The sequence below is a fragment of the Paraburkholderia sediminicola genome, from assembly GCF_046026855.1.
In the GTDB taxonomy this organism is placed as follows: domain Bacteria; phylum Pseudomonadota; class Gammaproteobacteria; order Burkholderiales; family Burkholderiaceae; genus Paraburkholderia; species Paraburkholderia sediminicola_A.
Map to the genome: position 1 here is coordinate 1 of NZ_JAQQET010000016.1, position 108,619 is coordinate 108,619.

A 108,619-nucleotide genomic window follows, 5' to 3' on the forward strand; every position below is an offset into this window, starting at 1 on the left:
TTCCCAAAGCTTCTCGCAGGCCAGCGTCGGCCCAAAATCGGCGTAGCGTTCACGAATGATCGCCAGCGCCTGCTGAGCCAGTCCTTCGTCCAGCTTCCGGTTGCCGGAACGGCCACGTCTGTGCGAGGCCAGTCCCGCCGCACCGGATTCCTGATAGCGGATCACCAGGCGCTCAACCTGACGTACGGTCAAGCCCAAGCGTTCGGCCGCGCGACCAGGCTTGAGGCCCATGTCGACAATGGCCTGGATGACCTTCAGACGGTCGAGTTCGCGCATGTTCAATGTCACCAGTGCAGCTGTATGCATGGCCGGCTCCATAGTCCCGCAGGGAACCGGCAAGCATACCGAGGCCAAAACACGACATTTCTAAATGGCTAGAACACGACATTTCTATAAAGCTACTACAACTTAATTGTTGATAATTTATCTTATGTAAAATTATAAAACTACACGAATCTACCCAATCCGAGGACCACCGTTCCATGCTTGCACCGCTCACATAACCGTCCGCTTCTCTCCGAACTTTGTGCATGGTCATATGGCTATGTCGCCAGCGTCGACAAGCACGCACACTTCAAACCAGCAACGTTACATGGACCGCCGTCCCGTAACACAACACCTCAGTGATACCTCTGGCTATCTCGGTCGCGTCGTACCGCATACCGATGATGCCGTTTGCGCCCAAGTCCACAGCCTGCGCAATCATCCGTTCGTACGCATCTTGACGCGCGCGCTCGCATAGCGACGTGTATAGCGTGATGTTGCCCCCGAAGATCGTCTGCAGCGATGCGCCCAGCGCTCCGACGATGGATCGGGACCGGACGACGATCCCACGAGCAACTCCGAAGGAGCGCTCTATCCTGAGGCCTGGAAGCTCAAACGCCGTGGTAACGCTATGTCGTTCTATCATCGTCTTCTCAATGTTGAGTTTTCGTCTTCGATGGACTACCGGCCGAAGTTGCTATCTCAGGATGCCGCGCGTTTCTTCGTCGCGGCCTTGGGTGTGACGTGGCGAGGCTGACGAGTCTCAGCAGACGATCGCGGACGCTTTCGTGTTGTTGCCTGATTCGTCCTGGCGGTTGCCAATCGCAACCGTAATACGTTGAGTTCCGCGACGTATACAGCATTCGAATCGCGAAGTGCCACCAGGCTCCCCTCCATGACACCAGCTTGATGACGCGCGTCGCCAAGCTGGACCTGCAGCGCCTGGATTTCCTCCCGATGCCGATTTTCGCTCTGCTCCGCCCTGCGCGCGGCTGCCTCATGCTCCTTTTGGGACCGCGTACTCACAACCCGCTCGCGTTCGATCTCAAGCAGCGCCCGCTTCTCGGCCGCTCGCAGACGCTCTTCCGCAAGCGCAGCGCTACCCCGCAGTTTGTCGAGCCCCCCTGAAAAATCGACCTTCGCCTGCGTCAGCGCCCGGTCGCGCGTGCTGATCTCGTCCTGCTGTCGCGCGATTTCAGTCTCGAGTGCCTGACGCGTCGCCTCCGCTGCAGCCTGCGCCTGTTCGAGTTCCTGAATCCGCACCTGGGCCACCAGCAACGCGCCGGTGCGCTGCTCAAGCGCCGTTTCGGTTCGCGCGAGCTCGGCCTGCAATGACGTTACGTCATTGCGCGCACTGACCTTCTCTGCCTCGGCGTCATTCCGCAGTGTCTCAAGCGCTGCTTGCGCTGACGTTGTGGACTTCGTCCACAGCGTCGCGACCAATTCCCCGGCAGCCGCCCGCAACTCCGCCGGCAAATCGGGATGCTCGATCCGCACCCTGCTCTTTTCGCGCAGTTCAACCCAGAACTCACCAAGCACCTGAGTCGGCGTACTCATGCTGCCGCGCTTCACCAGCTGATACAGCCGGTTAGCAGTCGGCGTAATGCCGAAACGGAAGAACAGCAGCGCGCAGACCTCACGATAAAGCTCGCGGGTTTTGGGGAATTCGGCCTTCAGGCGGTCGATTTCGCTAGTGAGGCGTGTTTCATCGGACTGGGAATCGGACATGACGGTAACTCAAGGGATTTAGTCAATAATATAACGTAAACCGTCAAATACCTAATTCGAAAGTCAATTCTTCGGCCGTCGCGATGCAAACGGCGAAGATTTCTTATGGCCGGACATATTGGGAAAAGGCGGCAGGCAAGGAGCGGCGGGGGCCGGCTACTTCAGAGATGATGACGGAGCGCCCGGCATATCGGCGCGTAAGAGAGAACCAGTACCTGCATGTCGACGATGATCGGCAACGTCGTTAAACCGACGCCAGGCAATGCATACGATGGTGAGGCAATGAACACGCGAGCGGCACCCGCAACCCGGAACGCCGCCCGCTTCAATAGACTGGAGACTAGAACGAATGCCGCATCCCGATCCGCACATCGGACTGCGTATTCGACGACGACGGCGCGAAGCTGTAACCGATCACGGCATTCACGCCATCCGACGCACGCAGATAGTCGCCGGAAATATATACATCGGTGCGCTTGGACAACAGGTAGTGCAGGCCGAGCGAACCCTGGTTCCAGTGATTGCCTTCAAAGCTCGTGTGCTGATAACCCCCGTACAGCGACAGCGCAGGCGTGAAGTTATACGATGCGCCCGCTTCATAAACCTGCATGTGCGAGGTCTGGCCGAAGCCCTTGATCGTCGTGTAGGTGAAATCGCCAGTAAGCATCAGGTTGCCGATCGTATAGGCGGCGCCGACCGCAAACGCGCCCTGCCTATCCACCGGGAATGCCGACGAGCTATACAGATCGGTCACCGCACCGGTAGCCGGATCGACTGACACGGTCGGTTGGCCGAGGAAGGTGCGCGTGCCGATCATCGCGTACGGGTCGAAAGCATAGATGCCGTACGGATTGTTCAGCTGCGTATACGCCGCGCCCATGTTGAACGGACCGTGCTCGTAATGCGCGCCCACGCTCCATGCGCTCTTCTGATGGAAGTCACCGGCGGTGTTACCGAACGAGTACATGCCGCCAAAGGTGAGGCCGGCAAAATCGTTCGACAGGAATTTCACCGAGTTCGGCAGACGGTCGCCGTTCATACGGTCGAAGTCGCCCTGGTGAATCGCGTAGCCGCTCGCCCATGCGGAGATGTTGTACAGAAAAACAAACTCTTCGGTCATGTCGAGCTGATTACCGAACGAGAAAGTCCCCCACGAGTTCTTGATGCCGACGTAAGCCTGGCGTCCGAATTCAGCACCGCCGAATGCATATTGCCCGTTGCCCAGGTGAAAACCCGATTCGAGCACGAAGACCGCTTGCATGCCACCACCGAGATCTTCCACGCCTTTGAAGCCGATCCGGTTGCCGTACGAAATGCCGTCGTCGAATTTGAACTGATGTGCACCACCGGCATTGTTCACGTAGGTGATGCCGGCGTCCAGAATCCCGTACAGGGTGACGCTGCTTTGTGCATGGGCCGCCGTCGGTGCGCACACCGCGCTTGCCGCGATGGCGAGCCCCGAAAGACTAACGGCATTTTTCTTCTTCATCTAATTCTCCCCTGCTCTTTGCCTGCGTATTTCGTTGGATAAAGCGATCCCTGCTGCGCGCTGTCTTCCAACGCGCGGCGCTTCTCGCATGACGGGCAGTTCGAAACCGGCTGAGACTGATTGAAACGGATTGAAGCTCACTCACGCAGACCAAGCCGACTAAAGCTGACTAAGCTGATTGAAGCTATCGGCACTGCATACGATCATCTGACATGCCTGCATCGACGGATCAAGAATACGGGTCCAGATTTATAAGGATTCGACCGGATGCGACATGAATCTGTCGAGTAGCGACCTGGGCGCCAGGAATGCCGAGGTTATTTCACACCGAGTGCGGTTTGTACCGCTTGCAAGCCGTTGCTGCCGCTGGCGGTGTTCACGCCGTCGAGCCATGACTTGAGCAATTCGGGGTGGCGCTTGAGTGCTTCGGTCGCAGCCACATCGATGCCGGTTTTCTTCTCCAGCACTTCGGTGATCACACCGTTTTCCAGATCGACATTGAACGTGAGCTGCCTGAACAGGCGGCCGACATTTGGACACTGCTCGGCATACCCGCTACGCGCAACGGTATTGACCGTAGCGCCGCCGTAGTTCGGCCCGAAGTATTTGTCGCCGCCGTCGAGGTAGGTCAGCTTGAACTTCGTGTTCATCAGATGCGGCTCCCACGCAAGGAACACGATCCATTTCTTCTCACGCACCGCTCGGTCGACCTGCGTGAGCATGCCGGTCTCACTCGATTCGACAATCTTCCAGCTACCGAGGCCGTACGCCTTGTCGTCGACCATTTTCTTGATGTTCTGATTGGCCGGCGCCCCGGGTTCGATGCCATAAATCTTGCTGTCGAACTTGTCGGCGTTCTTCGCGAGGTCCGCGAATGAATGCACGCCCGCGGCCGCCACGTAGTCTGGCACCGCAAGTGTGAACTTCGCGTTGCTCAGATTCGGATGCACGACCTCGATCGATTTTTCATCCTCGAACGGCTTGACCACTGGCGCTTGCGCCGGCATCCAGTTGCCGAGAAACACGTCGATCTGCCCTTTCTTCAGGCCTTGATAGGTAATCGGCACCGACAGATTTGATACGTTCTGATGGTAGCCAAGCGCCTTCAACAGCACGCCAGTCATCGCATTGGTGGCGTCGATATCGGTCCACCCAGGCCCCGCCATGTTGACTTGTGTACAGGACTGCGGCTCAGCGGCCGCGGCAAAGGTGGTCGCCGCGCACAGCAGCGCAACGCCGGATACAGCCTGTTTGAAGAGCTTTTTCATCATGTCGGCTTCCTGTAGGTGGGATGAATCGTAAGCAAAGACATCAACGCGTCACAGCGGGAAAACGTGCCCTCGCTTCGAGCGTGTCGAGATCGATGTGATTGCGCATATAGCGCTGGCTCGCATCGACATGCGGTTGCCAGTCCCATGACGCGACCGTGCCTTGCGTCGTGGCCTCGAAATGGAAATGACGACGGCGCTGGCTTCGCAGTACTTCGTTGTGCAGCGCGGCGAGGTCCCAGCGCTGTGCGATCTCTTCACGAAACGAAGCGACCTGCGGTGCATATTCGGCGCGCGCGGCGAGGTTCTCGCGTTCCAGAGGGTCCGCTGCCACGTCATAGAGCTGGTCGGGATCGGCCGGCGTGTGAATGAACTTGAAGCGCCCACGCCGCAACATCACAATCGGCGCTATAGCACCTTCCGCCAGGTATTCGCCGATCGCTTCGTCGTGACCACGTTGGGTACCTTGCAGATGCGGCACGAGACTTTGCCCATCGAGCGAATCCGGCCAGACCGCCGGTTGTTCGCCGCGCGCCATTTCCACCAGCGTGGGCAGCAGATCGAGATGCGAGACCGACTCGTGCACACGATGCGCGTCGAACTGCTGCGGCGCATGCACGATCAGCGGCACGCGGCAGCCGCCTTCAAAGAAGGTCATCTTGTACCAGAGCCCGCGCTCGCCGAGCATCTCACCGTGATCGGAAGTCACCACAATAACGGTATCTTCCGCGAGCCCAGACTGTTCGAGCGCCTCGAGGATCGCACCGAACTGGTCATCGACGTAAGAGATCGCACCGTAATAAGCGCGCCGCGCATTGCGGATCTGCTGATCGGTCGGCGGCGTGCGGTCGGTTTCGCACACATGCCGCAAGCGCTTCGAATGCGGATCGGCTTCGTCGAACGAGTCGCGATGCGCGGGCATCTCGATGTCTTCGTCCGCATACATGTCCCAGTACTTCCGTGGAATTGCGTACGGGTCGTGTGGATGCGTCAGCGAGGCGACCATGCAGAACGGCCGGGCATCTTTGCCGGCATGCCGCTCACGCGCAATATCGAAGATCTTCTGGCGGGTGGTAAATGTAACTTCGTCGTCGAAGTCGAGCTGGTTCGTGCGTACGCAAGGGCCTGCGTCGATCACCGAACTCATGTTGTGATACCACGTAGGCCGCGTGTCGAAATCGTCCCAGTTCGGCGTCCAGCCGAAATCGGCGGGATAGATATCGGTTGTGAGCCGTTCTTCGAACCCATGCAACTGATCGGCGCCGCAGAAATGCATTTTGCCGGACAGGATCGTGCGATACCCTTCAGCGCGAAGATAATGCGCGAATGTCAGCGTTTGCGACGGAAATTCTGCTGCATTGTCATAGGCGCCGATCGCGGACGGCAATTTGCCCGACAAAAAAGAAAAGCGCGACGGTGCACATAGCGGACTGGCGCAATACGCCGAGTCGAATACCACGCCCTGCTTCGCGAGGCGATCGAGATTAGGAGTCTTCGTTAGACGATGTCCGTATGCGGCAAGTGCAAACGGCGTCATCTGGTCAGCCATCAGAATGAGAATATTCTGTTTCGTGTCAAGCATTGGAGCGCGCCTCGAATAGAATCGCAAGTGTTGGTGCAGTGTCGTTGCAAGCGGAATAACCGGCGTGCCGGCTCCGCATGACACCACTATTGCCGTCCAATTCGCCGCTGTGAAGACGGCAAATCGTTATATGCCTATAAGGGGGCCTTATGTCGAGGCAGGATCGCTTGCCGCCAATGCAGGCGTTGGCGATGTTCGAATCCGCAGCGCGTCTCGCAAGCTTCACGGCGGCTGCGCGCGAGCTGGGTTCGACGCAACCGGCGGTCAGTCAGCGCGTGGTGCAACTCGAAGAAGCACTCGGTGCACCGTTGTTCGAGCGCGGCCACCGCGGCGTCACGCTGACGGAAGACGGCGTGCGCCTCTTCGAAGCGGTGCGCAACGCCCTCGACACCATTCGCCTCGCCACCGCCGAGATCCGCGCGCGGCGCACGCCGCAAAACCTCACGCTCTCCACCGACTTCGGTTTCGCGACCTACTGGTTGATGCCGCGCCTGTCGCAATTCAAGGCGCTGATGCCGGACGTCGACGTGAAGATCATCACGTCGCAAAACGTGTTCGATCCGTCGCACGATCAGGCGGACATTGCGATTGCGTTCGGCGATGAGGATGCGGACTGGACCGCGCGAGGCGCGATCAAGCTATTTCCCGAACGCGTCACGCCGGTGTGCAGTCCGGCGTTTCTTGCGGCGCATCCGCAGTTGCGTACGCCGTCCGATCTGATGAGCTTGCCGCTGCTGCATCTCGAGCCGACGCAGCCGGCACGCTGGCTGTCGTGGGCCGACTGGTTCGCGGCGCACGGTCTGGACGGGCCTGCCGCGCATCGCGGCATCACATTCAACAGCTTTACGCTCGTGGCCCACGCAGCGATCATGGGCCAGGGCGTCGCGCTTGGCTGGGCACCTCTGGCTGACGAACTGCTCGCCACGGGGCAGCTCGTCGAGCCGTTCGATACGTCCGTGGTCACTGAGCGCGGCTATCTGCTCGTCACGCAGCGCGCGGCGACTCCGGCGGTCAGCGCATTCCGCCAATGGCTCCTCGGCGAATGCGGACTCGATGCCGAATGAGCCTAAGACACGTCAATGCCCTTCCCTTGCGTTCCGTCGCCCCGGCCCGGCTTCGCCTGACGCTCCCATTCCACTGCGACGGCGTTTAGCTTCTATCCCCGCACACCATTGATTTGCTCTACTGCGATGATGCATGCCGCGTCCCGCGGCGTTGCCCTATCGCCTCAAGTGGAGAGTGCATGTCTGCCGATTCCCGTCCCGATCAACTGGTTCTCACTGTCGCGTGTCCGAGCGCGGCGGGCCAGGTTGCCGCCGTCGTCGGCTTTCTCGACCGGCACCATTGCTATATCGACGAACTAACCGTTTTCGACGACGACCTCAGCGAGCGCTTCTTCGTGCGTTGCGTGTTTCATGGGGTCGACACCAACGAGACCCTTCACATCGCGGCACTGAAACGCGAATTCGAATCAATCGCCGGGCACTTTCAGATGACATGGGCCATGCATGACGTCGGCATGCGGCCGAAGGTGCTGATCATGGTGTCGAAACTCGAACACTGTCTCGCCGATCTGTTGTTCCGCTGGCGCATGGGTGAGTTGAAGATGGATATCGTGGGCATCGCCTCGAACCATCGCGATTTCGAACCGCTCGCACAACAGCATGGCTTGCCGTTTCATCATCTGCCGATCAGTGCCGATACCAAACCGCAACAGGAGGCACGTTTGCTCAACCTGTTCGAAACATCCGGCGCTGAATTAATGATCCTTGCCCGTTACATGCAGATTCTTTCCGGCGAAACGAGCCGTGCGCTCGCGGCCCGCGCGATCAATATTCATCATTCGTTCCTGCCTGGTTTCAAAGGCGCCAAACCCTATCACCAGGCGCATACACGCGGCGTGAAACTGATCGGCGCAACCGCGCACTTCGTCACCGACGATCTCGACGAAGGTCCGATCATCGAGCAGGTCGTAGAGCGCGTCGATCACTCGTACAGCCCGGAGCGCCTGCTCGCGACGGGACGCGACGTCGAATGCATCACGCTCGCGCGGGCCGTGAAGGCGTTTATCGAGCGGCGGGTATTCATCAACGGCGATCGCACTGTCGTGCTGCAATAAAAAAACGCCGCTGAAAATAGCGGCGTTTCCTGTTCAGGTTGCCGCTCAAAAGAAGCGGCAACGCATTCACGCGAAGCACGAAGTCACTTCACCCAGCTATCCACGCGATCAGTATGGGCACCGATCCACGCATCGGCGGCGGCTGTCGGCTTCTCACCGTTTTGTGTTGCGAGCATCACGCTGTCGATCTCACCCGGCTTCCATTGGAACTTCTTGAGGAACGCAACCACGGACGGCGCCTTCTTCTCCAGGTCAGGATTCACGACGCTATCCACGTGCTCCGCTTCGCCGAACACTTTCTTCGGATCGTCGAGGAATTTGAGCTTGTACTTCGCGAACATCCAGTGCGGCTTCCAGCCCGTTACGATGATCGGCTTGCTCGCCGCTTCCGAGCGCGCCAGTTCCGCCGTCATCGCACTGCCCGAACTCGACATCAACGTATAGTTGAGCCCGTATGCCTTGATCGCTTCGCTGGTTTTCTCCATCACACCCGCGCCGGCGTCGATGCCGACAATGCGTGAACCGAACTCCGCCTTCTTCGCTTCCAGATCGCCGACGCTGTTCACGTCCGCGTTATCCGGCACGATCAATCCGATCTTCGCGTCATTGAAGTTCGCGCCAAGGTCGACAACCTTGTCCTTGAAGTTGTTCCAGTACGCGCCATGCGTGACCGGCAGCCACGCGGATAGCGTTGCATCGAGGTCGCCACGCGCCACGCCTTGCCACATCACACCGGCCGCGACCGGCACGAGTTGCACCTGATAGCCGAGACGCTTTTCGATCACACGCGCGGCTACGTTCGACGTTGCAACGCTGTCGTCCCAGCCTTCCACGTAACCAATCTTGATAGTCGGCCTGGTATCGGCCGACACACCCACGCTGCTTGCTGCCAGCGCCGCGCTCAACGCACTCAATATCAGTATCTTTTTGACCAGTCTCATCGCCGTTCTCCCGTTCGCCGTCCTACCCATTGAGCATTTAGAATCGCCAGCCAGAATTGCCAGGTAGCGTTGTTTTCCGACATCCAGTTGTCCGCAGGCGACCTCGACCGCGAGTCCGGGTCCCGTTCTTGTCTTACTTATCGACGACGAGATCGCTCAACGGCTTGCTGCAGCACAGCAGCACCATGCCCTGATCGATTTCACGCTGACGAATTCCGCCAGCATGTTTCATGGCGACTTCGCCTGACACCAGCTTCACCTTGCACGTGCCGCACATGCCTTGCGTGCACGACGCCGCAAGCCGCACGCCGGCTTTCTTCGCCGCGTCGAGTACATGCTGGCCGCTGCCGCATTCAATCTCCCGATTGCTTTTGGCGAAGCTCACCTTGAACCTTGTTTCCGTCTCGAGCGGGATATGCGCGGGGGTGAAGCCGGCAGCCTGCTCACGCGCTTCGGCAAAGCTCTCCGCAGTGGCTGTCGGCGCCTGCAACGCATCCGCGACATGCGCGGTCGTCAATTGCGCGGCCACTTCGCCGATCGTCTCGAACGAGAAGCTTTCCTCGTGATAATGGCCGCGATCGAAGCCGCCCTCATCCAGCAGATTGCGCACGGCCTGCATATAGGGTGCAGGACCACAGGTGAAAATTTCGCGATCGAGAAAATCCGGCGCGATGAGTTTAAGCAACGGCAAGGTCAGAAAACCCATGACGCCAGGCCAATTGGTCCGCGCACCAAGCCGTTCACAGACGAACGCGGTGCGAAAATGGGTCTGATTCGACGCAATCAGATCGAGTTCGCGCGCGAAGATGATGTCGTCCGGCGTGCGGGCGCTGTGCACGAACACGATATCGCTGTCCTCGCCAAGCTCATGATGCGCGCGGCTCATCGACATCAGTGGCGTAACGCCCGAACCGGCCGACAAAAACAAAAACTTACGCGCCGGATGCCGCGCGCAGGTGAACTCGCCGGCCGGTCCCAGCACACGAACCTGTGTACCCGCATGCAGATTGTCATGCAACCAGTTCGACACCGTGCCGCCCGGCACACGCTTCACGGTGATGGAGATGGTGTGCGGACGCGTGGGCGGCGAAGAGATCGTATAGCAGCGATTCACCGCCTCGCCGTCGATCTCCAACTCCAGTGTGATGAACTGCCCTGGCTCGAATACGAACGCCCGCCCGGAAGGCGCGCGAAAGAAAAAGCTCTTGACGTCATGGGTTTCCTGACGGACCTGGCAGCACACCAGCGTTTCGTCGGTGTCACTGTTCCAGCGCGCCGGCAATGCCTCCCAGAATCGGGGCTGCGTGACACGGCTCGAGGTCTCGCTGCCTGAAGTCTCCGGGTTTGGAGCCGGCTCGGGGCTTGGCTGAAACATCGCCTGATCGCGCATCATCATTTTCTCCCGCTCCTGGTTGCGGCGTTGCGCTCAGCGCATGAAGGACACGACTTTTTCGCCGTGCGAAACCGGCACATCGCCGGCATCCTGGGTTTGGGGCGCATTGCTGTACTCCGCAATACGGCCGATGTACCACTCGCAGAACTTCTCGACGAGACCTTCGGTGAACGGCGAATACGGGCCCGGCTCGTAGGCGCTGCTGGTCGCGCCGCGTTGCGAATACTCGACGAGCGCACGGTCCTGGTCGTTGGTCGCGCGCCACACGGCCGTGAGATTGTTCACGTCGTAGTCGATGCCTTCGCGTGCATCCTTGTGAACGAGCCACTTGGTACGCACCAGCGTTTTCCCCGCCGATAACGGGATCACTGAAAAGCTGACGATATGGTCGCTCATGAAGTGATGCCACGAATTCGGCTGCGTCCAGAACGAGAGGCCACCGAGATCGGCCTGCTCGAAACCGCCGAGCAGTTTCTTCGAGGCCACTTTTGCGTCCATGGTTTGCGATTCGCCGTCACGATCGAGCGGCAGGCGTTGCGTGCGGAAACCCGTGACCAGATCGGCCAGGCGGTCGATTTCCACCGACGGCAATTTCATCGCCTCCCATTGCGCGGTACGGCGCGCCACGGTCTCTTCGAACGCAGCCATGCCTTCCTCGTTGGCGGGCGTGCGTTGATAGCCAAAACCGTATTCGTAAAGCGAAATTGTCAGCTCGGGATGGTTCGCGACGCAGTGGTAGCACTCGCGATTGTTTTCCATCGTGAGCTTCCAGTTGCCTTCTTCGATGATGTCGATCGAGGCCGCAACCTTGCAACCGGCGAGATCGTGCGGCAACAGATACGGTTCCATCGCGGCGCGCATCACGGCGAAGTCGGCAGGCGGTTCGTCCGCGAGACAGATGAAGATCAGCCCGGCGAGATTCTCGAGGTGCACCGCTTTCAGGCTGTGCTTGCAGCGGTCGAACTGGTCGCCCATATGTTCGGCGAACATCAGATCGCCGTTCAGGTTGTACGTCCAGCTGTGATACGGGCAAACGATATTGCCGAGCGAACCCTTGTCCGTATTGCACAAACGCGCACCACGATGGCGGCAAACGTTATGGAACGCCCGCACCTGCATATCGTCGTCGCGCACGATCAGAATCGAATCGTTGCCCACTTCCACCGTGATGTAGTCGCCAGGTTCTGGCACATCCGGTTCCACCGCGACCTGAATCCAGTGCTTGCGGAAAATCACCTCCATATCGAGCGCGAAAATACCCTCGCCCGTATAGAACGGCGCTTCCAGCGTGTGATTCTTTTTGCGGCGTTCGATCATTGCGCGAACGTCTGCCGAAACTTTCATTGTGTGCTCCGTTGCATGTCACGTCTGGCGCTGCGCCAGGCCCTCCTGGTCGCATGCTGGCCCGAACCGGAAATCAGTAATCCACGAGTTGATGCTCGCGCAAATACGCGAGAATCACTTGTGCTTTTTCGACGGAACTCCCTTCTATTACGACGCTGCCGCCGCGGCTTTCGGTCGTCGTCGCCGAGAGCATGCGGGCGTGGCCGGAGCGCTTTTCGGCGGCGGCGAGGCGCACCGGTTTGGCCGTCGCGGGACGGGTGGTCCAGGCAAGGTCGTCGGGGTTACCAGGTGTTTGTGCCGCGACCGGACGGATCGTGCCCTCGCGCAGCCTTGCATAGGCGTAGCTCGGGGCCGTATTCGCCATCGGATGCACGGCGATCAAGGCCGGCAATTGCACTTCGACGCGGCGGCGCAAGCCCTTCGGCATGAATTGCCGGACTTCCGCGCAGCCGTCGTGGAGCGTCAGATCGACTGCTGCGCCGACCAGCGGCATGTCCAGCGCACTGGCGACGCGATACGGCAGCATGCCGCTATCGAATGCGCCTTCGGCGCGGGTGCCGGTCAATACGAGATCGTAGCCACGTAGGCGTGCGGCGAGCGGCGCTATCGCATCACCGGGCAATTCAGACGTTGCCGACACGTCCAGCACTTCGACAGCGCGCGCACCGAGCGCGAGATACTCCTTCAGCGCCGGATTCGACGGATCGCCCGCGTGCAACACGTCGAGCGTCGCGTCGTGCGTTTTAGCGAGCGAGAGTGCGATCGTCAGCGCGGCGGCGTCGTTACGGCTGTAACGCGCCGTGCCGCTCACCGGATGCCGGCCCACGGAAACCAGTACGGCAATCTTCATGCAAGCGCTCCTTCCGCAACAGCCGTTGAATTCAGTAGCGCAGCACCGGTACAGCGTGCCGTGCGCGCGGCCGCCGCGGCGTCGTTCAGCGCCGCGATCGTTTCCTCCGCGTCGGCGATGACGGTCAGGTTCGCGCGTTTGGCGATCGGCGCGCTGGCGTCGAGATTCACGGCGATCACGTGCCGGCAATCCTTGATGCCCTGCAGATGCTGAACCGCGCCGGAAATACCGAACGCGATATAGACGCTGGCTTCGACCGTCTTGCCGGTGGCGCCAATCTGCTTGTCGCGGGTGAACTTGCCGTCGTCCACGGCGACACGGCTTGCGCCGATCGCGGCGCCCAACGTGGCCGCAAGACGCTCGAACGCCGGGACGTCACGGACACCATTGCCTGCCGAGACGATAAAATCCGCCTCTTCGAGCGCGAGCTGGGCCGCATCGATTTCCTCGATACCAAAATCGCGCACGATGCCCTTGGACGAAGCCGGTTCGCCATCGAAATGCCACACCACGCGCTCACCCGCGCCGACAAACGGCAATTTCGGATCGATCGCATTCGGTGCCAGCAAAACGACTTCAGGCAGTGCTCGCGCGGCGAACGCCGTATTCGTCTGGATATAAGCCGCGACATGGGCCGCGTCGATCTCGACGACATGCGTCGCGACGCTCGCGTTCGCGGCTGCCGCATAACGGCGGCCGAGGTCGCCGTCACCGGTAGCGTTGTCGGGCAGGAAAATGTGCGCAGGGGCATAGGCCGCGACGCACGCAGCCAGTGCGTTCAATTCGTCCAGTGGCGCGAAAACGCGACGGTCGAATATCGGCAACTCGATCAGCTTGTCGGCACCGAGCGCGGTGGCGTCGCCGGTAAACTCGCCGAATACGAGCAGTACGACTTCGGTTGTCGCATCCGCGATCAGCGTGGCGGCGGCCAGGGTCTGGCACGCGTGATCATCCAGCGCGCCGCGGTCCGTGTGCGCGGCTACCAGCAGCACACGCTGCGGGGTCGCTGTCGTGCGGCGCGGTTTCACGTGCTCGCGATGCGCCGACCCGGTTGAGCCATGCACCGCGAATTCCATCGAACCGGCAACAGACGTCATACCGAGCGTAATGCGCTTGAGCCCCTCGGTCGTGATCGTGAACGGCCGGCGCGGATCGATTCGTTTGAGAGTGTTCATGGCGTTACTCCAGCGCCGCTGCAACCAGTTCGGCGACGTCCAGTACTTCCGGACGCGGGCCGACCACACCTTCAAGCATCGCCGTGCAATTCGGGCAGCCCACCGCGACGATCTCCGCGTTGATCGCGCGGGCGTCGTCGATACGGATATCCGGAATACGCCGCTTGCCGGGAATATCGGTCAACGGTGCACCGCCGCCACCGCCGCAGCAACGCCCTCGCATGCCGTTGCGTTCCATCTCGACCACCTTGACGCCGATGGATTTCAGCAAACGGCGCGGTGCTTCCGTCTCACCGTTATAGCGGCCCAGATAGCACGGATCGTGATACGTGATCTTGCGGTCCGTGAACGCGGCGACTGCCTTCGGCGACAGCTTGCCGCTCGATACCAGTTCGTCGATCAGCGCCGTATGATGCTGCACCTCGTAGAAACCGCCGAGCGCGCGATATTCGTTGCGCAGGCTGTGCAGCACGTGCGGATCGGCGGTCACGATCTTGCCAAACGAGTACTGCGACAGCGTGCCGATCAGCCGTTGCGCGAGTTGCTGGAAGGTCGCTTCGTCGCCAAGACGCCGTGCCGTATCGCCGGTATCGGTTTCGACGCCGCCGAGCACCGCGTAGTCGATCCCTGCTTTATTCAGCACTTTAATCAGTGCGCGCAGCGTGCGCTGATAGCGCATGTCAAACGCGCCTTCGCCCGCGATCAACAGCACGTCGACCGGACGTCCCGGTTGCGCGACCTGAACCTGCAAGTCCACTGCCCAGTCGTAACGCGCACCGATGTCGTAACCGTTCGAACTGCCGGTTTCACGCAGATTGGCGAGCGTGATGGGGCCTTTGCCGGGTACAGTGCCTTCAACCAACGTCTGGTTGCGGCGCATATCCACGATCGCGTCGACGTGTTCGATCAACATCGGGCATTCCTGCACGCACGCGCGGCAGGTGGTGCATGACCACAGCGTGTCCGCTTCGATCAGACTCGATACAAGCGGCTTGCCCGGCGCGCCGCTATGCTTGCCGACCGGAATGCCGGGCGTCGGGCTACCGGCATAAGCCTCATCCGTGCCGCCCACCATACCCGTAACAAGATCCTGAATCAGCTTCTTCGGATTGAGCGGTTGCCCGGCAGCAAACGAGGGGCACGCTGCCTCGCACTTGCCGCACTGCACGCAGGCGTCGAAGCTCAGCAACTGGTTCCAGCGAAACTCGACCGGCTTGCCAACGCCATATTCCTTCGCGTCGAGCAGCGGCGCCTTCAGCGCGGTCGGAGGCACGACATCATTGTCGTTGTGCTCGGCAAAGCGCTCCTGACGCGGATGAAACGCGAGGTGCAGCAGACCGGCGAGCGCATGCTTCATCGGACCGCCGCGCGCAGCGCCGAAGGTCATCGTGAACGCGCCCACCGCGATCAGCAACGCCACGATAATCGCCAGCGCACCGGACATCGCCGCAGCAGGCAGTGCGATGAACAGCACCAGGCCAAGCGCGAACGAGCCAAGCAGTAACGGCAGATGATCCCAGGGCCCACGTGAGAGCCTTGCCGGCACGGCCTTCGCACCGTGCCGCCGACGCCAGACAAACACCGCGCCGACCAGCATCACCAGCGCCGCCAGAAAGATCAGCTTATCAAGCCACGGTGAATAGATCGCCAGACCGTAGTTGACGAACACCAGCGCCATCGCGAGGATCGCCCCGCCCGCTGTCGCCACGTGCGTCTTCGCGATGTATGGGTCGCGCGCAACCACATGGTGCAAGTCGACGAAATAACGCTTCGGAATCGACAGCAGATTGGTCCAGCCGTACGCGCCCGCCGCCGTGGCGCGCCCTTCGCGCCAGTACGCAGCGCGTTTGGCAAGCGCGAACGCGAGACCCGCCACCGACAACCACAGCAGGACGGTGATGACAAACACGGGGCTCATCGTCAGAAATCCTTGCAAAGGCGCAGCGCGTCGTAGATCGCGCCGTGAATGTTGTGCATGGAAATGCAGTCGCCGACGCGGAACAGCAGGAAGCGGCCGTTACCGAGTTCTTCGCTGAGCGACGGTTGCGGTTCGGATGCGAAGAGCTTGTGCACGTCTACCTGACCGCGATTGACCGACTCGGGCTTGAGCGTCCAGTAGATCTCGTCGTTCGGCGTGCTGCCGTTCTCGATCACCACCTGATCGACCACGCGCTCTTCCTGCTCCTCCGTGTACTCGTTGCGGATCACGGCGATCTTCCTGCCATCTTCCTCGTAGACCTTGTCGAGCCAGTAGTTCGGCGTATGAATCACGCCTTGCGCGTAGAGACGGCGATAGAAGATCGGGAACGTGGTGCCGCCAACGTCGTCGGCAACCTTCACGTCAGGCGTGACGATCTCGACGTTCGAGCCGCGGCTCGACATAAAATCGGCGACGCCTGCGCCGGCATGCGTGCTGACACCGTCGTAAACCAGTACGTTCTTGCCTGGTTCGACCTTGCCCGACAACACGTCCCATGAACTGACCGCGAGCCCGTCTTCAACACCCCACGCCGGCACTTGCGAGGTGAACGACGAACCGCCCGTGGCCAGCACGACGATATCCGGTTTCTCGGCCATGATGGTTTTTTCGTCGGCAGCGACACCGAGACGGCGATCCACGCCGAGGCGCTTCGTTTCCATATCGAACCAGCGGACAATGCCCGCCATCTGCTCGCGCTGCGGCGCTTTTGCAGCCAGCATGATCTGACCGCCAACGTAATCGTTCTTCTCGAACAGCACCACGTCGTGACCTCGCGATTTCGCCACACGTGCCGCCTCAAGTCCGGCCGGCCCTGCACCGACCACGACCACCTTGCGCTTAGGCCCATGCGTCTTCGCGATTACATGCGGCATGGTTTCTTCGCGCGACGTCGCGGCGTTCTGCACGCACAGCACGTCAAGCCCGTTGTACTGGCGGTCGATGCAATAGTTCGCGCCGACGCATTGCTTGATCTCGTCCTCGCGGCCGTCGCGGATCTTGATGACCATATGCGGATCGGCGATCTGCGCACGCGTCATGCCGACCAGATCGACCATGCCGCTCGCGAGCAAGCGTTCCGCCTGGCCCGCATCGCGGATGCTTTGCGCATGCATCACCGGCAGTTTCACCACCGACTTGATGCCGGCTGCGAGATGCACGAACGGTTCGGGCGGCAACGCCATCGGCGGCATGCAGTTTGCCAGCGTGTTGTGCGTATCCGCGCCGGAACCGATCACGCCGAGGTAATCGATCAGGCCGGATTCGCTCATCGCCTGAGCGATCTCTTTCAACTGTTCGTGATCAAGACCGTCTTCATGAAATTCGTCGCCGCACATACGCAGACCGACGCAAAAATCCGCGCCTACCGCTTCGCGCACTGCGTTCAGGACTTCCGTGCCGAAACGCAGACGGTTTTCTAGCGAGCCGCCCCATTCGTCGGTGCGGAAATTCGTGCGCGGGCTCCAGAATTGATCGATCAGATGCTGGTGCGCCGCCGAGATTTCGATGCCGTCCATACCGGCATCCTTCACGCGCTTCGCCGCCGCTGCAAAGTCCGAAATGATCCGGCGAATCTCTTCTACTTCGATAATCTTCGCATTGCCGCGGTGCACCGGTTCACGCACGCCCGACGGTGACATGAGATGCGGCCAGTGCTCGCCGTGAAACGCCGAACGGCGGCCCATGTGCGTGGCCTGAATCATGATCTTGGCGCCGTGCTGATGCATCGCTTCGGCGAGCCGCGCGAGCGGATCGATGATCTTGTCGGTCGAGAGATTGACCGACTTCCACCAGCCTTGCGGGCTGTCGATCGACACCGGGCTCGAGCCGCCGCACACGGCGAGGCCCACGCCGCCCTTGGCCTTCTCTTCGTAGTAACGGATATAACGGTCGCCGGGCAGACCACCCGGTTCCGCATACACCTCCGCGTGTGCGGTGCTGACGATGCGGTTGCGCAAGGTCAGTTTGTTCAGCGTGAGAGGCTTGAAAAGGTTCGGGTAACGCATCGCGATCGACCTCGGAATGAATAGGCTTTTTTGCGTTTTACGACGCGAGCGGCGACACTTCGAACACGCAGTGATCGTGGCCTTCAGCCGCGCATCGCGCTTCCTTCGAATGAGACGGCGGACCCTTGCGCTGGGATTCCGGGGCGGTGTCGTTGACCCAGTCCATTGCGCCCGCGAACCAGCCGGCGAACATGTAGCAAAGCTTGCCTTCCTTGCCCGGCTGCGCAAGCACGAACGACGAGTGGTGCAATTCGATGCGGGCACGCGAGCTGGACGGATCGGCTTCGGAAATCGTGAAGAGGCCCCAGCCACGTTGCGACAGACGGTTCAGGTAATGCTCGAACACCGCCATGCCGGCAATGCCGTGCTGTTTCGCTTCCTTGTCGCACCAGAAATACGCGGACTTGTAACCGGCCTTGTAGAGAATCTCGGCATACGTGTCGAGGCCGAGTGCTTCTTCGACGGCGGTGTGATTGTTCGTGAAGAAATGACGCGGCACGTAAAGCATCGGCAGCGCGTCGGTCGTCCAGACGCCGGTATTCGGATCGACGTCGATAGGCAGTTGGGGTTGCATGTGGGGCTCCGTTTTTACAGGTTCAGGTTCGGTGAATGGAGAATCAGACTGTCCAGACTTCGCCGAATACCCGTACCCAGTTCTCACCCATGATCTTCTTGATGCGCGTTTCGCTCCAGCCGGCGCGTTCCATCGCGGCCGTCAGGTTCGGAAACTCGCCGATCGTGCGGATGCCTTCCGGATTCACCACCTTGCCGAAGTTCGTCAACTGACGATAACGGCCCTTGTCGTGCGTGATCCAGTCGAAGAACTCCGTGCTATAGCCTTGCGTGAAGTCCGTGCCGATGCCAACCTGGTCTTCGCCGATCAGGTTCACCACGTATTCGATGGCTTCGATATAGTCTTCGACCGTCGCGTCCGGGCCGCGCTTGAGGAACGGCGCGAACATCGTTACGCCGACGAAACCGCCTGCATCTGCAATCTCTTTCAGTTGCTCGTCGCTCTTGTTGCGCGGATGCTCTTTCAGTCCCGACGGGCAGCAATGCGAGTAGCACACCGGCTTGTTCGACGCGGCAATCGCTTCGGATGAAGTCTTGCCGCCCACATGCGAAAGATCGACCATGATGCCGACGCGGTTCATCTCCTGAATCACTTCACGGCCATAGCCCGACAGACCGCCGTCGCGCTCATAGCAGCCCGTGCCGACCAGGTTCTGCGTGTTGTAGCAAAGCTGGACCACGTTCACGCCGAGGTCCTTGAAGGCCTCGATATAGCCGAGGTTGTCTTCGAACGCGTGCGCGTTCTGGAAGCCGAAAATGATGCCGGTCTTGTTCTCTTTCTTCGCGCGGAAGATGTCGTCGGTGGTGCGCACGAGCGTCAGGATCTCGCCGTATTCGCGGATCTGTTGCTTCATCCCGGCGATGTTGTCGACGGTCTTCTGGAAACTTTCCCAGACCGACACGGTGCAGTTCACCGCCGTCACACCGCCCTTGCGCATGTCTTCGAACACCGAGCGCTCGAACTTCGAGATGTTCAGACCGTCGATGATGATGCTGTTGTCGTGCAGAGTGCTCATCGTTTGCTCCAGGCGTGCTTAGTAGATGGGAAAGCGTTCGCACAGCGCGAAAATCTCGCGGCGCACGCGGTGTTCGGTTGCAGCATGGCCTTCCGGCGAATCGCGCAGCGCATCGAGCACTTCGACAATCAACCGCCCGACGTCGCGAAATTCGCTGACACCGAAGCCGCGCGTCGTCCCCGCCGGCGTGCCGAGGCGAACGCCGGACGTGACCGTCGGCTTCTCGGTGTCGAAAGGAATGCCGTTCTTATTGCAGGTGATGCCGGCGCGTTCCAGCGCCTGCTCGACCTGATTGCCTTTGAGGCCCTTCGGGCGCAGGTCGACCAGCAGCAAATGGTTGTCGGTGCCGCCCGTGACGAGATCGACGCCGCCCGCTTTCAACACGTCGCCCAGCGCCTGCGCATTGGCGAGCACGTTGTCGATGTAAGTCTTGAAGCCCGGTTGCAACGCCTCGCCAAACGCCACCGCCTTGCCGGCGATCACATGCATCAGCGGGCCGCCCTGCAAACCCGGAAACACGGCAGAATTGATCTTCTTGGCGATGTCCTCGTCATTCGTCAGAACAAAGCCGCCGCGCGGACCACGCAAAGTCTTGTGCGTGGTCGACGTGACAACATGCGCGTGCTCGACTGGATTCTGGTGACGTCCCGCCGCGATCACGCCGGCAATGTGCGCCATGTCCACCATCAGCTTCGCGCCCACGCCATCGGCGATCTTGCGCAGCCGTACGAAATCCAGCGCGCGCGGATAGGCCGAGAAGCCGGCGATCAGCAGCGCCGGTTTGTGTTGCTGCGCGAGTTCCTCGATCTGCTCGTAATCGATCAGCATCGTGTCGCGATTAACGCCGTATTGCACCGCGTTGAACCATTTACCCGACATCGCCGGCTTGGCGCCATGGGTCAGGTGGCCACCCGCGTCGAGCGACATGCCGAGTACCGTGTCGCCCGGCTTGACCAGCGCGAGCATCACCGCGCCGTTGGCCTGCGCGCCGGAATGCGGCTGCACGTTGGCAAATTTCGCGTTAAAGAGCTGCTTGATGCGATCGAGCGCCAACGTTTCGATCACGTCGACGTATTCGCAACCGCCGTAATAGCGCTTGCCCGGATACCCTTCCGCGTACTTGTTGGTCAGCACCGAGCCTTGCGCTTCGAGCACCGCGCGCGACACGATGTTTTCCGACGCGATCAATTCGACTTGCGACTGCTGGCGTTCAAGTTCTTTCAGAACGGCGCCGCGCACCGCCGCATCACGCGTGGCGAGCGATTCTTCGAAGAAAGGATTCGGGTTCGACATGGAAGGTCCGTGGGGTGGTTGGCGGAGGGCCGGAAGCTGCCGTGAAGCGGGCTTTAAAGCGGGCTGTGAAGCGGGCTCTAAAGCCCTGCCGCTACCGGTCTGCATTGCGTCTATTCTTGACGTTCGCCCCGCGCGTCAATTTACGAATTCAGACGTGTTCTTTGCCTTTTCCGCCATCCGCGTCCTTTTTCGACAAGTCGGCGAGGGTGAATCTCGAACGGTCGTCCGCGCGTTCGCGCTTTTGCTGCACTGCGGCTGATCGCCGTGCGCAGTTCGGGTGCGTGTACGAACGCTGGCGGCGCCGTTCTGGTGCCGTTTGTTTAGCTATCCAACTTTATTAATGCGTAACCGAGGGTTTAGCCTGATGGCACGGTAGTTGCGCTAGTCCTCAAAATTGCAGGAGTCGCCGCTCCCCACGGCGACGCGACATTACAGATTCGAAGGAATCATTCCTCCCATGTCCACCGATCGCACGGCGTCGCTGTCGCATTTCGCATTCATGCCGGTTCCGAACTTCACGATGATTGCATTCAGCAACGCGATCGAAGTCCTCCGCATGGCGAACTACCTGACAGGACAAACGCTTTACCGCTGGTCGATCGTGAGCCCCGAAGGCGGCCCGGTGACGGCAAGCAACGGCCTTTCGGTCGACACCGGCCCAGTTGAATGCGTCGGTCAGCCGGATATCGTGTTCGTGGTCGGCGGTATCGATGTGCAGCGCGCCACGACCTCCGCCCATCTGTCCGCCCTGCGCCGTTTCGCTCGCACGGGCAGCGTGCTCGGCAGCCTGTGCACCGGCACCTATGCGCTGGCGCGCGCCGGCTTGCTGGCCGGTTACGCGTGCGCGATTCACTGGGAGAACATGTCGGCGCTCAAAGAAGAGTTTCCCGATACACGCTTTCTGAAAGAACTGTTCGTGATCGATCGCGATCGCGTCACGTGCACGGGTGGCGTCGCGCCGCTCGACATGATGCTCAATCTGATCGCGCCGCGTGTCGGCACGGCGAGGGTCACGCAGATCGCGGAGCAGTTCATTGTCGAACATGTGCGCGATACGAGCGCACAACAGAAAATGCCGCTGGTGGCGCGGCTCGGTTCGGCCAACAAGTCGCTCTTCGAAGTGATCTCGCTGATGGAGAACAACATTGAAGAGCCGCTTTCACGCGAAGAACTCGCACGGCTCGCCGGCATGTCGCAAAGGCAATTGCAGCGCCTGTTCCGGGAGCATCTGGGCATGACGCCGACGCATTACTATCTGACGCTGCGCTTGCGGCGCTCGCGTGAACTGCTGCTGCAGACCGACATGTCGATCATGCATATCACGATGGCTTGCGGCTTCCAGTCGGCTTGCCACTTCTCGAAGAGCTATCGCGACGCATTCGGCACCGCGCCGACGCGCGAACGGCGCAAGCAGGCGCCCTCGCTGGCTGCCGTGCCGGTCATGGCGGCTTGATCCGCTCGCCTCGCCGGCAACGTCACCCTCTGAAAACATAACGCGTTGAGCGGGAAACCGCTCAACGCGTTATGTTTTGGCCACGTTGTTCAGGCTTACGCGGCAGTCTCGGGCGAGATCGCGAAACATTCCCCGCCCGTGTCATGCCGCTCCATGCCTCAGGCCGCTTTCAACAGCCCGTGCGGATCGATCACAAACTTCTTCGGCGCACCGCCATCGAACTGCCGGTAGCCGTCCGGCGCCTGGTCAAGCGACACGACGGTCACGTTCACGATGTCTGCGATCGGCAGCCGGCCCCACAGGATCGCCTGCATCAGATTGTGGTTGTACTTCATCACCGGCGTTTGCCCGGTATGGAACGAGTGCGACTTGGCCCAGCCGAGACCGAAGCGGATGCTCAGGCTGCCTTTGCGGGCGGCGGCATCGGTGGCGCCCGGATCATCCGTCACGTACAGGCCCGGAATGCCGATCGCGCCAGCGGCCCGGGTGATTTCCATCAGCGAATTGAGCACCGTGGCTGGTGCTTCCTCATGCGAGCCGGTGCTGCCGTGGCCGTGCGCCTCGAAGCCGACGCAGTCCACCGCGCAATCCACCTCGGGCGAGCCGAGAATCTGTTCGATCTGCTCGCCGAGCGTGGCGTCCTTCGACAGGTCGACGGTCTGGAATCCCATCTTGCGAGCATGCGCAAGACGTTCCTCGTTCATATCGCCGACGATCGTGCAGGCCGCGCCCAGCAAGCGCGCCGAAGCGGCAGCTGCCATCCCCACCGGCCCCGCGCCTGCAATATAGACCGTGGCGCCAGGCTTCACGCCCGCCATCACAGCGCCGTGATAACCGGTTGGCAGAATATCGGACAGGCACGTGAGGTCGCGGATTTTCGACATCGCCTGAGCGCGGTCGGGGAATTTCAACAGATTAAAGTCCGCGTACGGCACCAGCACGTACTCGGCCTGGCCGCCAATCCAGCCGCCCATGTCGACGTAACCATAAGCGCCGCCCGCGCGCGACGGATTCACGTTCAGGCACACGCCGGTGTGCTGCGCCTTGCAGGTCGGGCAGCGTCCGCAAGCCACGTTGAACGGTACTGACACCAGGTCGCCGATCTTGAGCGTTTCAACGTCACGCCCTATTTCGATCACCTCGCCGGTGATCTCGTGGCCGAGCACGAGCCCGACTTCGGCGGTTGTGCGGCCACGCACCATGTGCTGATCGGAGCCGCAAATATTCGTGCTTATCACCTTCAGGATCACGCCATGGCCGATCGACCGGCCACGCGGATCGACCATCTTCGGATAGTCGATCGACTGCACTTCCACCTTGCCCTGCCCTAGATACACGACGCCGCGATTGCTGCTCATTTGTCTGTCTCCATGTCTCGTGAGCGGCGCGCCTGTCTCTACGTGACGCGCCGTTCAACGAGCGTAGCGCCCGCCGAAACAAAGGACATGTACCGAACACGACACCGGTTTGGCAGGAACCGACAAGCAAGGCGCAACCGTATGGACGGTGACCTGTTTTCGTCAATTTCGAGCCAAACCGTACTACGGCCGCTACAAACGCGCCCCGCTCAGCTTCTCGCTCAATGCCCACAGGCGTTCCGCGGCATCTGCGTCAACGGCCCACGGCAACACGCCGTTCAACGGCTTGTGATCCGCCGGCACGGCTTCTGCGATATCGACATCCTCGCAATACACGCCGCCCATATGCTCGAGCGCCGGGTTCGTGGCACACCATACTGTCGTGGCCGCGCCCTGTCCGACGGTCTTGTATAACGACCGTTGATCCTCGGGAATCTGCCCCGCCGCGTTGCGAAAACCCATCGCCTGGAGCTCCTCCATCGTGATGGATCGTTGCAGCGCCGTCTCGATTCGGCCCGGATGCACCGCGAATGCGCGAATGCCGTGCGGCGAGCCCCGCCTGTCGAGCGCTATCGTGAACAACACACCGGCGGTTTTGGATTGACCGTAGGCAATCCATTTATCGTAGGGACGACGTTCGAAGTGAGGATCGCCGAAATCGAACGCGGCGCGCCGGTGCGCACCGGACGACAGCGTGACAACCCGCGCGGAACCGCTGCGCTTCAGCGCCGGCCAGAGCCTCGCCGTGAGCTGGAAATGCCCCAGATGATTTGCCGCGAATTGCGCCTCATACCCTCGGGTATCGCGCGTGAAAGGCACAGCCATGATGCCCGCGTTATTGATCAGGAGATGCAACGGGCGACCGCTCGACAGAAATGTATCCGCGAAAGCGTCGATCGAGGCGGGATCGAGCAAGTCGAGTATTGCCACTTCGGTGCGCGGAATGTCGTGGACTGCCTCATAGGCCTTGTCCGGCGTCCTCGCGGGAACGATCACCGTTGCTCCTGCTTCAGCCAGCACGCGTGTCGTCTCGAGGCCGATGCCGGAATATCCGCCGGTGACGATCGCCACCTTGCCGCGCAGATCGACGCCGGCGATCACGTCGGCCGCGGTGCTACGCGAACCGAATCCGGAATGAAGCGGAGTTTGCAGGTTTGTCATGGATTTTCCTTGAAATGAAGTGCTGCCTGAGCGCGCCTTTGCCGAAGGCCTTTTTGAGTACTTGCATGAGTCCCTATACCTCGTGATCGATGACGACACATTCAAAGGCGCTCGCTGTCGCGGCGGCCTCCATGGCTTCCGGTAGTTCAGCGAGCGGATAAACACGCGCATGCAGCGCGGCGATGTGAAGTTGTCCGCTGCGAACGAGATCGAGCAGACGCCGGTACGCGTCGCGTGGATACATGAACTGGCCAAGAATCTCCCAGCCGTTCAGCATGACTTCGGTATAGGGAATCGGCAGCGGGACGGTCATGCTGCCCATCAGCACAAGCCTGCCGCCCTGAGCGAGGCCGCGCAGCGCGGCAAGCGTCAGATTGGGGTCGCGCGCGTTGCCGACCATATCGAACGCCATGTGCGCGCCACCACCTGCCGCCGCGCGTATCGCTTCGGCGTCGGCAGCTACATCGCCTGTCGCCACCACCGTGACCACACGCCCGCGGCCGAGCGCCGCAACAGACTCGAGTACTTGCGCATTTCTTCCGACCGCGACGACGCGGCTCGCCCCCATCGCCAATGCGACGAGTACGGCGGCACTGCCATACGCGCCTGTCGCGCCTGACACGACCAGCGTTTCTCCCGCTGCGAGACGCCCGCGCAGCAAACCACCGAACGGCACGATGCAGCGTGTCGTCAAAGCGAGCTGTACTGCGCTGAGTTGCGGCAGATCGTCTACCGGCGTCACCGCGCTCGCAGGAAAGGATGCATATTCAGCGAGCGTGCCGTCCGGCCAGTCGGCCTGCACACGGTGGCCGACGGATCCGTTCGCCGTCACGCCGATCAGGATCTGCGCCGGCTCCCGCACGTTTTCCTGCGCGACGAAATGCGACTGCAGGACAACACGTTGCCCAGGCTGCAGATGCCACACGTCGCGGCCCACCGCATGCACGACACCCACACCGTTTCCGCCGGGAATAAACGGTTGCGGCGGCGCGTGATAGATCGGCAGTTCGCCGCCGACATACTGCTTCATGTACGACATCAACGACGACGCTTCGATGCGAACCACGACACCGCCCGCGCGTGGTTCAGGAACAGGAATATCGGTCAGGCTCAGCGTGCCGCCGAGCCGCTCGAGTTGCCAGGCTTTCATGGGTAGATGCTCCGTACGTCAAGCGATGTATTCGATGCAAGGTTGACGCTATGATCCTGCTAACGAACATTCGTGCCTATAATAGAAACGCCCTCATTTCTATTAGATCGTACATTTATGGACGCACTTTCCGACGTGCTCTCGATGCTGCGGGTAAGCAGCGTGTTGTCGTCCCGCTTCGAAGGACGTGGCGCGTGGGCCTTCCGTTTTCCCGCATACCAGGGCGTCAAGTTCGGCGGCGTGCTATCGGGGCGTTTTCATCTGTGGATCGTCGGCAGCAAAGCGCCTTTGACGCTCGAAAAGGGCGATTTCTACATGCTCACGGACGGCCAGCAATTCTGTTCGGCGAGCGACCCCGAGCGTGTGCCGCTCGATGGCCCGGCGGCTTATCGCAGCATTCGCGGTGCGGACGGCGTGGTTCGCTACCAGGGTGACGATGGCGATCACGAACAGGTGAGCATCGCGAGCGGCCGCTTCACGTTTGAAAACGACGTCACGGAGATTCTGCTCAGGCATCTGCCGCCGCTGATTCATCTTCGTGCTGCGGATCTGGGGTCGCACGCGCTTTCGCGTCTCCTCGACCTGCTTGAATGGGAAACGAGCGGCCTGCAAGCCGGCGCGGATGTCGCGAGCAGCAGTCTTGCCGCATTGGTTCTCGTTCACGTGCTACGCGCTTATCTGGCGTCAACGCCGCAACCCGAGGGCTGGCTGGGCGCCCTGGCCGATCCGAAGATCGGCGGCGCCCTGTCGATGATGCATGCGCAACCCGGCGAACGTTGGACCGTCGATAGCCTCGCGTCTTCGGTGGGCATGTCGCGCACCGCGTTTGCGACGCGCTTTCGTCGGCAAGTGGGCTGCGCGCCGGTCGAATACCTCGCTCAATGGCGCATGACGATTGCCCGCTCCGCGCTCAAACATTCGGAGGAACCGTTGACGGACATCGCGTCGCGAATCGGCTATCTGTCGGACACGGCATTCAGCATCGCGTTCAAGCGCTCCACCGGACAGAGTCCCGGCCGATTCCGTGTGCTCAGTCGCGAGGCGTGAGGCGTAAACGTCTGGCTTCAACGCGGCGTTGATTGCCGGGCAATGCTCATATGTGCGCTGATGCAACCCGGTTTTTATTGATTGACCGTTCAATATAAAAAAACTAACATAGCCCATCGAACACTTGGGCGGCCTGCCTGCGCCTGCCGCCCCTCGCATCATGCCCAAACTTGGAATGCGCGAAATCCGCCGCGCACAATTGATCGACGCCACGCTGCTGACCATCGACCAGGCCGGTCTCGCCGGCGCAACGCTCGCCTCGGTCGCGCAGCGCGCGAGCATTTCCACCGGCATCGTCAGTCACTATTTCGGCGACAAGGACGGTTTGCTCGAAGCCACCATGCGCCACGTGCTGCGCGATCTGTGGCAAGCCACCTCACGCAGGCGCCGTGCGGCGAAGGCGGATCCGCGCTCGAAACTCCGTGCCGTCGTCGCGGCGAATTTCGACGCAGCGCAAACCAGCGGCCCCGTGATGAAAACGTGGCTCGCGTTCTGGTCCGAGAGCATGCACAAGCCGCAATTACGGCGGCTTCAGTACGTCAACACGCGGCGGTTGAACTCGAACCTGTGCGCGGATTTTTCGAAAGCGCTGCCGCGGCCGGCGGCGCGCCGTGCGGCTGGCGGTCTCGCGGCGCTGATCGACGGTCTATGGCTGCGCGGCGCCTTGTCCGGTGAGCCCTTCGATACGAAGGCGGCACTGCGCGTGGCGAACGAATACATCGATCTGGTCCTGGAAGCACGCAACTAGACCGGCAACATTTTAGAAAGGAGCAAGTCATGGCGGTATCCGCAACGCAACGTCTCTATATAGGCGGCGCCTACGTCGACGCAACCAGTGGAGAAACTTTCGACACGCTCGACCCCGCCACCGGCGAAACGCTCGCGACGGTGCAACAGGCCTCGGCGGCCGATGTCGATCGCGCAGTGCAATCGGCACGCGAAGGTCAACGCGAGTGGACCGCGCTCACGGCAATGCAGCGCTCACGCATCCTGCGCCGCGCAGTCGATATGCTGCGAGAACGCAACAACGAACTCGCCGCGCTCGAAACGCGCGACACCGGCAAGCCCATCGCGGAGACCCAGGCGGTCGATATCGTCACCGGCGCGGATGTGATCGAGTACTACGCGGGGCTCGCCACCGCGATCGAGGGGCAGCAGATTCCGTTGCGGCCGTCGTCGTTCGTTTATACGCGGCGTGAACCGCTGGGCGTGTGCGCTGGTATCGGCGCGTGGAATTACCCTATTCAGATAGCGTGCTGGAAGTCGGCGCCCGCGTTGGCGGCCGGCAACGCGATGATCTTCAAGCCGAGCGAAATCACGCCGCTGTCCGCGTTGAAACTCGCTGAGATTTATACCGAAGCCGGTGTACCGGCGGGCGTGTTCAATGTCGTGCAAGGCGACGGGCGCGTTGGTGCGATGCTTGCCGCGCATCCGGACATCGAGAAGATTTCGTTCACGGGCGGTGTGGAAACGGGCAAGAAGGTGATGTCGCTGGCAGGCGCATCGTCGCTGAAAGAAGTGACAATGGAGCTGGGTGGCAAGTCCCCCCTGCTCGTCTTCGACGATGCCAATCTCGAGCGCGCCGCCGACATCGCAATGAGCGCCAACTTCTTCAGCTCCGGTCAGGTCTGCACGAACGGCACGCGTGTATTCGTGCAGCGTAGCGTGCTGGAACGGTTCGAAGCGCTGGTGCTCCAACGTGTCAAGCGGATTCGCGTCGGCGCGCCGACTGACGCCGGTACCAACTTCGGCCCGCTGGTCAGCGCCGCGCAATTGCAAAAAGTACTCGGCTACATCGAAAACGGTGTGCAGGAAGGCGCTCAACTCATTGCCGGTGGCAAACGACTGACGGAAGGCCACTTCGCCAACGGCCAGTATGTCGAACCGACGGTTTTCACCGGCTGCCATGACGGCATGCGTATCGTGCGTGAAGAAATCTTCGGCCCGGTGATGAGCATCCTCGTGTTCGACGACGAAGACGAAGCGATCTCGCGCGCAAATAACACCGCTTACGGTCTCGCCGCAGGTGTCGTGACCGAGAATCTGGCGCGTGCGCATCGCGTGATTCATCGGCTCGAAGCGGGTATCTGCTGGATCAATACGTGGGGCGAATCGCCGGCCGAAATGCCGGTGGGCGGCTACAAGCAATCGGGCGTCGGCCGGGAGAACGGCATCACCACGCTCGAACACTACACGCGCATCAAGTCCGTGCAGGTCGAACTCGGCCCGTATCAACCGGTGTTCTAAGGAGAGGCGACGATGGCTTCGAACGAATACGACTACATCATCGTCGGCGCGGGTTCAGCAGGCAACGTGCTCGCCTCGCGTCTGACCGAAGACGCGGGCGTGACCGTGCTGCTCCTCGAAGCAGGCGGCCCCGACTACCGTTTCGATTTCCGTACGCAGATGCCCGCGGCCCTCGCCTATCCGCTGCAGGGGCGGCGCTACAACTGGGCGTACGAAACCGACCCCGAGCCGCATATGAACAACCGCCGCATGGAATGCGGACGAGGCAAGGGGCTCGGTGGTTCGTCGCTGATCAACGGCATGTGCTACATCCGCGGCAACGCGCTCGATTACGACGGCTGGGCCGGGCGCCCTGGGCTGGAAAACTGGACGTATCTGGATTGCCTGCCGTACTTCCGCAAAGCCGAAACGCGCGATGTGGGTGCGAACGCGTATCACGGTGGCGACGGCCCCGTGCATGTAACAACGAGCAAGCCCGGCAATAATCCCTTGTTCGCGGCGATGGTCGAGGCCGGCGTGCAGGCGGGTTTTCCGCGCACCAACGATCTGAACGGCTATCAACAGGAAGGCTTCGGTCCGATGGATCGCACGGTCACGGCGAACGGCCGACGCGCCAGCACCGCGCGCGGCTATCTGGATCGCGCGAAGACGCGCGCGAATCTGACCATCGTGACGCATGCCGTGACCGATCGCGTGCTGTTCTTGGGCAAACGCGCGATTGGCGTCGCGTATCTGCATCATGGCAGTGCAGTGACTGCGCACGCACGCCGCGAAGTGCTGGTCTGCAGCGGCGCGATTGCCTCGCCGCAATTGCTGCAACGCTCAGGCGTCGGCCGCTCGACGTGGTTGCGCGAACTCGACCTGCCGCTCGTGCACGATCTGCCGGGCGTTGGCGAAAACCTGCAGGACCATCTGGAGATGTATATCCAGTACGAATGCAAGGAGCCGGTCTCGCTGTATCCGGCGTTGCAATGGTGGAATCAACCAGCAATCGGACTGGAATGGATGCTGAATGGCACGGGCATTGGTGCAAGCAACCAGTTCGAAGCCGGTGGTTTCATCCGTACTCGCGACGAGGATTTATGGCCGAACATCCAGTATCACTTCTTGCCCGTCGCGATCAACTACAACGGGTCTAACGCGATCAAAATGCACGGTTTTCAGGCGCATGTCGGTTCGATGCGTTCGCCGAGCCGTGGCCGTGTGAAGCTCACGTCGCGCGATCCTGGCGCACATCCGAGCATCCTCTTCAACTACATGGCCGATCCGCTCGACTGGCGCGAATTCCGTGACGGCATCCGCATTACGCGCGAGATCATGCGTCAGCCGGCGCTCGATCGTTATCGTGGCCGCGAGCTGAATCCGGGCGCGGAGTTGACCACGGACGAGCAACTCGACACTTTCGTGCGGATGCGCGCGGAGACGGCGTTTCATCCGTCGTGCTCGTGCAAGATGGGTTATGACGACATGGCGGTCGTCGACAACGAGGGGCGCGTGCATGGCATGGAAGCATTGCGTGTGGTCGACGCGTCGATCATGCCGTTGATCACAACGGGCAATCTGAACGCGCCAACGATCATGCTTGCAGAGAAGATCGCGGATCGGATTCGTGGGCGGGAAGCGCTGGCTCGGGTGGAAACGCCCTACTTTGTGGCAAACGGCGTGGCGTCCAGGAAGCGTGAAGGGGCGACGGTTTAATTCACGTCGACACAAACTATCGAATCGGGTGTCAGCAATAAGGCCGCGAATATTTTCGCGGCCCTATTGCCTGGGTCACTCCCGCGCAGGACTCAACACCCCATGCGCGTCCGATTCAACTGCCTCGGACACCAGGGTCTCCAGCGCGAGCCCACGCGTCTCGATCCCCATGATCCACACAGCCGCAGCCGCGATCACAAAGCACATCGCGCCGAGCGAGAACACGCCGCCCTGGCCGAACACCGGCAGCACAACACCAACGACGTAAGGGCCGATCAACGAACCCACGCGGCCGATCGCTGAGGCAAACCCCGACCCGGTAGCCCGCGCGCCGGTGCCATATAGCTCAGGCGTATACGTGTAAAGCACCGCCCACATCGCAAACAGGAAGAACTGCATGGCGAGCCCGGCACAGATCAACAGCGTCGGCGCTTGCGCGTGCAGTGCGGTTTGTCCGTAGACATATGCCATCACCGCGCTGCCGGCCAGCGACGCAATACAGGTCGGCTTACGTCCCCAACGTTCGACAAGCCACGCCGCGCAGATAAAACCCGGAATCCCGCCGAGCGAAATCAGCACCGTATACAGCACCGACTTCGTCACCGCAAAGCCCGCTTGCTGCATCAACGCACCGAGCCACGATGTCAGCCCATAAAATCCAAGCAACGCAAAGAACCACAGCGTCCACACCATGATCGTGCGACGCCGGTAGGCCATGCTCCAGATCTCGCGAAATGCGCCCGTGCCCTTCGCGGCCGGCGGTTCCTGCAGCATCGCCGGCGCACGCAACTGGCTCAGGCCGGCCGCTTTCATCACCTTCACTTCGACTTCGGCGAGAATCTTGTCCGCTTCGGCGAGGCGTCCGCGATGCTCCAGCCAGCGCGGCGATTCCGGTACGACGCGGCGCACGATCAGCACGAACACGGCAGGAATCGCCAGCAGCGCGAACTCCGTGCGCCACCCGAATGCCGGCAACACGAAATACGACACCACGCCCGCCGTGATGAAGCCGAGCGGCCAGAAGCCATCCATCAGCGCAATCAAACGTCCGCGCGACGCGGCAGGCACGAATTCGGACAGGAGCGTCTGCGCAATGGGAAACTCCATCCCCATACCGAAACCAAGCAGCACGCGATAGAAAATCAGCGCCTCGACGCTCTGCGCCGTCGAGCACAGATACGATGCGAGACCCCATAACACCATGCTCCACTGAAACACGGGCCGCCGTCCGAAGCGATCGGCCAGCAATCCGGCAACGGCCGCACCGATCACCATGCCGAAGAAGCTCGCGCTTGCGACCAGCCCAGCCGTCGCGGTCGACAAATGGAATTCGGTCTTGATCGAGCCGAGCACGAAGGTCATCGTGCCGAGATCGACCGAGTCGAAAAAGAATGCGACCGCGATGATGATGAAGATGGTCCGGTGATATCCGGAGAACGGCAGTCGCTCGAGTCTGGCGGCTGCGCTCGCGCGAGGCTGAAAAGCGGTGGACATGTCATTCCCTCGTTGATGCGGCGGCTGCCGCGTGGACGTTCCGATCAGTGCAATTCAGTAGACGCCGACATAAATCGGCCACATAGAAGAAATACGTCATGGGGATGGAACGGGAGCGTCGTTCCGGCCGTTCGCGAGCCTTACGGTCGCAGCCGTGCACGCGCAGCGCCGGCAATGCGCGCAAGCGCCTCCGCACTCAACCGGGCGGCGATTTTCTCAACGTATTCGTGATGCCGCGTTTGAAGCGGTGCGCCGAGTTGTTGCGCGAGGAGATAGCGGATCAGGGCGATGCGCCGGTGCCGCAACACAATGCTTTGATCGAGCAGTGCGAGCGCGGCGTGAGCATCGCCTTGATGGCACGCGCGCTCAGTGAGGCGCGAGGTAGCGAGACGTGTCGACGTCATGTCAGTCGGCGGCCCGGAGAGCCGCGAGCGGTGCCTCAGCAAGACACCACTCGCCGCATCTCACGACATCAGCGGCTCGGCCGCGTCGAGCATCATCTTGACGAAGTAGTCCGCAAAACTGCGGCGCACGACAATATCGAAACTATCCGCACCACTAGGCAGCAGCGTCATCGATGCCTTGAAGTAGTGGCTCTGTGCGCACTGCCCTTCACCGAACAATTTCGGGTGCAGATCGAGCGGGCAACCGCGTGCCAACACTTCACGCGTACGCGTGCCGCTGATTTCGAGCACCGTATAGCCGCTGCCGATATCCACCGCCGATGCGAACACGCCCGCAAATGCAGCACCGAGCTTCGCCTGCAACGGCGCGGTGCGGGTGGCGTCATGCGCCATCGCCGAGCGCGCCAGCCACTCGTCCGGGCCGAGCCAGAGCAAATCATAGCCATTGCCTCGGGCGAAGGTGTTCGCTTTCTCGGGCGGGCGGCAACCGATCACGCTTTCCACTGCCTTCATGAACGCCGCATCGCGCGTATCGCCGCGCACGTTCACCAGTTCCAGAAACGGCCGCTCGCTCAACCGGAACGCCGCCGAGGCCGTCGCCTGATGCTTCTTCAGCAGCGCATCCGTCCCCACCAGCGGCGACTCCTGCCACACGCCCGTTTGCTGGCCGACAGCGCGGTCCACCGCCGACACCGTTCCTCTAGTTTCATTCCACATGTTGACGTGCTCCTTCGCTGTCGTAGAACACCGAGCTGGTGACCTTGGCCGCAATCTGCTTGCCACTCGCGAGCGGAATAGTGACCGTTTCGCCGATCTTGTCGAGACCGCCCTTCACCACCGCCATTGCAATCGAGCGTTTCAGGATCGGGCTGTAATAGCTCGACGTGACGTGTCCGAGCATCGGCGCGGTATCGCCCTGGAAAGGACCCGCAACGATCTGCGAGCCTTCGGGAATCACGAACGACGGGTCGTCGGAGAGCAGCCCGACCAGCTGCTTACGCCCCGCCTTCGCCGTGTCCGTTCGTGTCAATGAACGCTTGCCAAGAAAGTCTTTCGACTTCGCGACCAGCCCGCCCATGCCGAGATCGTACGGTGTCATCGAGCCGTCCGTATCCTGACCGACGATGATGTAACCCTTCTCCGCACGCAACACGTGCATGGTTTCCGTGCCATACGGCGTGATGTCGAATTCCGCGCCCGCGGCCATCAGCGCTTCCCACACCGCGCGACCTACGTTCGCGGGCACGTTCACTTCATAAGCGAGTTCGCCTGAAAAGCTGATCCGCATCACGCGTGATGCTGCGCCTGCCACGGTGCCTTCGCGATAACTCATGAACGGGAACGCCGCATTTGCAAAGTCGATGTCGTGGCACACGTTCTGCAAAACCTTGCGGCTGTTCGGACCGACTACGGCGAAGGTTGCCCAGTGATCCGTCACGGAAGCAAGCCGCACGCGCATGTCCGGCCACTCGGTTTGCAGCCAGCGTTCAAGCCAGGTGAGCACGCGCGCCGCGCCGCCCGTGGTGGTGGTCATCATGTAGTGCTGGTCGGCGAGACGCACGGTCACGCCGTCGTCGAAAATCATGCCGTTTTCGTCGAGCATCAGACCATAGCGGCACTTGCCGATTTCCAGCTTGCTCCACGGATTCGTGTAGACCCAGTTCAGCAGTTTCGCGGAGTCGGGGCCCTGAATATCGATCTTGCCGAGCGTCGAGGCATCGAGAATGCCGACGCTCGTGCGCACCGCCAGCGACTCACGCGCGACAGCGGCGTGCATGTCCTCGCCCGGCTTCGCGAAGTACCACGGACGCTTCCAGTTGCCGACGTCCTCAAACGCCGCACCATTCTCCACGTGCCATTCGTGCACCGCTGTCTTGCGCACCGGATCGAGAAACTCGCCGAGTTCGCGACCGGCAAACGTGCCGAACGTCACCGGCGTGTAGTTCGGACGGAACGTCGTCGTGCCGGTTTCGGGAATCGTCTTGCCGAGCGCCTGCGCGAGAATCGCCATGCCGTTGATGTTGCCGAGCTTGCCCTGATCGGTGCCGAAACCCATCGCCGTATAACGCTTCACGTGTTCGACCGACTCGAAGCCTTCGCGCGCCGCGAGGAAAATATCGGCCGCCGAGACGTCGTTCTGGAAGTCGACGAACTGCTTCGGCCCGCGCGTCGAAAGTTCGCGACCGCCGACGAGCCACAGCGGTTGCATCTTCGTTTCGGTAATCTCGGTCACCTGCACCGGATTCGGTCGTGCAACGATGTGGCCAGCCGCACGCGCCGCCTCGACACCGGCATCGACCGCAAAGCGGATGCCCTGTCCTAGCGTGAAGTCGCCGGCACACGCGCCAATGCTCGTTTCCGCCTGCATCGCCTTGCCCGGCACGAAGCAGACCTTGTCGTCATGCCAGTGCGCCTTGCCGCCCGATTGCGCGAACAGGTGCAGCACCGGGCTCCAACCGCCGGACATCGCGAGCAGATCGCAGGGCAGTTCGCCCTGCTTTGCACCGACCTGTCCGTTCGAATACGACGCTATGTCTACAGACGAGACGCGAAGCTTGCCGTGCGCGGCCGTAATGACCACACCGCTCATCACCTTGACGCCATAGCGCCGGGCGAGCGCAGGCAGCGTACCCTTCGATTCGCCCACACGCGGATCGACAACCGTCACCTGGGCACCCGCCGCTTTCAGATCGAGCGCGCATTGATAACCGTCGTCGTTGTTCGTGAACACCACGGCATTGCGTCCGGGCAGCACTGCATAGCGATGCAGGTACGTCGACACCGCCGAAGCCAGCATCACGCCCGGCAGATCGTTGTTGCCGAACACGATCGGCCGCTCATGCGCGCCCGTTGCGAGAATCACGCGCTTCGCGCGAATCTTCCACATCAGCTCGCGGGTGCCCTTTCTCTGCGACACCGGCAGATGTTCGGTGAGCCGCTGCGTGACGGTGATGAGGTTATGGTCCTGATAACCGAATGCAGTGCTGCGGCACAGGATCTTCACATCGGGCATCTGCCGAAGTTCGTCCTCGATCTTGTGGACCCATTGCAGCGCGGATTTGCCATCGATCTCCGCGCGGCACGACAGCAACGAGCCGCCAAGTTCCGGCTGGTCGTCGATCAGCGTCACGCGCGCGCCTGACAATGCCGCCGCATGCGCCGCCGCCAGACCCGTTGGGCCACCGCCGACCACCAGTACGTCGCAATGCGCAAAGCATTTGTCGTAGCGGTCCGCATCGGTTTGCTCGGGCGCCTTGCCGAGACCGGCCGCATCGCGGATCACCTCCTCATACTTCGGCCAGAACTTGCGCGGCCACATGAAGGTCTTGTAGTAGAAGCCCGCCGGAATGAAGCGCGCGAACTTCTGGTTGATTGCCATGCGGTCCTTCTCGATGTTCGGCTTCGCGTTCACGCTGGTCGCAACGAGCCCCTGATACAGCTCCACCTCAGTCGCACGCGCGTTCGGCACCGTGTACGCGCCGGTTTCGAGTTGCACGATCGCATTCGGTTCTTCCACACCCGCCGTCACGATGCCGCGCGGCCGGTGGTACTTCCAGCTGCGCGCCACGAAGTGCTCACCGTTCGCGAGCAGCGCGGACGCGAGCGTGTCGCCCTGATAGCCCTGATACTTGCGGCCGTTGAACGTGAAGTTCAGTACGATTGCGCGGTTGATGCGCCCGCCGCTGGGGAGTCGGTCTCTCTGGCTCATGGTGCCTTACCCTCGTGTGCCTTGTCTTGTGCGTTAGCCTCGTTGCTGTCCATCGCGAGCAGCGGACGTTCGAACGTCTCATAGCCCTGAATCTCGTAGCTCACGGTGTCGCGCTGCGCTTTGAACCAGCGGCGGCATCCCTGGGTGTGCATCCATTGCTCACGATGCACGCCGCGTGAGTTCTTGCGCATGAACAGGTAGTCGCCCCATTCCTTGTCGGTGAGTTTGTCGGTGTCGAGCGGACGCGCAATATCCGCTTCGCCGCCGCAAGAAAATTCGGTTTCGGCGCGTGGCCCGCACCATGGGCATTCGATCAACAGCATCTGGTTCTTCTCCCGTGTCGACCAGAGTTGGCGCTTTAGCGCCTTACTCTGGTCCCATGCAACTCGTTGCAAAGAGCGTTAGTGGGCAACAGCAGCGGCGCCGTGCTCGTCGATCAGATGGCCCGTGTAAAAACGGTCCAGCGAAAACGGCGCGTTCAGCGGGTGCGGCTCATCCTTCGCGATCGTGTGCGCATAGGCCCAACCTGAACCGGGCGTCGCCTTGAAACCGCCCGTGCCCCAGCCGCAGTTGAAATAAAGCCCCTTCACGTCGGTCTTGCTGATGATCGGGCAGGCATCCGGCGACACGTCGACGATGCCGCCCCACTGGCGATTCATCCGCACGCGCGAGAACACCGGGAACATTTCCACAATCGCTTCGAGCGTGCCTTCAATAATCTGGAAGCTGCCGCGCTGGCCGAAACCCGTGTATTGATCGACGCCCGCGCCGATCACCAGATCGCCCTTGTCGGACTGGCTGATGTACGCGTGCACCGCGTTCGACATCACCACCGTATTGACGACCGGCTTGATCGGCTCAGACACCAGCGCCTGCAATGGATGGCTCTCCAAAGGCAACCGTATGCCGGCCATGTCGGCGAGCGAGGACGTATTGCCTGCCGCCACCACTGCGACTTTCTTCGCCTTGATGAAACCCTTGGTGGTATCCACGCCGATCACCTGGCTGCCGTCACGACGAATCCCCGTGACCTGGCAGTTCTGCACGATATCCACGCCGGCCTGATCCGCGCCGCGCGCGAAACCCCAGGCCACCGCATCGTGCCGGGCCACGCCGCCGCGCCGCTGGATCGACGCACCGAGCACCGGATAGCGGCTGTTCAGATTGATGGTCGGCTCGATTTCCTTGATCTGCTCCGGCGTCAAGAATTCCGCATCTACACCGTTCAGCCGGTTTGCATTCACACGACGTTCGGTGTCACGCACGTCCTGCAGCGTATGCGCGAGGTTCATCACGCCGCGCTGGCTGAACATCACGTTGTAGTTGAGGTCTTGCGACAGACCCTCCCACAGCTTCATCGCTTTCTCATAGAGCGCGGCCGATTCGTCCCACAGATAATTCGAGCGCACGATGGTCGTATTGCGTGCGGTATTACCGCCGCCGATCCAGCCCTTCTCCAGCACGGCGATATTGCGCACGCCATGCTCTTTCGCGAGGTAATAGGCAGTGGCGAGACCATGCCCGCCGCCGCCGACGATCACGACGTCGTACTCACGCTTAGGCTCGGGGCTTTTCCACTGACGCTCCCAGTTCTCGTGATACGACATCCCGTTGCGCAACAGGCTGAATATCGAATAGCGGCTCATCGTTGGTCCTTTGGGTCCTGTTGTTACTCTTTGATTCCTGACTCGTTCAACACTCGATGACGTTCACGGCGAGGCCGCCGCGCGACGTCTCCTTGTATTTCGTCTTCATGTCCGCGCCGGTTTCGCGCATTGTCTTGATCACGTTATCGAGCGACACGTAGTGCTGACCGTCACCCTTCATCGCCATGCGCGCGGCGTTCAGCGCCTTGATCGCGCCCATCGCGTTGCGTTCGATGCAGGGAATCTGCACGAGGCCGCCGACCGGGTCGCAAGTCATGCCGAGGTTGTGTTCCATGCCGATTTCGGCGGCGTTTTCGACCTGGGTCGGCGTGCCGCCCATCACAGCCGCGAGTGCCGCGGCGGCCATCGAGCACGCAACACCGACCTCGCCCTGGCAGCCCACTTCGGCGCCTGAGATCGAGGCGGTTTCCTTGTAGATGATGCCGATCGCAGCCGCCGTCAGCAGGAACGTAACGATGCCCTCGTCGTTCGACGCATGCATGAACTTCACGTAGTAATGCAGCACCGCGGGAATCACGCCGGCTGCGCCGTTGGTCGGCGCCGTGACGACGCGCCCACCCGCTGCGTTTTCTTCGTTCACGGCCATGGCGTAGAGATTGACCCAGTCGAGCATCGACAGCGGATCGCGCAGCGACTCTTCGGAATGCGAACGCAATTGCGCGCACAGGTCGGCCGCGCGGCGCTTCACGTGCATCGGACCGGGCAACTCGCCACGCCCCTTGCAGCCACGTTCGACGCAGGCCGACATGGCGCGCCAGATCACCAGCAGCCCTTCGCGCACGTCCTGTTCGGTGCGCGACGCGCATTCGTTGCGCAGCGTGATCTCTGCGATCGACAAGCCCGTTTCACGGCAGACGCGCATCAGATCGTCGCCCGTGCGAAATGGAAACGGTACTTCCGCGCCGGCGCGCAGGCCATTGACGCGGTCGCCTTCGCGGTTGATCACAAAGCCGCCGCCGATCGAGTAATACTCTTTCTCCACGAGCAACTGCCCGTTTTCGTCGAAAGCCTGAAAACGCATGCCGTTCGGATGCACGATGCTCGAACCGGGCGCGCCCGGCATCAGCTTGCGAAAAAAGCCGAGGTGTTCGCGTTCGTCGAATTTGACCGGATGCTTGCCGAGCAGGACCAGTTGCTTCGTTTCGCGCATCGCCCGCAGACGCGGTTCGATCAGGTCCGGGTCGATCAGATCGGGCAGATTGCCTTCGAGGCCGAGCAGCACCGCCTTGTCCGTGCCGTGCCCCTTGCCGGTCGCGCCGAGCGAGCCAAACAGTTCGACCTTGACGCGGCGCACGAAGCTCAGCAGATTGGCGTCTTCGATATGCGAGGCGAAGCGGCACGCAGCGATCATCGGCCCGACGGTGTGCGAGCTGGAGGGACCGATGCCGATCTTGAACAGATCGAAGACGCTGACGTTCATGACGTGCCTTATACGTTGCGATGCATGGGTTGTCGGGTTTGGCTTGAACTAACCCCTATTGCACCGCACGTCAAATTGGACCGATAGAATAAAAACGGCATGACAGTGGGATAGTGGCGTCAAGCGGGCCGCCGGCAAAGCGCGGCGGCGGATTTGCGATGACTTCTGACGCATTTGCGACAGGCGCGCAGGTTGCGGCTGGCGATGCTGGTGGTGCTGAAACGGCCCGAATGAGTGGCCCGATCATTGGCCCGTTAAAGCGGACGCTATTCCCGGTGCTATGCTTGTTTCAACCCTTTTCCCTTGCTGGCTGCGTGCATGAATTCCGCTGAACCGCTTCCCCTTCAATCGATTGACGGCACCACCAAGCAGCGCATCCGCTTCGGCATCATCCTGCTGCCGAACTTCACGCTGACGGCGTTCTCGGGGTTCGTCGACCTGCTGCGCCTGTCCGCGGATGAAGGCGACTTCAGCAAGCCCGTGCGCTGTTCGTGGAGCGTGATAGGGGAAACCCTCGCCCCGGTGCGTGCGAGTTGCGGGATCCAGATCACGCCGTGGGAGACGTTCGACAACGCCGAACCGTTCGATTACGTGGTGGTGGTGGGCGGCCTGCTGCATTCCGGGCCGGCCGCGAACGATGCGACTCTGGCCTTCATCCGGCGCGCCGCCGCTACCGATGCGACGCTCGTCGGCATGTGCACCGGCGTGTTCTCGCTGATGCGCGCGGGCGTGCTGGAAGGCCACCGCATCTGCGTGAGCTGGTTTCACTACTGGGATTTCATCGAGCGCTTTCCCTCGGTCAATGAGGACGCGCTGGTGGCGGACCGCTTGTTCGTGATCGACCGTCGGCGCATTACGTGCTCGGGTGGGCGGGCGTCGATCGACGTGGCGGCCGCGATTCTGCTGCGCCACTTTGAAACGGCCACGGTGCAAAAGGCGCTACGGATTCTGCTGGTCGACGATATGCAGAAAGGCAATGCGCCGCAACCGCATCCACCGGGGCTGGCGCCCGCCGCGCATCCGAAGGTGAAGCGCGCGATTCTGCTCATGGAGCAGCATGTGGGGCGTTCACTGTCGCTCGACGAACTGGCGCGCAAGCTTGATCTGTCGCCGCGTCAACTCGAACGGCTCTTCAAGGCGCAAACCGGCAAAGCACCGCAGGCTTATGCGAAGCAGGTGCGCTTGCGCACGGCCGCCTGGCTGCTGACGAGTTCAGATAAAACGGTGGCGGATATCGCGTCGAGTTGTGGCTTTTCCGATGCCTCGCATCTGGGACGCGAATTCCGCAAGCAGTTCGGCCTGCCGCCGATGATGTACCGCGAGCAACGCGGCACGGCGGCCGAAGTCGACGAGGGCTCCGGCTATGACGAAACTTTTCCGGGGCGGGCTCAGGCGATTTGAGCGTGGCGTTTGTCGACCGGTCTTACAGCCCCACTTTCGCGCCGCCGGAACGGCGCGAAAGCCCAAACCCTCAAGCGTCATTTACCCGCTACATAAGCCTTCACAGCCGGCAACCCGTCCTTGCCGTCAAACGTCTTCACGCCCGCAAGCCACTTGTCGAGCACGCCTGGATTCGCCTTCAGCCAATCCTTCGCGGCCTTGTTCGGATCTGTCTTGTTCATGATCGGCAGCATCACGTGGTTCTCGATATCCGTCGTGAAGTGCAGGTTCGACACGAGCTTCGCGACATTCGGGCAGCGCGTCGAGTAATCGTTCGGCACAACCGTCAGCACTCTGGCTTCGCCGTAGTTGGGGCCGAACACGTCGTCGCCACCGGACAGATAATCGATCTTCATCTGCACGTTCATCGGATGCGGTTCCCAACCGAGGAACACGATCGGCTTCTTGTCGCGAACCGCGCGGTTCACTTCGACCAGCATGCCCGCCTCGCTCGACTCCACCAGCTTGAACTTGCCCAGGCCGTACTGGTTGCTGTCGATCATTTTCTTGATCAGCGCATTGCCGTCGTTACCCGGTTCGATGCCGTAGATCTTGCCGTCGAGCTTGTCGTAGTTCTTCGCGATATCGGTGAAGGTTTTGATGCCCGCCTGATACGCGTAGTCAGGCACGGCCAGTGTGTATTTCGCGCCGGTCAGATTCGGCGCAGGCAGCACGGTAAGCTGACCGGCCTTCCTGAACGGATCGATCATCGGATCCATGGTCGGCGACCAGTAGCCGAGGAACACGTCGATCTGCTTGCTCTTCACACCCGCGAAAGTGATCGGCACCGAAGCGATTGTCTTGGTCGGCTTGTAGCCGAGTCCTTCGAGCACCGTCGAGGCGAGACCCGTAGTCGCCGCGATATCGGTCCAGCCAACATCGGCGAACCGGACGTCCCGGCAGGTGGCCGGTTCCACGGCAAAAACGGGCGATACCGACAGCGCGCACAACGACGCAGCCAACAAACGTTTCATGGCGTTCCCTTTGGGTGATTGATGCTTCACTGGTTTTAATAATCGGATTTTCAAAGTGCGGCTTCTTGCGTCGACTTCATTGGCGTCAACTCACTCATGCAGACTCATCTACGCAGACAACCGCCGCTCGACGCTCGGCGCATGACCGAACTGAGCGCGATAGGCCTTGCTGAAATGACACGGCGAATGAAAGCCGCACACAGCCGTTACCCGCGCGATCGACGCATCCGTATTGCGCAGCAGTTCACGCGCACGACGCAAACGCAGGGTCAGGTAATAGTGCGTTGGCGACACGCTCAGAAACATCTTGAACATGCGCTGCAAATGACGTTGCGACAGGTGCACGAGCCGCGCGAGCTCATCGAGCGATAGCGGCTCTTCGATATTCGCTTCCATCAGGCGCACCACTTCGATCAGTTCCGCACGCGAGAAGCCAACCCGCGCGTCGACGGGAATATGCTGGTAATCGGTCGAACCGCGAATCCGCTCGACGATGAACTGCTCGGACACTTGCGCCGCAACTGCATGACCGAGGCGCATGCCGACCAGTTTCAGCATCAGATCGAGCGGTGCGGTGCCGCCGGTACAGGTCATCCGGTCACGGTCGATCACAAACAGTTCATCGGCAAAACGCACATGCGGATAACGCTTGTGCAGCGGTGACATGTCTTCCCAATGCACGGTACAGCGATACCCGTCGAGCAGATTTGCAGCCAGCAACGCGTACGGTCCCGTGCAAATGCCGCCAAGCGGAATGCCTTTCGACGCAACGTCCTGCAGCAATGCGATGACCGTATCGTCCACATAATCGCGCACATGCCAGCCGGCGCAGACGATCAGCACATCCGGCGTGCCCGCTTCGGCCAGCGTCGTAGTCGGCTTTACGGTGATGCCGTTGCTCGCTCGCGCCGGTTCGCCGTCCGGCGTGATCACGGACCACGTGTAGTGCTGCGCGCGGCCCACGTAGTTGGCCATGCGCAGCACTTCGACCGCGCTCGTGAACGCGATCATCGAAAAGTTCGGCAGCGTCAGAAAGCCGAAGTGCGCGAGCCTGGACAGCGGCGACTCGGATGGAACCTCGACAGGAGAGATCGCGTCGCGCTTCATAGGCGGCTCAGCCGTGCTGCGCCGCCGGCGCCCTGCGCACCTTCATGACACTGCGCAAGCCCGACAGCAACGGCGCCCGCGCGGTGCCCGGCGTGCGACCAAAGCTTTCCGTGATGCGGTCGAGAATGATCGCGAGCATCACCACTGAAAGTCCGCTTTCGAAGCCGAGTCCGATATCGAGCCGCTGAATACTCGCCAGCACGTCATTGCCGAGACCGCCCGCGCCCACCATCGAGGCGATGATCACCATTGAGAGCGCCATCATGATTGTCTGGTTCACGCCGGTCATGATCGACGGCAGCGCGTTCGGGAACTGCACCTTGTAGAGCAACTGCAAGGGCGTGCAACCGAACGCCTGCCCTGCTTCAACGATTTCGCGATTCACATGCTTGATGCCGAGCGACGTCAGGCGCACAGCCGGCGGCATGGCGAAGATCACCGTGGAAAGAATCCCCGGCACGCGGCCGAGACCGAACAGCATCGCCGCCGGGATCAGGTAGACGAACGCCGGCATGGTCTGCATCAGGTCGAGCACGGGGCGCACGATCATTTCGACGGTGCGGCTCTTCGCGGTCCAGATGCCGAGCGGCACGCCGAGCAGCAGACTGATCAGGGTCGACGAAAGCGTGAGACCAAGCGTGATCACCATCTGATCCCAGAAGCCCGTGCCGTAGATCAGCAGCATCGCCAGCAAGGTGAACAGTGCGAAACGCCAGCCCACCCGCCACAAACCGATACCGACGAAGAATGCCATCAGCGCCCACATCGGCACGGCTTGCAGGCCGTGCTCGATCAGCGCGGCAAAACTCTCGATGACCTTGCCGATGGAATCGAACGTTGCTGCGTCGTGGTCGAGCAGGTAGTGAACGCCGTGGTCGACCCAGGCGCCAAGTGGAATGACTTCAGACATGGGAACCTCGATGGCGCGTGAGAACGTTCAGTACGTTCGTCTTGTTGACCGAACCGCAGTAGGAGCCGTCCGCTTCGACGACCGGCAGCGGCGCGCGGCTCGCCACCACGCGTTCCACAACGTCGTCGAGAGGTGTCGTACGGCGGATGCATTCGATGTGATTGAGCTGCGGCGACGCGCTGCCCATCGCATCGCGGCACACGAAGCCGCGGATCTTGCGCTCGCCGTCGAGCACGAACGCGTATTCGGCGCTGCCGTTCAGCGTAGCGGCCACGCTCGAGGCGTCGATCTGCGGCGAATGCTGCATGAGTGGCACGGCGTCCGTCTGCATCAGGTCGCCGGCCGTCAGATAGCGGCTGGTGTCGATGCCTTCGAAGAATGCGCGTACGTAGTCGTCGGCGGGATTCGTGATGATCTGCTGCGGCGTGCCGATCTGCACCACCTTGCCGCCTTCCATGATCGCGATCCGGGTGCCGATACGCATCGCCTCTTCCAGATCGTGCGAGACGAACAGGATGGTGCGCTGCTGCTCGCGTTGCAGTTCCAGCAACACGTTCTGCATTTCCTTGCGCTTGAGCGGATCGAGCGCGGAGAACGCCTCGTCCATGATCATCAGCGAGGGGTTGACCGCCAGCGCCCGCGCAAGCCCCACGCGTTGCTGCATACCGCCCGACAACTGGGCCGGCAACTTTTCAGCGAACGGCGCGAGGCCGACCTGCTCCAGCACGGTCATGGCGCGCTTCTCGCGCTCCTTCTTGCCGATGCCCGCCACCTCCAACCCGAACGCCGCGTTGGACAGCACCGTGCGCTGCGGCATCAACGCGAAGGACTGGAACACCATGCTCATGTCCTTACGGCGCAGCGCTGTCAATTCCGAGCGCGGCACGCTGGCCACGTCACGGCCGTCGATCAACACCTTGCCGGCGGTCGGCTCGACGAGACGATTGATCAGGCGAATCAGTGTCGACTTGCCGGAGCCCGAGAGGCCCATCAGCACGAAGATCTCGCCTTCCTTGACTTCGAACGATACGTTATGGACGCCGACTATCTGACCAGTGCGCGCGAATACTTCCTCTTTCGTAGCGCCTCCTGCCAGCATGCCGATCGCCTGTTTCGGGTTGGTGCCGAACACCTTGCACAGCCCTTCGACCACGACCTTGGGGGAATTCATTGAATGCTCTCCTATGTCGGCCGGTGTTGGCGCTTTAGCTGTCGGCCAGAGTTAGCGCTTCAGCGCTTACTTTGGTCCCATGCAAAGCACTTACTCCGGTCCCATGCAAGATAGTTGTTGCAGTGGCGGACGTCCGTCCGCGCTGTGCATACATAGTTGCCAGAAAAAAGTATGCCTAGCCGACTATTTGCGACAACCACATGTGGAAATGCGACACCGGTTTCGCGCGGGCGCCGCCAGATGGCGGGCAAACCCTTGCTGGATAAGGTTTTTCGGGGTGCAGGGGTGGTCAGGCGGGCATGTCGCGCCAGAGCAAGTGAATGCGATCTGGCGGAGAAAACAGGTGTGTCGGGGAAGTGGAAGGCGCACTTGCCGCAGTGCAGCAGGCGTGCAGTTGCTCAGCGGTCGCCGTTGCACACTCGTGGGGGCGTCTGATGATCAATGAATTGGCGCTCAATTGCGTGCGCGAACAGCCTGCAGCAGACGGTCCGCCCGCGAAAAATACCAGATCGCAATGCCGCCCAGCACCGGGTACATGCACCACAGGCGCGCGAGCGCCCAAGCTTCAGCAGAAAAACCCATTGCATTCCCCGATCAACGTGGATATCAGTCAGCAAAATTCGAAACGGCACGACCGGGCTATTAATTGCCGGTTCGTGACGAAAACAGCGTCGCTGATTTTGCGTGCAGCGGGAAGAAACCGGAGGTCTAGCCGGTTTATGGTGCACGGGAATCATTACGGCAACCTTAAGGCTGCTCGGCGTTACTCCGTGTTACCAATCTCGCATCCCTCTTGCACCTGCAAACCGCGGCCCTGCCTACACTGCGCAGCATCTTCACTATCATCGCCTGCAATCGTCAGGCGACACGAAAAAACATGCGCAAGAACCTATTATCAGCGATTCTCGGCGGCGCGCTATTAGTGGCTTCCACGGTCGCTTGCGCCCACGTCGACGTGGGCATCGGCATTGGCATTCCCGGGCCGGTTTTCGTGCCCGCGCAACCGGCCTATATCGCGCCTCCGCCGGTCGTCTACGCGCCCCCACCCGTCGTGGGATATGGCTATGGCTACGGCGATGACTGGCGTGCCCGTGAATGGCACGAGCGGCAGGAATGGCGCGAACGGCAGTGGCGCCACCATGAGCATGAGGAGCACGAGCGCGAATGGCACGAGCGTCACGGCTGGGATGGGGATTGAGACAAATGAAGTAACGGCTGCGCAAGGCAAGCCCTGGTGCCGGCATCGGCCGCGCCACGGCTTGTGCTTCAAAACGTGGAAGAAAGTTGTTTGAGCGCCCCTAAGGAGAAGTTAAGCAAAGCTGCTTATTCTGTGGACACGCATCGACCGGAATGGCCGGCGCGGCACCATCACTCTATTGGAGAACCACTATGAAAGCACTCAAACACATCATGCTCATTGCTTCGATCGTCGCTATCCCGACCCTGTCATTTGCCCAGCAGGTAAACACACCGATGAACGACACAACGGCAGCACCTGCCGTCTCGATGCACGACACGCAGAACAATCAGTCGGGCGCGCAATATCAGCAGCCTTCGCACAAGACATCTGGATACAGTGACAGCTCGGGTTATGGCGGACCGGCCACAAGCTTTTCGCAATCCTCAACGATGCATTTCGCGGGCAAGAACTCGCGATTGTTCAATCATTGAATACGCACGATGATGCCCTGCACTTCCGCGCTGTCCATGACTCGCAGCAAGTCAACGGACAAAAATCAGCGCGGGAGCAAGGCATATTTTCAATCCGGAGATCAACCAGAAACCCGCAAGATCATTGCGGCGCGGGAGCCGCCCGATATCCTCGCCGGCCAATAGCCAGGGCGAGCATGGCCGATACTGCGAGACTCGCCGCCACGACATAAAGTCCGGCTGCATATCCCCCCGTCACGCTCTTCAGCCAGCCAATTGCAAACGGGCCGACGAAACCGCCAAGGTTGCCGATCGAGTTGATCATGGCGATACCGGCCGCCGCGCCGGCACCCGAAAGAAAAGTACTCGGCATGGCCCACAGCGGCGCCTTGGCCGCACTAATGCCCACGTTCACGAGAATCAGCGCCAGCACCACCGCAATGATCGTATCCGCAAAACCCGCCCATGCGAGCCCAACGCCCGCCACAACGCACGGAATCACCACATGCCACGTGCGTTCGCCAGTGCGGTCCGAATGGCGAGCCCACATCACCATGCCAATCACGGCCAGCACGCTGGGAATCGCATTCAACGCCCCAGTGCCAAGCGCGCTAAAGCCGAATTGACGAATGATCAAGGGCGCCCATAACCCGAGCGTATAAAGACCCGCAGACGTGCCGAAGTAAATCATCGACATGATCCACACGCGCGGGTCGCGCAATGCCGCGAGCGCACCTGCCGCATGTCCTGCCTGCGATTCACGTCCCGCGCGTTCTTCGCGCAAGGTCGCGACGAGCCACGCTTTTTCATCCGCGGCAAGCCACGTCGCCTTTTCTGGTGAATCGGTGAGTGCTTTCAAAACCACGAACCCGAGAACGACGGCAGGAATCGCTTCGATGATGAACAGCCATTGCCAGTCTTTCAATCCGAACAGGGCCGGCATCTGCATGATGGCGCCTGAAATAGGCGACCCGATTGCCGTCGACAAAGGCGCTGCCGCCATGAATGCCGCCGCCGCGACCGCGCGCTGCCGTGCGGGAAACCATTGGCTGAGGTAAAGAATGATGCCGGGAAAGAAGCCGGCTTCGGCCACACCGAGCAAAAACCGCAGCGTATAGAACGAGTTCGGTCCGACGACAAACGCGGAAGCCGCCGACACCAGGCCCCACGTCACCATCACGCGTGCAATCCAGATACGCGCGCCCACCTTGTTCAGAATGAGGTTCGAAGGCACTTCGAATAGAAAGTACCCCAGAAAGAAAATGCCGCCGCCCAGCCCGAACATGGTCGGCGAGAGTCCGAGGTCCTTGTTCATCGTGAGCGCGGCGAAGCCGACGTTCACGCGATCGAGAAAGCTGACAAAGTAAAGCAGCATGACGAAGGGCAAAATGCGCCACGTCAGCTTGCGAACCACACGGGCTTGCAATTCATTGGTCATGCCAGTCTCCGCTTTCTGAATCGCCCGTGACGTGGTCGTCCGGGCGTTATGTTTTTGTGTCATGCGTACGTGCATTGCGCGCTGCTCGCTGCATATCGCGCGCTGTGCATTGCGCGTTAAGCCGCTTTGAACTCTGCCGCCGGTTCCGCTGCGAGGATTGCGCAGACCGCATCGGTCACCTGTACGGTCGTGGCCGTGCCGCCGAGGTCGCCCGTGTGCAGTGCCGGGTTCGCCGTGATGCGTTCGATTGCATTCATCAGTTGCTGCGCAGCGGCCGTCTCTCCGAGATGCTCGAGCATCATCACAACTGACCAGAACGTGCCGACCGGATTGGCGAGACCCTTGCCCATAATGTCGAACGCAGAGCCGTGAATCGGCTCGAACATCGAGGGATAACGGCGCTCGGGGTCCAGATTCGCGGTCGGCGCGATACCGAGGCTGCCGGCCAATGCGGCTGCCAGATCGCTCAGAATGTCCGCGTGAAGATTCGTGGCTACGATCGTGTCGAGCGTGGCCGGACGGTTGACCATGCGGGCGGTTGCGGCGTCGACGAGTTCCTTGTCCCATGCGACGTCGGGAAACTCCTTCGAGACTTCCAGGGCAATCTCGTCCCACATGACCATGGCGTGCCGCTGCGCATTGCTCTTGGTGATCACCGTGAGCAGCTTGCGTGGCCGCGACTGGGCGAGTCGGAACGCGAAACGGAGAATGCGTTCGACGCCCGCGCGGGTCATCATAGAGACATCGGTGGCGACTTCGATCGGATGGCCCTGGTGCGCGCGTCCGCCAACGCCGGAATACTCGCCCTCCGAGTTCTCACGAACGATCACCCAGTCGAGATCCTTCGGCCCGCAGCGCTTTAACGGTGCGTCGATGCCGGGAAGAATGCGGGTGGGACGCACGTTCGCATACTGATCGAAGCCCTGGCAGATCTTCAGGCGCAAACCCCAGAGCGTCACGTGATCGGGAATATGCGGATCGCCCGCGGAGCCGAACAGAATTGCGTCCTTGTGGCGGATGGCATCCAGTCCGTCGGCCGGCATCATCACACCGTGCTGGCGGTAAAAATCGCCACCCCAGTCGAAATTCTCGAACTCGAACTGGAAGGCATTGCTTCGCGCAGCGATAGCTTCGAGAACGCGTTGTCCCGCTGGAACGACTTCCTTGCCGATGCCGTCGCCTGGAATGGTTGCGATGCGATAGGTCTTCACTGGCGTCTCCGTGATATTGAACGTATGGCTGCATCCTAGAACGAGTAGCGCTCATGAAAACGCTGCTAGACTCAAAGCATCTTTAACCTCAGGTTAATAATGAGTGGCTCGCCGGGCTGCTCGTTGCCTCACTCACCATGACCTCGTCGATACATCCGGACGACCTCGCCTTCTTCTCCACGCTCGCCGCGGGCGGGAGCCTGACTGCGGCCGCACGCGAACTCGGCTTGAGTACCGCGGCCGTGAGCAAGCATCTGTCGCAAATGGAATCGCGCGCGGGCGTATCGCTCGTCAACCGCACGACGCGGCGCATGAGCCTCACGCCGGAGGGCGAACTCTATCTGACGCGCGCACGGCGCATCCTGGGCGAAATGGACGACCTGGCGCAGTTGCTCGGCGGCTCGCAAGCGGTGCCGAAAGGTCTGCTGCGCGTGAATGCAACGCTGGGTTTCGGCCGCAGTCACGTGGCGCCGCTGATTTCCAGGTTTGTGCGGCGCTTTCCCGAGGTGGACGTGCAGTTGCAACTCTCCGTCGACCCGCCGCCAATCAGCGACGACGCCTTCGACGTATGCGTGCGCTTCGGCGAACCGCCGGATGCTCGCGTGATAGCGCGCCGGGTCGCGTCCAATCGGCGGCTGCTTTGCGCGTCACCTGCGTATTTCGCCAAACAGCGCGCACCACGCAGTCCGGCAGAACTATCGCAACACAATTGCATCGGCATTCGTCAGGGCGACGACGGCTACGGGCTATGGCGTCTGACCAGCGGACGCGGCGCAACCGAAAAGACCGAGACAGTACGCGTGCGCGGCAACCTCACCACCAATGACGGCGAGATCGCGGTGAAGTGGGCACTGGACGGCCACGGCATTCTGATGCGGGCGGAATGGGATATCGCGGAGTATCTCGCCGACGGCCGCCTGATTCATGTACTGCCGGAATACCGCACACCGGGTGCCGATATTTACGCGGTGTACCCGCAACAATTGCAAATGACGGCGCGGGTCAAGGCATTCGTCGACATGCTGATAGAGACGTTTGGAGCGCGTTGAGTCAGCCTCCTCATAGTTCTGCAATGCAGAACTATGGTGTCAAGCACCCCGTCGTCAATTCAAACCGGATAATTCCGCCAACTCCTTTGCATTACATAGCCTTACGGCACAAATCAAGCACGCGCATAGCGCCAGGTGTTTTCCCTATTTTGTCCTGCATTGCAGTCCAAACGAGCGATTTCCCTCGTTGACATAGAACGAACGGTCGTGCCAAATTGCGCCTGCATCCTGTGCGCAAGCATGCGATCAATGAGTTCATAGCAGCGCCGAGCCGCCCCAGCGATCAGGAGACAACCCAGCAGGCAACCGGACACAAGGCGCGCACCAGCAGACCCACTATTTCGCATCCCTTATCAGATTGCGAAGGCTCGTTATCGCCTGTTGAAATCGTATCGCGCAACAGATCGCCAGAATCTTGCAGCACACGCATTACTTCGCCAGTTCAATTGATTTCAATAAACAAGGAGACACGAAGCATGCCGGCAAGTCATCGCAATCGGGTTGGAGCCATTCTCGGATTAGCAGGCGCGTGCGCATTGGGCGCCGCCCAGTGCGCCCATGCGCAAAGCAGCGTCACGCTGTACGGTATCGTCGACGCCTCTCTCCTCTACACCAGCAAAACACTTAACGCGACGACCGGCCAGAGCGCGGGTCACCAATACTCGTTCACCGACAGCGGCCTCTCCGGTTCGCGCTTCGGCATGCGTGGCGCCGAAGATCTCGGCGGCAGCACGCGCGCGATCTTCGAACTCGAAAGCGGTATCAGCATTGCCAACGGTTCGCTCAGCAATTCGAACGGCAACGAATTCGGGCGGCAGGCGTGGGTCGGTATCGACAGCCGCTACGGCACGGTCAAGGCCGGCTTGCAGTTCTCGCCCTTCTTCCTCGCGGTGTACGACTTCGATCCGCGCGAGATGTCGTACTTCGGCAGCGGCCTCGTCACCTACCTCAATAACGTCTATGTGACCGGCCTGTTCAACCCGAACGGCATTTCGTACACGTCGCCGGAAATCGCCGGCTTGCAAGCCAGCGCGATGATGGCATTGGGCGGCACAGCCGGGGATTTTCAGGCGGGGCGCCAGTACTCGGCGAGCCTGCGCTACCACCTCGGCTCGCTGACGGTCGATGCCGCGCTCTACAGCGGCAACGCCGGTGGCAGCGCTGCCTCGATCGCAATTCCAAGCGTGGTCGAATTCGACGGCCGGGCAATCGGCGCCAGCTACGTGTTCAACAGCCTGACCGTGAAGGCCTCGTACGTACAGTACAAGGTGGCCGGTTCGTTCAACGATCGCGTCTATTCAGGCGGCGCCAGTTATCGCATCACACCCGCACTGAACGTCGACGCGGGCGTGTGGGTGACGCGCGACGGGAACAACTCGTCGAACAATTCGATACTGGCGTCCGCCGGGCTTGAGTATTCGCTGTCGAAGGCCACTGTGGTGTACGGGCAAGGCGGCTTCGTAACGAACCACGGCGCGATGCACACGGGACTGTCCGTCAACAATGCACTGAACGAAGCCACGGGCACAACGGCCGGCGTGAACGTCGGTATCCGGCACATGTTCTAGCAGGTGCGGAACGCGAGATGCCGGCGTGCCGCGCGGGCGGTGCGCCGGGTCATGCGAAATGGCGGCCCTATTGATCGTAGCCAGAATTACGCCGCGTCAAACGCCGCAGCAAGCCTGGCCACACCAGATCGGCGCCCTTGCCTTTGCTGACCTGGCGCGCCTGCTCGCCCATTGTCTCGATGATCGACTGCGGCACTTCGATCAGCTTGCCGCCTGCTTGCGCGAGGATCTGGATACGACATGACGTTTCGAACAGATACATGGCCTGAAACGCTTCGGCGACGGTACGTCCGCAGGTCAGCAAGCCGTGATTGCGCAGCATCATGTAGTTGGCGTTACCGAGATCGCTGACCAGCCTCGCCTTTTCCGCGTCGCGCAGCGCGACACCTTCATAGTCGTGATAGGCGAGGTTCGTCAGCACGAAACCCGATTGTTGCGACAACGGCAGCAAACCTTCTTCTTGCGCCGCGACTGCGACGCCATAGGCCGTATGCGTATGCAACACACAGTTCACGTTGGGCCGCGCTTCATGCACGGCGCTATGAATCACGAAACCGGCAGGATTCACGTCGAACGGCGTGGGCATGACGGGGTGCCCCTCGTGGTCCACCTTGACCAGACTCGACGCGGTGATTTCCTCGAAGAACAGGCCATACGGATTGATCAGAAACTGGTGCTCGTGTCCCGGCACGCGCGCCGAAATATGCGTGAACACCAGGTCGTCCCAACCGAACAAAGCCACCAGCCGGTACGCGGCAGCAAGGTCGACCCGGGCCTGCCACTCCTCAGGGGACACCATCTGACGAACGCTGGGGATATCGAGTGCGGAGTTCATGGGCGGGACACCTCGAGAAAGCGAAGAACATCATGTTGACGGCCGCGTTGCGAAACACTCGCGCCGGGATATGTCGAGCATATGTCGAGCGCGTGAGCGGCGGGTTAATTTCTGCATTGCAGAATACTGGGGCGTGCAAAGTGAAGTCAAGCCGACTTTCCATTTTCGCCGATGCTGCTCGCGCACGTGATCGACAAGCCGTCGATCCATGCTGAATACAAGCAACGGTGCAGTTCTTTTGCAATCGGTATATGGCGCGTCCAACGTGCCCGCCGGGAGCGCGAGCGATCTAAGTGACTTCCCTAATAATCTGCAATGCAGAACAAGCAAATGGAAAAACCTGTTGACGCAAAGTGAACGATCGTGCCAAATTTCTCTCACGCCACCGCACATGGCTGTTTGCAGTTTGCTGCCGGTGCGTGCGCGTTTCAAACCGTCGACAACCGTCGATAACAGTCGCCGGATTCGAGCAGCGGCTGTTGTCCCGTCCGTAGTCAGGCGTGCGGCGAAGCGTCCCCAGAAGCACGGGTGACCATTGCGCGGCGCGCCTCCGTTGGAGGGTGTAAAAGCGTGGATATGTTTTTGCAGCAGTTTCTCAACGGCTTGACGCTGGGCGGCATCTACAGCCTCGTCGCACTCGGACTCACGCTGGTCTACGGCATTCTCGCGGTGCCGAATTTTGCTCACGGCGCGTTCTACATGGTCGGCGCGTTCGTCTCGTTCTACCTGATGAGCCGGTTCGGCTGGAACTACTGGCTCGCCATGATCGGCTCGGGCGTCGCGGTCGCCGTGCTCGCGATTCTCGCGGAGCGGCTGGTGTTTCATCCGTTGCGCAAATCCTCCGAATTGCATCCGATGATCGCCGCGATCGGCCTTCTGCTATTTCTCGAAGCCGGCGCGCAAGCGATCTGGGGCGCGGATTTTCACCGCATGCCCACACCCTACGCCGGGATCATCGAACTGGGCGGCGTGACCGCACCGCTGCAGCGCCTGCTGATCATCGGCGCCGCGTTCGCGCTGGTGGTGCTGCTGCAGCTCTTCCTCAAATACACGGTGATCGGCTCGAGCATCATCGCGATGGCGCAGGACCGTGAAGGCGCCTCACTGATGGGCATCGATGCCAACAAGGTGACGATGCTGACCTTCGGCATCTCGGGCCTGCTCGCCGCCGTGGCGGCCACGCTGTACGCACCGATCAACCTCGTCTATCCCGCGATGGGCCAACTGGTGATCCTGAAGGCCTTCGTGATCATCATTCTCGGCGGCATGGGCAGCGTGCCGGGTGCAATCGTGGGCGGACTGATCATCGGCATGGCAGAGAGCTTCGGTGCCTTCTACATCTCGACCGACTACAAGGACATCATCGCCTTCGTGCTGCTGGTGGTGATTCTGTCGGTTCGTCCTCAAGGACTGTTCACCAGGGAACTGCGCGCATCGTGAGATCAGTCATGAAATTATTCGAGAGCAAGCTGGGGTGGACGCTGCTGTTCGTGCTCGGTCTCGTGTTTCCGTTTCTGGCCACCAACGACTACATGCTCACCGTGATGTCCACCGCGTACATCTTCGCGCTGGCCACCGTCGGGCTGAATCTGATCACCGGCTACACGGGGCAGTTCAATCTCGCGCACGGCAGCTTCATGGCGGTGGGCGCGTACACGGTGGGCATTCTCACGGTCGATCACCAGGTGCCGTTCTGGCTCGCGTTTATTGCCTCGGGCTTCGTCGTCGCGATACTGGGCGCGCTGGTCGGCCTCGTGTCGCTGCGCCTGCGTGGCCATTACTTTTCGATCTTCACGCTGTGCGTCGGCTACATCATGTTTCTCGTGATCGAGAAATGGGACAGCCTGACGCACGGCGTCACGGACATTGTCGGCATTCCAGCACCTTCGGGTTTCGGCATCGTCTCGTTTGAAAATCCGCGGCCGCTCTACTACCTGGTGTTCGCGTTTCTGGTGCTCGGCGTGTGGCTGATGCATCGGATCGTCAACTCGCTGCTCGGCCGGACCTTCATGGCGATCCGCAATAGCGACGGACTCGCGCAGTCGCTCGGCATCAACCTGATGCGCAACAAGGTGCTGGCCTTTGTCCTGTCGGTCATCTATGCGGGGCTCGCGGGCGGTCTCTATGCGGGCTCCGTGCGCTTTCTCGCGCCGGATCTGGCCGGCGTCGACCATACCTTCGACATGACGATGTACATGCTGGTGGGCGGCATCGGCACCCTCGCCGGCCCGCTGCTCGGCGCGCTCGCTATTCCATGGCTCACACAGTATCTGCAGTTTTTGCAGGAGTACCGTTTCGTTGTGTTCGGCCCGATCCTGATTCTGCTGGTCATCTTTCTGCCGAACGGTATCGTCGGTTTGTATATGGCGAGAAAGAGCCGGCGCGCGAAACTTGCAACGCCGAAGAACGGCATCGTCGCGCGTCAATCGCAGCCCACGCGCGGAGACCGTCATGCTTGAAATCGACTCGCTCAGCAAACACTTCGGCGGCCTCATCGCGGTAGACGACGTCAGCACGCATATCGAAGCAGGGAAGATCAACGCGATCATCGGGCCGAACGGCGCGGGCAAAACCACCTTCTTCAATCTGATCAGCGGCACCCATCTGCCGAGTTCAGGGCGCATCGTCTTCAAAGGTCAGGAGGTGACAAAGCTGGGCGCCGATCAGATGGCGCGCCTCGGTGTGGCGCGCACATTTCAATCCACCGCGCTGTTCGACCGGGCAAGCGTGCTCGACAACCTGATCGTCGGCCACCGGCTACGCACACGTTCGGGGCTGTGGGACGTACTGACACATTCAGCACGGCTCAAGCAGGAAGAACGCATTTGCCGCGAGAAGGCGCGCGAGGCTTTGGACTTCGTCGGCTTGTCGGCAATGGCTGAACGGATGGCCGGCGATATCTCGCAGGAAGAGCGCAAACGTGCCGCTGTGGCGCTCGCGCTCGCCACCGAACCGAGCCTGATGCTGCTCGACGAACCGGCGGGCGGCGTGAATCCCGAAGAGACCGAGGGCCTCGCCGAACTGATCCGCAAGCTGGTCAAACACGGCGTGACCGTGTGCCTTGTCGAACACAAGATGAACATGATCATGAAACTTGCCGATCGCATCATGGTGCTGAACTACGGCAAGAAAATCGCCGAAGGCACACCGGCCGAAATTCGCGCGAACCCGGCCGTGATCGACGCTTACCTGGGGAGCGAGCATGCTGAAGTTTGAGAACATCGCGCTCGATTACGGCAGTTTCCGCGCGCTGGACGGCATCAATCTGCACGCGGACGACGGCGAACTGGTGGTACTGCTCGGCGCCAACGGCGCAGGCAAGAGTTCGATCTTTCTCGCGACGAGCGGCCTGCGCCGCGCCGCGAGCGGCAGCCTGCGGCTGGGAACGCGCGAGTTGCTCGGCATGACGCCGGCGCAGATCGTACGCAGCGGCGTGATCCAATGCCCTGAGGGCCGCAAGCTGTTTCCTGGCATGTCGGTGCTGAAGAATCTCACGCTCGGCGCCTACGTGCATCGCGGCGACAAGGCCGGCAATCAGCGCAATCTCGACCAGGTGTTCTCGCTATTTCCGCTTCTGGCCGAACGCAAGGACCATCCAGCCGGCTCGCTGTCCGGCGGACAGCAGCAGATGGTGGCGATCGGCCGCGCGATGATGGCCCGGCCCAAGGTGCTGCTGCTCGATGAACCGTCGCTCGGGCTCGCACCGCTGGTCGTCAAGCAGGTGTTCGAGGTGATCCAGCAGATCAATCGCGCGGGCACAACCGTACTGCTCGCCGAACAGAACGCGTTCGCGGCGTTGAAGATCGCGCACCGTGCGTATGTCATCGAGAACGGCCGTATCGTACTCGAAGGCGATCATGCGAGTCTGATGAACAACGAAGCGATCCGGCGCGCTTACGTCGGCGGCTGAACGAATTTGATGCACGGCCCGCGCAACGAGACCGTGAGCGCGGGCACATTTTATAAATCAAAGGAGACACGTATGACGATCAAACGCTTGTGCGGACGGGCCGGCCTGTGCGCGGCAGTCGCCACGACTGCGCTCCTGAGCTCGGGCGCCGCGATGGCGCAGCAGGTGGTGCATATCGGCTACTCCGGTCCGTTGAGCGGCGGCGCGGCGAAGTACGGCCAGGAAGTGCTCGAAGGCATGCAGATGGCCGCCGCCGACGTCAATCAGGCCGGCATCGAAGTGGCCGGCAAGAAAATCAAGCTCGACATCGTGCCGCTCGACGACAAGTACAACCCCGCCGAAACCGCGATCAACGCGCGGCGTCTCGCGCAGGAACAGCAGGCCGCCGTGGTGCTCGTGCCGCATTCGGGCGGCGGCTTTGCGGTGCAGACCAGCAACGAGCAACAGAAATTGCTGTTGCTCTCGTACACCAGCGTGCCGCAGATCAGCGAGCGCGGCAACAAGCTCACGGTGCGCATTCCGCCCGCGTTCACGTCGTATCTGAACGCCTTCATCAAGTACGAAATGGCGACGTACGGCAAGAAGGTTGCGCTCGCCGCCACCGATACCGACTACGGCAAGGTCTGGGTCGCCGCATTCAAACCCGCGTGGGAAGCAGCAGGCGGCACGATCGTCGCGGACAACGCCATGTCGTATAACCGCGCCACCGATTTCTACAGCGGCGTGAGCCGCGTGCTGGCGGCCAAGCCCGATGTGATGTTTATCGGCGGTCCGTCCGAGCCGACCGGCCTGATTGCGCAGCAGGCGCGCGAGTTGGGCTTCAAGGGTGGCTTTATCGTGATGGACCAGGCCAAGCTCGACGAAGTGGCCAAGGTCACCGGCGGCTATGCGGCGCTGAACGGTGCGATCGGGGTATTGCCGTTGGCCAACGACGACACGCCGAACGCTAAAATGTTTGTGGAGCGCTTCCGCAAAACCCATGGCGGGCGGGACCCGAGTCAGGAGGTATCGCTGAACTACACCGCCGTCTACGCGACGGCACTCGCGATGAAGCTGGCCGGCAGCGTCAGCGACGCGACCGCGATCCGCAATCAGTTCGACAAGGCGGTGAAGGCATTGCCGCCGCAGGCGAATCCACAAAGCGTGACGGGCGTCGACGATCACGGCGGCTTCGTGATCGGCAATCCGGTTGCGGCCGTGGTTCAGGGTGGTCAGTTGAAGTCGGCGGTGCTGAGCTCGCTGACAGCCGCGAAGTGACGGTGCGATAGAGAAAGGCTAAAAAAGGCGCCGTGATTTTCACGGCGCCTTGTGCTTTTGAGGCCTTGCGTATTTCAAGCCTCGTGTTTTCGAGGCCGGCGCTTCCGCCGACTCCCTGGCTACCCCTTCAACGCCTCGATTATCTGTGCCCGAACTTCAGGCCGCTCGGCAAACGGATCGGTCGGATTGCGCGGTGTGACGATATCCTCGGCGCGCGTTTTCACGGCACCCAGCGCATGCGGATGTGAAAAGATATAGAACTGCGCTTCACGGATCGCATCGAACACCATCGCCGCGACCTGCTCCGCGCTCACTTTCCCCGAACTCACTGCCTTCTCGCTCATTGCACGCGATACACGTTGCGACAAGGTCGGCGGCGTGTCGTTGTCCAGTTCCGACGGACGATTGCGATGCGCCTTCGCGATACCTGTTGGCACAAAATACGGGCACAGCACCGAGCACGCCACCTGCTGCGTGACCAGCGAAAGATCCTGATACAGCGATTCGGTCAGTGACACCACCGCGTGTTTCGATACGTTGTATGGACCCATCATCGGCGGATTGAGCATGCCCGCCATCGAAGCCGTATTGACGATGTGGCCTCGATAGGCCGGATCGCGTTTGGCAGCTTCGAGCATGAGCGGCGTGAAAGCCCGCACGCCATGAATCACACCCCACACGTTGACGCCGAGCAACCATTGCCAGTCGCGTTCGGTGTTCTCCCAAATGAGGCCACCGCTGCCGCCTACGCCTGCGTTGTTGAAGACCAGATGCACGCCGCCGTAGGTGTCGAGCGTGGCGCGGGCCAGCGCGTCGATTTCCTCACCCTTCGCGACATCGACGTGGCGCGCGATGGCCTGCGCGCCGGCTGCGCTCACCTCGGCGAATGTTTCGTCGAGCGCGTTCTGTTGCACGTCGGCGAGTACGAGGCGCATACCGAGCTTCGTGCCGAGCCGTGCGAATTCACGGCCAAACCCGGAGCCGGCGCCGGTGATTACCGCGACCTTGCCTTCAAAATTGTCCATGCCTTGTCCCATTGCCAGTTAGTGTATTCAAGCGTTCTGAAGCGTCTTTACACCGCATCAACGCCCAGCGGGATAGAACTGCTCGCGCAATTCGCGTTTCAATACCTTGCCGATCGGACTGCGCGGCAACGCGTCCATGAAGGTCAGCGCGGAGAGTCGCTGCATCTTGCCGAGCCGCGCGTTGATCCAGGCAAGTAGCGTGTCGGCGTCGATCTGTGCAAGCGGACGGCGCACCACGAACGCAACCGGCGTCTCGCCCCACTGCTCCGACTGCGCGCCCACCACGGCCACATCCGCAACGTCCGGATGCGAGCACAGTTCTGCTTCAAGATCGCTCGGATAGACGTTGAAGCCACCCGAAATAATCATGTCCTTCTTGCGATCGAGCAGCGTCAAAAAACCGTCGGCATCGAAGCGGCCCATATCGCCCGTGCGGATGAAACGCTTGCCGCTCGGGTCGTACCACTCCGCCTCGGCCGTCTTGTCCGGTTGACGGTAGTAGCCGGTCATCATCGCGGGCGAATGGCCAACGATTTCGCCCACCTCACCCGCCGCCACTTCGCTACCGAGCTCGTCGATCAGACGGATATCGTGACCTTCCATCGGTTTGCCGACCGTATGCAGCTTGGTGGGGAATTCGTCGGCCTCCAACTGGCACGAGCCGCCGCCTTCAGTCATACCGTAGTACTCGGTGAGCTTGCCCGGCCAGCGGCGCACCACGTCCGCCTTCACGCCCGCCGCAAACGGTGCGCTCGTGCAGAACTTGGCCTGGAAACGGGAAAGGTCGTAACGGTCAAAGTCCGGATGCGCCATCAGGCGCTGATACTGGACCGGCACCAGCATCGTGTGCGTGACGCGGTACTGTTGCGCAAGTTCCAGATAACGTGTGGCGTCGAATTTCGGCATCAACACGACCGTGCCGCCGAAGGTCAGCGTCGGCATAAAACTCACGAGCGTTGTGTTCGAATACAAGGGCGTGGAAATCAGCGTCGTGGCGTCGGGGCCGTAGCCACGCAGAATGCTGCGCACCGCGTAGGCCCAGCGCATGCCGTGCGATTGCACGATACCTTTTGGCGTGCCCGTGGTGCCTGACGAATAGATGATGTTGAATGGCCACGCCGGATCGATCGTTACGGCGTCAGGCGTCGTGCCGTTCGGCGCGAGCCAGGCTTCGAGGGCGGTGCTGCCTGCGTGCGCATCTAACGCCACGGGGATTGCACTGATCTCCGCGGCCACCGGTTCGAGCAGACGTTTGACGTCTGCATCGAGGAACAGCAGCCGCGCGCCCGAGTTGCCGATCATGCTGACAAGACTCGCCGCACTCGACGACGGCGCGAGCGGCGCCACCGCCGCCCCTGCCCGCAGGCCGCCGAGAAATGCCACGGCGTATTCCACCGAGGCGGCCGCGCACAACGCAATCGCATCGCAAGGCTTGATGCCGTCGCGCTGCAATGCGGCCGCAAAGCGATCGACTCGCGCGTCCAGCGCGGCGTAAGTCACCACCTCGCCGTCGCAGATCAAGGCCGCGTGTTCACCGCGTTCTTTGGCGAAGCGGTGGAGCATGTCGGTGATACAGACGAACGGTTCGTCCAATAACGCTTCGAGCCAGCCCATTGCTGTCAGCCTCCCCGGGTACCGTTGCTCTCATCGGCCGCCGCCGTACGCGCCGCGTCCTCTTCCTGCAACTTGCGCCACAGGATCTTGCCGCTACCCGATTTCGGCAGCGACGTCACGAACTCGACGATACGCGGCGCCTTGTAAGACGCCATCTGCTCATGCGACCAGTCGATGATGTCCTGCTCGCTGATCATGCCGGCGTGTGTCGCAGCGGGCACTACTAGCGCCTTCACGGTTTCGCCGCGCTTCGCGTCTTTCACGCCGATCACGCACACCTCCTGAATCGCCGGATGCCGGTACATCAGCGCTTCGACTTCCGCGGGCCAGACCTTGTAGCCTGACGCGTTGATCATGCGCTTAAGGCGATCGGTCATGAAGAAATACCCCTCCTCGTCGATATGACCGAGGTCGCCGGTCCGCAGAAAACGCTTGCTGTCGAGTTGGATAAACGCTTCTTCGGTACCCTTCGGATTGCGCCAGTAGCCTTGCATCACCTGCGGCGCGTTCACAATGATTTCGCCCGTTTCGCCTTGCGGGAGTTCCTGCAACGTGACCGGATCGATCACGCGCGAGTCCACGTCGAACACCGGAATGCCCAGGCATTGCGGTTTCGGTCGATGCGGCGGATTGATGTGCGTGCCGGCAATCGTTTCGGACATGCCGTAGCCTTCTACATAATCGAGCCCCGTCAGCAATTTGAGCTTTCTGGCAATGGCATCCGGCATCGCCGCGCCGCCGCCGCGTGCACCCGTCAGGCTCGACAGATCGTATTCGCCGAGCTTCGGATTCGAGAGAAAGTCGACCATCATCGCCGTGATCGACTGCCACGCGGTCACGCGATATTTCTGCATGCATAGCGCCGCCGCTTCCCGATCCCAGCGCGGCAACACGATAATCGTGGCTCCCGAGAACACCGCGCTGTTCATGCCGCCTTGCATGCCGGTCACGTGAAAGAACGGCAATATAGACAAATACACACCGTCCGGCGGCGCCGAAAACCACACGCACCCGCCGAGCAGCGTGCTCATCACGCTGCGGTGCGTGTGCATGCAGCCCTTCGGCTTGCCCGTGGTGCCGGACGTATACGGCATCACGCACAGGTCGTCTGGACCGCTGGTGAGCGGACCCGGAGCGATACGCCGCTCGAGCACGTCACGCCAGGGCGTGACGCCGGGAACATCGAAGGTCTTGCGCGGCGCCGCCACGAATTCCGGCACGGGAATCGGCGACGGCCGCTTCACGTAATCGCTATACGTCGCGACGATTGCATGCTCGATACCCTGACCGGGCCCGGTGCCGATCAACGGCTCGACGTTCGCGAACAGGCATTGCGGCGCGATGATCGTCGTCGTCCCGCTGTCTTCGACGTAGTGAGCCAACTCACCGGTCATGTTCATTGGATTGACCGGCACCACCACGGCGTTCGCGCGCAGGATCCCATAGTAGGCAATGATCCATTGCGGGCTGTTCTGCATATAAAGCAGCACGCGGTCGCCCGCCTTGACGTGGCACTCCTGCTGAAGGAATCCCGCGATGCGCTCAGCTTCGTCCTTGAACTCGCCGAACGTGACCGGTGTGTCGTAGAAGACGATGAACGGTTTGTTGGGAAAGCGCGCCGCCGACACCTCGGCGTTATAGAAAATGCTGGTCTCGGGCAGCGTCAGATGCAGTGGCACTTGCGGCGGCCAATGCGGGTGATGGCGTTCGTTCATAGGCGTCTCCTGCCTTACTGTCTGTGCGCGTTTCACCCTGAGGGTGCGCGCTTCATTCACATCCGCCGCGTGGCGGATGCGACCGGCTAATGAGTCAACAACGGCGTCAAGGGAATCAGGCGCTTCATGAACGCCCGAGGTAGCGCCCAAGCTCCACCTTTGCGATGGCGTTGCGGTGCACTTCGTCGGGACCATCCGCAAAACGCAGCGTGCGCGAACTCGCGTACGCGCGCGCGAGGCCGAAGTCGTCGCTGACCGAGCCGCCGCCGTGCACCTGCATCGCCCAATCGATCACCTGGCATGCCATGCTGGGCGCCGCCACCTTGATCATGGCGATTTCCTGACGCGCGTCCTTGTTGCCGACCGTATCCATCTTGTACGCCGCGTTCAGCACCAGAAAACGCGTCTGGTCGATCATGATGCGCGCATTCGCAATCCGTTCAAGTGTGACGCCTTGATCGGCGATCGGCCGACCGAATGCCACGCGTTCCAGCGAACGGCGGCACATCGCTTCGAGTGCGCGCTCCGCGCGCCCAATCAATCGCATGCAGTGATGGATGCGGCCCGGTCCGAGCCGTCCTTGCGCGATCTCGAAGCCGCGGCCCTCGCCGAGCAGCATGTTGCTGGCCGGCACGCGCGCGTTTTCAAATGAGATTTCGGCGTGGCCGTGTGGCGCGTCGTCATAGCCGAATACCGGCAGATGACGCAGCACTTTCACGCCAGGCGTGTCCTTGGGCACCAGAATCATCGACTGCTGCTGATGCCGGTTCGTATGATCCGCATTGGACTTGCCCATGAAGATCAGCACCTTGCAGCGCGGATCGTTCGCTCCCGAGGTCCACCATTTGCGGCCGTTCAGAATGTAGTCGTCACCGTCGCGTTCAATGCGCGCTTCGATATTGGTCGCATCGGACGACGCCACCTCCGGCTCTGTCATGGCAAATGCTGAGCGGATCGTGCCGTCGAGCAACGGCAGCAGCCATTGTTGCTGCTGCTCGGGCGTGGCGTAACGCACCAGCGTTTCCATGTTGCCCGTGTCCGGCGCGGAGCAGTTGAACGGCTCCGCGCCGATATGGGAGCGCCCCATGATTTCGCACAGCGGCGCGTATTCAAGATTGGTGAGCCCCGCGCCGTATTTCGACTCGGGCAGGAACAGATTCCACAAGCCCACGGCCTTCGCTTTCTCTTTCAGTTCCTCGATCACCGGCGCGGGCTGCCACCGGTTACCGGATTCGCGCGCGGCATCCATCTGCGCTTCGAAGATCGCCTCGGCTGGATAGACGTATTCGTCCATGAAAGCGTTGAGGCGCTGCTGCAAGCTCTTGACCTTATCCGAGTACTGAAAATCCATACGGCGTCTCCTGTCGACCGGAGTTAGCGCTTTAGCGCTTACTCCGGTCCCATGCAAGGCGGTCGACCGGAGTTGGCGCTTTAGCTGTCGATCAGAGTTCGCGCTTTAGCTGTCGATCGGAGTTCGCGCTTTAGCGCGCTACTCCGATCCTATGCAAAGCTCGTTACTCTGGTCCCATGCAGCGCACTTACTCCGGTCCCATGCAAAGCTTTTGTTCACGCGAGCGAAGCGCGGCAATACCCTCGCGCTGCGCCTCGAAACCGGCCACTCAGACAATGATCGAGCCGCCATCCACGGCGAAATACTGGCCGGTGATATGACGCGACGCTTCACTCGCGAGGAACACGACCGGGCCTTTGAGATCTTCGTCGCCGCCGAGACGCTGCAACGGCGTGCGCGAGACGATGGTGTCTTCGAGTTTGTCGAGCAAGCCTGCCGACATCTTCGACGGGAAGAAGCCCGGGCAGATCGCATTCACGTTGATGTTGTACTTGCCCCACTCCGCCGCAAGCGCCCGCGTGAAGTTGATCGCCGCGGCCTTGGACGTGTTGTACGCAATCGTGTTCATGCCGGGCGGCGAGCCCTTCAGCCCCGCTACCGAGGCGATATTGATGATCTTGCCGGCATGGCGCGGAATCATGCTGCGCTTACCGACTTCGCGAGCGACGAAAAACGGTGCGTGGACATTCAGGTTCATCACCTTGTGCCACGCTTCGTCGGGATAGTCCTCGGCGGGTGCGCCCCAAGTCGCACCAGCGTTGTTCACGAGAATGTCGATGCCGCCATGCAGGCCGAGCACTTCATCCACGAGACCAGGGATACCCTCGAAGCGCTGCAGATCGTTGACTATCGTCTGCACCGCGATGCCCCGGCTTTGCAGATGCGATTTCGCCTCGGCGAGTTCGTCGACCTTGCGCGCCGTGATGGCCACGCGGCAGCCCATCTCTCCCAGCGCCTCGGCCATTTGCAGGCCGAGCCCACGAGAACCACCGGTGATCAGTGCAACCTTGCCGTCCAGTTGAAACAGGTCTTTCACAGACATTACGACGCTCCTCCAAGTTGTTCTGCAATGCAGACTTATATTCCAGATTCTGTGACCATCATACGTGCCGAAATTCGGCCTGTAAATAAAAGCACGCTCATTCACTTTTGATTTAAACTGACACGTATCGTTGGTGGACGGCTCATCGGGACTTACCCGAATGCCGCACTTCCCAATCGGGCCGTATCAGTGCGAACGCAGGCGTTTTTGTACGTGTCGCGTAGTTGTTCTGCATAGCGGCTCACCTTTAGACGGGTCTTCTCCCATGCAAGATGCGTTGATCATCAATTCGCGTGATCTGGAATTTCAGCTATTCGAAGTGCTCGAAGCCGAAACGCTCACACAGCGCACGCGCCACGCCGACCACAGCCGCGAGACTTTCAACGCCGCGCTTGAAACCGCTCATGCGGTTGCCACCGAAAAGTTCGCACCGCACAACCGCCTCTCCGACGAGCACGAACCGCAATTCGACGGCCAACGCGTCACGATGCCCGCGGAGGTCAAGGAAGCGCTCGACGCGTTCCGTTCGGCCGGTTTTCTTGCGGCGGGTAAAGACTACGAATGGGGTGGCATGCAGTTGCCTTCGGTCATTTCCTTTGCCTGCCTGTCGCTCTTCAAGAGCGCCAACATCGCCACGTCGTCTTACGCGATGCTGACCACGGCGAATGCGAACGTGATCGAACGTTTCGGCAGCGCCAAGCAGAAACGCAAGTATCTGCAGGCCTTATTCGAAGGCCGCGCGTTCGGAACGATGGCGCTGACCGAGCCGCAAGCGGGCTCGAGCCTCTCGGATCTCATCACCAGTGCGGCGCCCAACGAAGACGGCACCTATTCGATCCGCGGCAACAAGATTTTCATTTCCGGTGGCGACCACGAATTGAGCGAGAACATCGTCCACCTGGTGCTGGCGCGCATTCCCGGCGGGCCACCAGGCGTTAAAGGCATTTCGCTGTTCACGGTGCCGAAGTTCCACGTCAACGACGACGGCAGCCTCGGCGGTCGTAACGATGTCGCGCTCGCGGGATTGATTCATAAGATGGGCTGGCGCGGCACGACGTCGACCATGCTGTCGTTTGGTGAACGCGGCGAATGCATCGGCGAACTGGTGGGAGAACCGCATCAGGGCCTCGCTTATATGTTCCACATGATGAACGAGGCACGCATCGGCGTAGGCCTCGGTGCGGTCATGCTCGGCTATCGCGGCTATCTGGCGTCGCTCGATTACGCACGCGAACGGCCGCAGGGGCGGCGTCCGGATAACAAGAACCCGCTCGATCCGCAATTGCCATTGATCGAACACGCCGACGTGCGCCGCATGCTGCTCGCACAAAAGGCCTACGTGGAAGGCGCATACGCGCTGTGCCTGTACGCGGCACGCCTCGTCGACGAACAGAATACTGGCGAGAGCGAAACGGCGCGCGCCGAAGCGGGCCTGCTGCTCGATCTGCTAACACCCGTGGTGAAATCGTGGCCCTCGCAGTGGTGCCTTGAAGCGAATAGCCTGGCGATCCAGATTCACGGCGGTTACGGCTATACGCGTGAATATCCGGTCGAGCAGTTCTATCGCGACAATCGCCTGAACATGATTCACGAAGGCACGCACGGTATTCAGGCACTCGATCTGCTGGGCCGCAAAGTGGTCATGAAGCAGGGCGCTGCGCTCAAGCAACTGGAGCGTGAAATACAACGCAGCGTTGAATCGGCGCGAGTTCATCCGGCGCTGCAGGCGCATGCCGATTCACTCAGCAAAGCATGGAACGAGTTGACTGGCACGGTCGAAGCGTTATTGCCCACGCTGGCCCGCGAAAGCGAGCGCGCGCTCGCCAACGCGAATGCCTTTCTCGAAGCATTCGGCCATATCGTGATTGCGTGGACGTGGTTGCGGCAGGCGATCGTCGCGAGCGCTGCGCTACCCGATGCGAAAAGCGCAGCCGATAGCGACTTCTATCGCGGCAAGCTGCATGCTTGCCAGTGGTTCTTCCGTTGGGAATTGCCGCGCGTTTCGCTAATGCTTGCCACGCTGCGCGGTCTCGACGATACGACGCTCAGCATGGCGCCCCAGTGGTTCTGAGTGCTGCGACGCTATTCGGATAGACGCGGCATCCGTGTGGCTGGATGCCGCTTGATACCGTTCAATGCGACAGCGCGCTTTCAAGCTGCGTCACCACATCGATCAACCGGGGCCGCACTTCTTCGAGCAGGAATTCTTTGGAGAGCTTGAATGAAGGGCCGCCGACATTGATCGCCATGATCGGCAGTTCGCCACCCGGCTGGAAAGCACGCGCGATGCCGTTCACCTCTTTCTGCCAGTCCCCGAATGAAGTCGTGACGCCCAGCGTGCTGTAATCTTCGAGCGCCTTCTCAATGCCGCGACGGGTTTTCGGCCACGCGACGTGATCGAGCTCACGCACCTGTTCCATGAAGCTGAGGCGATCGTGTTCAGGGATCGCCGCGAGCCACGCGCGGCCAATTGCCGACGTGGCGACCGGAATGCGCGAACCGACTTCCAGCGTCAGCGTGAGCGCAACCGAGGCCCGGCAATTTTCCACGTAGATCATCGAGAGCCGGTCGCGCGTTCCCAACGACACCGTTGCGCCGGAGATGTCGGCCAGTTCCTGCATCACCGGCCGGGCAATCTTGCGCACATCGAGCCGCGCCAGCATGGCGCTACCCAGCGCGAGCGAAGCCGTGCCAAGCCGGTATTTGCCGCTCTCTTTCAAATGAATCAGATAGCCGAGTAGCGTAAGCGTATGCGTCAAGCGCGATACCGTCGATTTCGGCAACTTGCAACGCAATGCGAGTTCCTGATTGCTCAACGATTTGTCGCCTGAGCGAAAACACGCCAGCACCTCGAGCCCGCGTGCCAGCGCCGTGACGAAATGGCGGTCGTCTTTGTGTGCCTCGTGCGCCGTCCGGCTCGCAAGGACCGTATTCGTTCTCGCGGCCGCAGCGGGTTTTTGCGCAGCTTCGCCGACGTTCGGGATGTCGACCGGATTATCGATCGGGCTGTTATGGGTTTTGCTCAAAATGAAACGCGCTCCCGCGAAACGGCACCATTTGAAGGACAAACCGTGCCCGGACCAAGGGTGAGCCAGGCTGCGGAATTATAGTCCCAACGCAATTCCTTTGTTAACAAAGACTTGAATCGTTTTTCGTTCCGCAAACCAGCTATTTCTACCCCGGGCAATCCGCCGACTGGCTTGATCGTTCAACTTTTTGCGGAACGATTATCGCGTCGGACCCACCTTGTCGCCTCGACGCTTCCTGACATAATGCTCCGTCATGGAAAGGGACTTGTGACCGAGTTGCTTTTGCGCCTGCCGTATGTCCCCGCTTGATTCGGCCTTGTCCGTTCCGGCCTTGGCGCGTAGGTCGCGGAACTGAAATTCTCCTGCTGGGATACCTGCGGCTTTTCGGGCTTGCCGAAACCTGTATTGCAAAGTCCGCAGCGTCATACGCTCGCCCGTCTCCGTGACCACCAGTGCGGTACTGACGACCTTGTATCCCGCCCTTCGTGCGCGAATTCGATCGATCACTGCCCGCAACTCGCCGATTACCTCCATGCGCAGTTTTTTGCCGGTCTTACCCTGGTCGATCTCAAGAAAATTATCCTTTATGTGGCGCTCATCGTATTTTAAGGTGTCCTGTGGTCTCTGTCCGGCCAGGTAGGCTAGATCCATGGCGTCGCGGATAGGCTCGTCTGCCTGCGCATATAGCTTCGCGTACAGGTCATCTTCAACATACACATCCCGCCCGGTTTCAGTGTTCTTCTTGATGCCTGCGCATGGGTTGGCAACCTTTGTCAGACCGATCTCGCGCGCATTGTTGAATATGTGGCTGAACAAAGCGACTTCACGATTGGCCCTGACGTGCCCAAGATTTGGCGGGATCTCCCGCTTCATTTCCGTGTAGTAAGCGACGGCCTTCTGGTGGCGCCAGCGCATATATTGCTTAATGTGCGTTGGCTCGATATCGTCAAGCGGCGCGCGTTCGAAAAACTCTCGGAGATATGTCAACTCCTTGAGGTTATCGACCTGGGTGCGCGGTGCCTTTTCTGGCAAAATTTCACGGATATAAATGTCGGCCGCATCCTTGAATGTTGGCATGGCAACGCTGGGGGCCTGAGTTCCCTCAAGTTCTGACCAGCGCTTTACCGCCAAGACAAAGTCGGTGCCTAGCGGTTCTTCGCGCCGCGGCTTGCCACCCCAATCATAGTAGTAGTATGTGGTCTTGCCCCGATGACGAACCCGCATCCCCGGGGGCACGTTTGGATTCCGTGTTGGCTTTCTTCCCACGATCTCACCTCATAGCCAGCACTTTAGGTTGCCATTTTTTCTTCGGTTGTTCGGCCGCCTCACGTCCGATAATCGCCGCTCGAGCGATAATTGGCCGACCGCGCGCGCTAGTCCAGAAGGGAATTCCAGACGTGCGCAGCCATTCCACCTGAAGTTCTTCGCGCGTCTTGCCATGCTTCCCGACCCGGATATCCGTCAATTCTGCAACTTCTTCAGCCGACAGAAAAGTATCGCTCATTCCTACCTCCCAAACCATTCCCGTCGCGTGACGGCTAAGATACGTTGTGTTGCGGCTTCCATCGGCCCTCTGTCGGCGGTTCAGGCAGCGGTCGCCAGTGCGTCGGTTTCTTCATGTCGAACGCAAAGCAATTGCCGATCGTCTTCATGTTTGGATGCCACTTGGCGACCTGTATTGGCTGCCCGTCTCATCGGGCATGTAGACGAGAAACTGGCCCTCAGCAGGCGCGGTTTCGATTGGTTGCCAGTCGCTCATGCCGAATACCCCTGCAGATCAACAAGACTCTCCATCATCGCCAGCACATCACCGCTAACAAGGGCTCGCATAGCTTGATCAAGTGAGGCTCGCATCAAGGCAAGGGCGATATTCGCGACTGGGCCGCACGATGTGTAAATCGGAATCAGCCCAGTTACTCGCGCAATTTCATCGGGCAACGCATCGCCCAGGGTTTTGGTTTCGGTCACACTTCCTCCTTAACTCGTTTCACCACCATCGGCAACGTCTGCCACTCATACTGACAGCAGCGGCAGTGATGGACGATATGGTCTTTGTTCGCGTGCGCGTTCCAGCACGACACGCCAGCATATTTGCCCATGGTCTGTTTGTCGTACTCGATAGCCTGCCGGTGCTGGCCTTTCGCCCAGAAACTGCGCGAAACATCTGCGCTGCCGCACTTCGGGCATGGGATTTCGCACGGTTTGAGTTCGCTCATGGTTTCCACTCAATCAATGGCGTGGCATAGCCCAGCATCAACGGATGCAAAGGATCGCCCGACTTCGACAGTCCGAAGCACTTCATCGGCTTGCCGCTGGCAACCAACATCGCCTCAACCTCGTCATGCCGATAACGAAGACGTTTGGGCACTTTTGCGCGCGGACCCCATGACGGCACCAGAACATCGGCGTCCGCAATGATTCGTGACAGGTGCATATCATTGTCAGGGCCGATCGGATCGACCGCCATTGCAAGTTCACGCACATCCGTTGCGCAGTAGGCGAACAGATTGCCCACAATCATCCGGCTACCCTTGTTGAGAAGCGTGAAGCCATGCCATTTCGTGACCGTGTTATCGTTCTTAACTACGCCAGCCGTCGAGCCGTTCACGCCCAGAAAGCCGTAGACAATGCCGGTAGGCAACCCATCTCGTTCTAGTCGGTAGCGGAACAGGCCGCATTCGCTGAAGATCGCGCTCATGAATTCACCTCATCCAGCCAATCCCGATAGCGCGCAATCATCCGCAACATCCGTTCGCGCGCATTCTTGCGTGATCGTGCCGCGCTCGCATAACGAACCTCGAAAGCGGGCACATCAGACGGCTCGATATCCTCGTCTTTGCGGGCCCGACGCCAACTCGTCAGTTCGTTGAGTGCGGCACGTCGCGCAGCCTCGTACTCCATCGCTGCGATGCCGAGCGAGGCGAGTTTGCTGACATTTTCCTGGGCGATATTCGTTTTGCGACTCACGCCTTCACCTCCGCCTTAGTCAATTCCTCCACTACTGCCCTCGCCTCATCAACATAAGGCCCGTAGTGCTCAACAAACGCCCGATCAGTCTCAAGTTCGCAATTGCGGCAGGCTTCTGCGAAACTGAAGCCGTGGTGGCATTTCCATTGGGTCATACTGGCTCCTTCGGTGTCGGCACAAACTGCACCATATTCAGTCGTTGCGCAATCCGCAGCATCTGGCTTGGCGGCTGCGTTTCGTAGAATCCGCGGCACATCACATCACGTCCGGCTATCGTGTGCTTGTGGCATTGGAAAAATGTGTCGTTGCGCCGGCAGTCGCGGACGATCTGCGCCATGCGGGTCTTACTGACGATGCGGTTCTCGGTGAATAGACACTGATTGCAGCGTTCTTCGCAGATTTCGAGTCCCATCTAACGCACCTCCCTGCTACACAATATCCGCACCAAAGCGGCACACCTGACGGGCTGATTCGGAAAGCGCTTCCATGCCCACTCGATGATCTTTTCGAGATTGGTCATGTCTTTCCCAGCGTATGCCGCGCCCGACTCTTGGCCCACGCCTCAAACTCGCTCGGATCGTCCCATGCAACGGTGTCGGCGTTGGCGATGTTGCGGAGTTCTTGTTCGAGTGTGGCGATGCGGGCGTTTGCGGCTTCGAGGGTATCGGCGGCGTCGCGCATGCAATGCATCCATACCTCTTTGTCCTGCTTGGCGGCGTAGTTTCGCAAGCGCTTGATCAGATCACTCATTTATGCCTCCGTCGACAAGGGCGCGGATAGCGGCAGCGCACTCTCCTGCGCCGTCCGACTCGCCCTCTACGTAGCTATTGGCCCGACCGTCTTCGGCCCCGTTATATGGCGACCGGCCCTTGTAAAGATTCCAGCGATCAACCTCAAGGTCATCGCAGGCCTTCGCCGCTTCCTCCAGCGCCGCGCGGCGGGATGCTTGGGCTATGTGCAAGACAATCTCAACGTTTAGACTATCGCCCCACATCGTTCCCTCGGGCAATAGCGAGCATGCGCGGTCAAACTCTTCTGGCGTGAATCTAAGGTCACTCATGATCCACTCCGGTGGCTGGACAGTCCATATTGAGAAACGCGCGGATACGCGGCTCAACGGCATATCCAAAGTCTTTTTGCCAGAGGCTGGCAGTTCGAATGCGCAAGGTTTTTTCCTGAGTGATACTTCCAATCTGCTCACGTGAAGCAGTGAGGAATTGGTATCCGCACCCCCAACCTTCTTCCGTCAAGCCGCAATCAAGGCATACGCGCCAAGGCGGGGAATCATCAGTCTCAGCCAAGTGTTTGTGTGCGCAAGCGCAGCACTCGCTCAAGATGACTGCCTTCGCGTCGTCGTACGCTCTGTCGGCTTTCGCTATAGCCCGCGTGATGGATTTGTTCACCCCTCACCTCCGCTTGCTGGCTGCGCGGCGGTCAATCTGGCGAAAAATTCACGAGCATGTTTCGGGAATCCCGTTTCGTTATAAGTGCGCGCAATCTGCCGAAGTTCCAGCAGCTTCTCATCCGTCAGCGCCCGTTCCATCTGTGCTACTGGTTGCGGGGATTCGGCGCGGGCTTGCCAACCTTCCCAGCGGGTATTCAAATAGTCCCGGCCCTCACCGTAGGTGTTACCTTCGCGTAGATTCTTAACGTCGTCGGCAGTGTGGTCCGCGTTCCAGCCATCTTCTTTCATTGCCACGTTCCATATTTTCGCGTAGTCCATCTCAAACGCCGCCCGCTCATCGTCCAGCACCAAGGCAGAGGGCTGCGGTGCGGCATAGACGATGCGCTTATTTCCGGTCTCGCGCTCATAGTCCAAAGCTGTAACATCCCGCCACACATGGCCGTTCTCGTTACTGACTTGGTGGATCGGTTCCCCCGATTGCGCTGGCACGGCAGGGGCCACATTGGCTAGACGATCCTCGATTAGATGGATCGCTCGGAATATCGGATTGTTCGCGCTTGACCATTCCCCAACATCGGCGTCTAGTAGCTCGGCAACTTTGTTTGCGAGTACGGTGCCCATGTGTTCAAAGCTATCGCGCTCGTCAATCAGTTGAGATATTTCGCGCTCGTCCTGCGCATCCGCCGAGGTGGCGGCAGGGGATGCGGCGAATACTTCGCCATCGAGCGGTTCAGTCGGTTCCTCGAAGCCCGGCAAGCCACCAAGCAATACGGCCTTTGCGATACTGCCGTCTTCGATCATTGTGCAATCATTTTCCTGCTCGCTCATTAACCAGTTCTGCGGTTCGCCGCTCACAGTGTCGAACTGCTGATGATCGTCGTCGATGTTGAAATGGTGGCCATGCGCATAGAAGCGCAAGGCGTCGAGCACCGACTGCGGCAACATCTGCGCCACGGCAGGCTCGCTCGCAGATAGCACCGGCACAATCACACCAGCAATGCGCTCGCGAAGCTGCTGCGCATGCCCGTACTCCTTGGCTATGTCGCGCAACTGATTCACGATCGCCGCGATTTCATGGTCTTTCATGCTTTACTCTCCCGAGAGTCATCAGATGAAGTAGATCGAAAATTCCACTTGTCCTTGGCATCAATCTCAGCGTCCTCGTCGCTCCGCCAGCATTCTTCGCTATGCACAACGGTATCGCATGAGTTGCAATGGATTTGGCCAAAGAAGGTCACGGCATCTGCCTGCTCTGCGGTCCAATCAAGATCGGTGCCGCCGCAAAACGGGCACGGCTTGAGTTCATCACTCATGTTCAACTTCTCCCTCTGTATATGTTGCGTGAACGGGGCGGGGGTTTGGGTGGTTAGGCCGCAGATTCAAATGGCACGGCCTTGTAATTGCAGACCTCGTCGAATTCATGGTTCGGGAATTCGTCCCACGCAATGCAGGCTTCGCAGTCGTTATCGCCATAGTCATGGTCGGGATGCTCGGCGCACGGTGCGGGTTTCGTTTGCACGTCGCATTTCTCGACGGTATGCGAAACGACGCCCGCAAAGATTTGATCGACCTCTTCACTCCAGCCTTCATCGCAATAAGCCGAGATTGCGTCAGCCATGGCGTTATCCCGTTCTTCCTCGCTATCAAAGAAGACCGATTCGCCCTGACCGGGATCGGTATAGAAGAACCGGTGCGTTGCTTTCGGCCAATTTGTTCCGCTCATGTTCTGTCCTTCGAAAAAGAGACCGTCATACAGACCGGCCTAAACACACGGCAAGCGCGGGGACCAATAGCGCTTGCGGAATTCGGGTAAATCAGGCGGCTTGAGCGAACGTCATGCGCTTGTACGCAGCGCGAGCCATGCGCACATCGTTGGCGCAATATGCTGCGACTTCGGCGATCTTGCCGGCGACTACGTAATCCCATACCTTCGAACCGTCAATGCCCTCAGTCTTGCCAGCGATTCCGAGTGCGCCACAGAGCCGATCCAAGCCAACGGAACCCTTGAATCCGGCCCAGCGCGTCATCGTGTCAAAAACATAGTCATCCCATGGCCGGGCGTGAAACGGGATGATTGACGGCGGCTTGATGCCCAGCACAACCGCGCGCTGAAAGATGAACCGTAGATCGAACTCCGTTACGTAGTGGCCGATAAACACCGGGCGACGATCGGAGCTAGGCGTGTACACATCCTTGATGGCATCGAACGTAGCACGCAGAATCTTGGCTTCGTCGTTTGCCCAGTCCTCGGAATAGAACGTCACTGGCTCGGCGTCATTCAGTGCAATGCCGATCACCGCGATTTGACCGGACCCGCCATCGAACGAAGTCTTGCGCCATTGCTCCTGCGCCGTCTCTTCGAGCTTTTCGTCGCGGAAGCGCTCTACCCACATTTCGAGCGCTTTGTCCTTCGACGTATATTTGATCTTGTCCGGGTCCGTCATGCCCAGTTCGGCGCAGGCCTTTTCCTTCGTCATCGTGGATGGGGCCTTGAAGTTCTCGCGTAGATCAGCGCGGATAGCTTCGAGTATTGCGGGATTTTGCGAGGGTATGGTCTCGATATCGATCGTCACATCCATTGCTGCCTCCTTAAATAATTGACCAGGCCGCGCGGGCGTATGCCTGGCGGAATGGCACATCGTCATCGAACCCGCCACCTGCCGGCGGATCGCCATAGTCGTAATCCTGATGCGATGCCGCGGCAGGGCGCTTTTTCATCGGACGGTCGGCCAGTTGCGCAACTCGCAGTGCCAGCGCCTCGGGCTTCGTCTTGCCGCTCAGGATTTCCGCCGCCACCAGTTCCGTGCCAGCTTCGAACACGCCCACAAGCTTTGCAGCCCATGCCGTCTGACCTTGATTCTTGCGGCTTTCCTCTTCGGTCTTTTGCAGCAGGAAACCAATCGGCTTGTTTGCCAGTTCGGGAAATACGTTCCCCTGCTCGGTGTATTCCTGCTTCGTATCCTTGTTCCAACGTTTCACCGGGCCTTGCACCGGCTTGATGCCGCGCAGTTTCAGGCACGTCATGAGCGCCATCAACAGGTCGTAGCCGGACAGCTTTTCGCCATCCTTCTTCGTTGTGTAGACGTACTGGCGCGTCTCGCGGCCATCGTTGGCTTGCAGGTTAAGCACGATGCCGCGCGTCCCCGTCTGTGCCTCGATATCCTCGGCGTAAAGAATCTTGCCGATGTACTTGCCGGTTTCGTTGAGCCACTTACCGGTGGAATCGGCGTTCATCGCGGCTTGTTTGTCGAGTTGATACATTTTTGATTTCCTTTAAGCTGCTTGCTTGAGGTCGTAATACGCCGTTATGGCTTCATCCACCATCGCGAGGTCGTTCTCGATATGGTCAGATTCGAAAAGGCCGAGCGGACTCTTTACCGTGTCCTGACCGTTGTTTTTGGTGCTGAATGTGTAATCACCGTTCGTCACACCGGTACGCAGAACGATGGTGACAAGCCCCTCCATGACGATCTTTTCGTCCAGAAGCTTCCCGATCGTCTTAATCTTGGTCTTGCCAAAATCGTCCGTGCTGGTGTGACTCAGGATGTACACCCGCTTGTGATCAGGCAGCGCACTGGATGCCATGAGAATGTCCCATGCGTGGCGGGCGATCTCGTTGTACTTGGCGAACGCACCGTTACCGGTTTCAACATCTGTCACCCGGCGCATGAACTCATTTGCCAGGCAATACTGGAAGTCATCAAGCACGATGATTTCTTTCTCGGTGCGCTGCATGGCGGTCACGATGTTCGCGCTGTTGTCTGTCACGTAGATAGATCCACCCTTACCCTTGACGATTGGCTTCCACCCGCCAGAGCGGAATGGCAGCGGTTTCTTCACCGCCTGAATCAAAAGCGTCTTGCTCGGGTCCAGATTGCGCAAACTGGTTGTCTTGCCGGTTCCGCTCTCGCCGATGATTAACGTGGCTATGCTCACTTTCTGATCTCCTGTCTGATTGGGATTCGTGCCACTCCAGATACTCTTGCTGCTCCTGCTGTTCTTGCGCCTGACGATAATCAGGCCCATCGTCGGAGGTCATGCGGCTTTCTCCTCTTGCGCCCAGAATCGCAGGCCAAGCCAATGGCGCACGACTGCGGGCGAGACGTTGTAATGATCAGCAAGTACTGCGATGATTTCCGTGGGCTCGGGCCCGTTCTGCTCAAACTGAACCCGCTCTCTGCGCTCACGCTCAGCCTCTGCCGCTTGAAGCGCTTCCGCCGCCTTAGTCGCTTCCGCACGCTCTGCCGCCACTGCCAATTCCTGCTGCCGACGCTCCTCCGCAGCAACCCGCTCCGCTTCGGCTGCAATCGCATCCTGCTTCTCGCGCTCGACACGCGCGGCTTCGTCGGCTTGGCGTTGGCGCTCTGCGTCAATCGCCGCTTGTTGCCGGTCAATTTCCTCTTGCTGGGCGCGCATGCGGGATTGATGCGCTTCCTGCTCCGCCCGCATTGCCGCCGCCGCACGCTCATTGGCTGCCCGCTGCTCCGCTTCTGCTGCCTCGCGTTGCTCCCGTGCCTGCGTGTCGGCCAGAGCCTGCCTGTCGCGCGCCAGTTGCGCCTGCGTTTCGATCTCGGCGGCAAGGTCTTCGAGGCGTTTGGCTTCGAGCCTGTTTGCTTCGGCGACGCGCTCGCGCTCAAGTCGATCAACCTCCGCTTGCCGCGCTGCTTCGATTGCGGCCTGTTCGATTGCAAACTGCGCCGCCTGCATTTCCCGCAACTTCTTGACGGCGTGATCGCGCTCAACTTGTGCTTCGCCGCTGAACTCTTGCCACTCCTCAAGCGAGATGACTGCCTCTGACATGGCATCCGCAGCGAGGCAAATATCGGAAGACGGCGCACCGATGTAGCGGGCAGGAGCGTTCCGCATAACGTCGATCCTCGCCCGGATAGCGGCGATGCGTTGCTGTTCGGCAGCGAGCTTGGCTTGCTTCTCGCTTTCCTTGCGCCCCTCCTCCGCTTTTATCTCTTCGTCAAACAAAGTCTCGAGCGGCAACAGCGTTGACTCGATCTCGCCCTGTCGGCTGTCAAGAAGTTTACCGATCTCAAGGATTGGCGCCTTGCGGAGTTTCCGCGCTTTCTCGCTCGCTACCCGGATATCCCGGAACACGGCGCGATGTTTGATCGCTACGGCCATGCCAGCCGTGGTCTTGATGTCGTATGCGACTTCGCGGACAGCATCAACCGCATCCGCGTACTGTTTTGCGAACGGCTCAAACACCAGCTCGACATACTTCGTCGGCTCGATGGTGATTAGTTGTTGCGGCTGCTCGGCTGCAACCAGTTCAGTGGATTCGGTCACGACGCCTCCTTTTCTGTTTCGGCTCGCTGTGCGTTGAGTTTGAATGCCGCTTGCAGGCCGACATGTGCGTCAATCTCTGACGAACGTACGAACTCCATCTCGTAGCCGTCAGGGTAGTGTTCCGCATACGTCACATGGCGGTCGGGACGACTACCCGGCGTCACGCCCAAGTCACCCACCGCGAATCCTTCATGACTACAGTAGTGACTGCCCAGGATCGTGCCGTCTTCGGCCATCGCATAAGCCGGACCATCGCCACCACCTACCACGTTCGAGAACACATAGATTTTTGCTTTCATCGGGCGCTCCCAATGAATGCCGACCGCACCGGATCGCGCGACGAAAAGAACGATTCCCGAAACGCTTCGTTTTCCAGTTTCTGCGCATCCTTTAATGCACGATCTGCTTTTCGATTGGCATCATCCAATTTGCGGCGTGCTTCGATGCGTTCCTCGCAAACTTGCTGCAAGTACGCCCGAGCACGGCGGCGGTCATTCCATGCAAAGAGTCGGTGAAAGAGTTTCATGTCATGCTCCCAAAATTTTCACAAGAACCAAGCCAGCAATAGAGATCAGAGCACCCGCCGTGCTCCACATTAGAATCTCTGCGTGAATGTCGCGCTGCTCGGCGGCTAATGCGGCTTGGCCGGCGTCAGATATGGTCACGATCACGTCCTCGGTTTCGTAGTAGGTCAGCATGCTTCCCTCGCCTCAATCATTGCGTCTGCATACTCGTATGCCCACTTGGCGAGCTTCGGAACAGCCTTTGCACCGCAGTTCTCACCGTCTTTGTTGGGAAAGCCGATCAGTGCTGCCAACGCCTTTGCTGCGAAGTAGTCGCGCAGCGTCATGCCTTCAGGTCCGGCATGCAGATAGTCCGGATGCGGAAACGCCGGTTGTAAGTGCTCTGCTGATTTCGGGTCCATCAAATCCCCCTGTGTTCGTCAAACAGCGATACGTGGCAATTCGGCCGCGCATACCGCCTAACCGCCGTCGCCAGATCGCGCGAATTGGCGTCGAGTCGATCCCAATAGACGTCATCAAACTGTGCCGCTCTTTGAGCCTCTGTCAGCGGTTCCGGCCTTTCTTCTGCATCTGCCGTCAGTAGATCGTCGTGGTAGATGCTGGTATCTATCAGTGTTGCCATGAAGGACTCCTATTTGTTTGGCAAGGCTACTCGCTGCACTGCGCTTACTCGTACTGCCTTCCGCGCAGAATCCGCTTTGGCCCTGATGGGCGATGACTGCCGGGGCGGCGTTCCCGGTACGTCCCTAAACAGCAGGCTCAGTCATCGTTCATCAGGGCGCCAGGCTTCCAACCTGACTTGCGGCTATTAGCTAATACGACAGCGGCCGTCGCTTTCGGGGAGTCAGCAACTACAGGTGAAGAACGACCCGCGATGGTCTTCCCCAACCTTTTGGCCGGTCACCACTTCGTAGTGTGGCCAGAATTCATCGGGAACCGATTCACCTTCCAGCAATCCGCCGAAACAGAGGTATTCGCCCCAACTGCCACGCTTCCTGCTATCGACCCAATCGTGCGCGCCCTCCATCAACACGTCGTAGTGCAGGCTGACGCTATCGGCGAAGTTGCGGATCCATTGCTCTGAGGCGCTGTACTGAGGCGCGGGTGCCGCATCGATGGATACCGGGAAGTCCGGATGTTCCCAGACGTGCCGCAGAGACGTAATCTGGCGTGGGTAGACGACTAGCCAGAAGTGCTCTCCCTCACCAACTGGCTCTTTCAGGAAGGGGTCTACGATACCAACCAGCTTCACCCCATCCGTTGAAGCAGTTCCGTCAGGCAACAACCCAACGTCATCGCCGGGTTGAAGGAGATGCGCTGCAATCACCGGCTCAACCGCTAGGTGAATCGCATCCCGCTTTTCGTTCTCGCTGATGATCGTGCCCAGCGTTTCCAGTGCATCTGTTGCGACGCTGCGTTTGTCTGAACTCATGTCACTCACCCCTCAACTGTTGATCGCCCCGTTTCGCCTGCCGACACATCGGCACCACGACTACTAGCAGCGCCAGCGCAAATACCAGATAGACGCTGGCGATTTCTTTGACTATTGGCGACATAGCGCTTCCTTATGGCAGACAGAATTGAGAGCCGCCGCAGACACCGGTTACGTTCGTGTCGTCTGCCTGCAGGTCATTGACCCACCAGCCGTAGTCGCCGCTGTCGTATTGAGCGAGAGACAGGCACTCAGTTTTTCCGCAGCCCCGACAGGTGAAAAGGATCGTTTCATCTTCCTCGGGCTCGCTGCCCTGTTCGCTGAACCAAGCGCCGAATTCCCTCACACTGCCTCCCACCATTTCACGCAGTAAATCACCTCGTTGCAGCGCGACCTGGCTTCGACAACAGCTTCTCGCCCGGCAACATGATGCTTGGCCGCTGCCGTCATTGCCGCGATATGCGACGAATAGAACTCGGTTTTGAATGGTCCGTTCATCACAACCTCCTAGCACCAGACGATTCGCGTCAGGTCCACGACTCGCCGCTCATACCAAGGCAAGTCACCAATTTGCCCCCACTCCGAATAGTTCGAATCGTGGAGGATCAGGAATGTGTGCATATGGTCTCCGTCAGATACTTTCTGCAATTCGCGCTGCGGTGGCTGGTTTATTGGGCGCCGATGAATTCGGCGATGCGGTCGGCGACTTGGTTGGGCGTCGTTTTTCCGCCAGTCGTATATCGCCAATCAGCAAAGAGTCGCTCTGCATCATCGGGGATTACATCGAAGAACCGCTCGACCGCACGCCAGCCACACGCCCCTCCAAACACGGGGTCGCGCATGATTCCATCCCACTTGAGCCCCTGTTTAATGAATACTGGACTCACGCAGGCATGCCCGACCGCGCACGCAGACGTCCCACAATTCCAGACTTCCAGATTGAACTTGACCTCACCCTCTGGAGGCAATCCCCGCAGCATCGTGACCATCTGCTCAAGACGTTGTTTGTGCATGGTTTGCTCCTTAGAACGCGCTCTCGTATTCCTGCTCGCGCGCTTCAAGATATGCTGCGTGAGTTGCCTTGCCGATCTGGCAGAGCGTCGGCGACACGCGCATATGGCCGTCACGCGGGTGGAACTGGGCAACTGATTCATTCAGGTAGAACGACATGTAGCAGCGCTTGGCTCGGGCCTGCTCTTTCAGTCCTATGTGCGGCATGTACTTGCTGCGCGCCGAGCCACCAGTCCACTTGGCGCCCTTGCCGCGACCCTTGCCACGCGACACATACGGGCCGATACCCGCCAGTGCTTCACGTTGCGCCGAGCCGCCCAGGGCCATAGCCGCAGCAATAGCGGCCATCATCATGTGTGCTCGTGCGAAAGCGTTGCTCATTCCATTCTCCTTTCAGTAGTACTAACGGCGACGCATAGAGCGACGCGCCTGGTTATCTTTCGGTAGCCTCCTAGCGGGAGGCATCCCATTTCGCTATGGCCTATCGGCCGGTCGTAAGCCCCTTTATCCGCAGGGCGAGGAATGCAAGTCTTCGTGAATGGCGCTGTGGCCGGTCGCTACACCGACTGCGTTAAGGGTGGGCGTTTATCTGGCTAGGCCGAACCTATCGCTGTGGGGCAAAATCCACCGCGCCTTGCGTGTCTGCGATTACTTCTTTCCACGCCGCACAACGCCATTCACGAAAAACTGCTACACATGCAGGGCCAGTCTGTATTCCCGGCCCCGCATGTCTGTTATCAATCTCACCGTGGATCACTAGCCGAGCCACCACGGTTTGATAGCCTCGGGTCTTTCATCTGGAGTCGAGGGTTGCGTCCAGTGCCTATTACCTTGCGGCTATCGGCATGTACGGCCTTGCGGCCGGTTTATCACTGACTTTTTGTTAAAGATACAAACCACATCCAACTCTGTTGGGGCGGTGTGCTGCGGTGCTATCTACATCGGTAAAGATCGAGGCCTTACCGCTGGAGACAGTCAAATCTTTTCGGCTTCAACCCGATCGATCGAATCCGTGTACTCTGCCGACGACTTGAAGAGCCACATTGCCGTCGATATCGCCATCGCCTTGCTGTCTGCATTTACTGAGAACACCCACGTAGGGTTCGTGTGGTATTCGCCACCGTAAATCATCACAAGCCATTCGCGCATTTCGATCTCCAGTCAAACCACTATGTATTGCGCCATCTTTGAGCGGGCCGGGTTAATGCGTGGAAACCAGCGTGATGCCGTACATGTCGACACCGAGCCGATACAACTCGTCCTCTCCGGTGACAACTCGTTCTGAAAACACGCAGATGCCCTCGGCATCGACGGCGAAGAGGCGAAACGCGTACTGGCTGATACGGACGGCCGAAGTCGGCAACACACGACCGGTGTGCTTCTCAACTGCAACTCGCACTTTCTCGGTCTTGGCGACCCTGACATTCCAGGCAATCACCGCGGCATCCGTTTCCGACAGCGATTCAATCCCGCTAAACCCCGCGCCAAATTCAGATCTGGCTTGGTTGAGGGCGACTTCGACGTCGGAATCGGCAAGCATCTTCACCCACGACCCATCGCCAAAGGTCACTTTCCAAACTCGACGGTCTGCGTTCATCTCGCCCCCCTTGTTCCCGCATCTGCGGTGTGGTGTTGCGTTGAGATGAACTATAGGTCATTTTGTTCTATCTAGCAAAGCATTTTGCCCCACGCACGACCACAAAGATATTTATCGACTTTGCGGTATCAATAGCACGCGAATTTATGGACGCAAAAAAGCCCGCGCGTGGCGGGCTCTTCTTCTCAGGTTCTGGCCAGGTCTATTTATTGGTATAGGCAGCGATGGCTCTCCCAGCCATTAAAAGGTGATACGAAATTGTATCGAGTAGATCGTCTGGAATGGGCGGTGGTGTTGGCTGCTCATGCTTCAGTGTCGCCTGCGCCCGGTATTGGGCTAGATCGACAACTGCGCTATTTCCTGTGTTTTCTTTCATTGGTGGTCCCCGGGGAGTCTGTATGTGTCGATACCCTTGTTTGCTCGAGTTGTTCAAGCATTTGGGCTCGCACAGAGCCAGTCTGCAACTCAGTAGCCGCCGAAGAAAGTAAGAGCAAACCCGTATGGTAACTGAATGTTTTGTGGGCCAGATCGCCAAGGCCATCCAGGCGCTCGACACACAGAATAAGACTTTTTGCTTCATCGCTTAGAGCGGACTTATGGCCGCTGATTGATGAATCGATGTCCCATTCGTGATCGAGCCACCCCTCTTCTTTTTTGAAGGTTACCTCGATCCGACGCGCGATATCGTCGCCGATCCCGCGGCGCGGATTCGGTCCTCCCCATGAATTTACCTGCTGGGGCGTCATCAGATCGCCTGTCGCCTCGGAAATCTTCTTTGCGAACGCAGCCGGACCGTCCTCCCTCTCAATCAGGGCTCGCGCGTTCTCGTAGCGTATTTGCCTGCATGTTTTCATGCCTCGACGGTACTCGCTTCGATCATTTTGATAAACGTGCAAAAAGTTTCACGATGTAGGTCTTTTTGTTCTATCATGTCTACGTGATCTAACTGATTGGTAGCCACATGGACCTCCGAACTTACTTTCTCATTACCAAACGGGCGCAACGCGAAGAGTTCGCTAACGCATTGGAGGTCAATGTTGACTACCTCTACCACTGCTCCAGAGGCAAGCGCAAACCAGGCTCCGAACTCTGTAAACGAATCGTTGCCCTGGATTCGCGATTCACCCTCGCTGAGTTGCGACCCGACATCTGGGGCAACGGCATCGATGCTATGGCCGCAAGCGATGACGTACAGAGCCCCGTTGGTTCGGTGCCAATCAAGAAGTCGACCAAGAAAAAACTGTAAAGGCATTCGTAGTCCAAAAATTTAAGCGATGACTAGATCATCGTTTTTTTGGGGACAAAGGGGATAGTCAACCTCCCTCAACCATAGGCAAGCATTCGCAAAAGGACCGTAGCAATGCAACGAGAGATGCCGTTTCTCTTACAGGTAAGTGACATGAATAACGCACCTGACGAACTCATCAAGAAGTGTCGGCATGGTCTGGATGCAATTCGTCTTTGCATTCAGTTGTCCGGCCACACGCATGAGTTTCTGTGCAACGAACTGATTATCGATAAGGGTCACTTCAGCCGAATCATGCAGGGCAAGGCATGGTTTCCGGACACGAAGCGAATCGAGCTTATGAATCTTTGCGGAAATCGCGCACCGGCTCAGTTCGATGCGTTGATGACTGGCTGCGAGCTGGTCGAACTTTCCAAGGACGCAAAGATTCGTGAGCTCGAGGCTCAACTGGCTATGTTGAGGACGGCAGCATGAGAGCCTTTTTATTGTTCTGCGCCACCGTCTGGATCGGGACAGTGATCGTCTGGACGATTGGCGAACTTTGCGGGGTGCTGTGATGACCGTTTCCGAACTGATCGAAGAACTGCAGAAGTACGCGCCGCATCATCGCGTGTTCATCGAGTTCCCGGATTTCGGAGAACCGAACTCATGCGGCTTTGCTTCCAGCATTGCGAGCGTCGCCGATCTTTCTGCCCAAGGCGATTGCTGTGTCGTGATTGATGCGATGGGAGGCGTGCGATGAAACGTGATCTTTTCAACGCACCTTCGCCGACGTGGATCGAGCAGTCCGAACTCGCCAGCAAGATCGCGCGCGCCAAGAAAGCCGAAAAGCCCCAACTGGTGGCTCTGCTGTGCGCCTCACTCGCACGCATGACGGAAAAGCCCAAGCATCGGAGGCCGCTGTGAATGCACCTCGCCGATTGTCCAAGGCCGAAACGCGCATTGCCAAGGCGATGGATTCGCTGGTCAAGAAACTGCCGGCCGACGTCTTTCCGATCGCCGATCCTGACCTTGCAGCGCTGTCGGAATTGCTGCACCGGATGCAGATGTGCCAGGAAGATACACCGGCTACGCGAATGGCTGGCGAGGCTATCGGGCGGCTGCGTGCTTATTTGATTAAGGGGAAGTGAATGGCTTGGGGATTCGTCTACGTGTTGGGCAACGACTGTATGCCGGGGATCTACAAGATCGGCATGACCGAGAAGGCGCCGCAGGAACGACTTGAGCAATTGTCATCTTCGACGTCCGTCCCGGAACCGTTCTGGATGGCGTTCTATGCCCAGGTTAAAGGAGCGATTGATGTTGAGCGGGCCATGCACGACAAATTCGATGAGCATCGTGTCAACCCGTCTCGAGAATTCTTTCGAGTCCCCTTGCGCGCTCTCCGCGATGCAATTGAGTTTCACGCGGAGCCGCCGATGATTCATGAAATCGCGTTCGAACCCGAGGCGTTTCTTGAGGATCGGGAAGAAAGGCGTCAACGTCGATTGCATCACTTCTTGGGGCAAAACCCCGATCCGTATCAGTGGGAAAAACACCGCGGGTTTGAATAAGGCGGACGCGTGTCAGATGCATCACCGCAACTCGAGAACGGTTATACGAGGCTCGCAAACGAACTTCTGGATGCGCTCATCAGCGCGGGTCTAACAGCAAGACAATGGGCGGTCGTAATGGCGATCATTCGTAAAACGTACGGCTTCAACAAGACTTCCGATGAAATCGGTCTGTCGCAGTTGTCTGCCATGACGGGTCTCGATAAGTCGAACCTGAGCAGAACCGTGCGCGAACTCGAAGGTGCCAAGGTAATTCATCGCGGCGATGGCACCCATGGCCACACGCTGGGACTCAACAAAAAACACAAGCAATGGGAGTTGTCGAATCAACAACCCAAGTTGTCAAAACGACAACCGTTGTCAGATCAACAACCGGGGGTTGTCGTAATAACAACTCTAGGGGTTGTTGATTCGACCATTCATGGGTTGTCAGAACAACAACCACAATATACGCCTTTAAAAACATCTCAAAAGACAACTCCAAAAGACAATCTTTTGCGCTCGCTCCGCGAACGCTTTGAAATCTTCTATGCGGGGTATCCCAAAAAGAAATCCAAAGGCGCTGCCGAGAAAGCTTTCGCCAAATGCAAACCGGACGAGCAACTCTTTGCAGACATCATGTCTGGCTTGGAGCGGGCCAAGACTTCGGTTGAGTGGTTGGACAAAACCTACATCCCCTACCCGGCTTCCTGGTTAAACGACGGCGGATGGGCGGATGACTACGAGGCGGCGGCCTACACGGAAATGCAGTTGGCCGTGATGGCTGCGTTTAACGAATCACTGGGTGCGTCCCTCGGCGAGGCCAGTGCAGAAGTGTTCGACAAAAATCGCTCACGAGCAATCGAAGACTTCCTGACCTTTAGGCCGAGCGACCAGACATTCTGGCAGCGGTACTTCCCTTGGATCGCCGAGAAAGTCGATGTGCCCCCCCATTGCGGTTTTGATTATCTGGTTAGCCGCGATGGCTTCTCGAAAATCTCTGGCGGACAACACACGAGGAAGGATCAATGAACGCCCCACACGACCTACCCCAAGATCACGGCCTGACCGTCCCGCCACAGGCGATCGAAGCCGAACAGTCCGTACTCGGCGCTCTTCTGCTCGACAACGACGCCGTTGACCGGATTGTCGAACTCCGCGCCGAGCATTTTTACCGCTACGACCACCGCATCATTTTCGAGTCCATCACGCGAATGATCGTGGCTGGTCGTCGTGCCGACGTGATCACGGTCTACGAGGCGCTGGGTACTGCTGGCAAGGATCAGCAGGTAGGCGGCCTGTCCTACCTGAACGCCCTGGCGCAGAACGTCCCCGGTAGTGCTGGCATTCGCCGCTATGCCGAGATCGTAATCGAACGCGCTCAGTTGCGCGGCATCCTGTGCGCGGTCGACGAGATCGGCGCGATGGTGCATAACCGCGCTGGCAAGACAGCATCTGAAATCATCGGCGAGGCACAGGCACGGTTCGAGCCGCTGGCCGAAGCGCGCAGCTTCGAGCCAAAAGAGGTCGGCCCGATCCTGACGAGCATTGTCGAAGAAATCGATGCCCGCTATCACGGTGCCGAACTGGATGTGACGTCAACCGGCTTTCGGGATCTTGATGGAAAACTCGGCGGCGGTCTGCGTGGCTCGGAATTGATCGTTGTCGCCGGGCGTCCTGCGATGGGCAAAACAGCCTTCTCGATGTGCATCGCCGGCCATGTCGCCCAAGGTGGTAGCCCGGTCTTGGTGTTCTCGCTCGAAATGTCCGGCAAGTCGCTCCACCAACGCAACCTGTCCCGCATCGGCGGAATCCCGCTGGGCCATGTCCTCGACGGCAAGAAGATCGTCGACGAAGACTGGGCTCGCCTCACGCACGCCGTGTCGGTTATGTCCGAAATGCCGATGCTGGTCGACGATTCGTCCGGCCTGTCGGTAGCTGAGATCGTGAGCAGAAGTCGCGCCGTCAAGCGTCGCTGCGGCCTGAGTCTGGTTGTGGTCGATTACCTGGGCCTGATGACGGGTGGCACCGAAGAACGGCAAGACCTGAAGATCGCCGGTTACTCCGCTGGCCTGAAGGGCCTCGCCAAGCAACTCGATGTGCCGGTCATTGTGCTGGCCCAGCTTAACCGCGGAGTCGAGCAGCGCCCGAACAAGCGCCCGAATATGTCCGACCTGCGCGATTCAGGCGCGATCGAACAGGACGCGGACGTGATCCTGATGCTCTATCGCGACGAGGTCTACAACCTCGACAGCCCCGATAAGGGCACAGCAGAACTGATCATCGGCAAACAGCGCAACGGCGAGACCGGCATCGTGCGACTCGCCTTCATTGGCGAACACCAGAAGTTTGCAGACATGGCGCCGGGTTATGTGTCGGCACCACGCCATGCACCAGAGAAATCACGTCGGGGGTTTGAATAATGGGCATGAAATCCAGAACCAAAGGCAAGGTAGGTGAACGTGAAATCGCCTCAATCATCTGCGATCTGACCGGCTGGAACGTTCGCCGAAAGGTTAGGCAGTTGGACGGAGAGTCTGATCTCGAAGGCGTTCCAGGCTGGTGCGTCGAAGTCAAGCGGCATGCGACGGCGACGCGCGGTGATATCTCCGCATGGTGGGGCCAGGCCGTCACACAAGCTATCGCCGAGAAAGCAGCGCCCGTGTTGTTCTATCGCAAAAACCGTGACGAATGGCGTGCAGTGTGGGCGCTTCCTGAGCTCGGGGCGCACGGATATGCATGGACTGTGGAAGGTTGCATTGAACTGTGGGCATTCGTGGCCCGCGAGAGTGTCGTCAGCAAGGAGGCTGCATGAGCACACCAAACATCCCGCGCGTCATTGAATACCTTCGCGCACATCCGAACGGCGTTTATGGGTGGCAGATAGCCGGCCACCTCGAAGTAAGCGATAAAAGCGCACACCAGACGATGCTGCTGATGCTCTTGAGCGGGAAAGCTGTTCTCGCGGCGAAAGGAAGAACGAATGCCGATTCTGCCTGGATGCTTCACCAGACGGAGAGGAGTGCAGCACCACCGATTTTCAGGGCAATGGAAACGCTTGGCGCGATCCAGGAAGCGGCGCGCAGACAACTGGCCGTCATTCAAGAACGGGAGACAGCATGAACAAGGCGAAATGGACCGACGAAGAAAAGGCCGTGCTGTTTCTTCATTTCGAGACGGCCAATAGTGTATGTGATCTGGAGCCGATGCTGCCGGGCCGCGACTCCACGACGATCCGAAAGAAGGCCAATGCACTCGGCTTGCACCGCCCTGACCTCAAAGACCTTTCGCATGCCAAATTGCTTGCTGCGATGGGGCAAGAGAAGTTGACGGTGAAACAGATCGCTGAGCGCCTTGGCTATCGTCCGAACTCGGTCAACTTCCTGTTGCAGCGCGCACACGACGAAGACCTTTGCCACATCTGCGACCACCTTCCATCGCAGTTCTGCGGCAAATGCGCCCCCCTCTGGATAGTTGGCGCTGGCGAACACGTGCCAAGTGATTTCGCCATTGAGCGCGAACGCAAGCAAGCCGCAATTGATGCGCAACGCGAGTTGGAGCGTAGTCGACCCGCGCGCCGCGATCCATTCATCGAAGCCATGTTCGGAAGAGCCGCATGACCTGGAATCTTTGCCCCGCCCCGCCCGATCGCCCCGGACTCTTCGAAATCCAGCGTATCGACGCAAAGGGCGAACCTTTCGACATTGCAGAAATTATGCGATGGGACGGCATTGAGTTCGTGAATCGGTTTGGTACGCCGGTACTTCCTGGCGATCTTTGGAGGGATGTTAAGTGAACTTCGCATATGCGGACCCTCCTTACCTCGGATGTGCGGTCAAGTTGTACGGCGACCATCCTGAGGCCGCTGTCTACGACGATCCGGCAGGCCACGGAAAATTGATTGAGCGGATGCGGGACGAGTTCCCTGATGGATGGGCTCTCTCCATGACAAGCGGAAATCTCCATGACCTGTTGCCGCTCTGCCCCAAGGAGTCTCGCGTGATGGCATGGGTAAAACCTTTCGCCGCATTCAAGCCGAATGTAGGCGTGGCCTACGCGTGGGAGCCGGTGATCGTAATGGGTGGTCGGCGTCGCACTCGAGAACAACCGACTGTCCGGGATTGGTGCGCCGTCAACATAACGCTCAAGCGCGGCTTTACAGGTGCCAAGCCATCTGAGTTCGTGTTCTGGCTGATGGATGTTCTGAACGTTCACGAAGGCGATACGGTCGCGGATCTGTTCCCCGGTTCCGGCGCTGTGCAGGTCGCAGTGGATGCCTTTTTCGGCGCAATGAGCGGACAGGTTCAGGACGGACTTTTTGCTACGGAGATCGCATGACCACTCAATACGAAGTCTTCGGCTACACCACTGATCAACTTGTCGATCTCATGGGCGATTCTGGAATCCACTGCAGTTTAGACCGATTCAAGCAGATCGCCATCGCATTGCAACAGGCGGCGTTAAGGGACGCCCAACGCCGCGCTCTGGCTAACGCCGCAGAGAAGGAAGAAACGAGGGAGGTTGCAGAGTAATGGGCCACTACGCATGCGACATGAGACCTGAATGGTTCGAGCCGAAGAAGAAGGAGTCGCCAAAGGTCACAGACTGGTTCAACCCGCCGATCGATCCGGTGCACGTTGGCTGGTATGAAGCAACCTTCTTCGATGCTGGCTGGACATATGAAGAAAAAATCTGGTGGGATGGTTTCAGGTGGCGCGATGCGCCGGGCGGCTGGACATTGTTCGATCAAAACCGCACATGGCGCGGACTGACGGAGAAAACAACATGATGACTCTTTCGCAATACCACCTCATCAAGATCGCCGAAAAGGCTGCGGAGGTCGCGCAGATCGCCCTCAAGTGCGCCCACTTCGGCCTCAGCGAAATCCAGCCGGGTCAGGCTCTCACGAACGCCGAGCGCTGCTATGGCGAATTGAACGACTTGCTCGCCATGGTGCATCAGTTGGGATCGGTCTCGGGCGGCGAATTCTACTTTAGCCAGGATGGCTGGGCCATGGCGAACAAGTTGACCAAGGTCGCGCACTACCTGGCTTACTCGCAGTCGCTCGGATTGGTGGAGGGTGGCGATGCTTGACCAGATCGCTATCGCGCTCTGTGGCGTTGCAGCGATTTTCCTCTCGCAGGACCAGCGCGAAAGCTGGCGGCGGTGGGCGTGCATTTTTGGCCTGATCGCACAACCGTTCTGGTTCATCGCTACCTGGCGCGCGCAGCAATACGGGATCTTCGCAGTGTGCTTCCTGTATGCGTTCTCGTGGATGCGCGGGTTTTACGGCTATTGGATCGCGGGCCGGTATTGGGGAAATGTGCAATGAGCGAGCGCCAAACATTCAAGCTGGTCCACGCCACCGCGCGCCAACTGGCAAGCCGAGCCGTTATCAATGCGCCGGATGGGTTCGTGTGCAAGATCGAGCCGGCTACCAGATCAATCGACCAGAATGCAAAGCTCCACGCGATGTTTGCCGATGTCGCGCATCAATCGACCTTGCATGGTCGCAAGCTGACGGCCGATCAGTGGAAGGTCATTTTCATTTCGGGCCATGCGGTGGCGACTGGCCTAGGTGCTGACCTATTGCCCGGTATCGAAGGCGAGTTCGTCAATATCCGCGAGAGCAGTGCAAGGATGGACATGAAGCGCATGGCGAGCCTCATCGAATATATGCTGGCATGGGGTGCGGATAACGGTATCTCTTGGTCTGAGTCGGTCGCGCAGGGATACGACGAGCTGGCGAAGGAGTTTGCATGACAGTCCGCAAATATTGGCAGCGCCATTCAATCCAGATGCGCGTTGTGGCATTCATGCTGTTGGTGCTGATTCCGGTCACGCTGCCGGTCATGGCTGCGGCGGTCTATTGGCGGGAAATCCTTCGTGAGTATGCCGATCAATACCGCGACGCATGGCGCGTCCTGATGAGGGGCATCTGATGAAGCGCTCCCCAATCCAGCGCAAAACCCCGCTCAAGCGCATCTCCTGGAAAAGCTCACCTACCGACCCGAAGGACTGGCGCACGCAATTGCGCAGCGGCGGGATAAAGACGCGCGTGAAGAAGCCGACTGTGGCGGAGGGATCGAAGTATCTGGCGGCTTGCCGCGGGGAGCCGTGCTATCTGCGCATCCCTGGCGTCTGCAGGTTGCGCGATCCTGAAGAAACGATTGTGCCGGCACATCGCAACGAAGGTAAAGGAACTGGCCTGAAGGTTTCAAACGAACTGACTTGCCCGGCCTGCCATGCGTGCCATATGGAATTTGACCAGGGCAAGCGATTCATTCGCGAGGAAAAGCGGGAGATGTGGAATCGAGCTTATGCCGAGTGGCAACCGGTACGCGATCGGAAAATGAATCTGCAACCTGAGTTGGAGGCGGCATGAGCGCACTGATGGCTACGTTGCACACCAACGCCCGCGATCTGTCCGGGTTACGCACGGGGCGGCTGCTGGTTTCCCACCCGTCGAAACGTGATGCTGATGGGCATGTCATGTGGCACTGCATCTGCGATTGCGGCAAGACGAAAGACATCGCATCGAACAGCCTGACCCGCAAGAAGCCGGTTCAGTCATGCGGCTGCATGAATGCGACGACCGCGCAAGTTAAGAGGCTCATTGATGGACCATGGAACGAAGCGAAAAGCTACGTCATCAGGGACGGCTAGCACTGCTACAAGACACGTCATGGCTGGTCGAAAGCGGTCGTCAAGCACTATGGAAACAAGTGCCAGTTGTGCGGGTGGGATAAAGCGGGTTGCGATTCCCATCACCGAATTCCGAAGGCGCAAGGCGGCGCACACACCATCGAAAACGGCATGGTGCTCTGCCCTAACTGCCATCGCATCGAACACGAACAAGGACGGGGAGACTGATGCGGTATCTCTCATTATTTAGCGGCATCGAAGCTGCATCGGCTGCGTGGAAGCCTATCGACTGGAAGTGCGCCGCCGTATCTGAAATTGAGCCGTTTCCGTGCGCGGTATTGGCTCACCACTACCCGGAAACCCCGAACCTCGGGGACATCACAAAATTTAAGGAGTGGCCGGATCTTGGATCAATTGACCTTGTTGTCGGAGGAAGCCCCTGTCAATCATTCTCAATCGCGGGACTCAGAAAAGGCATGGATGACCCTCGTGGGAACCTCATGCTTACCTATCTTGCAGTTGTTAATCGACACGCTCCCCGTTGGGTGGTCTACGAGAACGTCCCCGGTCTTCTGTCATCAAACGGCGGACGGGATTTTGGAACCCTCCTCGAAGGGCTGGCAGAACTCGGGTATGGGTTCGCCTACCGCGTTCTTGACGCTCAGTACGTCCGAGTAGAATCACACTCTCGCGCCGTCCCTCAGCGACGCCGGCGTGTGTTCGTTGTCGGATATCTTGGAGACTGGCGACGTGCCGCAGCGGTACTTTTTGAGCGCGAAAGCCTGCTCGGGCATCCTGCGCCGCGCCGCGAAACGGGGAAAGGAATTGCCGCCGGCATTGCTCGAAGCGTTGCGCTCCGTGGTCGCGAGGGCGGAGGAATCGCAGAACTTGGAGGTGAAGTAGGCCTAACGCTGAGAGCATCTGGTGGAGGTGGCGACAAGGCGCACGTCTTGGTGCCGGAAATTGCTCGCGCGCTCACCACGAGTAATCAGAGAATTGATGCGGAGACGGAGACGCTTCTGGTCGCCCATTCCCTAACGGGCGAAGGATTCGACGCCAGCGAAGATGGGACTGGGCGGGGCACGCCGCTTGTACCGATTGCTTTCGACTGTAAGGCGTCCGGCCAGAACGGTTTCGGCGTTGGGGAGATTGCATCCACGATGCGCAGTATGAGCCATTCCAATTCACACCAGAACGGCGGCGGCCATTTGGCAGTAGCTTTTGATCTTCAGCAGATCACTAGCAAGGCGAATCGGTCTCGCGTAGCGCCTGGACTCCCTGCGCCCACGATGGCGAAGCAATCCGATATACACGTAGCTACCGAATATGCCGTGCGCCGGCTAATGCCGATGGAGTGCGAACGCTTGCAGGGATTCCCTGACTCGTACACGAACATTGAATTTCGGCGCAAGCAGGCGGCTGACGGAAATCGCTATAAGGCTCTCGGTAATTCAATGGCAGTCAATGTGATGCGCCACATCGGAAACCGCATTCAACTCATAGATAACCTGAGCATGGAGATCGCAGCATGACCATCAAACTGGACGAACTGGAGAGGTTGGCGAAGGCGGCGACGCCGGGAGAGTGGTCGAATACTTTCGCGCACATTATTGGTGGCCCGAATCGCAGATTGATAGCCGACTTGTTTGGCGATGAACAGATTGACCACGATAACGCCGCTTACATCGCCGCCGCCAACCCCGCCGCAATCCTCGCCCTTGTCGCAGAGGTGCGGGCACTGCGGGCGGATGCGGAGCCGACCGATGAAATGATCCGCACCGCACTGGCGATCCAATGGCCTGCTCTCTATCGCGATGGTCTCTATTCCGAGCATGACGGCGAGAGGCTGCGGGCTGAGACGGAAAGGCGTATTGCGATGATGCGCCGGCAGTATCTCGCGATGCGGAGCGCCCGCAAGGAGAAAGCATGACCCCCATCCTATCCATCGCCCTATTCCTCCTTGCCAGTCTTGCATGGGGCATTCTAATCGCGGGATTGCTGCTTTATTTGCACCGACCGCGCGTCACTGCACCCACTCTCCACCACCGCAGGCGGAATCGGGACCGCCTTCCCGATGTGCATAGCGTGCCGCCGATGCCGATGTACAAGGTGCCGCGCGAGCATTGCATCAATTGTGGTCTGAGCGTCGATCCCCAGTGTGCATGCGAGCGCGGACGAAAATTGCGCGACACCGGGATAGAGGCGTTGGATGCGGAACGGCAAGACGAGGACCGCGTTCGCTATCAGTTTATGGGCACGACGGGGTTTGAAGAATGACTGAAAAAGATGATTGACAGTACCACAAATAAGGACTACTGCGCATTTTTGCTGTACAATTAGCAGTGTCCCAAAGTGGTTTTACACAATATCTTGTGGCGGGGTTCAAGATGACGCAAGACCAGAGTGATGAAGTCGAGCTTTTGCTTCGAATATGGTTCGAGTGGCAGTGCCGCCAGTCAATCGCCATGCACGCGAAGATGTACTACCGGCCCACCGACATGACTTGCCGCCAGTCCGTCACGCAGAGAGCGTGTGATGAGGATGATGAAGCCGCGTATCAGTGGGCTGACGATCAGCAATCGGAACAAGTGCAACTCTGCGTTGACGAACTCACGATCGAGCAGCGAGCTGCGATTTCCACGTCGATGCGCAATAAGTCTAGCGACGCGTCAGTGTGGAGATCAGTGCGCGTTGGCGATCAGCATGCGGTGTATCAGTGGGCAAAGGAAAGTCTGTTCCCGCTGATGAGGACGCGGCATCTTATTCAAATTGAGGTGGCGGCGTGAATAAATGGATCGACAAATGCCATTTTGGTGACTGCCGCGACACGATGCGCAAGATGATTTTGGATGGCGTGAAGGTACAATCCATTGTCACGTCACCGCCGTACTTCGGTTTGCGTTCGTATCTGCCTGATGGCAGCGCAGACAAACATCTTGAAATTGGTCTGGAAGAAACACCCGATGAATATGTTGCCCGTATGGTCGACGTATTTCACGCCGCTCGCGATTTGCTGGCTGACGATGGCACGCTATGGTTGAACATCGGCGACAGCTACGCCGGATCATGGGGCGCACGCGGACGCGGTACCGAAACCAACGCAGCGCGCCCAGACTTAGAGCGGAAGCACGGCACCGCATCGCCAGCGCGCAATGGCTTTCCCGACGCGGGCATTAAACCCAAAGACCTGATCGGCATTCCATGGATGCTGGCGTTTGCGCTACGCGCTGATGGCTGGTATCTGCGCTCCGATGTAATCTGGGCCAAGCCAAATGGGATGCCGGGTAGCCAGGTAGATCGCCCCACATCCTCGCATGAACATGTGTTTCTGCTTTCAAAGAACGCACAATATTTCAGCGACTTCGACGCGATCAAAACGCCGCCGCGCGAATCATCGCTGGTTCGACTTGCCCAAGACACGCAAGCCCAACGAGGCAGTCACCGGGCCAATGGCAGAGGCAAGACGAACGGCACGATGAAGGCGGTATCGGGCTCTGACAAACAGCGCGGCCACTCTCGCCAGCATGCAGGATTCAATGAACGCTGGGACGCGATGAGCAAGGAAGAGCAGCAAAGCATGCCAGCAATGATGCGCGACGTCTGGTTCGTACCGCCAACGGGGTATGACGGAGCGCATTTCGCGGTCATGCCAGAAGAGATCGCCGCGCGCTGTGTGATCGCTGGCAGTCGTCCTGGCGACGCCGTGCTGGATCCATTCTTCGGTTCCGGAACTACCGGCGAAGTATCGTCAAATCTTAGTGGGCACTTCGTAGGATGCGAGCTGAACCGCGATTATGAACCGCTCCAACGCGATCGCCTACGCCAACCTGGATTGATGCTGGAATTCGCCTGAAAAATATTTCGAGCACCTACTTGCATTCTTGTATGTCGTGTGGCAGTATCGGGGTAGGGGCACTGCGCCCAAACAAACCCGATCTTGCGAAAGTCGATCGGGTTTTTCACGTTTACGCCGCCATGCGCTCAACCGCCCTTCCATCCAGTCACTACGGCAATCCAGAAGCCGTGCTGGAAGCCAAGCAAGCCAGTGAGGCACGCCAAGAGCGCCAGGGCAAACGCCCGACCCTCACGCTGAAGCCCCGCGATGAGAACGGCTGGAGCAAGGAACGCCAGCGAGCCGAAGCTTTGTTTGAAATCCCGCCACGGCCCGTTCGTGTGCCGTAACCACTCCGCAGGTGCCGCGCAATACGGCTCTCGCCGGGTGATACCGGCCAGAATTCGAGAATGAAATGGAAGCAAACGAGTTAATCGACAGCATCGAGCAGGACATTCAGCGCATGCGGATTGATGAGGCGTTGAAGGCATCGCTTGTGGCGCGGCTAGATGCGCTTCGGCTCTCAATGGCAACGAGGGTCATGATTAAGCCGTCTGGCAGGAAGTTCTCGCCCGAGGAGGCTATTGAGATATCTCGTCAGGTCATGGAAGCGCATCGTGCCACTCTGCAGGCGTTAGCGAAATGATGGATATTCGACCGCGACAGAGAGAAGGCTGGGACGGCATCGGCGATTGATTCCTCGCTTCCCGCGCCAGCCGATCGGCTCGGTGGATTTAGATATGGGCGCAACCTTAAAGCATCACATATGGGCCGTAATCCCGCTTAATGACCCATGTGTGGGTCTTTCGGCGGCTCCCTCGTTGCTGAGCGGGTACGCCAGTAGCAGCAAGAGATCGAATTGACACCGTTGGGCTACGAGCGGGGTCGAAACGGGGTGTTTTGAGGCCCCGCTGCTACAGATTACTAAATCCGATCCGGGCGCATGCCTGAGTGGTACTCGGTGCGTTTCGGTGCGGGTCAAACGAGTTGGGCCAGTGAAAGTCTGGCGCGTGTTCGGGAAACAGTCGGGAGTAAAGGGGTATTCCGCCCCGCCAGCAATGGTCCTGGGCTCAGATGCGACGGTCCTGATCAGGCCGAAGCCGCCTGCCTTGCGAAACGAGGCGCCTCAAGGAAGTGCACAGTACTTGCACTGGTTGGCTTTGTGCACAGCCGCATGCCAGTGCTCTTCCTTGAGGGTGAAGCACCACCGGTAGCGCGCGCCGATTGGCGGGTATATGCCCATGCGGACCGGTCGCATTAGCCTTCAACTTATTCGGATCCACCATGAATGAACGTGACTTTTGCTATTGGCTAAACGGATTTGTCGAGCTGACCCAAGGTCAAACTCCAAATCCCGCGCAATGGAAGTCCATTCAGGAGCATTTGCGCGAAGTGTTCAGGAAGGTGACGCCGCCAGTTCAGACTGGACCGCTACCTTCGACGCCCGATCCGATGGCTGGAAAATCGCTTGACGATATCTTCCGCGAATATCGGACGACGGTCGCACCACTCGATTGGTCAAAGATGGTTGTGACCTGCTAGTTTCCCCGACGACTCCCCTTCGTCCTGCTCACTTCGGTGAGCTTTTTTACATCGGTGCAGCAATGGCGTCGCGAAAACCCAGGACGCCAGCGTACGCCTACATCCCGTACTTCCCGATTCCAGTATTCGGCGGGAAATTGCTCTTGTGCATGACACGCGAGGAATGGGCGGCTATCGCTGCGGTCTATGACGGCGATCCCGACACGGACGGATGCAAAGGGCTGTCGATTCAATATCGCACGCCAGAGGAAGGCCGGATCTACGCGATCGGGATCTTCGATGGCGCGGTGGATACGTTTGTTCATGAACTCGCGCATGCGGTGTTTCACATCCTCGGCGATGTGGGCGTGCCAGTGGAAGACGGCCAGGCAAATGAATGTTTCGCATATTTGCAGGGCTTCTTGATGAAGGAAGTCTTCCCCGTCTTTCAGGCGAAAGTCTCGTAAAAAGTGGCGCAATCAGGCCAAACCGAAGAAAACTGGCGCGGAGTGTGGCGCGATAAGGGATAACCGTGGATAAGAGCGACTTGCAGAAGGCGGTTGCGCACCACGGAAGTATCCGTGCGGCAGCGCGAGCAGTTGGAATGGCCGAATCGACGTTTCGTGGGCGCCTGAATGGCGTTCAGAGCCGATACGATGAGGCTGAAGCGCTTGAGGCGTCACCGATCACACGCACCGACGAACTCGAGAGCGAGCTTCGCACACTGCGCGCCCGACTGGCTACAACCAAGCGGGAAGCCCTGGATGAGGAATTCGTCAAGCGCCGCATCCTGAAGCTCGCAGAAGCGCACGTCGAGCCGCCCAAGTGGCTTGTCGCAGCGAAGCGCACCAAGGGATCGCCTGGCGTCCCTACCCTGTTCGCATCTGATCTTCACTGGGGGGAAGTGGTCGACTCGTCACAGATCGGCGGCGTCAATGAATACGACATGGCGATCGCCAACAAGCGTATTCGCCGGATGGTTGAGGTCGCGATTGATCTGCTGAACAACCACATGGTGAACCCGAACTATCCGGGCATCGTGTTCGCGCTGGGTGGCGATATGGTTTCAGGCGGCATCCATGAAGAACTCATGGCGACCGACGAACATGAAATCATGGCTGTGGTGCTGGATCTGTTCGGCGCGCTGACGTGGGGCATCTCGACGTTGGCCGATCGCTTTGGCCGCGTGTTCGTGCCGTGTGTGACCGGAAACCATGGGCGTAATACCCATAAGATCCGCGCCAAGGGTCGGAATTACACCTCATTCGATTGGCTGCTGTACTGCTTCCTGGCTAAACGATTCGAGGGTGACAAGCGCATCTCGTTCCTGATCCCGAATGGCCCGGACGCGCTGTACAAGGTTTATGACCATCGCTATCTGCTCACGCACGGTGATCAGTTCAGGGGTGGTGACGGCATGATTGGCGCTCTAGGCCCGATCATCCGCGGCGACCACAAGAAGCGCAGCCGCAACTCGCAGATCGGTGCCGGCTACGAAACGATGTTGATTGGCCATTGGCATCAACTGATCCAGTTGCAGCGCCTGATCGTCAACGGCTCGCTCAAGGGCTATGACGAGTACGCCTACTCGAACAACTTCGGGTATGAGCCGCCGAGACAGGCTTTGTGGCTGACGCATCCAACCCAAGGGATCACGTTCAGCATGCCCGTGAATGTGGATGAGCCGCGCGAGGTTACGGCGTCTAGCTGGGTATCGTGGGCCGCCTAACCTATCCCTCACGATCAAGTGATGGGGTATAGAGCGCCGGGAACGGCATAACACTGAATTCCCATGGGACGTCCCTCAAAACTAACGGACGCGCAGTGGGAGACGATCGGCAAGCGGCTATTAGCCAATGAGTCGGCCGCATCCCTGGCGCGCGAGTATGGCGTCAGCAAGGCCGTCATTTCCGCACGGTTTTCAAAACGCACCGAAACAATAAAAACTGTTGCGAAACAAATAGTTGACGTTGAGCGTTCGCTTTCGTTTCTGAACGTTTCCGAACAACTTGCAGCGCGTTCACTTGCTGATGACTTGAAGGCCATCTCGAATCACCTGACGGGTGCCGCACGGTTTGGCGCCGCCACCGCGCACCGGCTCTCCGGTATCGCCCACGCCAAGGTCGAAGAGATCGATGATGCCGCCCCGCTGGATACGCAAAGCATCGAAACCCTAAAAGGCGTAGCGGTGCTAACGCGCATGGCCAACTCATCCAGTGAGATCGCAATTAACCTGCTGCGCGCCAACAAGGAAACCGTCGACGACCTGAATCGTCAGGACTTGCACCCAGAAGCCGCCAAGCGCATCCGGGAAGTCAGGTCCGGTATGACATGGGTCTACGGGGCGTTAGAGTCTGATGAGGAAGAGAGCTGAGAAATTCGCGCCGCTGCTTAAGCCTGCACGGTACAAGATCTTCTACGGTGGCCGGGGTGGTGCGAAGTCATGGATCATTGCGCGGGTTCTCATCCGTCTCGCCGCACAGAACAAGCTACGCATCCTGTGTGCACGCCAGTTCCAGACCAGTATTGCTGATTCGGTTCACCGGCTGTTGTGCGACCAGATTGAGGCGATGGGTCTCTCTGATCAGTTCTACATCACTGACAAGAACATCTCCAGCCTGACGGGCTCCGAGTTCATCTTCAAAGGGTTGGAGAAGTCGATCCGCGAGATCAAGAGTCTCGAGGGTGTCGATATTTGCTGGGTGGAAGAAGCCCAGGCAGTCACGAAAGATAACTGGGAAATCCTGATCCCGACCATCCGCAAGGAGGGCTCGGAGATATGGGTGTCGTTCAACCCGGACGAGGAAGGGGCCGCGACCTATCAGCGGTTCGTAATCAACCCTCCTCCTGACGCCGTTGTCGTCAAGGTCGGCTGGGAAGATAACCCATGGTTCCCGTCCACGCTGGAGAAAGAGCGTCAGCACATGCTGGCGGTCGATCCTGAGGCGTACGAACACGTCTGGGGGGGCTCGCCGCGCAAGATTAGCGAAGCGATCATCTTTGGCAAGCGGGTGTCATTCGAGACATTCGAGCCGCCAGAAGGCGCGCGATTTCTCTACGGGGCCGATTGGGGCTTTGCTAACGATCCGACCGCGATCATCCGGTCATGGATCAAGGACGAATGCCTGTTTGTGGATCACGAGGCGTTCGGCTATGGCGTCGAGATTGATGAGACGCCCGATCTGATCCGCAGCGTTCCGGGTGCCGATGTGTGGCCGATCAAGGCCGATGGCGCGCGCCCCGAGACGATCAGCTACATGCGGCGCCACGGCTTCAATATAGATGCAGCAGAGAAATGGCCGGGGTCAGTCGAGGACGGCGTGGCGCACATGAAGGGCTTCAAACGAATCATCGTGCATGAACGCTGCAAGCATGTTGGCCAGGAGTTTCGGCTCTATTCGTACAAGGTCGACAAATTAAGTGGCGACATCCTGCCAATCATCGTCGACAAACATAACCACGGCATGGACGCGATCCGCTATAGCCTGGATGGGTACATCCAACGCCGCGGAGCAATGGGCGTATGGGGCAAGTTAGCAGGTTAATTCTCCCAACGGCATTCGAGCCACAAGAAAGGATTTACTCAGAATGTCGCGAAAGAGCAAACAGCCTAATCGGCAAGATGCTGCGCCGGTGCGGACCAATGACTCGTTCGCGAACTTTCAGGCAAACGTCGGCTGGGGCACTAACAACCAGTCGTCGGCCTCTCAATACACGCTGACGTATCAAAGCCGCAACCGGATCAATCTGGAAGCGGCTTACCGCGGTTCGTGGATTGTTAGGGCCGCTGTCGATGCATTGCCAGAAGATATGACTCGCGCTGGTGTGGAGTTCTCGGGACTAGATCCGGAGGACATCACCAAGCTCGATCAGGACTTGATGCGCATGGCTGTCTGGGATGCGCTGTGCGACACCGGGAAGTGGGCGAACCTGTACGGCGGCTGCATCGCTGTCATGTTGATCGATGGGCAAGACCTCTCGACGCCGCTACGACCGGAGACTGTCGGTAAAGACCAATTCAAGGGCCTGCTCATCCTGGATCGCTGGATGATCAGCCCGCCAATTGGCGACGTGGTGACTGATTACGGCCCTGATATGGGGCGCCCCGTCTACTACGATGTTATCGCGGACTATGCGGCGATTCCTAAGGCGCACATCCACTACACCCGTGTGATCCGCCTGGATGGCATGGATCTGCCGTTCTATCAGCGCGTGAGCGAAAACGGCTGGGGACTCTCGGTGCTCGAGCCGATGTGGGATCGACTGATTGCATTCGACAGTGCATCTGTCGGCGCTGGCCAGCTGATCTACAAAGCTCACCTTCGCACGATGGCAGTCAAGGGGCTGCGAGACATCATCGCCGCTGGCGGTCCTGCTGAAGCCGGTTTAAGAGCACAAATCGCCTTTATCCGTCAGGCGCAGACGAACGAAGGCATCACGGTTATAGATGCCGAAGATACGTTCGAAGCGCATCAATATGCGTTCGCCGGCCTGTCCGACATGCTGCTGCAGTTCGCTCAGCAACTGTGCGGCGCACTCGGCACCCCCTTCACTCGCCTGTTTGGTCAGTCGCCGACCGGTCTCGGCGCGACTGGTGAAGGCGAGATGAAACAGTGGCACGAGAAGGTCAAGCAAAATCAGGAGCGCAAGTTTCGAAATCCTCTCCAGCGCTTATTCGCAGTCATGGCAATGTCGTCGCTCGGCAAGCCATTGCCTGACGACTTCGGATTCGAGTTCCGCAACCTTCAGGAAATGTCCGAGAAAGAGAAATCGGATATCGCCAAGGCTACGGTTGAATCTGTTGCTGGTGCGGTCGACGCAAATCTCATCAAGATCAGCGACGGCATGAAGGAACTGAAGGCATCCGCGCCGAACACTGGCATGTTCGGAGGCATCACTGACGAGGCGATCGCCGAAGCCGAAGAGCAGGAAAAGAACGCCCCGCCACCCAGCGAGATGGACTTGCCTGAAATGCCTGATGCGTCGAAATTGACTGGTGATTCCGGCAGCGCGTTGGATTGGATCAGGAAACAGTTTCGCAAGGAAAAGGTTTGACTGGGAGCGAATTCGCGGACGCTAACCGCGACGGATGCCAGAGCCGGGGAATATGCGATTTATCAAGCCCCGAAGCCGGAGATTAGCGCTGGCCGCCCCACCTAATATCTATGATCCTCACTCTCGACCGCAAGCGTGATCGCAACCCGGTCAAGACGCGAGGCGCTGAGCTTCGGTATGGCTCGCAACTCAGGAAGGTCGCTCAGCAGGTAGGCGCGATCATCCAGCCGTTCACGCCCGGCGATATGAGCCAGGTGCCGACGATCGAGCACCTGCTGAACGCCTACGCCGACATGCTCAAGGGCTGGGCGACGCAGACGGCAAGCAACATGCTGATGGACGTGGCGCTGCGGGATGAGCAGACGTGGAAGGTGCTGGCGAAGGATCTGTCGCGAGGATTGCGGGAAGAGATTCGCAATGCGCCGACTGGCGTCGTTATGCGCGCCCTGCTGGCTGAGCAGGTTGATCTGATCCAGAGCATCCCGCGCGAGGCCGGGCAGCGAGTTCATAGACTGACGCTTGAAGGGCTTGAGAACTCAACACGAGCCAGCGAGATCGCCAAAGAGATCATGCGCTCTGGTGAGGTGACTGCCAGTCGAGCGACGACAATTGCCCGCACCGAGGTATCGCGCACGGCAACCACGCTGACGCAGGCTCGAGCCGAGTCGATCGGCTCCGACTCGTACATATGGCATGACTCGGGAGATTCCGACGTCCGCCGGGACCACCACAAACTGAACGGCCGTGTATTCCAGTGGCTAAACCCCCCTGTCGCCGATGAGCGAACCGGGGCGCGCGCTCATCCGGGCTGTATCTACAACTGCCGATGCTGGGCAGAACCCATCATTCCAGATTGATATGTCCGAATCCTGCCAGTGCGACTCGTGCAAGACGAAGCGAAAACCCACGAAAGACTCAGTGACAACGCGCGGGTTTTTCTCGGAGGAACAACTCGGACCGAATCAATCGTTCACACCCGAGGGCTTCCTGATCTGCGAGGACGTGCCAATCGCGCGGATCGGAACGCAAGACTACGCGGGCATTGAACTTCCCGACATCGAGCCAAGTAAGGATGGATTAATCATCGTTGATCGCGATGCTGAGGTCGTTTTTTCCCCGGAAACCTTCGCCAGCCTGATTGGCAAGCCGGTAACCATCGGCCATCCGGAAGGCGAGGTTAATCCTGAGAACTGGTCGGCTTTGGCTAAAGGATCAACGCATAACCCGCGCCGCGGCGCTGGCGACCAGAGCGACCTACTTATCGCAGATCTGTTGATCACCGACAAGTTTGCAATCAACGAAGTCCGCAACAACGGCCTGAAAGGTATTTCGGTCGGGTATGACGCGGATTACGAGCAAATCGCGCCGGGACGGGCGCGGCAAACGACCATCGTGGCCAATCACGTTGCGTTGGTCAGGAACCCGCGCTGCGGGGCAACCTGCTCCGTCCAAGATTCAACCACCTCCCTAGGAGATCCACCCATGGCTGTTAAGAACGGCGCCGAATCCCTCAAGGATAAGTTGCGCAAATTGTTTATGTCGCGCGACTCGGAAGCCTTCGAGAAAGCGCTGTCGGAGGAAGTCGAAGGCGAGTCGGCCAGCGGCGTGCCGGCAATTCACATCCACATGTCGACCAAAGACGCGGAGTCCGAGGAAAGCAAAAAGGATGATGAGAAAGAAGAGACGAAGGACGAAGGTCCGGATATGGCCGAAGTGCTGACCAAGTTCGACGCCCGCCTTTCTTCGCTGGAAAAGTCCGTCAAGGCTCTCACCAAAGACTCGTCTGAAGAAGAAAAGAAGGACGAGAAAAAGGAAGAGACCAAGGATGACGACTCGGAAGTAGACGGCGAAGATGATGACGAAATGACCAAGGATGCCGACGAGGAAGAAGAGAAAAAGGACGACGATAAAAGGTCGACCAAAGATTCCGCCTCGTTCCGCGACGAATTCCAGGACGCCAAAGCGCGCGCTGAAATCCTAGCCCCTGGTGTGAAGTTGCCGACGTTCGACTCGAAGGCTGAAGGCAAGAAGACCGCTGATGCGATTTGTGTCCTCCGTCGCCGTGCCCTGCGTGCCGCGTTGACCAATGACAACGCCGACCTCGTTCGCGCCATCGTTGGCGATGCCGACGTTTCGAAGATGACGTGTGACGCCGCAAAGATGGCGTTCCACGCTTCGTCGGAACTCGTCAAACAGAAGAACAAGACCGTCGCTCGAAAAACGACCGACGCCGCTGCCGAAGCAAAAGACATCAATCAACGCCACGCCGAATTTTGGGCGAACCGTAAGTAAGGAGCCTCTGACATGCCCTCGTTGCAAGCTTATCAATTCCGCATGCCGGCAGGTTTCGCTGGCGATCTCCAACGCGCTGAAGTCGCTACGATCGAAACGCAACTGATCGACTCGTCGACTCCTCCGGCCGTGTTTGGCGTTGCCGTCAAATACGTCTCTGGCAAGGTTCAGCCGATCAATCTTTCTGGCGATACCGCTGCTATCGTGCAGGGCGTGAATCTGCGCCCCTACCCGATCCAGGGTAACGGCACCGACCCGCTCGGCACGTCGACGCCGCCGACTTCCGGCGTGACCGACATCCTCAAGCGTGGCTACGTGATGGTCTCGCTGGGCGGCACGACTGCTGCGGCCAAGGGAGGTACGGTGTACGTGCGCGTCGCGACGCCGTCTGGTGGCAAGCCGTTGGGTGGCTTCGAAGCAGCCTCGGATACAACCAACACGATCGCCATGCCGTCGAACTGGTACTTCACTGGTCCCGCAGATGCCTATGGCATTTGCGAAGTGGCTGTCAATATCTAAATCCCGGCGCCTATCGCCTTTCAAGCCCCGCTCCGGCGGGGTTTTGCTTTTCTGGAGCAAAAACACAATGGACATGTCTGTTCAAAAATTCCTCAAGCGCCGGGAAATCGCTGAAGCGTCGCGGAAGTTCGCTCGCCACTTCACGACCGACGGCATGATGACCTACGATCAGATGACGATCGACTCGACCGGCGCGTTCCTCGTCGGCCAGCTCGAACGCCTGGATCAGACGCTCAATGAGCCGCTGGTCGAATTCACCTGGTCGCGCGATGTGGATATTCGCACCGACGTTTCGCCGGCTGACGAACTCGCTTCGTTCACGAACTCCGCGTTCGCGATGGCTGGCGGTATGACTCCCGGTGGTATCAACTGGATCTCGAATGAAGGCAACGCGATCGCCGGCCCGTCGCTGGACATCGGAAAGACTGCGCAGGCAGTTCGCCTGTGGGGCGCCGAAGTCAAGTACACGGTGCCTGAACTGGTGAAGGCTCAGGCTCTCGGCCAACCGGTTGACGTGCAGAAAATTGAGGCGATGAACCTCAAGCGCAACATGGACCTGGACAACCTGGTCTATTTCGGCGACGCAACGATCGGCACCGCCGGTCTCGTGAATTCTTCGTCGATCATCACTCCGACGAACGTTGCAAACGGCGCGGCCAGCACCCCGCAATGGACCACCAAGACCCCACCTGAAATCCTGAAGGACGTCAACGAAGTTCTGACGACGACCTGGCAGAACGCTGGCTGGAAGGTGATGCCGAACCGTCTGCTGTTGCCTCCGGCGCAGTATGGCTATCTGGCATCGACGATGGTCAACACTGCGGCGAATTACTCGATCCTGACGTACCTGCTCGAGAACAACATCTGCACGAAGTCTGGCACGAAGCTGGAAATTCTTCCGCTGAAGTGGCTCATTGGCGCAGGTGCTGGTGGTACGCCGGGCACGCTGGGTACGGTTGACCGGATGGTCGCGTACAACAAGGACAAGAAGTATGTCCAGTATCCGATGACCGAACTTCAGCGCACTCCGCTGGAATATCGCTCGCTGTATCAGATCACGACATATTGGGCGCGCTTCGGCCAGATCGAGCTCCGCTATTCGACCACGTTCGGCTACCGCGACGCAATCTAAGCGGATGCCGGGAGTCGTTGTAATATAGACCTCTCCCGGCTGTTTTCCGGAGCATACTATGACCCGTATCGCCAATCAGGACTTCACCCTGACCCGCGACGACTGCCGGCCGCTGTATTTCAAGGCTGGCGATGAAATTCCCGCGGAGTACGCATCGCACTGGTTTGTGCTGTTGCACACAGACGAACCGGCTGCTGTCGCGGTAGAACCCGACGAGAAACGCAAACCCGGTCGTCCCGCCAAGTCATGAGCATTACGCCCACTCAATTCCGATCGGACTTCCCGGAGTTCACCGATCCAACGAAATATTCCGATACTCTGATCCAGATGTGGTTGACGGTTGCCGCGTCACTGGTCAATGGTTGTCGGTGGATGGAACTCACCAATATTGGGATTGAGCTGGTCACGGCGCACCATTTAACGATCGCTCTGCGCGATCAGACCGCCGCTGCAGTCGGCGGAATACCTGGCGTCATGACTGGACCTACTTCCGCAAAAGCGGTTGATAAGGTCAGTACAAGCTATGACACAAGTGCTGCCACATTGGAGAACGGTGGTTTCTGGAATTTGACGTCCTACGGCGCCAGATACTTAAGCCTCGCCCGCATGATGGGCGCTGGAGGAATGCAGATAAACGGAAATTGTTGATATGAAATCTGGTGCGAAGATGACTCAAGACAACTTAGCGTCGATCATCAAGGCTATCAGTGATATCGCCAGGAAAGACGTTCTCATCGGCATCCCCGACAGCGATCCAGAGCGACAGGATGGCCCGATAAGCAACGCACAGATCGGGTACATTCAAGAGACTGGCTCCCCCGCCAATAATATCCCTGCCAGACCGTTTCTGGTGCCAGGCGTACAGGATGTGCAGGAGCAATGCGCGGAGCGACTTGGCAAGGCTGCTAACGCCGCCCTTGGTGGCTCCATGCAAGCAGCGGAGCGCCAACTGACGAGTGCCGGCGTCACAGCCGAAAACTCCGTAAAACGCAAAATCAACAGCAATATCCAGCCGGAACTCGCTGACTCGACACTCGAGGCCCGGCGCCGCCGCGGCGTGACACGCAAGAACACGCTTGTTGATACCGGCCAGCTCAGAAATTCTGTCACCCACGTTATCCGGAACAAATAGCCATGCCGTTACTCGACGTAGCCGAAATCCTGCTTGATCCGGATTTCGTGGATAGCCTCGTCTGTGCGCGAATGGTTCAGATTGTCGGTGACGATGGCATTGCGGTTGACACACCAAGTTGCTTGCCATTCTTTGGGGTGGTGACGAACAACAGCGGCGATCTTCTGATGCGGTTCGCCGAAGGATCGCGCATTACGGGGTCTATCACTGTCCATAGCCAGTTCAATCTAATCGCTGGTTCTGATGGCATAGACGCCGATGTCGTGACCTGGAATGGTCGACAGTACACAGTAACGAACTTAGGCGATTGGAGCCGGTTCGGGATTGGTTTTACTGCGGCCAACTGCGAACTGATTCCATTATCCGGCGGATCGAATGGCCAATGATTCCACGCAATCAGGCTATCTCGTCCCAACGGCGCCATCTCCGCCGCTTGAGGATGCAGCGCTTGATGCGGTGTTCCAGCAGATGATCGTTGGGCTAACCAACCTTCCCGGAAACATGGTCCGTCCACGGTGGCAGGCGACGGTCCCGAAGCAGCCAGATCCATCGGTGAACTGGTGCGCCATAGGCGTGACAAATAGCGAGACAGATGCGAATCCGGTGATTACCCATAACCCGGGCGGCAATGGATCTGACACGCTCCTCCGTAATGAAGTGCTGACTGTTCTGGCCAGCTTCTATGGACCGAATGCGAGCGCCAATGCGTCACAGGCTCGGGATGGCCTCTTCGTGGCGCAGAACAACGACATGTTGACGACAAACCTGATGGGTCTTGTTGATGTCGGCAGGAAAATGCCGGCCCCCGAATTGGTCAACCAGCAATGGATCCGCCGTTTCGACTTCGAGATAAGGGTCCGCAGACAGATAGTCCGCACATTCAACATACTCAATATCCTGTCGGCTCAAGCAACAGTCGATTCAGATACTCTGACTGAGCCGATCAACGTCTCGCAGTAACCACCACGCAACGAATTCTGAGCCCGCCATGTGCGGGCTTTTTCTATTGGGATCGCACAATGACGACGAGTCAACTTCCTATCTCCCGGCTGATTCAGGGGACGGTCAATCTGTCGCCGAACGCAGCGCAGGCGCAGAACCTGAATACCGAGTTGATTCTTGGCTCGTCGCCCGTGATCGACGTGGTTGCACGGATGCGCCAGTACTTCAGTTCGACGGCCGTTGCCGGCGATTTCGGAACGACTGCGCCTGAATATCTCGCCGCAGTGGCGTGGTTCGGACAGCTTCCTCAGCCAGCCAATGTGCTGATCGGACGATGGGCGCAAATCGCGACTGCTGCACAACTGTTCGGTTCGTCCCTGTCTGCGGCGGCTCAGGTTATCGCGACGTGGAACG

Annotated in this window: 134 protein-coding genes (1 of these 134 cut by a window edge); 63 read left to right on the top strand and 71 right to left on the bottom strand. The window is 59.5% G+C overall.

From position 1 onward, the window contains the following. From PQR40_RS18640 to betC, 6 genes are all read right to left on the bottom strand, one after another. Positions 1-306, bottom strand: a 306-nt coding sequence (locus tag PQR40_RS18640; RefSeq protein WP_459252658.1) for a helix-turn-helix domain-containing protein, incomplete at its 3' end; no start/stop codon positions are given. A 268-nt stretch (positions 307-574) separates the two neighbouring features. Next, entirely contained in the window at positions 575-910 is a 336-nt protein-coding gene (locus PQR40_RS18645) for a YbjQ family protein (RefSeq protein WP_408224975.1), read from the bottom strand. 56 nt (positions 911-966) lie between these two features. After that, complete coding sequence (locus PQR40_RS18650; RefSeq protein WP_408339014.1) at positions 967-1,992, bottom strand: DNA-binding protein; 1,026 nt, start codon at positions 1,990-1,992, stop codon at positions 967-969. A 340-nt stretch (positions 1,993-2,332) separates the two neighbouring features. Then, the gene (locus tag PQR40_RS18655) at positions 2,333-3,481 is read right to left on the bottom strand and encodes a porin (RefSeq protein WP_408509534.1); all 1,149 of its coding nucleotides are present in this window, start codon (positions 3,479-3,481) and stop codon (positions 2,333-2,335) included. A 317-nt stretch (positions 3,482-3,798) separates the two neighbouring features. Then, positions 3,799-4,752 carry a choline ABC transporter substrate-binding protein gene (locus tag PQR40_RS18660; RefSeq protein ID WP_408509535.1) on the bottom strand — a complete coding sequence of 318 codons (954 nt, stop codon included), beginning with the start codon at positions 4,750-4,752 and terminating at the stop codon, positions 3,799-3,801. A 40-nt stretch (positions 4,753-4,792) separates the two neighbouring features. Then, positions 4,793-6,331, bottom strand: coding sequence for a choline-sulfatase (gene betC / locus PQR40_RS18665; protein ID WP_408509536.1), 1,539 nt, complete (start codon positions 6,329-6,331; stop codon positions 4,793-4,795). A gap of 149 nt (positions 6,332-6,480) precedes the next feature. Between betC and PQR40_RS18670 the strand changes: the two genes are divergently transcribed. Together PQR40_RS18670 and purU are read left to right on the top strand one after the other, a co-directional pair. Then, positions 6,481-7,395, top strand: coding sequence for a choline sulfate utilization transcriptional regulator (locus tag PQR40_RS18670; RefSeq protein WP_408509537.1), 915 nt, complete (start codon positions 6,481-6,483; stop codon positions 7,393-7,395). A 179-nt stretch (positions 7,396-7,574) separates the two neighbouring features. Then, positions 7,575-8,450 (top strand): formyltetrahydrofolate deformylase, encoded by an 876-nt coding sequence (gene purU / locus PQR40_RS18675; RefSeq protein ID WP_408224993.1) that lies wholly within the window; start codon positions 7,575-7,577, stop codon positions 8,448-8,450. An 83-nt stretch (positions 8,451-8,533) separates the two neighbouring features. Here purU and PQR40_RS18680 read toward each other — a convergent pair whose 3' ends face one another. The 10 genes from PQR40_RS18680 to glyA form a co-directional block, all read right to left on the bottom strand. After that, a complete protein-coding gene (locus PQR40_RS18680) occupies positions 8,534-9,391 on the bottom strand; it encodes a glycine betaine ABC transporter substrate-binding protein (RefSeq protein WP_408509538.1) in 858 nt (285 codons plus the stop codon). Positions 9,392-9,524: 133 nt separating this feature from the next. Continuing rightward, positions 9,525-10,784, bottom strand: a complete 1,260-nt coding sequence (locus tag PQR40_RS18685) for an FAD-binding oxidoreductase (protein WP_408391963.1) — start codon at positions 10,782-10,784, stop codon at positions 9,525-9,527. Between the two features lie 33 nt (positions 10,785-10,817). Then, positions 10,818-12,128, bottom strand: a complete 1,311-nt coding sequence (locus PQR40_RS18690; protein WP_408509539.1) for an aromatic ring-hydroxylating oxygenase subunit alpha — start codon at positions 12,126-12,128, stop codon at positions 10,818-10,820. A gap of 73 nt (positions 12,129-12,201) precedes the next feature. Next, positions 12,202-12,978, bottom strand: coding sequence for an electron transfer flavoprotein subunit beta/FixA family protein (locus PQR40_RS18695; RefSeq protein WP_408509540.1), 777 nt, complete (start codon positions 12,976-12,978; stop codon positions 12,202-12,204). Beyond that, entirely contained in the window at positions 12,975-14,153 is a 1,179-nt protein-coding gene (locus PQR40_RS18700; RefSeq protein WP_408509541.1) for an electron transfer flavoprotein subunit alpha/FixB family protein, read from the bottom strand. Before PQR40_RS18700 ends, PQR40_RS18695 begins: the two co-directional genes overlap by 4 nt. Before the next feature lie 4 nt (positions 14,154-14,157). Further along, positions 14,158-16,071 carry a (Fe-S)-binding protein gene (locus PQR40_RS18705; RefSeq protein WP_408509542.1) on the bottom strand — a complete coding sequence of 638 codons (1,914 nt, stop codon included), beginning with the start codon at positions 16,069-16,071 and terminating at the stop codon, positions 14,158-14,160. Positions 16,072-16,073: 2 nt separating this feature from the next. After that, positions 16,074-18,137: an oxidoreductase gene (locus PQR40_RS18710; RefSeq protein ID WP_408509543.1), complete on the bottom strand. Its 2,064-nt coding sequence runs from the start codon at positions 18,135-18,137 to the stop codon at positions 16,074-16,076. Positions 18,138-18,174: 37 nt separating this feature from the next. Then, positions 18,175-18,711, bottom strand: a complete 537-nt coding sequence (locus PQR40_RS18715) for a DUF5943 domain-containing protein (protein ID WP_408225014.1) — start codon at positions 18,709-18,711, stop codon at positions 18,175-18,177. A gap of 43 nt (positions 18,712-18,754) precedes the next feature. After that, positions 18,755-19,726: a dipeptidase gene (locus tag PQR40_RS18720; RefSeq protein WP_408339034.1), complete on the bottom strand. Its 972-nt coding sequence runs from the start codon at positions 19,724-19,726 to the stop codon at positions 18,755-18,757. 18 nt (positions 19,727-19,744) lie between these two features. Continuing rightward, the gene (glyA, locus tag PQR40_RS18725; RefSeq protein WP_408225020.1) at positions 19,745-21,019 is read right to left on the bottom strand and encodes a serine hydroxymethyltransferase; all 1,275 of its coding nucleotides are present in this window, start codon (positions 21,017-21,019) and stop codon (positions 19,745-19,747) included. Between the two features lie 457 nt (positions 21,020-21,476). Between glyA and PQR40_RS18730 the strand changes: the two genes are divergently transcribed. After that, positions 21,477-22,472 (top strand): GlxA family transcriptional regulator, encoded by a 996-nt coding sequence (locus tag PQR40_RS18730; protein ID WP_408509544.1) that lies wholly within the window; start codon positions 21,477-21,479, stop codon positions 22,470-22,472. 158 nt (positions 22,473-22,630) lie between these two features. Here the strand turns inward: PQR40_RS18730 and fdhA are convergent, their stop codons facing one another. The 3 genes from fdhA to PQR40_RS18745 form a co-directional block, all read right to left on the bottom strand. Beyond that, on the bottom strand, positions 22,631-23,830 hold the full coding sequence (fdhA, locus tag PQR40_RS18735) for a formaldehyde dehydrogenase, glutathione-independent (protein WP_408509545.1): 1,200 nt from the start codon (positions 23,828-23,830) through the stop codon (positions 22,631-22,633). A 192-nt stretch (positions 23,831-24,022) separates the two neighbouring features. Beyond that, positions 24,023-24,991: an oxidoreductase gene (locus PQR40_RS18740; protein ID WP_408509546.1), complete on the bottom strand. Its 969-nt coding sequence runs from the start codon at positions 24,989-24,991 to the stop codon at positions 24,023-24,025. Between the two features lie 73 nt (positions 24,992-25,064). Beyond that, complete coding sequence (locus PQR40_RS18745; RefSeq protein ID WP_408509547.1) at positions 25,065-26,141, bottom strand: zinc-binding dehydrogenase; 1,077 nt, start codon at positions 26,139-26,141, stop codon at positions 25,065-25,067. Between the two features lie 117 nt (positions 26,142-26,258). Here PQR40_RS18745 and PQR40_RS18750 point away from each other — a divergent pair, with 117 nt between their 5' ends. The 4 genes from PQR40_RS18750 to betA all read left to right on the top strand — a co-directional run bounded on the left by PQR40_RS18750 (position 26,259) and on the right by betA (position 31,133). Next, positions 26,259-27,188, top strand: a complete 930-nt coding sequence (locus PQR40_RS18750) for an AraC family transcriptional regulator (protein ID WP_408509548.1) — start codon at positions 26,259-26,261, stop codon at positions 27,186-27,188. Between the two features lie 160 nt (positions 27,189-27,348). After that, positions 27,349-27,936 (top strand): transcriptional regulator BetI, encoded by a 588-nt coding sequence (betI, locus tag PQR40_RS18755; protein WP_408225035.1) that lies wholly within the window; start codon positions 27,349-27,351, stop codon positions 27,934-27,936. Positions 27,937-27,965: 29 nt separating this feature from the next. Beyond that, positions 27,966-29,435: a betaine-aldehyde dehydrogenase gene (gene betB, locus PQR40_RS18760; RefSeq protein ID WP_408484914.1), complete on the top strand. Its 1,470-nt coding sequence runs from the start codon at positions 27,966-27,968 to the stop codon at positions 29,433-29,435. Positions 29,436-29,447: 12 nt separating this feature from the next. Next, on the top strand, positions 29,448-31,133 hold the full coding sequence (betA, locus tag PQR40_RS18765; RefSeq protein ID WP_408509549.1) for a choline dehydrogenase: 1,686 nt from the start codon (positions 29,448-29,450) through the stop codon (positions 31,131-31,133). A 75-nt stretch (positions 31,134-31,208) separates the two neighbouring features. Here betA and PQR40_RS18770 read toward each other — a convergent pair whose 3' ends face one another. The 7 genes from PQR40_RS18770 to PQR40_RS18800 all read right to left on the bottom strand — a co-directional run bounded on the left by PQR40_RS18770 (position 31,209) and on the right by PQR40_RS18800 (position 39,827). Further along, positions 31,209-32,627 (bottom strand): MFS transporter, encoded by a 1,419-nt coding sequence (locus PQR40_RS18770; protein WP_408225044.1) that lies wholly within the window; start codon positions 32,625-32,627, stop codon positions 31,209-31,211. 140 nt (positions 32,628-32,767) lie between these two features. Beyond that, a complete protein-coding gene (locus PQR40_RS18775) occupies positions 32,768-33,031 on the bottom strand; it encodes a hypothetical protein (RefSeq protein ID WP_408509550.1) in 264 nt (87 codons plus the stop codon). 60 nt (positions 33,032-33,091) lie between these two features. After that, positions 33,092-33,748, bottom strand: coding sequence for a sarcosine oxidase subunit gamma (locus PQR40_RS18780; RefSeq protein ID WP_408509551.1), 657 nt, complete (start codon positions 33,746-33,748; stop codon positions 33,092-33,094). Continuing rightward, a complete protein-coding gene (locus PQR40_RS18785) occupies positions 33,738-36,740 on the bottom strand; it encodes a sarcosine oxidase subunit alpha family protein (protein ID WP_408509552.1) in 3,003 nt (1,000 codons plus the stop codon). The genes PQR40_RS18780 and PQR40_RS18785 overlap by 11 nt, the downstream gene beginning before the upstream one ends. Then, complete coding sequence (locus PQR40_RS18790; RefSeq protein WP_154560707.1) at positions 36,737-37,063, bottom strand: sarcosine oxidase subunit delta; 327 nt, start codon at positions 37,061-37,063, stop codon at positions 36,737-36,739. The genes PQR40_RS18785 and PQR40_RS18790 overlap by 4 nt, the downstream gene beginning before the upstream one ends. A 78-nt stretch (positions 37,064-37,141) precedes the next feature. Then, the gene (locus PQR40_RS18795) at positions 37,142-38,386 is read right to left on the bottom strand and encodes a sarcosine oxidase subunit beta family protein (RefSeq protein WP_408225059.1); all 1,245 of its coding nucleotides are present in this window, start codon (positions 38,384-38,386) and stop codon (positions 37,142-37,144) included. A 46-nt stretch (positions 38,387-38,432) separates the two neighbouring features. Beyond that, positions 38,433-39,827, bottom strand: a complete 1,395-nt coding sequence (locus tag PQR40_RS18800) for an L-serine ammonia-lyase (protein WP_408339058.1) — start codon at positions 39,825-39,827, stop codon at positions 38,433-38,435. A gap of 318 nt (positions 39,828-40,145) precedes the next feature. On the opposite strand from PQR40_RS18800, the gene PQR40_RS18805 reads away from it, so the two are divergent. After that, complete coding sequence (locus PQR40_RS18805; RefSeq protein ID WP_408339060.1) at positions 40,146-41,228, top strand: GlxA family transcriptional regulator; 1,083 nt, start codon at positions 40,146-40,148, stop codon at positions 41,226-41,228. A gap of 77 nt (positions 41,229-41,305) precedes the next feature. On the opposite strand, the gene PQR40_RS18810 is transcribed toward PQR40_RS18805, so the two are convergent. From PQR40_RS18810 to PQR40_RS18830, 5 genes are all read right to left on the bottom strand, one after another. Further along, on the bottom strand, positions 41,306-42,241 hold the full coding sequence (locus tag PQR40_RS18810; protein ID WP_408339062.1) for a choline ABC transporter substrate-binding protein: 936 nt from the start codon (positions 42,239-42,241) through the stop codon (positions 41,306-41,308). Positions 42,242-42,349: 108 nt separating this feature from the next. After that, positions 42,350-43,348: a GlxA family transcriptional regulator gene (locus tag PQR40_RS18815; RefSeq protein ID WP_408509553.1), complete on the bottom strand. Its 999-nt coding sequence runs from the start codon at positions 43,346-43,348 to the stop codon at positions 42,350-42,352. A gap of 7 nt (positions 43,349-43,355) precedes the next feature. After that, the gene (gene choW / locus PQR40_RS18820) at positions 43,356-44,258 is read right to left on the bottom strand and encodes a choline ABC transporter permease subunit (RefSeq protein WP_408225074.1); all 903 of its coding nucleotides are present in this window, start codon (positions 44,256-44,258) and stop codon (positions 43,356-43,358) included. Beyond that, positions 44,251-45,429 (bottom strand): quaternary amine ABC transporter ATP-binding protein, encoded by a 1,179-nt coding sequence (locus PQR40_RS18825; RefSeq protein ID WP_408225077.1) that lies wholly within the window; start codon positions 45,427-45,429, stop codon positions 44,251-44,253. Before PQR40_RS18825 ends, choW begins: the two co-directional genes overlap by 8 nt. 453 nt (positions 45,430-45,882) lie before the next feature. Next, on the bottom strand, positions 45,883-46,011 hold the full coding sequence (locus PQR40_RS18830; protein WP_408225080.1) for a hypothetical protein: 129 nt from the start codon (positions 46,009-46,011) through the stop codon (positions 45,883-45,885). 295 nt (positions 46,012-46,306) lie between these two features. Here PQR40_RS18830 and PQR40_RS18835 point away from each other — a divergent pair, with 295 nt between their 5' ends. Both PQR40_RS18835 and PQR40_RS18840 read left to right on the top strand, forming a co-directional pair. Beyond that, on the top strand, positions 46,307-46,627 hold the full coding sequence (locus PQR40_RS18835; protein WP_408339066.1) for a hypothetical protein: 321 nt from the start codon (positions 46,307-46,309) through the stop codon (positions 46,625-46,627). A 191-nt stretch (positions 46,628-46,818) separates the two neighbouring features. After that, the gene (locus tag PQR40_RS18840; RefSeq protein ID WP_408225086.1) at positions 46,819-47,100 is read left to right on the top strand and encodes a hypothetical protein; all 282 of its coding nucleotides are present in this window, start codon (positions 46,819-46,821) and stop codon (positions 47,098-47,100) included. Positions 47,101-47,221: 121 nt separating this feature from the next. Here the strand turns inward: PQR40_RS18840 and PQR40_RS18845 are convergent, their stop codons facing one another. Next, positions 47,222-48,517, bottom strand: coding sequence for an MFS transporter (locus PQR40_RS18845; RefSeq protein WP_408225089.1), 1,296 nt, complete (start codon positions 48,515-48,517; stop codon positions 47,222-47,224). A 116-nt stretch (positions 48,518-48,633) separates the two neighbouring features. Beyond that, a complete protein-coding gene (locus PQR40_RS18850; RefSeq protein WP_408225092.1) occupies positions 48,634-49,728 on the bottom strand; it encodes a tartrate dehydrogenase in 1,095 nt (364 codons plus the stop codon). Positions 49,729-49,865: 137 nt separating this feature from the next. Between PQR40_RS18850 and PQR40_RS18855 the strand changes: the two genes are divergently transcribed. Both PQR40_RS18855 and PQR40_RS18860 read left to right on the top strand, forming a co-directional pair. Continuing rightward, complete coding sequence (locus PQR40_RS18855) at positions 49,866-50,777, top strand: LysR family transcriptional regulator (protein ID WP_408225095.1); 912 nt, start codon at positions 49,866-49,868, stop codon at positions 50,775-50,777. A gap of 476 nt (positions 50,778-51,253) precedes the next feature. Then, positions 51,254-52,345: a porin gene (locus PQR40_RS18860; protein WP_408225098.1), complete on the top strand. Its 1,092-nt coding sequence runs from the start codon at positions 51,254-51,256 to the stop codon at positions 52,343-52,345. A gap of 67 nt (positions 52,346-52,412) precedes the next feature. Here PQR40_RS18860 and PQR40_RS18865 read toward each other — a convergent pair whose 3' ends face one another. Next, positions 52,413-53,180 (bottom strand): class II aldolase/adducin family protein, encoded by a 768-nt coding sequence (locus PQR40_RS18865; RefSeq protein WP_408225101.1) that lies wholly within the window; start codon positions 53,178-53,180, stop codon positions 52,413-52,415. A gap of 576 nt (positions 53,181-53,756) precedes the next feature. Here PQR40_RS18865 and PQR40_RS18870 point away from each other — a divergent pair. The 5 genes from PQR40_RS18870 to PQR40_RS18890 all read left to right on the top strand — a co-directional run bounded on the left by PQR40_RS18870 (position 53,757) and on the right by PQR40_RS18890 (position 58,347). After that, a complete protein-coding gene (locus PQR40_RS18870) occupies positions 53,757-54,620 on the top strand; it encodes a branched-chain amino acid ABC transporter permease (RefSeq protein ID WP_408225287.1) in 864 nt (287 codons plus the stop codon). A gap of 8 nt (positions 54,621-54,628) precedes the next feature. Next, complete coding sequence (locus PQR40_RS18875; protein WP_408225104.1) at positions 54,629-55,639, top strand: branched-chain amino acid ABC transporter permease; 1,011 nt, start codon at positions 54,629-54,631, stop codon at positions 55,637-55,639. Further along, positions 55,632-56,396: an ABC transporter ATP-binding protein gene (locus tag PQR40_RS18880; RefSeq protein ID WP_408225107.1), complete on the top strand. Its 765-nt coding sequence runs from the start codon at positions 55,632-55,634 to the stop codon at positions 56,394-56,396. Before PQR40_RS18875 ends, PQR40_RS18880 begins: the two co-directional genes overlap by 8 nt. Next, positions 56,383-57,090 (top strand): ABC transporter ATP-binding protein, encoded by a 708-nt coding sequence (locus tag PQR40_RS18885; RefSeq protein ID WP_408225110.1) that lies wholly within the window; start codon positions 56,383-56,385, stop codon positions 57,088-57,090. The genes PQR40_RS18880 and PQR40_RS18885 overlap by 14 nt, the downstream gene beginning before the upstream one ends. A gap of 72 nt (positions 57,091-57,162) precedes the next feature. Continuing rightward, positions 57,163-58,347, top strand: coding sequence for an ABC transporter substrate-binding protein (locus PQR40_RS18890; protein WP_408509554.1), 1,185 nt, complete (start codon positions 57,163-57,165; stop codon positions 58,345-58,347). A 119-nt stretch (positions 58,348-58,466) separates the two neighbouring features. Here PQR40_RS18890 and PQR40_RS18895 read toward each other — a convergent pair whose 3' ends face one another. The 5 genes from PQR40_RS18895 to PQR40_RS18915 form a co-directional block, all read right to left on the bottom strand. Further along, positions 58,467-59,372, bottom strand: coding sequence for an SDR family oxidoreductase (locus PQR40_RS18895; RefSeq protein ID WP_408225116.1), 906 nt, complete (start codon positions 59,370-59,372; stop codon positions 58,467-58,469). A gap of 57 nt (positions 59,373-59,429) precedes the next feature. After that, positions 59,430-60,986 (bottom strand): class I adenylate-forming enzyme family protein, encoded by a 1,557-nt coding sequence (locus tag PQR40_RS18900; RefSeq protein ID WP_408509555.1) that lies wholly within the window; start codon positions 60,984-60,986, stop codon positions 59,430-59,432. A 5-nt stretch (positions 60,987-60,991) separates the two neighbouring features. Continuing rightward, positions 60,992-62,701 (bottom strand): long-chain fatty acid--CoA ligase, encoded by a 1,710-nt coding sequence (locus PQR40_RS18905; protein WP_408509556.1) that lies wholly within the window; start codon positions 62,699-62,701, stop codon positions 60,992-60,994. A gap of 124 nt (positions 62,702-62,825) precedes the next feature. After that, a complete protein-coding gene (locus tag PQR40_RS18910; RefSeq protein ID WP_408509557.1) occupies positions 62,826-64,052 on the bottom strand; it encodes an acyl-CoA dehydrogenase family protein in 1,227 nt (408 codons plus the stop codon). A 268-nt stretch (positions 64,053-64,320) separates the two neighbouring features. Next, positions 64,321-65,094: an SDR family oxidoreductase gene (locus PQR40_RS18915; RefSeq protein WP_408509558.1), complete on the bottom strand. Its 774-nt coding sequence runs from the start codon at positions 65,092-65,094 to the stop codon at positions 64,321-64,323. Positions 65,095-65,359: 265 nt separating this feature from the next. Here PQR40_RS18915 and PQR40_RS18920 point away from each other — a divergent pair, with 265 nt between their 5' ends. Continuing rightward, positions 65,360-67,165 carry an acyl-CoA dehydrogenase gene (locus PQR40_RS18920; protein WP_408509559.1) on the top strand — a complete coding sequence of 602 codons (1,806 nt, stop codon included), beginning with the start codon at positions 65,360-65,362 and terminating at the stop codon, positions 67,163-67,165. A 61-nt stretch (positions 67,166-67,226) separates the two neighbouring features. Here PQR40_RS18920 and PQR40_RS18925 read toward each other — a convergent pair whose 3' ends face one another. From PQR40_RS18925 to PQR40_RS19080, 32 genes are all read right to left on the bottom strand, one after another. Continuing rightward, complete coding sequence (locus tag PQR40_RS18925) at positions 67,227-67,961, bottom strand: IclR family transcriptional regulator (RefSeq protein WP_408225290.1); 735 nt, start codon at positions 67,959-67,961, stop codon at positions 67,227-67,229. Between the two features lie 360 nt (positions 67,962-68,321). Next, the gene (locus tag PQR40_RS18930; RefSeq protein ID WP_408509560.1) at positions 68,322-69,347 is read right to left on the bottom strand and encodes a tyrosine-type recombinase/integrase; all 1,026 of its coding nucleotides are present in this window, start codon (positions 69,345-69,347) and stop codon (positions 68,322-68,324) included. 46 nt (positions 69,348-69,393) lie between these two features. Further along, positions 69,394-69,627 carry a DUF4224 domain-containing protein gene (locus tag PQR40_RS18935; protein WP_408509561.1) on the bottom strand — a complete coding sequence of 78 codons (234 nt, stop codon included), beginning with the start codon at positions 69,625-69,627 and terminating at the stop codon, positions 69,394-69,396. 34 nt (positions 69,628-69,661) lie between these two features. Beyond that, positions 69,662-69,775: a DUF551 domain-containing protein gene (locus PQR40_RS18940; protein WP_408509562.1), complete on the bottom strand. Its 114-nt coding sequence runs from the start codon at positions 69,773-69,775 to the stop codon at positions 69,662-69,664. Between the two features lie 103 nt (positions 69,776-69,878). Beyond that, the gene (locus tag PQR40_RS18945; protein WP_408509563.1) at positions 69,879-70,091 is read right to left on the bottom strand and encodes a hypothetical protein; all 213 of its coding nucleotides are present in this window, start codon (positions 70,089-70,091) and stop codon (positions 69,879-69,881) included. Continuing rightward, positions 70,088-70,339 carry a hypothetical protein gene (locus tag PQR40_RS18950; protein ID WP_408509564.1) on the bottom strand — a complete coding sequence of 84 codons (252 nt, stop codon included), beginning with the start codon at positions 70,337-70,339 and terminating at the stop codon, positions 70,088-70,090. The genes PQR40_RS18945 and PQR40_RS18950 overlap by 4 nt, the downstream gene beginning before the upstream one ends. Next, entirely contained in the window at positions 70,336-70,821 is a 486-nt protein-coding gene (locus PQR40_RS18955) for a DUF1643 domain-containing protein (RefSeq protein WP_408509565.1), read from the bottom strand. The genes PQR40_RS18950 and PQR40_RS18955 overlap by 4 nt, the downstream gene beginning before the upstream one ends. Then, positions 70,818-71,090: a hypothetical protein gene (locus PQR40_RS18960; RefSeq protein ID WP_408509566.1), complete on the bottom strand. Its 273-nt coding sequence runs from the start codon at positions 71,088-71,090 to the stop codon at positions 70,818-70,820. Before PQR40_RS18960 ends, PQR40_RS18955 begins: the two co-directional genes overlap by 4 nt. After that, entirely contained in the window at positions 71,087-71,245 is a 159-nt protein-coding gene (locus PQR40_RS18965) for a hypothetical protein (RefSeq protein ID WP_408509567.1), read from the bottom strand. The genes PQR40_RS18960 and PQR40_RS18965 overlap by 4 nt, the downstream gene beginning before the upstream one ends. Then, positions 71,242-71,502 (bottom strand): hypothetical protein, encoded by a 261-nt coding sequence (locus PQR40_RS18970; RefSeq protein ID WP_408509568.1) that lies wholly within the window; start codon positions 71,500-71,502, stop codon positions 71,242-71,244. Before PQR40_RS18970 ends, PQR40_RS18965 begins: the two co-directional genes overlap by 4 nt. 104 nt (positions 71,503-71,606) lie before the next feature. Then, positions 71,607-71,840 carry a hypothetical protein gene (locus tag PQR40_RS18975; RefSeq protein ID WP_408509569.1) on the bottom strand — a complete coding sequence of 78 codons (234 nt, stop codon included), beginning with the start codon at positions 71,838-71,840 and terminating at the stop codon, positions 71,607-71,609. Beyond that, the gene (locus tag PQR40_RS18980; RefSeq protein ID WP_408509570.1) at positions 71,833-72,150 is read right to left on the bottom strand and encodes a hypothetical protein; all 318 of its coding nucleotides are present in this window, start codon (positions 72,148-72,150) and stop codon (positions 71,833-71,835) included. The genes PQR40_RS18975 and PQR40_RS18980 overlap by 8 nt, the downstream gene beginning before the upstream one ends. A 339-nt stretch (positions 72,151-72,489) precedes the next feature. After that, the gene (locus PQR40_RS18985) at positions 72,490-73,581 is read right to left on the bottom strand and encodes a hypothetical protein (RefSeq protein ID WP_408509571.1); all 1,092 of its coding nucleotides are present in this window, start codon (positions 73,579-73,581) and stop codon (positions 72,490-72,492) included. Beyond that, on the bottom strand, positions 73,578-73,808 hold the full coding sequence (locus tag PQR40_RS18990; protein WP_408509572.1) for a Lar family restriction alleviation protein: 231 nt from the start codon (positions 73,806-73,808) through the stop codon (positions 73,578-73,580). Before PQR40_RS18990 ends, PQR40_RS18985 begins: the two co-directional genes overlap by 4 nt. Before the next feature lie 53 nt (positions 73,809-73,861). Beyond that, positions 73,862-74,218, bottom strand: a complete 357-nt coding sequence (locus PQR40_RS18995; protein WP_408509573.1) for a hypothetical protein — start codon at positions 74,216-74,218, stop codon at positions 73,862-73,864. Positions 74,219-74,309: 91 nt separating this feature from the next. Continuing rightward, a complete protein-coding gene (locus PQR40_RS19000) occupies positions 74,310-75,074 on the bottom strand; it encodes a 3'-5' exonuclease family protein (protein WP_408509574.1) in 765 nt (254 codons plus the stop codon). Positions 75,075-75,084: 10 nt separating this feature from the next. Next, positions 75,085-75,756, bottom strand: a complete 672-nt coding sequence (locus PQR40_RS19005; RefSeq protein WP_408509575.1) for a hypothetical protein — start codon at positions 75,754-75,756, stop codon at positions 75,085-75,087. Between the two features lie 12 nt (positions 75,757-75,768). Further along, on the bottom strand, positions 75,769-76,431 hold the full coding sequence (locus tag PQR40_RS19010) for a DEAD/DEAH box helicase family protein (RefSeq protein WP_408509576.1): 663 nt from the start codon (positions 76,429-76,431) through the stop codon (positions 75,769-75,771). 99 nt (positions 76,432-76,530) lie between these two features. Continuing rightward, entirely contained in the window at positions 76,531-77,793 is a 1,263-nt protein-coding gene (locus PQR40_RS19015) for a coiled-coil domain-containing protein (protein ID WP_408509577.1), read from the bottom strand. Further along, positions 77,790-78,092, bottom strand: coding sequence for a hypothetical protein (locus PQR40_RS19020; protein WP_408509578.1), 303 nt, complete (start codon positions 78,090-78,092; stop codon positions 77,790-77,792). Before PQR40_RS19020 ends, PQR40_RS19015 begins: the two co-directional genes overlap by 4 nt. Then, positions 78,089-78,319, bottom strand: coding sequence for a hypothetical protein (locus tag PQR40_RS19025; protein WP_408509579.1), 231 nt, complete (start codon positions 78,317-78,319; stop codon positions 78,089-78,091). The genes PQR40_RS19020 and PQR40_RS19025 overlap by 4 nt, the downstream gene beginning before the upstream one ends. A gap of 1 nt (position 78,320) precedes the next feature. Continuing rightward, positions 78,321-78,491, bottom strand: a complete 171-nt coding sequence (locus tag PQR40_RS19030) for a hypothetical protein (protein WP_408509580.1) — start codon at positions 78,489-78,491, stop codon at positions 78,321-78,323. After that, positions 78,485-78,718 (bottom strand): hypothetical protein, encoded by a 234-nt coding sequence (locus PQR40_RS19035; RefSeq protein WP_408509581.1) that lies wholly within the window; start codon positions 78,716-78,718, stop codon positions 78,485-78,487. Before PQR40_RS19035 ends, PQR40_RS19030 begins: the two co-directional genes overlap by 7 nt. Beyond that, a complete protein-coding gene (locus PQR40_RS19040) occupies positions 78,718-78,939 on the bottom strand; it encodes a hypothetical protein (protein ID WP_408509582.1) in 222 nt (73 codons plus the stop codon). Before PQR40_RS19040 ends, PQR40_RS19035 begins: the two co-directional genes overlap by 1 nt. A gap of 222 nt (positions 78,940-79,161) precedes the next feature. Then, entirely contained in the window at positions 79,162-79,749 is a 588-nt protein-coding gene (locus tag PQR40_RS19045) for a hypothetical protein (protein ID WP_408509583.1), read from the bottom strand. Position 79,750: 1 nt separating this feature from the next. Then, positions 79,751-79,873 (bottom strand): hypothetical protein, encoded by a 123-nt coding sequence (locus PQR40_RS19050; protein WP_408509584.1) that lies wholly within the window; start codon positions 79,871-79,873, stop codon positions 79,751-79,753. Between the two features lie 218 nt (positions 79,874-80,091). After that, positions 80,092-80,247, bottom strand: coding sequence for a hypothetical protein (locus tag PQR40_RS19055; protein WP_408509585.1), 156 nt, complete (start codon positions 80,245-80,247; stop codon positions 80,092-80,094). A 170-nt stretch (positions 80,248-80,417) separates the two neighbouring features. After that, on the bottom strand, positions 80,418-80,762 hold the full coding sequence (locus tag PQR40_RS19060; RefSeq protein ID WP_408509586.1) for a hypothetical protein: 345 nt from the start codon (positions 80,760-80,762) through the stop codon (positions 80,418-80,420). 10 nt (positions 80,763-80,772) lie between these two features. Then, positions 80,773-81,141 carry a hypothetical protein gene (locus tag PQR40_RS19065; protein WP_408509587.1) on the bottom strand — a complete coding sequence of 123 codons (369 nt, stop codon included), beginning with the start codon at positions 81,139-81,141 and terminating at the stop codon, positions 80,773-80,775. 594 nt (positions 81,142-81,735) lie between these two features. Next, positions 81,736-81,909, bottom strand: coding sequence for a hypothetical protein (locus PQR40_RS19070; RefSeq protein ID WP_408509588.1), 174 nt, complete (start codon positions 81,907-81,909; stop codon positions 81,736-81,738). Between the two features lie 52 nt (positions 81,910-81,961). After that, positions 81,962-82,357, bottom strand: a complete 396-nt coding sequence (locus PQR40_RS19075) for a hypothetical protein (RefSeq protein ID WP_408509589.1) — start codon at positions 82,355-82,357, stop codon at positions 81,962-81,964. Between the two features lie 353 nt (positions 82,358-82,710). Further along, positions 82,711-83,103: a hypothetical protein gene (locus PQR40_RS19080; protein ID WP_408509590.1), complete on the bottom strand. Its 393-nt coding sequence runs from the start codon at positions 83,101-83,103 to the stop codon at positions 82,711-82,713. Positions 83,104-83,318: 215 nt separating this feature from the next. Here PQR40_RS19080 and PQR40_RS19085 point away from each other — a divergent pair, with 215 nt between their 5' ends. The 45 genes from PQR40_RS19085 to PQR40_RS19305 form a co-directional block, all read left to right on the top strand. Further along, positions 83,319-83,603, top strand: coding sequence for a hypothetical protein (locus PQR40_RS19085; RefSeq protein ID WP_408509591.1), 285 nt, complete (start codon positions 83,319-83,321; stop codon positions 83,601-83,603). Between the two features lie 114 nt (positions 83,604-83,717). Continuing rightward, positions 83,718-84,077: a hypothetical protein gene (locus PQR40_RS19090; protein WP_408509592.1), complete on the top strand. Its 360-nt coding sequence runs from the start codon at positions 83,718-83,720 to the stop codon at positions 84,075-84,077. Positions 84,078-84,159: 82 nt separating this feature from the next. Further along, positions 84,160-84,345, top strand: a complete 186-nt coding sequence (locus PQR40_RS19095; protein ID WP_408509593.1) for a hypothetical protein — start codon at positions 84,160-84,162, stop codon at positions 84,343-84,345. Beyond that, a complete protein-coding gene (locus tag PQR40_RS19100; protein WP_408509594.1) occupies positions 84,342-84,509 on the top strand; it encodes a hypothetical protein in 168 nt (55 codons plus the stop codon). The genes PQR40_RS19095 and PQR40_RS19100 overlap by 4 nt, the downstream gene beginning before the upstream one ends. A gap of 14 nt (positions 84,510-84,523) precedes the next feature. Further along, a complete protein-coding gene (locus PQR40_RS19105) occupies positions 84,524-84,733 on the top strand; it encodes a hypothetical protein (RefSeq protein ID WP_408509595.1) in 210 nt (69 codons plus the stop codon). Then, positions 84,734-85,156, top strand: a complete 423-nt coding sequence (locus tag PQR40_RS19110) for a GIY-YIG nuclease family protein (protein WP_408509596.1) — start codon at positions 84,734-84,736, stop codon at positions 85,154-85,156. Positions 85,157-85,165: 9 nt separating this feature from the next. Continuing rightward, entirely contained in the window at positions 85,166-86,167 is a 1,002-nt protein-coding gene (locus PQR40_RS19115) for a replication protein (protein WP_408509597.1), read from the top strand. After that, on the top strand, positions 86,164-87,558 hold the full coding sequence (gene dnaB, locus PQR40_RS19120) for a replicative DNA helicase (RefSeq protein ID WP_408509598.1): 1,395 nt from the start codon (positions 86,164-86,166) through the stop codon (positions 87,556-87,558). Before PQR40_RS19115 ends, dnaB begins: the two co-directional genes overlap by 4 nt. After that, positions 87,558-87,950 (top strand): putative PDDEXK endonuclease, encoded by a 393-nt coding sequence (locus PQR40_RS19125; protein WP_408509599.1) that lies wholly within the window; start codon positions 87,558-87,560, stop codon positions 87,948-87,950. The genes dnaB and PQR40_RS19125 overlap by 1 nt, the downstream gene beginning before the upstream one ends. Beyond that, entirely contained in the window at positions 87,947-88,258 is a 312-nt protein-coding gene (locus PQR40_RS19130) for a hypothetical protein (RefSeq protein WP_408509600.1), read from the top strand. The genes PQR40_RS19125 and PQR40_RS19130 overlap by 4 nt, the downstream gene beginning before the upstream one ends. Further along, complete coding sequence (locus PQR40_RS19135) at positions 88,255-88,755, top strand: hypothetical protein (RefSeq protein WP_408509601.1); 501 nt, start codon at positions 88,255-88,257, stop codon at positions 88,753-88,755. The genes PQR40_RS19130 and PQR40_RS19135 overlap by 4 nt, the downstream gene beginning before the upstream one ends. Continuing rightward, positions 88,752-88,931, top strand: a complete 180-nt coding sequence (locus tag PQR40_RS19140; protein WP_408509602.1) for a hypothetical protein — start codon at positions 88,752-88,754, stop codon at positions 88,929-88,931. Before PQR40_RS19135 ends, PQR40_RS19140 begins: the two co-directional genes overlap by 4 nt. After that, positions 88,928-89,473 carry a hypothetical protein gene (locus tag PQR40_RS19145; RefSeq protein ID WP_408509603.1) on the top strand — a complete coding sequence of 182 codons (546 nt, stop codon included), beginning with the start codon at positions 88,928-88,930 and terminating at the stop codon, positions 89,471-89,473. The genes PQR40_RS19140 and PQR40_RS19145 overlap by 4 nt, the downstream gene beginning before the upstream one ends. Then, complete coding sequence (locus tag PQR40_RS19150; RefSeq protein WP_408509604.1) at positions 89,470-89,667, top strand: hypothetical protein; 198 nt, start codon at positions 89,470-89,472, stop codon at positions 89,665-89,667. The genes PQR40_RS19145 and PQR40_RS19150 overlap by 4 nt, the downstream gene beginning before the upstream one ends. Beyond that, positions 89,667-89,924 carry a hypothetical protein gene (locus PQR40_RS19155; protein WP_408509605.1) on the top strand — a complete coding sequence of 86 codons (258 nt, stop codon included), beginning with the start codon at positions 89,667-89,669 and terminating at the stop codon, positions 89,922-89,924. Before PQR40_RS19150 ends, PQR40_RS19155 begins: the two co-directional genes overlap by 1 nt. After that, positions 89,921-90,229, top strand: coding sequence for a hypothetical protein (locus PQR40_RS19160; RefSeq protein WP_408509606.1), 309 nt, complete (start codon positions 89,921-89,923; stop codon positions 90,227-90,229). Before PQR40_RS19155 ends, PQR40_RS19160 begins: the two co-directional genes overlap by 4 nt. Further along, a complete protein-coding gene (locus PQR40_RS19165) occupies positions 90,222-90,467 on the top strand; it encodes a hypothetical protein (RefSeq protein ID WP_408509607.1) in 246 nt (81 codons plus the stop codon). Before PQR40_RS19160 ends, PQR40_RS19165 begins: the two co-directional genes overlap by 8 nt. Continuing rightward, positions 90,464-90,898 (top strand): recombination protein NinB, encoded by a 435-nt coding sequence (locus PQR40_RS19170; RefSeq protein WP_408509608.1) that lies wholly within the window; start codon positions 90,464-90,466, stop codon positions 90,896-90,898. The genes PQR40_RS19165 and PQR40_RS19170 overlap by 4 nt, the downstream gene beginning before the upstream one ends. Beyond that, positions 90,895-91,077, top strand: a complete 183-nt coding sequence (locus PQR40_RS19175) for a hypothetical protein (RefSeq protein WP_408509609.1) — start codon at positions 90,895-90,897, stop codon at positions 91,075-91,077. The genes PQR40_RS19170 and PQR40_RS19175 overlap by 4 nt, the downstream gene beginning before the upstream one ends. After that, positions 91,077-91,520, top strand: coding sequence for a nuclease domain-containing protein (locus PQR40_RS19180; protein WP_408509691.1), 444 nt, complete (start codon positions 91,077-91,079; stop codon positions 91,518-91,520). The genes PQR40_RS19175 and PQR40_RS19180 overlap by 1 nt, the downstream gene beginning before the upstream one ends. Continuing rightward, on the top strand, positions 91,517-91,801 hold the full coding sequence (locus PQR40_RS19185) for a hypothetical protein (protein ID WP_408509610.1): 285 nt from the start codon (positions 91,517-91,519) through the stop codon (positions 91,799-91,801). Before PQR40_RS19180 ends, PQR40_RS19185 begins: the two co-directional genes overlap by 4 nt. 66 nt (positions 91,802-91,867) lie before the next feature. After that, entirely contained in the window at positions 91,868-92,008 is a 141-nt protein-coding gene (locus PQR40_RS19190) for an HNH endonuclease signature motif containing protein (RefSeq protein ID WP_408509611.1), read from the top strand. Beyond that, positions 92,008-93,312, top strand: coding sequence for a DNA cytosine methyltransferase (locus PQR40_RS19195; RefSeq protein ID WP_408509612.1), 1,305 nt, complete (start codon positions 92,008-92,010; stop codon positions 93,310-93,312). The genes PQR40_RS19190 and PQR40_RS19195 overlap by 1 nt, the downstream gene beginning before the upstream one ends. Next, complete coding sequence (locus PQR40_RS19200; RefSeq protein ID WP_408509613.1) at positions 93,309-93,710, top strand: hypothetical protein; 402 nt, start codon at positions 93,309-93,311, stop codon at positions 93,708-93,710. The genes PQR40_RS19195 and PQR40_RS19200 overlap by 4 nt, the downstream gene beginning before the upstream one ends. Next, on the top strand, positions 93,707-94,057 hold the full coding sequence (locus tag PQR40_RS19205; RefSeq protein ID WP_408509614.1) for a hypothetical protein: 351 nt from the start codon (positions 93,707-93,709) through the stop codon (positions 94,055-94,057). The genes PQR40_RS19200 and PQR40_RS19205 overlap by 4 nt, the downstream gene beginning before the upstream one ends. A gap of 110 nt (positions 94,058-94,167) precedes the next feature. Beyond that, positions 94,168-94,566, top strand: a complete 399-nt coding sequence (locus PQR40_RS19210) for a hypothetical protein (RefSeq protein ID WP_408509615.1) — start codon at positions 94,168-94,170, stop codon at positions 94,564-94,566. Next, positions 94,563-95,633, top strand: coding sequence for a DNA-methyltransferase (locus tag PQR40_RS19215; RefSeq protein WP_408509616.1), 1,071 nt, complete (start codon positions 94,563-94,565; stop codon positions 95,631-95,633). Before PQR40_RS19210 ends, PQR40_RS19215 begins: the two co-directional genes overlap by 4 nt. A 122-nt stretch (positions 95,634-95,755) precedes the next feature. Then, positions 95,756-95,962, top strand: a complete 207-nt coding sequence (locus tag PQR40_RS19220; protein WP_408509617.1) for a hypothetical protein — start codon at positions 95,756-95,758, stop codon at positions 95,960-95,962. A 65-nt stretch (positions 95,963-96,027) separates the two neighbouring features. Beyond that, positions 96,028-96,258, top strand: coding sequence for a hypothetical protein (locus tag PQR40_RS19225; protein WP_408509618.1), 231 nt, complete (start codon positions 96,028-96,030; stop codon positions 96,256-96,258). Between the two features lie 638 nt (positions 96,259-96,896). Further along, complete coding sequence (locus PQR40_RS19230) at positions 96,897-97,154, top strand: hypothetical protein (protein ID WP_408509619.1); 258 nt, start codon at positions 96,897-96,899, stop codon at positions 97,152-97,154. A 149-nt stretch (positions 97,155-97,303) separates the two neighbouring features. After that, positions 97,304-97,600, top strand: coding sequence for a hypothetical protein (locus PQR40_RS19235; RefSeq protein WP_408509620.1), 297 nt, complete (start codon positions 97,304-97,306; stop codon positions 97,598-97,600). A gap of 137 nt (positions 97,601-97,737) precedes the next feature. After that, positions 97,738-98,862, top strand: coding sequence for a hypothetical protein (locus PQR40_RS19240; protein ID WP_408509621.1), 1,125 nt, complete (start codon positions 97,738-97,740; stop codon positions 98,860-98,862). Positions 98,863-98,925: 63 nt separating this feature from the next. Continuing rightward, a complete protein-coding gene (locus PQR40_RS19245) occupies positions 98,926-99,507 on the top strand; it encodes a helix-turn-helix domain-containing protein (protein WP_408509622.1) in 582 nt (193 codons plus the stop codon). After that, positions 99,491-100,678 (top strand): PBSX family phage terminase large subunit, encoded by a 1,188-nt coding sequence (locus tag PQR40_RS19250; RefSeq protein ID WP_408509623.1) that lies wholly within the window; start codon positions 99,491-99,493, stop codon positions 100,676-100,678. The genes PQR40_RS19245 and PQR40_RS19250 overlap by 17 nt, the downstream gene beginning before the upstream one ends. 43 nt (positions 100,679-100,721) lie before the next feature. Continuing rightward, positions 100,722-102,188, top strand: coding sequence for a phage portal protein (locus PQR40_RS19255; protein ID WP_408509624.1), 1,467 nt, complete (start codon positions 100,722-100,724; stop codon positions 102,186-102,188). A gap of 110 nt (positions 102,189-102,298) precedes the next feature. Next, positions 102,299-103,045 (top strand): phage head morphogenesis protein, encoded by a 747-nt coding sequence (locus tag PQR40_RS19260; protein ID WP_408509625.1) that lies wholly within the window; start codon positions 102,299-102,301, stop codon positions 103,043-103,045. Between the two features lie 61 nt (positions 103,046-103,106). Beyond that, a complete protein-coding gene (locus tag PQR40_RS19265) occupies positions 103,107-104,480 on the top strand; it encodes a DUF2213 domain-containing protein (protein ID WP_408509626.1) in 1,374 nt (457 codons plus the stop codon). 12 nt (positions 104,481-104,492) lie between these two features. Next, complete coding sequence (locus PQR40_RS19270) at positions 104,493-104,999, top strand: structural cement protein Gp24 (RefSeq protein ID WP_408509627.1); 507 nt, start codon at positions 104,493-104,495, stop codon at positions 104,997-104,999. Between the two features lie 73 nt (positions 105,000-105,072). After that, positions 105,073-106,131 carry a DUF2184 domain-containing protein gene (locus PQR40_RS19275; protein ID WP_408509628.1) on the top strand — a complete coding sequence of 353 codons (1,059 nt, stop codon included), beginning with the start codon at positions 105,073-105,075 and terminating at the stop codon, positions 106,129-106,131. A 58-nt stretch (positions 106,132-106,189) separates the two neighbouring features. Beyond that, entirely contained in the window at positions 106,190-106,381 is a 192-nt protein-coding gene (locus PQR40_RS19280) for a hypothetical protein (RefSeq protein ID WP_408509629.1), read from the top strand. 2 nt (positions 106,382-106,383) lie between these two features. Beyond that, positions 106,384-106,779 carry a DUF4054 domain-containing protein gene (locus tag PQR40_RS19285; protein ID WP_408509692.1) on the top strand — a complete coding sequence of 132 codons (396 nt, stop codon included), beginning with the start codon at positions 106,384-106,386 and terminating at the stop codon, positions 106,777-106,779. A gap of 19 nt (positions 106,780-106,798) precedes the next feature. Then, positions 106,799-107,263, top strand: coding sequence for a hypothetical protein (locus tag PQR40_RS19290; protein ID WP_408509630.1), 465 nt, complete (start codon positions 106,799-106,801; stop codon positions 107,261-107,263). A 2-nt stretch (positions 107,264-107,265) separates the two neighbouring features. Further along, entirely contained in the window at positions 107,266-107,649 is a 384-nt protein-coding gene (locus tag PQR40_RS19295; RefSeq protein WP_408509631.1) for a hypothetical protein, read from the top strand. Then, positions 107,639-108,223, top strand: a complete 585-nt coding sequence (locus PQR40_RS19300; protein WP_408509632.1) for a phage neck terminator protein — start codon at positions 107,639-107,641, stop codon at positions 108,221-108,223. The genes PQR40_RS19295 and PQR40_RS19300 overlap by 11 nt, the downstream gene beginning before the upstream one ends. A gap of 59 nt (positions 108,224-108,282) precedes the next feature. Then, on the top strand, positions 108,283-108,619 hold the beginning of the coding sequence (locus PQR40_RS19305; RefSeq protein WP_408509633.1) for a DUF3383 family protein. 1,478 nt of this gene lie beyond the right edge of the window; the window shows 337 of its 1,815 coding nt (coding positions 1-337); its start codon is at positions 108,283-108,285; the stop codon falls past the right edge of the window.

Bases quoted from the DNA above. Each gene is read 5' to 3' on its own strand.
- PQR40_RS19245 (WP_408509622.1), top strand. From the start codon at position 98,926: ATGGGACGTCCCTCAAAACTAACGGACGCGCAGTGGGAGACGATCGGC.
- PQR40_RS19180 (WP_408509691.1), top strand. From the start codon at position 91,077: ATGAAGCGCTCCCCAATCCAGCGCAAAACCCCGCTCAAGCGCATCTCC.
- PQR40_RS19150 (WP_408509604.1), top strand. From the start codon at position 89,470: ATGACCACTCAATACGAAGTCTTCGGCTACACCACTGATCAACTTGTC.
- PQR40_RS19175 (WP_408509609.1), top strand. From the start codon at position 90,895: ATGACAGTCCGCAAATATTGGCAGCGCCATTCAATCCAGATGCGCGTT.
- PQR40_RS18660 (WP_408509535.1), bottom strand. From the start codon at position 4,752: ATGATGAAAAAGCTCTTCAAACAGGCTGTATCCGGCGTTGCGCTGCTG.
- PQR40_RS18905 (WP_408509556.1), bottom strand. From the start codon at position 62,701: ATGAACGAACGCCATCACCCGCATTGGCCGCCGCAAGTGCCACTGCAT.
- PQR40_RS19065 (WP_408509587.1), bottom strand. From the start codon at position 81,141: ATGAGCAACGCTTTCGCACGAGCACACATGATGATGGCCGCTATTGCT.
- PQR40_RS18700 (WP_408509541.1), bottom strand. From the start codon at position 14,153: ATGAACACTCTCAAACGAATCGATCCGCGCCGGCCGTTCACGATCACG.
- PQR40_RS18965 (WP_408509567.1), bottom strand. From the start codon at position 71,245: ATGACCCAATGGAAATGCCACCACGGCTTCAGTTTCGCAGAAGCCTGC.
- PQR40_RS18695 (WP_408509540.1), bottom strand. From the start codon at position 12,978: ATGAAGATTGCCGTACTGGTTTCCGTGGGCCGGCATCCGGTGAGCGGC.
- PQR40_RS18740 (WP_408509546.1), bottom strand. From the start codon at position 24,991: ATGACAAACCTGCAAACTCCGCTTCATTCCGGATTCGGTTCGCGTAGC.
- PQR40_RS18845 (WP_408225089.1), bottom strand. From the start codon at position 48,517: ATGACCAATGAATTGCAAGCCCGTGTGGTTCGCAAGCTGACGTGGCGC.
- PQR40_RS19195 (WP_408509612.1), top strand. From the start codon at position 92,008: ATGCGGTATCTCTCATTATTTAGCGGCATCGAAGCTGCATCGGCTGCG.
- PQR40_RS19125 (WP_408509599.1), top strand. From the start codon at position 87,558: ATGGGCATGAAATCCAGAACCAAAGGCAAGGTAGGTGAACGTGAAATC.
- PQR40_RS18805 (WP_408339060.1), top strand. From the start codon at position 40,146: ATGAATTCCGCTGAACCGCTTCCCCTTCAATCGATTGACGGCACCACC.
- PQR40_RS19235 (WP_408509620.1), top strand. From the start codon at position 97,304: ATGACACGCGAGGAATGGGCGGCTATCGCTGCGGTCTATGACGGCGAT.
- PQR40_RS19135 (WP_408509601.1), top strand. From the start codon at position 88,255: ATGAACAAGGCGAAATGGACCGACGAAGAAAAGGCCGTGCTGTTTCTT.
- PQR40_RS18730 (WP_408509544.1), top strand. From the start codon at position 21,477: ATGTCCACCGATCGCACGGCGTCGCTGTCGCATTTCGCATTCATGCCG.
- betA (WP_408509549.1), top strand. From the start codon at position 29,448: ATGGCTTCGAACGAATACGACTACATCATCGTCGGCGCGGGTTCAGCA.
- PQR40_RS18780 (WP_408509551.1), bottom strand. From the start codon at position 33,748: ATGTGGAATGAAACTAGAGGAACGGTGTCGGCGGTGGACCGCGCTGTC.
- PQR40_RS19030 (WP_408509580.1), bottom strand. From the start codon at position 78,491: ATGCTGACCTACTACGAAACCGAGGACGTGATCGTGACCATATCTGAC.
- dnaB (WP_408509598.1), top strand. From the start codon at position 86,164: ATGAACGCCCCACACGACCTACCCCAAGATCACGGCCTGACCGTCCCG.
- PQR40_RS19130 (WP_408509600.1), top strand. From the start codon at position 87,947: ATGAGCACACCAAACATCCCGCGCGTCATTGAATACCTTCGCGCACAT.
- PQR40_RS19255 (WP_408509624.1), top strand. From the start codon at position 100,722: ATGTCGCGAAAGAGCAAACAGCCTAATCGGCAAGATGCTGCGCCGGTG.
- PQR40_RS18935 (WP_408509561.1), bottom strand. From the start codon at position 69,627: ATGAGCGATACTTTTCTGTCGGCTGAAGAAGTTGCAGAATTGACGGAT.
- PQR40_RS19290 (WP_408509630.1), top strand. From the start codon at position 106,799: ATGACTCAAGACAACTTAGCGTCGATCATCAAGGCTATCAGTGATATC.
- PQR40_RS18990 (WP_408509572.1), bottom strand. From the start codon at position 73,808: ATGAGTGATGAACTCAAGCCGTGCCCGTTTTGCGGCGGCACCGATCTT.
- PQR40_RS18985 (WP_408509571.1), bottom strand. From the start codon at position 73,581: ATGAAAGACCATGAAATCGCGGCGATCGTGAATCAGTTGCGCGACATA.
- PQR40_RS18835 (WP_408339066.1), top strand. From the start codon at position 46,307: ATGCGCAAGAACCTATTATCAGCGATTCTCGGCGGCGCGCTATTAGTG.
- PQR40_RS19210 (WP_408509615.1), top strand. From the start codon at position 94,168: ATGACGCAAGACCAGAGTGATGAAGTCGAGCTTTTGCTTCGAATATGG.
- PQR40_RS18940 (WP_408509562.1), bottom strand. From the start codon at position 69,775: ATGAAGACGATCGGCAATTGCTTTGCGTTCGACATGAAGAAACCGACG.
- PQR40_RS18645 (WP_408224975.1), bottom strand. From the start codon at position 910: ATGATAGAACGACATAGCGTTACCACGGCGTTTGAGCTTCCAGGCCTC.
- PQR40_RS18750 (WP_408509548.1), top strand. From the start codon at position 26,259: ATGGACGCACTTTCCGACGTGCTCTCGATGCTGCGGGTAAGCAGCGTG.
- PQR40_RS19185 (WP_408509610.1), top strand. From the start codon at position 91,517: ATGAGCGCACTGATGGCTACGTTGCACACCAACGCCCGCGATCTGTCC.
- PQR40_RS19075 (WP_408509589.1), bottom strand. From the start codon at position 82,357: ATGAACGCAGACCGTCGAGTTTGGAAAGTGACCTTTGGCGATGGGTCG.
- PQR40_RS18775 (WP_408509550.1), bottom strand. From the start codon at position 33,031: ATGACGTCGACACGTCTCGCTACCTCGCGCCTCACTGAGCGCGCGTGC.
- PQR40_RS18890 (WP_408509554.1), top strand. From the start codon at position 57,163: ATGACGATCAAACGCTTGTGCGGACGGGCCGGCCTGTGCGCGGCAGTC.
- PQR40_RS19170 (WP_408509608.1), top strand. From the start codon at position 90,464: ATGAGCGAGCGCCAAACATTCAAGCTGGTCCACGCCACCGCGCGCCAA.
- PQR40_RS18655 (WP_408509534.1), bottom strand. From the start codon at position 3,481: ATGAAGAAGAAAAATGCCGTTAGTCTTTCGGGGCTCGCCATCGCGGCA.
- PQR40_RS18810 (WP_408339062.1), bottom strand. From the start codon at position 42,241: ATGAAACGTTTGTTGGCTGCGTCGTTGTGCGCGCTGTCGGTATCGCCC.
- PQR40_RS18720 (WP_408339034.1), bottom strand. From the start codon at position 19,726: ATGAGCACTCTGCACGACAACAGCATCATCATCGACGGTCTGAACATC.
- PQR40_RS19165 (WP_408509607.1), top strand. From the start codon at position 90,222: ATGCTTGACCAGATCGCTATCGCGCTCTGTGGCGTTGCAGCGATTTTC.
- PQR40_RS18825 (WP_408225077.1), bottom strand. From the start codon at position 45,429: ATGAATTCCCCCAAGGTCGTGGTCGAAGGGCTGTGCAAGGTGTTCGGC.
- PQR40_RS19085 (WP_408509591.1), top strand. From the start codon at position 83,319: ATGGACCTCCGAACTTACTTTCTCATTACCAAACGGGCGCAACGCGAA.
- PQR40_RS19280 (WP_408509629.1), top strand. From the start codon at position 106,190: ATGACCCGTATCGCCAATCAGGACTTCACCCTGACCCGCGACGACTGC.
- PQR40_RS18855 (WP_408225095.1), top strand. From the start codon at position 49,866: ATGACCTCGTCGATACATCCGGACGACCTCGCCTTCTTCTCCACGCTC.
- PQR40_RS18800 (WP_408339058.1), bottom strand. From the start codon at position 39,827: ATGAACGTCAGCGTCTTCGATCTGTTCAAGATCGGCATCGGTCCCTCC.
- PQR40_RS19140 (WP_408509602.1), top strand. From the start codon at position 88,752: ATGACCTGGAATCTTTGCCCCGCCCCGCCCGATCGCCCCGGACTCTTC.
- PQR40_RS19160 (WP_408509606.1), top strand. From the start codon at position 89,921: ATGATGACTCTTTCGCAATACCACCTCATCAAGATCGCCGAAAAGGCT.
- PQR40_RS19060 (WP_408509586.1), bottom strand. From the start codon at position 80,762: ATGCACAAACAACGTCTTGAGCAGATGGTCACGATGCTGCGGGGATTG.
- PQR40_RS18840 (WP_408225086.1), top strand. From the start codon at position 46,819: ATGAAAGCACTCAAACACATCATGCTCATTGCTTCGATCGTCGCTATC.
- PQR40_RS18690 (WP_408509539.1), bottom strand. From the start codon at position 12,128: ATGAAAGTTTCGGCAGACGTTCGCGCAATGATCGAACGCCGCAAAAAG.
- PQR40_RS18900 (WP_408509555.1), bottom strand. From the start codon at position 60,986: ATGGGCTGGCTCGAAGCGTTATTGGACGAACCGTTCGTCTGTATCACC.
- PQR40_RS18895 (WP_408225116.1), bottom strand. From the start codon at position 59,372: ATGGACAATTTTGAAGGCAAGGTCGCGGTAATCACCGGCGCCGGCTCC.
- PQR40_RS18715 (WP_408225014.1), bottom strand. From the start codon at position 18,711: ATGCAACCCCAACTGCCTATCGACGTCGATCCGAATACCGGCGTCTGG.
- PQR40_RS18980 (WP_408509570.1), bottom strand. From the start codon at position 72,150: ATGAGTGACCTTAGATTCACGCCAGAAGAGTTTGACCGCGCATGCTCG.
- PQR40_RS18710 (WP_408509543.1), bottom strand. From the start codon at position 18,137: ATGCGTTACCCGAACCTTTTCAAGCCTCTCACGCTGAACAAACTGACC.
- PQR40_RS19200 (WP_408509613.1), top strand. From the start codon at position 93,309: ATGACCATCAAACTGGACGAACTGGAGAGGTTGGCGAAGGCGGCGACG.
- PQR40_RS18950 (WP_408509564.1), bottom strand. From the start codon at position 70,339: ATGAGCGAACTCAAACCGTGCGAAATCCCATGCCCGAAGTGCGGCAGC.
- PQR40_RS19295 (WP_408509631.1), top strand. From the start codon at position 107,266: ATGCCGTTACTCGACGTAGCCGAAATCCTGCTTGATCCGGATTTCGTG.
- PQR40_RS19040 (WP_408509582.1), bottom strand. From the start codon at position 78,939: ATGGCAACACTGATAGATACCAGCATCTACCACGACGATCTACTGACG.
- PQR40_RS19055 (WP_408509585.1), bottom strand. From the start codon at position 80,247: ATGAACGGACCATTCAAAACCGAGTTCTATTCGTCGCATATCGCGGCA.
- PQR40_RS19275 (WP_408509628.1), top strand. From the start codon at position 105,073: ATGTCTGTTCAAAAATTCCTCAAGCGCCGGGAAATCGCTGAAGCGTCG.
- PQR40_RS19300 (WP_408509632.1), top strand. From the start codon at position 107,639: ATGGCCAATGATTCCACGCAATCAGGCTATCTCGTCCCAACGGCGCCA.
- PQR40_RS19110 (WP_408509596.1), top strand. From the start codon at position 84,734: ATGGCTTGGGGATTCGTCTACGTGTTGGGCAACGACTGTATGCCGGGG.
- PQR40_RS19240 (WP_408509621.1), top strand. From the start codon at position 97,738: ATGGCCGAATCGACGTTTCGTGGGCGCCTGAATGGCGTTCAGAGCCGA.
- PQR40_RS18785 (WP_408509552.1), bottom strand. From the start codon at position 36,740: ATGAGCCAGAGAGACCGACTCCCCAGCGGCGGGCGCATCAACCGCGCA.
- PQR40_RS18970 (WP_408509568.1), bottom strand. From the start codon at position 71,502: ATGGGACTCGAAATCTGCGAAGAACGCTGCAATCAGTGTCTATTCACC.
- PQR40_RS19045 (WP_408509583.1), bottom strand. From the start codon at position 79,749: ATGAGTTCAGACAAACGCAGCGTCGCAACAGATGCACTGGAAACGCTG.
- betB (WP_408484914.1), top strand. From the start codon at position 27,966: ATGGCGGTATCCGCAACGCAACGTCTCTATATAGGCGGCGCCTACGTC.
- PQR40_RS18975 (WP_408509569.1), bottom strand. From the start codon at position 71,840: ATGAGTGATCTGATCAAGCGCTTGCGAAACTACGCCGCCAAGCAGGAC.
- PQR40_RS18685 (WP_408391963.1), bottom strand. From the start codon at position 10,784: ATGATGCGCGATCAGGCGATGTTTCAGCCAAGCCCCGAGCCGGCTCCA.
- PQR40_RS19205 (WP_408509614.1), top strand. From the start codon at position 93,707: ATGACCCCCATCCTATCCATCGCCCTATTCCTCCTTGCCAGTCTTGCA.
- PQR40_RS18955 (WP_408509565.1), bottom strand. From the start codon at position 70,821: ATGAGCGCGATCTTCAGCGAATGCGGCCTGTTCCGCTACCGACTAGAA.
- PQR40_RS18790 (WP_154560707.1), bottom strand. From the start codon at position 37,063: ATGCTGTTGATCGAATGCCCATGGTGCGGGCCACGCGCCGAAACCGAA.
- PQR40_RS18870 (WP_408225287.1), top strand. From the start codon at position 53,757: ATGTTTTTGCAGCAGTTTCTCAACGGCTTGACGCTGGGCGGCATCTAC.
- PQR40_RS19225 (WP_408509618.1), top strand. From the start codon at position 96,028: ATGGAAGCAAACGAGTTAATCGACAGCATCGAGCAGGACATTCAGCGC.
- PQR40_RS19000 (WP_408509574.1), bottom strand. From the start codon at position 75,074: ATGGATGTGACGATCGATATCGAGACCATACCCTCGCAAAATCCCGCA.
- PQR40_RS19005 (WP_408509575.1), bottom strand. From the start codon at position 75,756: ATGTATCAACTCGACAAACAAGCCGCGATGAACGCCGATTCCACCGGT.
- PQR40_RS19220 (WP_408509617.1), top strand. From the start codon at position 95,756: ATGCGCTCAACCGCCCTTCCATCCAGTCACTACGGCAATCCAGAAGCC.
- PQR40_RS18770 (WP_408225044.1), bottom strand. From the start codon at position 32,627: ATGTCCACCGCTTTTCAGCCTCGCGCGAGCGCAGCCGCCAGACTCGAG.
- PQR40_RS18860 (WP_408225098.1), top strand. From the start codon at position 51,254: ATGCCGGCAAGTCATCGCAATCGGGTTGGAGCCATTCTCGGATTAGCA.
- PQR40_RS19020 (WP_408509578.1), bottom strand. From the start codon at position 78,092: ATGAAAGCAAAAATCTATGTGTTCTCGAACGTGGTAGGTGGTGGCGAT.
- PQR40_RS19035 (WP_408509581.1), bottom strand. From the start codon at position 78,718: ATGGACCCGAAATCAGCAGAGCACTTACAACCGGCGTTTCCGCATCCG.
- purU (WP_408224993.1), top strand. From the start codon at position 7,575: ATGTCTGCCGATTCCCGTCCCGATCAACTGGTTCTCACTGTCGCGTGT.
- PQR40_RS18815 (WP_408509553.1), bottom strand. From the start codon at position 43,348: ATGAAGCGCGACGCGATCTCTCCTGTCGAGGTTCCATCCGAGTCGCCG.
- PQR40_RS18650 (WP_408339014.1), bottom strand. From the start codon at position 1,992: ATGTCCGATTCCCAGTCCGATGAAACACGCCTCACTAGCGAAATCGAC.
- PQR40_RS18795 (WP_408225059.1), bottom strand. From the start codon at position 38,386: ATGAGCCGCTATTCGATATTCAGCCTGTTGCGCAACGGGATGTCGTAT.
- PQR40_RS19090 (WP_408509592.1), top strand. From the start codon at position 83,718: ATGCAACGAGAGATGCCGTTTCTCTTACAGGTAAGTGACATGAATAAC.
- PQR40_RS18865 (WP_408225101.1), bottom strand. From the start codon at position 53,180: ATGAACTCCGCACTCGATATCCCCAGCGTTCGTCAGATGGTGTCCCCT.
- PQR40_RS18705 (WP_408509542.1), bottom strand. From the start codon at position 16,071: ATGAGCCCCGTGTTTGTCATCACCGTCCTGCTGTGGTTGTCGGTGGCG.
- PQR40_RS19230 (WP_408509619.1), top strand. From the start codon at position 96,897: ATGAATGAACGTGACTTTTGCTATTGGCTAAACGGATTTGTCGAGCTG.
- PQR40_RS18930 (WP_408509560.1), bottom strand. From the start codon at position 69,347: ATGCGGGTTCGTCATCGGGGCAAGACCACATACTACTACTATGATTGG.
- PQR40_RS18910 (WP_408509557.1), bottom strand. From the start codon at position 64,052: ATGGATTTTCAGTACTCGGATAAGGTCAAGAGCTTGCAGCAGCGCCTC.
- PQR40_RS19050 (WP_408509584.1), bottom strand. From the start codon at position 79,873: ATGTCGCCAATAGTCAAAGAAATCGCCAGCGTCTATCTGGTATTTGCG.
- betI (WP_408225035.1), top strand. From the start codon at position 27,349: ATGCCCAAACTTGGAATGCGCGAAATCCGCCGCGCACAATTGATCGAC.
- PQR40_RS18915 (WP_408509558.1), bottom strand. From the start codon at position 65,094: ATGTCTGTGAAAGACCTGTTTCAACTGGACGGCAAGGTTGCACTGATC.
- PQR40_RS18920 (WP_408509559.1), top strand. From the start codon at position 65,360: ATGCAAGATGCGTTGATCATCAATTCGCGTGATCTGGAATTTCAGCTA.
- betC (WP_408509536.1), bottom strand. From the start codon at position 6,331: ATGCTTGACACGAAACAGAATATTCTCATTCTGATGGCTGACCAGATG.
- PQR40_RS18830 (WP_408225080.1), bottom strand. From the start codon at position 46,011: ATGGGTTTTTCTGCTGAAGCTTGGGCGCTCGCGCGCCTGTGGTGCATG.
- PQR40_RS18875 (WP_408225104.1), top strand. From the start codon at position 54,629: ATGAAATTATTCGAGAGCAAGCTGGGGTGGACGCTGCTGTTCGTGCTC.
- PQR40_RS18680 (WP_408509538.1), bottom strand. From the start codon at position 9,391: ATGAGACTGGTCAAAAAGATACTGATATTGAGTGCGTTGAGCGCGGCG.
- PQR40_RS19025 (WP_408509579.1), bottom strand. From the start codon at position 78,319: ATGAAACTCTTTCACCGACTCTTTGCATGGAATGACCGCCGCCGTGCT.
- PQR40_RS18995 (WP_408509573.1), bottom strand. From the start codon at position 74,218: ATGAGCGGAACAAATTGGCCGAAAGCAACGCACCGGTTCTTCTATACC.
- PQR40_RS19250 (WP_408509623.1), top strand. From the start codon at position 99,491: ATGAGGAAGAGAGCTGAGAAATTCGCGCCGCTGCTTAAGCCTGCACGG.
- fdhA (WP_408509545.1), bottom strand. From the start codon at position 23,830: ATGAGCAGCAATCGCGGCGTCGTGTATCTAGGGCAGGGCAAGGTGGAA.
- choW (WP_408225074.1), bottom strand. From the start codon at position 44,258: ATGTCTGAAGTCATTCCACTTGGCGCCTGGGTCGACCACGGCGTTCAC.
- PQR40_RS18745 (WP_408509547.1), bottom strand. From the start codon at position 26,141: ATGAAAGCCTGGCAACTCGAGCGGCTCGGCGGCACGCTGAGCCTGACC.
- PQR40_RS18885 (WP_408225110.1), top strand. From the start codon at position 56,383: ATGCTGAAGTTTGAGAACATCGCGCTCGATTACGGCAGTTTCCGCGCG.
- PQR40_RS19080 (WP_408509590.1), bottom strand. From the start codon at position 83,103: ATGACGCCCCAGCAGGTAAATTCATGGGGAGGACCGAATCCGCGCCGC.
- PQR40_RS19260 (WP_408509625.1), top strand. From the start codon at position 102,299: ATGATCCTCACTCTCGACCGCAAGCGTGATCGCAACCCGGTCAAGACG.
- PQR40_RS19155 (WP_408509605.1), top strand. From the start codon at position 89,667: ATGGGCCACTACGCATGCGACATGAGACCTGAATGGTTCGAGCCGAAG.
- PQR40_RS19100 (WP_408509594.1), top strand. From the start codon at position 84,342: ATGAAACGTGATCTTTTCAACGCACCTTCGCCGACGTGGATCGAGCAG.
- PQR40_RS19070 (WP_408509588.1), bottom strand. From the start codon at position 81,909: ATGCGCGAATGGCTTGTGATGATTTACGGTGGCGAATACCACACGAAC.
- glyA (WP_408225020.1), bottom strand. From the start codon at position 21,019: ATGTCGAACCCGAATCCTTTCTTCGAAGAATCGCTCGCCACGCGTGAT.
- PQR40_RS19270 (WP_408509627.1), top strand. From the start codon at position 104,493: ATGCCCTCGTTGCAAGCTTATCAATTCCGCATGCCGGCAGGTTTCGCT.
- PQR40_RS19095 (WP_408509593.1), top strand. From the start codon at position 84,160: ATGACCGTTTCCGAACTGATCGAAGAACTGCAGAAGTACGCGCCGCAT.
- PQR40_RS18670 (WP_408509537.1), top strand. From the start codon at position 6,481: ATGTCGAGGCAGGATCGCTTGCCGCCAATGCAGGCGTTGGCGATGTTC.
- PQR40_RS18880 (WP_408225107.1), top strand. From the start codon at position 55,632: ATGCTTGAAATCGACTCGCTCAGCAAACACTTCGGCGGCCTCATCGCG.